Raw genomic sequence first — 115343 nt, forward strand, 5'->3', positions numbered from 1 at the left:
ACCTTTTCGAAAACGGCGTGTACTTCGTCGAACTGGCGTCCGTCTCGGACGGCGGCGACGTGCCGGCGGCGGTCATCCACGCGCTGGGGATCGCGGACCAGTCGAATCGCGACGCCACCGCGAAGCTGATCGACTACCTTCGCGATCGCGAGATCCTGCTCATCCTCGACAACTGCGAACACGTCCTCGCCGGGGCCGCCCTGGTGGTCCACGAAGTACTGCGGCACGCGCCCTCGGCCCGGATTCTGGTCACCACCCGCACGTCGCTGACCGTGACGGAGGAGCTGCTCTACCCGGTACCTCCGCTCACCGTTCCCGATGGCGCGGAGCAGGTCAGCATCGAGTCCCTGGCGCAGTTCGAGTCGATCCGGCTGCTCGAAGAACGGGCCGTGGCCGCGTCCCCCGGCTTCGTCCTCGGCGAGCACAATGCCGCGGCAGCAGCGCGGTTGTGCATTCAGCTGGAGGGAATTCCGCTGGCCATCGAGCTGGCGGTCGCCCGGATGCGCATCCTTTCGCTCGACCAGATCCTGGACCGGTTGTCGGACCGGTTCGGGCTGCTCACCATCGGCAGCCGATCGGCCGCGCCGCGCCAGCAGACCCTCCGGTCGCTCGTGGACTGGAGTTTCGACCTCTGCACGGAAGCGGAACGTCGGCTGTGGGCGCGCCTCTCCGTGTTCGCGGGCAGTTTCGACCTGACCGCGGCAGAAGGCGTGTGCGGCGACGACGGCGGCCCCACGCTCGATCTCTTGAGCTCCCTGGTGAACCAGTCCGTGCTGAACGTCGAGGATCAGGAATCGTCGAGGCGCTTCCGGATGCTGGAGACCATCCGGGCGTACGGCGCGGAGGTACTCGAGCTCACGGGCGGCTCGGCGCGCTTCCGCGTCCGTCACCGGCAGTATTTCCTCGACGTGGTCAAGGATCTGGAACGTTCGTGGAGCGGGCCCGCGCAAGCCGCTTCGGCCAGGTGGATGCGTGTCGAGCGCGAAAACCTCCGCGCCGCGTTCGACGCCGCCTCCCCCGGCGGCGGCTACCAGCTCGAGCTGGTAGCCGGGCTGCGCTACCGCTGGTACGCCGACGGGTACATCGCCGAGGGCCGAAGCTGGGCCGACGAAGCGCTCGACGCGCCGGAGGGCGAGCGAGCGCCCACGGCGGCTCGGGCGAAAGCGCTGTGGGTCGCCGCCAGGGTCAGCCTGCTCCAAGGTGACCAGGAGGCGGCAGCGCAGCGCCTCGACGAGTGCGAAGCGCTGGCGACGCGGCTCCACCTGGCGGACGCGGCGGGCCAGTGCCGCGGTCTGCGCGGACTCGCCGCACAGCTGCGCGGCGACCTCGCCGAGGCCGAGAGCCACTTCGAGGTCGCGCTGCCAGAGCTGGCCGAGGTCGACGAGACTCCGGAATGGCTCATGGCGTCCTTCGAATACGCCGTCACGCTTTCCCTCGCCGGCCGCAGCGCGGACTCGTTGGCCGTCAGCACGGCGGCGCTGGCCGTGTGCCACCGGCGCAACGAACTGTGGGCGCGCTCCTACTTGAAGTGGAGCCAAGGTCTCGACCACTGGCTGCGAGGCGACTGCGCCGCGGCGCAGACGACCGCGGTCGACGCGCTGCGCGATCACCGCGACTTCGATCCGTCCCTGGGCACCGCGTTGATGACCGAGCTTCTGGCCTGGATCGCGGGGTCGACCGGTCAGTGCGAGCGCGCGGCGCAGCTGCTCGGCGCGTCTCGAAGCCTTTGGCAGCGCACGGGGACGGAGCTGGTGGCGTTCGGGCCGAAACTCACCGGCTACCACTCCGCCTGTCTGGCTCAGCTCGAACAGACCATGCCGTCCCGCGCACTGACCACGGCCATGCAGGCCGGGGCAAAGCGATCTCCGACGGGAATCATGGCCTACGCCTTGGCGGAACAGGTCGCCGAGTCGGCTTCCGAGGGTGAACCACCCGTGCTCACCAGCCGCCAACAGGAGATCGCGGCGTTGATCTCGAAAGGGCTGACCAGCCCGCAGATCGCGGCAGCTCTGGTGATCTCCGCACGCACGGTGGAGAGCCACATCGACAACATCATGACGCGCCTGGCGTTCAGCTCGCGCAGCCAGATCGCTTCTTGGTACATCGCCCAGTCCCTCTGACCGGACTGCGAAAGCCGCGGCGCGAGCGGATTCCGTTGCAGTACTGGACCTTGCAGGTCAAAGCTGCTTCGTCGGCGTCATCCGAGTACGGACGTCCGTAACTTCCGTACCGCCTCCCGTGATCTCCCCCATGTGCGTGGTCCCACAGTGACGGAGATTACAAGGGCTGCCAGTCAGCGACGCACGAACCGGCCGAGTCGCCGGCGTGCGGTGGTGCAACGAAGCACACGTCGGGGCACCCGGCGAAATCCGAAGGAGTCCCCATGGCATCGCAGTTCGAGGCCGGACACTCCGGTCAACAGCCCCGGTGGGCGGACCCCGAGAACCAGGCGCACGACGACCTCGTGATGGAAGTCAAGGCGAAAACGCCGATCACCGACACCATCACGCAGCTGACGCTCGTCCCCGCCGACGGTCGTGACCTCCCCGCGTGGACGCCGGGGGCGCACATCGACCTCGTCCTCGGACCGGACCTGGTCCGGCAGTACTCCCTGTGCGGCAAGCCGAGCGATCTTCGCGCGTGGCAGGTGAGCGTGCTGCACCAACCGGACGGCCGAGGCGGCTCCGCACGCGTCCACCAGGAAGTGTGCGAAGGCGAAAGCCTCACGGTTCGGGGCCCACGCAACAACTTCCGCCTCGTCGAAGCGCCCGGGTACCTGTTCATCGCCGGCGGAATCGGGATCACTCCGATCCTGCCGATGATCGAGTCGGCCGATCGGGCGGGCGCCGAATGGTCCTTGGTCTACGGTGGCCGCAGCCGGGGCAACATGGCGTTCGCCGACGACCTGAAACAGGCTCACCGCGGCGGCGTGACCCTGGTTCCGGAGGACACCCACGGCCGCATCGATCTCGCGGGCATCCTGGCCGGAGTCTTTCCGGGTACGGCGGTTTACGTGTGCGGCCCGGAGGGTCTGCTATGCGCGGTGGAGGCGATGGCCGCGGACTTCGGAATCGCCGGCCAGATCCACCTGGAGCGGTTCACTCCCAAGACCCAGCTCGAAGAGACCGTTCTCGACAACTTCGAAGTCGAATTCGTGCGAACCGGGATCACCGTTTCAGTCGGGCCGGACGATTCGATTCTCGGCGTCGCGCGGGCGGCCGGCATTCCCGCACCGTTCTCCTGTTCGGAAGGCACGTGCGGGACCTGCGAAACGAACATCGTGTCGGGCCGCGCGGACCACCGCGACTCGGTTCTCAGTCCTGAGGAGCAGGAAGAGAACAGCACCTTGATGATCTGCATCAGCCGAGCCGCGTGTCCGAAGATCCGGCTCGATCTCTGATCGCACACCGAAGAGAGGAAGGCTGCCCATGGACAGCGCTGTCAGCAGCAACGAACCGGCGACCGGGTGCCCGGTCGCTCACACCGCCGCGGGTTTCTCGTTCTTCGACCGTGAATACCAGGAGAACCCCGGAGCCTCGCTGGCTTGGGCCCGCGAGAGCCAGCCGGTGTTCTACAACGACGACTCGGACTATTGGGTCGTCACGCGACACGAAGACGTCAAATCGGTTTTCAGCCAGTTCAACAAGTTCTCCGCGGCCATTACGCTGACGCCGGTCACGCCGCCTTCGGAGGCGGCGGGCGCGCAACTCGAGAAATACGACTTCGCGCCCTGCCCCGTTCTCGCGGATTCCGACCCGCCGATGCACCGGCAGTACCGCCGACTGAACGCTCCGGCGTTCATGCCCGACCGGATCGACCCCCTCGCTCCCTACATCCGCCAGACGACGAACGACTACATCGACCGCTTCGTCGAGCGCGGCCACGCCGATCTCATCGCCGACATGCTCTGGGACATCCCGTGCCTGGTCGCGTTGCAGTTCCTGGGGATTCCCGAAGAGGACGTCGACACCGTGCGCAGGCTGGCCACGTCGATGACGGAGTTCGTCTGGGGACGGCCGAGCCCCGAGGAGCAGGTGCGGGCCGCCGACGGCCTGGGCCAGTTCTGGGCGATGGGTGAGCGCGTCATCGGGAAGCTCAAGGAGCTCGACGACCCGCCCGGCTGGCTGGGCCACGCGATCAAGATGCAGCGCGAACACCCGGACGTCATCTCCGACACCTGGCTGCAGACGAACGTCATGGGCGGCGCGATGGCCGCCCACGAAACCACGACGAACGCCACCGCGAACGCGGTCGTGACGCTGCTGAGGAACCGCGACCAGTGGGATCGTCTGTGCGCTCAGCCGTCGCTGATCCCCGGCGCGGTCGAGGAGTGCTTGCGGCTCAACCCTTCGGTCGCCGCGTGGCGCCGGATCGCGAAGGAAGACGTGCCCGTCGGCGAAGTGACGATTCCCGCCGGAGCGAAGATCCTCATGGTGATCGCGTCGGCGAACCAGGACGACGCGGTGTTCGACGAGCCAGAACGGTTCGACATCGACCGGGACGCCAAGGCGCACATCGCGTTCGGCGCCGGCACGCACATGTGCCTCGGCAACCACCTCGCGCGGCTCGAGATGGTCATCTACCTCGAAGAGCTGACGCGGCGCCTGCCGCACATGACTCTCGACCACCAGGAATTCCACTACGTGCCCAACACCTCGTTCCGGGGCCCGGAATCGCTGCACGTGAGCTGGGACATCGAAAAGAACCCCGTCCTCACCTGACCGGTGTTCGCGGTCCGACGACGAACGGAGAAAGAACTCATGACCAGAGATTCCACTGTGGCCGGCCGCGAGATCGTCTTCACGAACTCGCACGGCAGCCGCGTGTCGCACCGGTTCGGCGCAACGATCGTCGACTGGAGCTACGAGCCCGGACCCGGCGACCCGCACCCGGTGGTGTCCGGGCGGGACGACTACGAGGCCTTCGACATCGCGGAAGGGTTGGTGTACACGCAGTTCCACCACAGTCGGGACGTGCCCAACGCGGCCGTGAGCCTCGTTCTCGACTTCGAACACGGACGCAGCCTGGCGGTCGTGAGCACGATCGGGGATCCGGCCGAGGACCGGACCAGGGTGCAGCACACCTTTCTGCCGGGCCGCATCGAGGGACTGGCGACGAGCGGAACCGAACCGGCACCCACGGCCGCGCTCCTGGGCCGGCGAGTGCGGTGGACCTACGGCGACGGAAGCCGCTACGAGCACGTCCACCTCGAACCGAGCTCGTACGCGTGGCGCTGCCTGGCCGGCCCCGCGGCCGGGCGCGCCGGCACCGACGAGTGCACGACTTATGAACTACGGCCCGAAATCTACGTCTTCGCCGCGCGGGAAACGGCGGCCCCCTCCGCCTCGGTCACCATTGCCGATCACCGCGACCTCGCGGCCCTGCGTTCGTACGGAGCCGTCTTCGGGCTGGACCGGACCGGTGAACGGCCGACGCAATCCACCTTCGGCGCAGTCGGCGAACTGCTGGGCCACACCGCAACCACCGCCTGAAACCGGACGGAGCGCACCCCGCGCTCGTCCTCTACGAAAGGAAAGAGCCATGCTGGCCAAGGGAAACGTCAAGGTCACCGATCTCCTCCACGCCACTCCGCCCGCGATTCCGGAGGGTTCGCACGCGATGACGCAGCTCGTCGAACTCCCGCCGGCCGACCCGGGCCTCGCGCCGCACCGCCACTCCGGACCGGTGTTCGGTTACGTGACGGAAGGCAAGATCTTCTTCGAGCTGGAAGGTGAGGAGCCCCGGGAAATCGTTGCGGGCGAGGCGTTCTGGGAGCCCGGCGGCGACGTCGTGCACTACCAGGTCGCGAACCCGGACCCGGACTCCTGGGCGCGGTTCGTCGCCGTGTGCATCTGCGCTCCCGGCGTGGAGATGATCACGATGCTGGAGCCGGAAGAGATCGTGGCTCGCGACCACCTGCGCCACCCGAGCGCCCGGCAGCACCAGGGCTGACCGTCGCCGCGACCGGATCGAAACGAGACGAGGATTCATGTCAGTATTGTCGCGACGGCCGGTGGCCGACATCGTCGCCCGCAGGTTCGCCGCCAAGATCAACTCGGCGATCCACCCCGCCGGCGAACCTCGGTTCCCTGAAATCACTGTCCGCACCACCGACATCAGCGTCGAAACTCGCCACGGTCCGGTCGCCGCGACGCTGTACTTCCCGCCGTCCGAGGCCTGCGTCCCCGGCGTGTACGTCAACGCCCACGGCGGCGGCTTCGTCGTGGGGCACCGGCAACAGGACGACGCCTGGTGTCGTTTTCTGGCCGCGCACGCTGGTGTCGTCGTGCTCAACACCGACTACGCACTCGCCCCGAAGACGCGTTTTCCCACGCCTGTCGAACAGTTCTACGACGTGGTCCGCTGGGCCTCGGAACCCGAGCGAGACTGGGACGGCACCCGCCTGTGCGTCGGCGGCCAGAGCGCGGGCGGCAACCTGTCCGCGGCCGTATCGCGGATGGCGCTGGAAAAGGGCGGCCCCACCATCTCGTTGCAGATCCTGCACTACCCACCGCTCGACATCGTCACACCGCCCTCCCGGAAGCCGACCCCGCTGGGTTCGAAAGCGGTGCTCCAGCCGTGGCTCTGCGAGGTCTTCGACACCGCCTACGTGCCCGACCGCGTTGGCCGCTGCCACCGCTACGTTTCACCGGCCTGGGGCGACAACGCCGACGGCATCGCGGGCATCGCTCCGGCCCTGGTCATCGCCGCGGAATACGATCGGCTGCGCAACGAGGCCAAGCAGTACGCGGACAAACTCGAGGTCGTCGGCGCGCTTGCCGAGTACGTCGAGGTGTCCGATGTGGACCACGGCTACGACATCATGACGGACGACACGAAGACGATCCGCCGGATGTACGAGCTGATCACCGCGCATGTCACTCGTGCGCTATCCCGATGATCCACGATCTTGTTCTTCGGTGGGTCGTCACCGCGCTCTTCGCCCTGTGCGTGGCTGAGCGCGTGCACGGAATCGCCGTCGGTCGCCTCGCTCGGCGGGGCGTCGTCGGACATTCCTTGCACGCGCTCATGGCTCTCGCGATGGCCGTGATGGCGTGGCCGCGCGGTGCCGACCTCCCGACGACGATTCCCTTGCTGCTCTTCGTGTCGGCGGCTGTCTGGTTCGTCGCCGGCGCTGTGCGGACCGCGGAACATCGGCGGGCCGACGCTTATCACGCTCTGATGATGCTCGCGATGGCCTGGATGTACGCGGTGATGACTGACGGCCTGCTACCGGCTCCGGTCAAGGTCGCCGCCGTCGGTGGTCATCACGGTTCTTCGATGCCCGGCATGCACATGCCCGGCATGCACATGGCCATTGTGGACACCACGTCAGACACCGCCGGCACATCCCCGTTGATCACGGGACTCAACTGGCTGCTCACCATCGGTTCCACCGTTGCCGGCGCTTGGTGGCTCTCGGAGCTCCTCGCGCGCCGCCGCACCAAGCCGCTGGCCTCGGGCCGGGCCCAGCTCGCCATCGCCACACAGGCACTGATGGCCGCCGGTATGGCCACCATGTTTGCCGCGATGATGTAGCCGCCGGCTACGACTCCCGTGCGGACCTGGTGTTCCGTTCCGGCACCGCGGACATCCGTGGCCGGGCGCCCAGCGCGATGGTGACGATGGCGCCGGCGACCATGCAGGCGCCGACGACCCACAGACCCGTGCGCTGGGTGCCGGTCAGGTCGCGCAGCCAGCCGGTGATGTACGGCGCCGCGAAGCCGGAGATGTTGCCCAGGGAGTTGATCAGTGCGATCCCTCCCGCCGCGGCAGTTCCGGCGAGGAAGTTCGAGGGCAGTGCCCAGAACGTCGGCAGCGCGCAGCACACGCCGACGGCGCAGATCGTCACGGCGACCATCGCGGCGTAGGGGTTGCCGAGGTACAGCGCGATCGGGATGGCGATCCCGCCGACCAGCATGGGCAGCGCCACGTGCCACTTGCGCTCTCCGGTGCGGTCGCCGTGGCGCGCCCAGAACACCATCACCAGGGCGCCGATCACGTACGGGATCGCGTTGACCAGCCCGGACTGGACCACGGTCAGCTTCGTGTCGAACTCCGCGCCGAACCCGGCGATGATCGTCGGCAGGAAGAAGCCGAGCGCGTACAACCCGTAGGCGACGGCGAAGTACACGAACGCCAGCGCGAGTATCCGCGGGTGGGTGAGCGCCTTCTTCAGCGGCCAGTGGTGCTCGGCCGTGGTCGCCTTCCGTTCCGTTTCGAGTGCGGTGATGAGCCACTGCCGCTCGTCCGCGTTGAGCCACTTCGCCTGTTCCGGCTTGTCGGTGAGCCAGAACCAGGTCGCGAAGGCCAGCAGGACCGCCGGAATACCCTCGACCAGGAACATGAACCGCCAGCCGTCCAGGCCGAACACCCCGTGGCCGCCGACGATCAGAAGACTCGACACGGTGGACCCGATGGCGGACGAGACCGGCACGGCAACCATGAACAGCGCCACGGCCTTCGCCCGCTGCGCGGCCGGGAACCAATAGGTGAGGTACAGGATGATGCCGGGGAAGAAGCCAGCCTCGGCCACGCCGAGCAGGAACCGCAGGATGATCAGCGTGGTCGCGTTGGGCACGAACGCCAGCACCGTCGCGAGGACACCCCAGGTGATCATGATCCGGGCCAACCAGCGCCGGGCGCCGAACCGGTGCAACGCGAGGTTGCTCGGCACCTCGAGGATGAGATAGCCGAGGAAGAAGATGCCCGAGACGAAGCCGAACGCCGTGGACGTCAAGCCGAGAGCCTTGTTCATGCCGTTGGGACCGGCGAAGCCGATGTTCACCCGGTCCAGGTAGTTGACGAAGTACAGCAGGGCCAGGAACGGCATGATCCGCAACGCCACTTTGGCGAGGACACGATCACCGAGTACGCCAGTCGTCCTTGACACAGACACATCTAACCTTTCTCGTTCCCGACGAAGCCGACGGCGGGCCAGACGCTCGGCGCAATCAAATTCTGGACCATTTCCGGCGACGGTAGCACAACGAACGCTGTCAGTAACCAGCTTGGAAGTTGCCCGATGGATTCGATCCCCAGTGCAGGCGGCTACCGTTTAACTGGACGGGTTAAGAGAATTAGGGAATTCGCGCGAACGCGGCGAGTTGCCGTCCGGTGATCGTTCGACTCAGCCGTACTGAGGTGCCGGGGCCGTGGCATTGAGCGCGGTCACCACGGCCTGCTCCTCGAAGTCGAAGTGGGACTCCAGCTCACCCGAGAGACGTTCCAGCTCGGCCCGCAGCTCGGCGGGATCCGACTCACCGGGCATAAAGCCCCCGACGAGCGCCTGGATCGAGTCCTGCAGCTCCGCCACGACCTTGTGTTGCTCGGCCAGTTGCGCGACGGCGGGCGCGAGGGCCGGGAACTGCTCGGCGATCGGCGGGAACACCGCGACGTCCTCGCGGACGGGGTGCCGGCGCAGCGCGGCGCAGAAGCTCAGGCAGTGGATGCGCATCTGCTGGCCGATGTCCGGCTCCGGCCGGGTTATCGTGGCCGCGGCCCCCTCCTCGACCTTGTCCACCTGCTCGCGCAGCGTCCGCAGCTCGCCGCGCAGCCAGTCGTGGACCTCGACGATCCAGTCGCCCATGCCCTTCACTCGCTCTTCCCCGGGTGCGGCTTCGATGCGGTGCAACACGATCACTGGGATCTGCCGGGGCGTCTTGGCCTGGTAGTCACCGTACCCGGGTGCCTCGGCCACGACCTGCTCGAACAGCTTGTCGTGCGCTGCACCCTGGGGGATGGCGGCGATCGCCTTGTAGGTGTCCTCGCCGGTCTCGGCCGTGACGATCGGGTTCTTGCGAATGTTGTGGTACCAGGCGGGGTTGTGGTCCGCATCACCGGCCGACGCGACGACCACGCCGTTGCCGTCGATCTCCAGGTGCCCGAGGATGGCCTCGCGCGGCCGACCCGTCTTGGCGCCGATCGTGGTCAGCACGGCCAGCGCCCAGCCCTCGAACATGCCGGTCATCTTGCCGTTGTTCGCCCTGAACTCGGCGATGACCTGGCGCTGGAAGGCGCTCACATCGAAGCCGGACCAGTCTTCTGCTTGGCCATTGCTGGGTTTCACGTATTTCCTTTCGGCGGTTTCCGGAAGGACGTCGCGGCACAGAATCAGACACGAAAATACCCCGCAAGCCTGGGCATGGCGCAGCAATCCCGACAGGGGGATTGACGAACTGCTAGAGACGGAGTTCCGGTCTCTGTGGCTGGTTAGCCGCTACCTCCATGCATAGGCCCATACGGGGCTCGCCACGAATTTAACACAGGACCCTTAGCGCGGCAAGTCACCTCAGCCCTCATTCCACGTTCACAAGGAGGGTGGCCGTCCGGTGGTATCCTTCTCCATTAGCGAAGACACGTTATTGGGGATTGGATCGGCGGCTTGAATGGAGGGTATGTCGATGAATGATCCACTCCACTTTGGCTGGCGACGTTGAATCGGGTTCAAGTTCTGAATTTCTTCAGAAGCGGTCAGCTCGACAACTTCAAGCCAGGAATCATGCTGGCTGCAGTGCTGGATGTGGTTGGAGATCCCGACGCGGTTACGGGGCCGCTCCCGGCCATATACGCCTTTGGGGATCTTCAATTGGGGTTTTCGGAAGGCGGAATTCTTTGGTATCTCGCGATTGAGCCGTCCGGTGGTGACATAATCCTTCCCGGCCCGTCGGGGGCTCCGTCCAGGGTGGATAACTTCACCCTCAAGGAACTTATGGACAACGCCAGAGTTTCAGGAGAAGAGCTGTCGAAGTGTGAGCCATTTGTTTCCGGCGAGTACTGGTGGCGGATTTCGGGGGCGCGGGTATTTATCGACTTTGACGAAGCTGGATTAATGAACGTCGCTCAATGCGCGGATCAACGGTTTGAAAATTAGGTTAAACTGTAAGCGGATCGCCCGTGCGGGCTGCTGGTGCGTGCCGGCATAAGGGAGATCATAGTTAGCGGTGAGCAGGGTAGTTCGGTGGAGGTTTGGGGCTGACGTGAGCCCGTGGGCCACCGCTGCCTGCGAAGGAAATCCCGTGGTGTGCTGTCGGGGTGGGGGATATCGTTCTGCCGTGGACGATGGTGCAGAGGTGGACCAGGCGTGGCGGGCAGAGATGCTGGAGGACATCGCGAGTGGCGATCTCTCTCGGTCGACGCGGGCGCTTCTGTCGCTGACGTACAACGAACCGGACCGTGAATGGGTAGAGGATCTGCTCTTGGATCAACTGAGAGAGGGGAATGATGCTCAGCTGCGTTCTCTGGCGGTGATTTGCATGGGTCACCTCGGGCGGTTGCATGGGCTTGTCAGCGGTCGGCTGATCATCGTCCTCAAGGATCTGTTGGGTGACCCTGTTCTTGGCGGCACTGCTGAAGATGCGCTTGGTGACATCATGCACTTTGCCTGGATACTGTGAGTCGGAATTATCGGTTTGAGGTTTGCGGACCGAGGATGAGCTTCACGATCGTGCAGCCGGACGGTCGAGTGGGCTCGGCGACGAGGGCGACGAGGTCTCGGTCGTGGGGGATGCGCGGGCTTGGCGGAGTGGTGCCGGTGCTCGAGGTGGCCTCGCCGGCAGTTGGGCGCTGGGTGGCTGTGGTGTCACGTAGCGTGGCGGCCCGGTGAGGCGCGGTGACGCGGTACTGGCGGTGGGGCCGTGTTCACGCCGACCTTCGGCCAGTCGGATGGACCGTCAGCGGGTCACCGAAGGGTGGTCCGACCTGGGGTTTTGGGGGCTTCAGACCTTGGCGGACCCCCCGGTGAAGGAGCGCCATGGCGGGGTGTAGTCTTTGTTCACACGAGATGCGGAGTTCACCTTCGCTTCGGGGCTATGGCGCAGCTGGTAGCGCACCTCACTGGCAGTGAGGGGGTCAGGGGTTCGAATCCCCTTAGCTCCACATCGCAATGAACCCCTTCGATCAAGTCGTTTCGGCTGGTCGGAGGGGTTTTCTACGTTGCGGGCTCGATCTTCGCTGATCAGCTTGCGGCGACATCCTGTGCCCCTGCTGGGGCAGAACTGGAGCACTGCCACAGCCTCAGCCCGGCGTCGGCGCGGTGTTCCTCGCCGCTCCCAGGCCTGGCTGGCGCCCGACCCCCACACCAGCGAAGAGGGGGACCACCGCCAAACACTCGCCCGGCGCAGGCATCGGCGGCGTGGGCGGAGGCGGAGTCACCGCCTACCACCGCCGCTCCAGACTATCAATTCATTGAAGCGCGGTATATCCGAACATCATCGTCGCGCCGACGCCGAACAGACTGGACACTTGACGAACACTGAACGAATCCGACGGGCGGATTCCGTAACAATTCCGTCCTCGTCAAGTGCGTGAACCTAACCTGTGAGAATGAGATCGAACAAAGTGAAAGCGCTCTGAAAGCCAGGCACCGAGCTGTGTCGTTCTTCCGCGAGTTCGTGCGCGATCCCTGGACGCTCGGCGCGGTCGCGCCGAGCGCCCCGGCTCTGGCCAGGGCGGCGACGGCGGCGGTGGTCTACGCCTTCCTTCTCCCGCCAGTGAAGCGCCTGCGAGCGGGCTGAACCATAGGGCAACCAATCCTCCCCTTCAGGCGTGTACGTCCTGCATGCATGCAGCAGGGGAGGGCCAGCATGACCTTACGAAGATCACTGACGTTGCTCGCCGTCGCGCTCACCATCGCGCTCACCGGCACCGATGGCGCGATGGCGGCAGCGGAAACCACTGGTCAACAGCGTTCCGAGGTGACGCTGTCCGCGACGTCCTGGGGTTACGTCGACTCAGCGACACCGACCACCGCCAATTTCAAGCCATCCGGCAACTTGCCGATCGGCACCTGGGACAACACACCGCACCTCCAACGCTCGTACGTGAATTTCGACCTGAGCTCGTTGCGAGGTGTGCCGTTCACGACGGTGCTGCTTTCGGCCGGCGAGACGCACTACGTCGACTGCGACAGTCGCGCAACCGAGGTGTGGCGGACCTCCGCCTACACTAAGCAGTCGACCTGGCAGAACCGCCCGGCGGAGCGGACACGGGTAGCCTCCAGGGGCGCCGACGGCACCTGCATCGACAACGACGCCACGTTCGACGTCACCACTGCGGTGCGGGACGCGGTCGACCACAAGGACCGTCACCTCACGCTGGGCTTCCGCGTCGCCGAATCCCACGAGGCGGACCCGGCGTTCTATCGGCTGATCGAGGCCCCGGCAACGCTGCGGGTGGTCAACAACGCGCCGCCCGCGCCGCCGACCGACCTCCGCACCAACGACGAACCCTGTGCCAAGGACGGCACCGGAGCACTGGTGAGCCGCCAGCTGGAGCTGAGCGCACAGGTATCCGACCCGGACGGCGACTTCACGTCCGGGCAGTTCACGTGGTGGCCGGTGGCGGACCCGTCGCAACGGCACACGGGTGCCGGGTCGGGCAACCCCGCCGCGGCGTACCCGGACACCTCGGACCTCGCCGACGGCACCTACGCGTGGGAGGTGTACGCACAGGACAGCTGGGGTGCGAAGTCGTCCACGGTGGGCCCGTGCCGGTTCACCGTCGACCGCACGGATCCGAACGCGCCTGCCGTCGTCTCCGCGACGTACCCTGCGGACGCCGAGGGCGGCGGGGTCGGTGTGTCGGGCGAGTTCACCTTCTCCCCCAACGGTTCCACCGACGTCGCGCGGTACGACTACAACTTCGGCGCGAACACGCGTGAGATCGCCGCAGGCCCCGACGGCACGGCCACCGTCAGCTTCACGCCAACGGCCAACGGCTGGCAGTCGGTGCTCGTGCGGGCGTGGGACCGGGCGGGCAACCTCTCGCTCAGCACCTACTACTCATTCCTCGTCAAGGAGACGCGGCCGACGGTCACGTCCGACCGCTACCCGCCGCAGGGCGGCCCAGCCGGCGGTATCGGCGTGCCGGGTGTGTTCCGGTTCGCGCCGGGGATGCCGAACGTCGTGGCGTATGACTACCGGCTGGACGACGGCGCGTCCGCCACGGTCACGGCCGGCCAGGACGGCGTCGCCGAGGTGACGATCACGCCGGCCACCGGTGGTGATCACGTGCTGTTCGTGCGCAGCACCGACACCTCGGGCGTAACGTCGCCGGAACGGGAGTACCGATTCCTCGTCGATGCGTCACCGGTGGTAAGCGGGCCCGAGAACGTCGACCTGGGCACCTCGGCCACGTACACGGCAACCCCGAGAATGCCGGACGTCGTCGAGTACAACTACTGGTTCGCGAGTGCCGAGAGTACGAAGTGGACGGTCAAGGCGAACGCCGACGGAACCGCCACGCTGCCGGTCGAGTTCACCTCGGCTGACCAGAACCTGCTGCGGGTCCAGGCCCGCGACGCGTCCGGCGGGCTGTCCCCGGTGACGGAGAAACGGTTGTCGCTCAACACCTGGCGACCGACGATCGGCCACGAGGGCGACATCGCGACGGAGGGCAGAGCCGCCACGTTCACGTTCACCACCCCGATGCCGAACGCCGTGGAGTTCGAGTACTGGCTGACGGCGGACCCGGCGACCAGGTGGACCGTGCCGGTCAGCGGGAACACCGCGACGGTGAGCTACACCCCACCAAGGATCGGCGACTACGAGATGTTGGTACGCACGAGGAACACGGCGGGCGTGTGGTCGTCAACGGACAACATCACGTGGACAGTGACGAACGATCCAACGGTGACCTCGAAGGAGTTCCAGGCAAACGGGCGGGTGTTCCCCGGCACCTTCACGTTGGAAGCCCGCCAGCCGGATGCGGTGGCGTTCGAGTACTCGTTCGACTGGGGTCCGTTCCAGCAGGTGGCCGCTCAGAACGGGCGCTCCGTGCTGGCATGGACTCCCCCGCTGCCACCGGAAGGCTGGGCCTCCCACAACCTGCGGGTGCGTACGGTGACGGCCGACAAGGTCTCCTCGCAGGAGAACACGTACGGGTTCAGCATCTCGAGCGCGCCGTACGTGTCGTCCAAGGAATACCCGGAAAGCGAGTGGTCGGGCGGTCCTGGTGTGCCGGGGACGTTCACCTTCACGCCGGGTATGCCGGGCATCGTCTCGTACACCTACTACGTCCGGAACGACCGGGGTGCCGTGACAGAGGAGTTCACGGTGCCGGCGGACAGTTCGGGTGCGGGGACGATGACGTGGACCCCACCGGACCGAGGCATCTACTCGGTCACCGTGTGGGGCAACACGGCCGACGGCACCAGGTCGGGTGGCATCGGCTACTCGGTGTACGTCAACTAACCGCGTGACCGGCGGCCCCGCTCCCGCCAGGGAGCGGGGCCGCATGCGCAGTATCGGCAGCACGCTCTCCCGAACCAGTAGGCACATCGACGAGCTGAAGGCGGCCAGGTGCAGCGAGGACGAGATCTTCGTTGTGACGGTCACCGCCCGATCGGGGCGGCGCTGGGCAGCTTCGAAGCCGACCGCGACGCGATCCATCGCTGAGAGGTGCCGAGAACGTACGTGGCCGCTCGTCCTTCAGGGTTTTCTGCATCGGTGGGTCGATGCACCACCTGCGCCGGCCCTGGTTCGACGGAATCAGCTGCTCATCATCACCTCTGCGGAGATCATCGCGGAGAGGCCCGCACTGTCGTTGGCGCAAGAGCTGCCTGATGAAGTCCAGGACCCCGCCCCGAGAACCCCCAGCTCAAGGACCTCTTCATGACTTATTTTTAGCTCTGTATTGACTCCCCGTGTGGGCGCCGTTACATTTTCACCCGGTTGTGACGCCGAGGTCCCCGCCCGCTACGCCGCGTCTTCATGTCTGGGCATGAGCCTTGCCGTTTCCTGCTCGTCGAACGCCGCGGTGCGGTGGAGGAGGTTCCGATGGGATTGCGGAGAGTGGGCACGGTGGTGCTGTCCGCGTTGGCGCTGGTGAGTGGGTACGCGGGGGTGTCGCAGGCGGAGCCGGCAGCCCAAGCCCAGCCCCAAGCCCAAGCCATCGCGCCCGATCAGTGGTTCACGGTGCAGTCCGTGAACAGCGGCAAGTGCGTAGACGCGAAATCCGCCGCCAGCGCCAACGGCACGGTGGTCCAGCAGTACAGCTGTAACCAAACCGCCTCCCAAACCTGGCAGTTCCAGCCCACCACCGACGGCTACGTCCGCGTGAACACGCAGCTCAACGCGGCCCAGTCCTGGGACATCACGGACGTCTCGAAGGCCGACGGTGGACTGGTGCAGCTCTGGTCCTACTCGAACGGCGTCAACCAGCAGTGGCAGCCGGTGCAGGAAGCGAGTGGTGCGTACCACTTCGTGAACCGCAACAGTGGCAAGTGTCTCGACGTGCCGAGCGCCTCTATCGCAGACAGCGTTCAGCTTCAGCAGTACACCTGTAATAACACCAGTGCGCAATCGTTCACAATAACTCCCGTGGGTGGTACTACGACTCCTCCGAGCGAGGACCCGGACCTCGGCCCGAACGTCGTGATCTTCGATCCGTCGATGTCCGCCGCGAGCATCCAGAGCAGGCTGAACAGCATCTTCAGCCAGCAGGAGAAGAACCAGTTCGGCAGCCAGCGCTACGCCGTGATGTTCAAGCCGGGCACGTACTCCAACGACGTGAACGTCGGCTTCTACACCCAGGTCCTCGGCCTCGGGCTCAGCCCCGACGCCGTGACGATCAACGGCGCCGTGCACGTGGAAGCCGACTGGTTCCCGCCGCAGAACGCGACGCAGAATTTCTGGCGCGGCGCCGAGAACCTGTCGGTGAACCCGACCGGCGGGGCCGATCGGTGGGCGGTAAGCCAGGCGGCTCCCTACCGGCGCATGCACGTGCGCGGTGACCTGCAGCTCGACGACGGCGGCTGGGCCAGCGGCGGCTGGATCTCCGACACCAAGATCGACGGACAGGTCCGCTCCGGCTCGCAGCAGCAGTGGATCTCGCGCGACTCGCAGTTCGGCAGCTGGAACGGCTCCAACTGGAACATGGTCTTCGTCGGCGTGAACGGCGCGCCGCAGAACACGTTCCCGAGCCCGCCCTACACCACGGTCGGCCAGGCGCCGGTGGTCCGCGAGAAGCCGTTCCTCTACATCGACAGCGCCGGCAAGTACCAGGTCTTCGTGCCGGCCCTGCGCACCAACACCTCCGGCACCAGCTGGGCGAACGGCACCGCGCCGGGCTCTTCGCTGCCGATCGACCAGTTCTACATCGCCAAGCCGGGCGCCTCGGCGGCCGACATGAACGCCGCGCTCGCGGCGGGCAAGAACCTGCTGATCACGCCGGGTGTCTACCACCTCAACCAGACCCTGCACGTGACCCGCCCCGACACCGTGGTCCTCGGCCTCGGCATCGCGACCCTGGTGCCCGACAACGGCATCACCGCGATGAACGTGGACGACGTCAACGGCGTGAAGGTCGCCGGCCTGCTCATCGACGCCGGCACGACGAACTCGAACACGCTCATGCAGGTCGGCGCGCCCGGCTCGACCGCCGACCACTCGGCCGACCCGACCTCGCTGCACGACGTGTTCTTCCGCATCGGCGGCCCGGCCGTCGGCAAGGCGACCAACAGCCTGGTGGTGAACAGCAACAACGTGATCGGCGACCACATGTGGATCTGGCGCGCCGACCACGCGGCGAACAACAGCTTCGTCGGCTGGAACACCAACACCGCCGACAACGGGCTGACCGTCAACGGCAACAACGTCACGATGTACGGCCTGTTCGTCGAGCACTACCAGAAAACGCAGGTCGTCTGGAACGGCAACGGCGGGCGCACGTACTTCTTCCAGAACGAGATGCCCTACGACGTGCCCAACCAGGCATCGTGGATGAACGGTTCCTCGCAGGGCTATTCCGCTTACAAGGTGGGCCCGAACGTGACCAGTCACGAAGCGTGGGGCCTGGGCAGCTACTGCTTCTTCAACACCAACCCGTCGGTTGCCAGCGCCCATGCGTACGAGGCGCCCAACACCCCGGGCGTGCGGTTCCACGACATGGTCACCGTGTCGCTGAACCACGCGGGCACGATCACCCACGTCATCAACACGACGGGCGCGACCACGCCCGACGGGACGAAGCCCGTGAACCTGGTGAGCTACCCGTAGCGCAGGCGCTCCAGACAACCGGTGCGCGCCGTGGTGGCGGCCTCGGCGCGCACCGGTTCCCAGTCCACGTGAGAACGCGCAAACGATCGACAGGAGTCGCCCGGTTCCCGGAACTTCCGGAAACTGGGCGACTTTTTCGTGACCACACCGTTCTCAAAGATCACCAACCGCAGCGGCACCGTCGCGCTGCGCCGAAGCAAGATCAGCGTGCATGAGCAGGGCACTGGCCATTCACGTCCGGTTCACGACCCGTCTGTGTCCTTCGTGGACTGTTCGCTCGGCATTCCCACACCCCGGGTATCAAAGGACTGGACAAGTGAAAAGACGTTTCGCTGCCCTGGCCGCGGTCGCAGCCGCCGGCACGCTCCTGCTCACCGCCTGCGGGGGTGGCGCGTCGGGCTCGGAGCAGAGCTCGGGCGTCGCCACCGCCAAGTCCGCCGCCGACCTCGGTGGTATGGACAAGCTCGTCGAGGCGGCCAAGAAGGAGGGCGAGCTCAACGTGATCGCCCTGCCGCACGACTGGGCCAACTACGGCGAGATCCTCGACGCCTTCAAGAAGAAGTACGGCCTGAAGGTCACCGAGGCCAACCCCGAGGGCTCGAGCCAGGACGAGATCAACGCCGTCAAGCAGCTCAAGGGCCAGGACCGCGCGCCCGACGTGGTCGACCTCGGCAGCGCGTTCGCCCTCTCGGCCGCGTCCGACGGCCTGCTGGCGCCCTACAAGGTCACCACGTTCGACGACATCCCGGCGGGCCAGAAGGCCGACGACGGCTCCTGGTTCTTCGACTACGGCGGCTTCATCTCCATCGGCTACGACGCCTCGAAGGTCACCGACCCGCCGAAGACGCTGGCCGACCTCAAGAAGCCCGAGTACAAGGGCAAGGTCGCGCTGAACGGCGACCCGACGAAGGCGGGCGCGGCGTTCGCCGGCGTCTACGCCGCGGCCCTGGCCAACGGCGGTTCGTTCGCCGACATCAAGCCGGGCGTGCAGTTCTTCGCCGACCTCAAGAAGTCCGGCAACTTCATCCCGGTGCAGTCGAGCGCGGCCACCATCGAGAGCGGCCAGACCCCGATCACGCTCGACTGGGACTACCTGCAGGCCGGTTACGCCGCGAAGCTCAAGGGCAAGGTCGACTGGAAGGTCACCGTCCCGAGCGACGGCATCTACTCCAACTTCTACGCCCAGGGCATCAGCAAGACCGCCCCGCACCCTGCCGCCGCGCGGCTGTGGGAGGAGTTCCTCTACTCCGACGAGGGCCAGAACCTGTTCCTGAAGGGCCTTTCGCGCCCGGCGCGCCTGCCGAAGATGGAAGCGGCCGGCACCGCCGACAAGACCGCGCTGGCCGCCCTGCCGAAGGTGGAGGGCGACGTCAAGTTCCCCACCGACGCGCAGGTCAACGACGCCAAGAAGGTCCTGGCCGACGAGTGGGCCAAGGCGCTCGGCTGACGTGACCGCCGAAACCGTCACCGCGGCGGCGGGAGTGGCCCCGGCCGCTCCCGCCGCCGCGCCCGTGCGCCCCGGGTCCGCGCGGCGCGTGCTCTCGTGGGTGGCGGGCCACCTCGGCCTGCTGCCGTTCCTGCTCTACACCGGCGTGTTCCTCGGCGCGCCGGTGGTGATGGTGGCCGTCGGCGCATTCCAGGACAACGACGGCGCCTTCACCACCGACAACCTCACCGCGGCGTTCGCCGACCAGTTCGGGCGCTCCTTCGCCACCAGCATCGAGCTCTCGGCGCTCACGGCCGCGGCCGGGGCGATCCTCGGCGCGATCCTGGCCAACGCGGTGCTCGGCTCGAAGCCCGACGGTCTGCTGCGCAAGGTCGTCTCCAGCGCCGCCGGCGTGCTCGCCAACTTCGGCGGCGTGCCGCTGGCGTTCGCGTTCATCGCGACGCTCGGCAGCATCGGCATCGTCACGAAGGCGCTGGCGGGCCTGGGCTTCGACATCTACGCCGGCGGCTTCAACCTCTTCACGTTCACGGGCCTCGCGATCGTCTACGTGTACTTCCAGATCCCGCTGATGGTGATCGTCTTCACCCCGGCGCTGGAGGGCATGCGCGAGCAGTGGCGCGAAGCCGCGGCGAACCTCGGGGCCACGCGGGCGCAGTACTTCCGGCTGATCGCGGTGCCGGTGCTGCTGCCGCCGTTCCTCGCCTCGACGCTGCTGCTGTTCGCCAACGCGTTTTCCGCCTACGCCACGGCCTACGCGCTGACCACCGGCGTCGTTCCGCTCGTGCCGATCCAGATCGGCTCGCTGGTGAGCGGCAACGTCGTGGCCGACCAGCAGAACCTCGGCAAGGCGCTGGGGCTCGGCATGGTCGTGGTGGTCGCACTGGTGATGGCGATCTACGCGTACCTGCAGAAGCGCGCTTCGAGGTGGCTGTCGTGAAGAACAAAGCGCTGCGCTGGACGGTGCTCGCGCTGTTCGGCCTGTACTTCCTCGTGCCGATGGGCGCGTCGGTGGAGTTCAGTCTCCGCGACGTGAACAACACGCACAGCTTCTCCTCGTGGGGCAAGATCCTCGACGAGCCGGACCTGCTGCCCACGCTCGGCACGTCGCTGTGGGTCGCGGCCGGCACGGTGGCGCTCACGCTGCTGCTGATGGTGCCCACGGTGAGCTGGGTGCACCTGCGCAAGCCGAAGCTGCGCCGCCTCATCGAGGGTGTGAGCCTGCTGCCGCTGGTCATTCCGCCGATCGTGCTGGTCAACGGCGTGCTCGTGGTGTTTCGCGACGCGCCGGAGGTGATCAACGGGACGCCCGTGATCCTCGTGCTGGAGTACGTGATCCTCGCGCTGCCCTTCACCTACCGCACGCTCGACGCGGGCCTGGCGGCGATCTCGCTGCCGACACTGGTGGAAGCCGCGCGCAGCCTCGGCGCGTCGTGGCCGACGGTGCTGCTGCGGGTGATCGTGCCCAACATCCGCTCGGCCGTGTTCGGCGCCGCGTTCCTCAACCTGGCGCTGGTGCTGGGCGAGTACACGCTGGCGAGCATCCTGCTGATGGACACTTTTCCCGTGTGGACGGTCAGCACCGGGCAGTCGGAGGCGGGCGTGTCCGTCGCCGTTTCCCTGCTGTCCCTGCTGGTCGCGTTCCTGCTCCTGTTCGTCCTGTCCCTTGTGGCCGGTCGCCGCAAGGCTTCGCGAGGTGTGGCGTGAAAACTGTGCTGGAGACTCCGCAGACAAAGACCGGTGCGTCCGTCGAGTTCCGCGGCCTGCGCCGCGAGTTCGGCGAGGTCCGGGCGCTCGACGGGCTGGACCTGACGATCTCGCCGGGCGAGCTCGTCGCGCTGCTCGGCCCCTCGGGCTGCGGCAAGACGACGGCGTTGCGCGTGCTCGCGGGCCTGGAGGCGGTGGACGCCGGCGAGGTGCTGGTGGACGGCACCGACGTGGTCGGCGTGCCGGCCAACAAGCGCGACATGGGCATGGTGTTCCAGGCCTACAGCTTGTTCCCGAACCTGACGGTGCGCGACAACGTGGCGTTCGGCCTGCGGCTGCGCGGCGTCGCCACGGCGGCGCGGCAGAAGCGGGCGCAGGAGCTGCTGGAGCTCGTGGGGCTGTCGGCGCAGGAGAAGCGTTACCCACACCAGTTGTCGGGCGGCCAGCAGCAGCGCGTGGCGCTGGCCCGCGCGCTGGCGATCGAGCCGCGCGTGCTGCTGCTCGACGAACCCCTGTCGGCGCTGGACGCCCTCGTGCGCACGCAGCTGCGCGACGAGATCCGCCGGCTGCAGCTGCGCGTGGGCATCACGACGCTGTTCGTGACGCACGACCAGGAGGAGGCGCTGTCGATCGCCGACCGCGTCGGCGTGATGCGGTCGGGGCGCCTCGAACAGTGCGACAGCCCGGCCGAGCTCTACGCAAGGCCCGCGACGGCGTTCGTCGCGGAGTTCGTGGGCACGATGAACCGCCTCCCGGGCGTGGTCGCGGTCGGCGGCGCGTCCGTCGACGTGGTGGGGGAGCGGCTCGTGCTGGCCGAACCGGGCCGGTGCACCGACGGCGACGCCGTGACGGTGCTGGTGCGCCCGGAGGCGGTCACGCTCGTGGCCGCTTCGGACGGGCGTGCGGTGGTGACGGACCACAGCTTCCGCGGCGCGGTCACCCGCGTCACCGCGCTGCTGTCCGACGGCACGTCGGTGCTGGCCGACCTCCCGAGCGTTTCGGCGGCGGAACTGCTGCCGGGCACCGGGGTCACGGTGTCGTTCGGGACGCAGCCGGTCCTGCTGGCGAGCTGACGCCGTTCCCGCCGCCGGAGGGTGTTCGCCTCCGGCGGCGGGAACGACGTCAGGCGGCGACCTGCTGCAGCAGGTCGTGGAAGTCGAGCATCGGCCACAGCTCGGCGATGCGGCCCTCGCGCAGGCCGAACACGACGGTGGCGCGCATGCGGATCGCCTTGCCGGTGGCCGGACTGCCGAGGAAATCGCCGTCGTGGGTGCCGGTCATCGTCCAGCGGACGGCGGCTTTGTCGCCGTCCACCAGGATGTCGTCCACGTGCAGCACGGCGTCGGAGAACGACGCGTGCACGATCTCGCCGGCACCGATCACGGCCTCGCGGGCCGACTCGTCGGACGGGCCGTGGTTCACGGCGTCGGGGGTGAGCAGTTCGTCGATCAGGTCGAAGTTGCGGCCGTTGAACAGTTCGGCGTAGAACCGTTCGACGGTCTCTCGGGTGGTGGTGGCCACGGGGGTCCCCTCTCTACTGTGGTGGTGGTTGCGGTCTTCGTGCGGTGGCGCAGTGAGGACTGAACAGGGGAGCGCCTTGTGACAACCGACTTCTTCACCGACGAACGCGGCCGGCTTTTCGGCCTGGCCTATCGCCTGCTCGGCTCTGTCGACGACGCCGAGGACGCGGTGCAGGACGCCTACCTGCGCTGGCGCCGTTGTCGACCCTGGCGAGCTCACCGCGCCCGGAGCGTGGCTCACGAAGGCCGTGACGAACCTCTGCCTCACCCGGCTCACGTCCGCGCCCGCTCGCCGTGAGTCGACGGCGGGCGACGCGCTGCCGGAACCCGTCCTCACCGGCGGCGGTGCCTTGGGCCCGCTGGAGACCGTGGAGCGGCGCGAGTCGGTGTCGTTCGCGATGCTCGTGCTGATGCGGTCGCTGACACCGGTAGAGCGCGCGGTCTTCGTTCTGCGCTCGGCATTCGACTACCCGTACCCGGAGCTCGCCGCGCTGCTGGAGCTCACCGAGGCCAACGCCCGCCAGCTCTACAGCCGCGCCCGCCGCCGCGTCGACACCGGCGAGACCCGCTTCCCGACGTCCGACGACGGCTCGATGCGGCTCACCGAGAGCTTCATGACGGCCGTGCGCTCGGGCCGGCTGGAACTGCTCGAGGACCTGCTCGTCGCCGACATCGCCACCTGGATGGACCTCGGCGACGGCGAACGCGTGCACGTCCGCGGCCGCGCAGCCGTCCGCCGCAACGCCGCCGCCACCCTCGCCCGCTTCGCCACGGTGTCCGACTTCCTGCTCATGGAGGTCAACGGCGGCCCGGGCATCCTCTTCCTCCAGGACGGCGAGATCGTGGGCCTCACCGTGGTGGAAACGCGGGACGGGCGGATCTCGGCTCTGCGCACGGTCGCGGATCCGGATCGGTCGGGGTATTTGCGGCACAGTTCGCGGCACTGCTCTCCGCTGAGTGACCGGGGAGCGCGAAAACGGCCGTGGCCTCGGGCCGGCGGCGCCTACGCTCGGTGGGATGAACGAGTCCTTCTTCCGGCACCTGGTCATCGCCGTCGGGGACCTGGCGCAGCCGGCCGCGGCGCAGATCGCGTTGCTCGAGAAGCAGGGACTGCGCGACGCCGACGAGCTCGCGCTGGAGCTCGACGAGTACTTCGCGGCGCTGAAGGACATCCTGCCCGCCGACACCGTCGCGGTGCTGGCGGAGCTCGACGGCCTCCTCGAAGAGATGAGCGGCCCGACGGGTCCGTGGTCGTTCGAGGCTCTGGCGACCGCACCGGAGTGGGTTCGGGTCAGGGAGCTGGCCGCGCGGGCGTTCGCGTTGCTGGGCCGCCCGGCCTGAGCTGCCCGGCTGCGCTCCAGCGGCACGAACGGACCGTTCGCGCGGGCACTTCCGGCACCGATCCCCAGGTCCAGGCCCGGCTGGAGCAAGTCCAGCCCGCGCGAGCGTTCTCCCCGCCCGAGGCCACGCCGTAGGCTGTCGGGTGTGAGCCAGCCGATCCTGATGACCGTCGACGACGACCCCGCTGTTTCGCGGTCGGTCGCGCGTGACCTGCGTCGCCGCTACGGCAAGGACTACCGCGTGATCCGTGCGGACTCCGGGGCCGACGCCCTCGACGCCCTGCGCGAGATCAAGCTGCGCGGAGACGCCGTCGCGGCGATCCTCGCCGACTACCGCATGCCCCACATGGACGGGATCGCCTTCCTCGAGAAGGCGATGGACCTGTTCCCCAACGCCCGCCGCGCGCTGCTGACGGCCTACGCCGACACGGACGCGGCCATCCAGGCGATCAACGTGGTCGATGTCGACCACTACCTGCTCAAGCCGTGGGACCCGCCGGAGGAGAAGCTGTACCCGGTCATCGACTCCCTCGTGGAGACGTGGCTCGCGGTCGGCGACAAGTCCGTGGACGAGACGAAGCTGGTCGGCCACCGCTACTCGGCGCCGTCGTTCAAGGTGCGCGACTTCCTCGCGCGCAACGCCGTGCCGTACCGCTGGTACTCGGTGGACGAGGACGAAGGCGGGCGCATCTTGCAGGCCGCCGGCGCCGTGGAGACCGACATCCCGGTGGTCGTGACGTCCGACGGCACCGTGCTGAAGCAGCCCACTGGCAGCGAGATCGCCGTCGCGGTGGGCCTGTCCACGCGGCCGGCGCAGGAGTTCTACGACCTCGTGGTGATCGGCGGCGGCCCGGCCGGCCTCGGCGCGGCCGTGTACGGCGCGTCGGAAGGCCTGCGCACGGTGCTCGTCGAGCGCAAGGCCACGGGCGGCCAGGCGGGCACGAGCTCGCGCATCGAGAACTACCTCGGGTTCCCCGACGGCGTCTCCGGCGCGCAGCTCACCGACCGCGCCCGGCGCCAGGCGCAGAAGTTCGGCGCCGAGGTGCTCACCGCGCGCGACGTGGTGGGGCTGGAGGTGCGCGGGTCGAGCCGCGTGGTCACCTTCGGCGACGGCTCCGAGATCGCCGCCCACGCCGTGATCCTCGCCAGCGGCGTCACCTACCGCGCGCACGAGGCCGACGGCATCCGCAAGCTCACCGGCAGCGGCGTCTACTACGGCTCCGCCGCCACGGAAGCGCCCGAGTGCAAGGGCCAGCACGTCTACATCGTCGGCGGCGCGAACTCCGCGGGCCAGGCGGCGGTGTTCTTCGCACAGCACGCGAGCGAGGTGTCCCTGCTGGTGCGCGGCGACTCGCTGGAGAAGTCGATGTCGCACTACCTCATCGAGCAGATCGCGGGCATCGACAACATCACCGTCCGCACGGGCACCACCATCGTCCAGGCCCACGGCGCCGACCACCTCGAGGCCGTGACCCTGTGCCACGGCGACACGACGGAGAAGGTCGAGACCGGGCACCTGTTCATCTTCATCGGCGCGGCGCCGCGCACCGACTGGCTGGGCGAGGTGATCCAGCGCGACCACCACGGGTTCGTCCAGACGGGGCCCGACCTGGTCGCCGAGGGCCGCAAGCCGGCCGGCTGGCCGCTCGACCGCGACCCGTACCACCTGGAGTCGTCCGTGCCCGGCGTGTTCGTGGCCGGCGACGTCCGGGCGCAGTCGGTGAAACGCGTGGCCTCCGCCGTCGGCGAGGGCGCCATGGCCGTCACCCTGGTCCACCGCTACCTGGAGGAACAGTGAAGGAGCCCGCACTGCCGCGCGAAGAACTCCGCGGCCTCTTCCTGTTCGAGCACCTCTCCGACGAGCAGCTGGACTGGATCGAACAGCACGCCGTGCTGGAGCACTACGAGGGCGACACCGCAGTGCACCGCGAGGGCGATCCGGCCACCTGCTTCTACATCGTGCTCTCGGGCGCGCTGCGGATGTCGCGGCTGGTGAGCGGCGCCGACGTCGAGGTGAAGCGCTCCGACCAGCGCGGCTCCTACTTCGGCGCCACGCAGTTCTTCGTGCACCAGGACACCGAGCACACCTACAGCGCCACCGTGCGGGCGGTCGGGGACCTGACGCTGCTCGCGCTGCCTTCGGCGGAGTTCGCGGTGGAGTTCCGCAAGTGGTTCCCGATGGCCGCGCACCTGCTGGAGGGCATGTACCTCGGCTGGCGCAACTCCGACACCGTGATCTCGTCGCGGCGCCGGCTGCTCGCGCTCGGCGAGCTCTCGGCCGGGCTCACCCACGAGCTCAACAACCCGGCCGCGGCCGCGGTGCGCGCCACGGCGTCGCTGCGCGAGCGCGTGGCCGGGATGCGCCACAAGCTCGCGCTGCTGGCGAAGAAGGACATCGATCCGGACCTGCTGGAGCAGCTGCTCGACGTGCAGGAACAGCTGGTCAAGACGGTTGCCGACGCGCCGCGGCTCTCGGCGATGCAGCAGTCCGACCGCGAGGACGAGATCAGCGACTGGTTCGACGACCACGACATCGACCAGGGCTGGGACCTCGCCGCGATCTTCGTCGCGGCCGGGCTCAAGACCGAGAACCTCGACGGCGTCCTGGAATCCGTCGGCGAGGGCCTGCTCGACGGTGCCCTGCGCTGGCTCGCGTACGCGCTCGAGACCGAGATCCTCATGGGCGAGATCGAGGACTCGACCACGCGCATCTCGGTGCTCGTGGGCGCGGCCAAGCAGTACTCGCAGATGGACCGCGCGCCGCACCAGTGGATCGACGTCCACGAAGGACTCGACTCCACGCTGGTGATGCTGTCAGGCAAGATCGGCGACAAGATCCGGGTCGTCAAGGACTACGACCGCGGCATCGACCACATCCCGGCCTACGCGGCCGAGCTGAACCAGGTGTGGACCAACATCATCGACAACGCCGTCCAGGCCATGGGCGGCGAGGGCACGCTGACGCTGCGCACGTGGCAGGAGAGCAAGCAGGTGCGCGTCGAAATCGGCGACAGCGGCCCCGGCATCCCGGAAGAGGTGCGCCAGCGCATCTTCGAGCCGTTCTTCACCACCAAGGGCGTCGGCGAGGGCACGGGCCTCGGCCTCGACATCTCGTGGCGCATCATCGTGGAACGGCACTCGGGTGACATCAAGGTGACGTCCGTGCCGGGCGACACGCGGTTCGAGATCTGTCTGCCGGTGGAGGAACAAGCCTCGCTCTGAGCCGTTTGCGCTGACCGCCCGCGCGCCGCTGCCGTGATCAACCGGCTGCGGTGCGCGGGCGGTTCGTCATTTCCCTTCCGTCACAAGGAAAAGCCGGGACTTCACCGGATCCCGATCGACCCCGTCCGTTCATTGATCGTTCACTTCGAACTCCTCGTGCCGCGCGTCAAACGAGTTGCGGGGGCTGAAGGATCCGAGGTGACGCGTCGCGGGACGTGCGGAAGGTGGGTTCGTGAAACGCCGGTTGTCCATCGGGCTGGCTGTGGTTCTGGTGCTCGCCGTCGTGGCCGTGATCGTGTGGGGGCGGTCCGGGAGCGACGAAGCGTCGGGAGGGGGTGACCTCACCGTCGTGCGCGGGGTGATCGGCTCGGAGAAGCAGGCCTTCTTCACCGACCAGCGCGTGGTCGACGCGTTCGCCAAGCACGGCCTGAAGGTGGAGGTCGACACCGCCGGCTCGCGCCAGATCGCGACCACGGTCAACCTCGCCAAGTACGAGTTCGCGTTCCCCTCGTCGTCGCCGGCGGCGCAGAAGATCCAGCGCGACCGCAAGGTGACCACGGTGTACACGCCGTTCCAGTCGCCGATGGCGATCGCGACGTTCGAGCCGATCGTCTCGCTGCTGAGCGCCGCGGGCGCCGTGCACAAGGGCGCGGGCGACTACCAGGTGCTCGACATCGCGAAGTACCTGCAGCTCACACAGGCCGGCACGCGCTGGGACCAGTTGCCGGGCAACACCGCGTACCCCGTGCGCAAGAACATCCTCGTGACGACCACCGACCCGCGGGAGTCGAACTCCGCGGCGATGTACCTGTCGATCGTGTCGTTCGTGGCCAACGGCAACAACGTCGTCTCGACGCCGGACCAGGAAGCCAAGGTGCTGCCCCAGGTGTCGAAGCTGTTCCTCGACCAGGGGTACACGCAGAACAGCACCGAGGGGCCGTTCGAGGACTACCTCTCGGCCGGCATGGGCAAGACGCCGCTCGCGCTGATCTACGAGTCGCAGTACGTCGATCGCCTGGTGCGCCACGACGGGTCGATCCAGCCCGACATGCGGATGCTCTACACGGCGCCCACGGTGTACTCGAAGCACACGCTGGTTCCGTTCTCTCCCAACGGGGACAAGGTCGGCCAGCTGCTCTCGACCGATCCGGAGCTGGGCAAGCTCGCCGCCACGTTCGGCTTCCGCACCACGAACCCGCAGCAGTTCCGCGACGTCGTGGCCGCGGCCAAGGCCCCGGTGCCGGCCGATCTCGTGGACACGGTCGAGCCGCCGTCGTTCGAGACGCTGGAACGGATGCTCGACGCGATCCAGAAGCAGTACTGATGGACGATTTCACTCTCACCCCGCCGGAGCCGGTGGCGGCGGTCCCCGTGGAGCGCGCTGCCGGCCTGATCGCGCTCGGTGACGACACCCGGGCCGACATCGCCCGTCGCGCCGGTGAGTTCGCGACGCGCCTGGAAGCGCTCGACGTCAAGTCGCCCGAGTTCACCACGCTGCTCGACGAGCTCCTCGCCGTCGGCGAAGCGGACATGCGCGCGGCGGCCACGGTCGCGGGCACGATGCTCGACCGTTCGACGAAGGCGCTGGAATCCGCGCGCGGCTCCGTCGGCTCGCCGCAGCAGCAGGTGACCACAAGCTTGGTCGAGCTGCGCCGCACGGTCGCGGAGCTCGACCCGGCCAAGCTGCCGATCACCGGCCGCAAGCTGCTGGGCATCTTTCCGGCGGCCGCGAGTGCCAAGCGCGCTCTCGACCGCTACCGCGCCGCCAACGAGCCCGTGAACGCACTGGTCCGCGAGTTGCGTACCCGCCAGGACGTGCTGCGGCGCGACAACGCGGCGCTCAAGGGCGAGCGCGAACGGCTGTGGGCCACGCTCGGCCGGCTCGCCGAGGCGGCGGCGTTCGCGGAGGCCGTGGACGGGGCGATCGACCGGCAGGCCGGGGTCTTCGACCTCACGGATCCCTCGCACGCCAACGCGTTGCGCGCCGACATCCTGTACCCGATCCGCCAGCGCCACCAGGACGTGCTGACGCAGCTGGCCGTGAGCGCGCAGGGCTACCTCGCGCTGGACCTGGTGCGCCGCACCAACGACGAGCTGATCCGCGGCGTCGAGCGGGCGGTGTCCACCACTGTCTCCGCGCTGCGCGTGGCCCTGCTCGTGAGCGCGGCGCTGGCCAATCAGCGCGACGTGCTCGACGAGGTCGCGGCCCTGCAGTCGACCACCGACGGCCTGCTGCGCGCGAACGCCGCGCTGCTGGAGTCGCAGAGCGCGGAGATCCGCAAGGCGTCGAGCGACCCGGCGGTCGCCGTCGACACGCTGCGCGACTCGTTCGACCGGATCTACTCGGCCCTCGACGCGATCGACGGGTTCAAGGCCGAGGCCGTGATGCACATGGCGTCCACAGTGGAGTCGTTGTCCGGTGAGCTGCGGCGCGCCGAGGACCGGCTGCGCCGTTCGCACGAGGGGGAGCTGTGAAGAAACTCGCGGTACTGGCGCTCGCCGCCGCCCTGCTGGTGACGGGGTGTTCGTCGTCGGATCCGAGCTCCGGCACCGACGCCGGGCCGCCCGAAGCCGGCACGTTGCGCATCCTCGCGGGCAGCGAGCTCGCCGACATGAAACCGGTGCTCGACGAGGCTGCGAAGGCCACGGGCGTGAAGGTGAAGTTCACGTTCACCGGCACGCTGGAGGGCGCCGAGTCGCTCGCCAACGGCAGCCTCGACGGCAAGTACGACGCCGTCTGGTTCTCCTCGAACCGTTACCCCGCGGGCATTCCCGAGGCGGCCAAGCGCCTGGGCAACCAAGTGAAGATCATGGGCTCGCCCGTGGTGCTGGGCCTGTCACAGCCGGTCGCGCAGCGGCTCGGGTGGGACAAGAAGGCGCCGACCTGGGGCGACATCGCCGCGGCGGCGGGCAAGAAGGAGTTCACCTACGGGATGACCGACCCGTCGGCGTCCAACTCCGGCTTCTCGGCGCTGGTGGGCGTCGCGTCCGCCCTGGCTCACTCCGGCACGGCGATCGACGCGCAGCAGATCACCGCCGTCACGCCGCAGCTCACACAGTTCTTCAGCGCGCAGGTGATGTCGGCCGGCTCGTCGGGCTGGCTTTCCGACGCGTTCCAGCGCCGCGCCACCGGCCAGGACCCGGGGGCGAAGGTCGACGGCCTGGTCAACTACGAGTCCGTGCTGCTGTCGATGAACTCCTCCGGCAAGCTGCCGCAGCCGCTGAAACTCATCTATCCCAGCGACGGTGTCATCACCGCCGACTACCCGCTCACGCTGCTGACCAGCGCGAGCAACGACGCCCGCGACGCGCACCAGCGGCTCACCGACTATCTGCGCACCCCCGACGTGCAGCGGCGGATCATGCAGGTCACGCAGCGGCGCCCGGTGGTGCCAGGGGTTCAGCTCGGCGCGCAGTTCGTGCCCCACGACCTGGTCGAGCTGCCGTTCCCGGCGACACAGCAGGCCGTGGACGCACTGCTTTCGGCCTACTTCAGCAAGATCCGCCGTCCGTCGCGCACGCTGTACGTGCTCGACACGTCGGGCTCGATGCAGGGCGACCGCATCGAGGCGCTGCGCTCGGCGCTGGCCGGCCTCACGGGCGCGGACAACTCGCTCGTGGGCCGCTACCGGCAGTTCCGCAGCCGCGAGGAGGTGACGATGCTGCCGTTCAACACCGCGCCGGGCAATCCGGTCACGTTCACCGTGCCCGAGCAGAACCCGCAGGGCGAGCTGGCGAAGATCAAGAGCTTCGCCGAAGGCCTGCAGGCCGACGGCGGCACCGCGATCTACGACAGCCTCGACCGCGCGTACCAGGTGATGGAACCGCTGGTGGCACAGGACCCGGACCGGTTCAACTCGATCGTGCTGATGACCGACGGCCAGAACGAGAGCGGCTCCAACCTCGACGGCTTCAAGTCGTCCTTCGCGTCGCTGCCCGCGGCGATGAAGCAGATCCCGGTGTTCACGGTGCTGTTCGGCGAGGGCAGCGGAGACGAGCTGACGCAGGTCGCCACGCTGACCGGCGGCAAGGTCTTCGACGCCCGCAACACCCAGCTGTCCAGTGTCTTCCAGGAGATTCGCGGGTACCAATGAGGCGTTGGTTCGGCTCCACCAAGAACATCGCCGGCTGCATCGGCGGCCTGATCGGCCTCGTGCTGTACGCGGTCGGGGTGATCGGGCCGCTGTGGCTGATGTTCGTGGTCATGGCCGTGCTCTACACGGCGGGCGCGCTCGTCGCGCCGCCGGAGAAGGTGCGGCTCGTCGTCGACCCGACCGTGGAGGCGGCGGAGGTGCGCTCGTCGCTGGAGGCGTTGGTGCAGACGGTGGCCGGCCACTCCGGGCGCCTGCCGCCGTCCGCTGTGGACGGTGTGCGCCACGTCGCCGAGGTGCTGTCCGACCTGCTGAAGGACCCGCTGCGGCTCGCCTCGACGCCGGACCTGCAGTACCGCGTGCTGCTGCTCGCGCGCACGGACCTGCCGATGTCGGTGGAGACGTACCTGAACTTGCCGCGCTGGTTCGCCTCCCGGCGTGACGCGGACGGCACCAGCGCGGAAGACGAGCTCGCGAAGCAGCTGGACCTCCTGCGGGGCAAGGCGGAGAAGCTCGCCGCGGAGTACTACTCGGCGGACGTGAACCGCCAGGAGGACCACACGCGCTACCTCGGCGAAGAGTCTTGACGCCGGATCGGTGATTTCCGACGCATGGTTGTCAGACGCGTTTCTTAGTACTAGCTTCGTAAGAAGATCGTCTTACGAGGGAGTGCGCTGGTGGCAGGCACATCGGTAACGGGCACATCGGAACCGGGCTCACGCCGGGAACAGGCCGAAGCGACTCGCGAGCTGCTTCTCAGAACGGCAGAGCGCCTGTTCGCCGAACGCGGGCTCGCGCAGGTGTCCAATCGCCAGATCGTGGAGGCCGCCGGACAGGCCAACAACTCCGCGCTGGCCTACCACGTCGGCACGCGCGAAGACCTGATCCGCGCCATCACGCGCTCGCACGTCGAGCCGATCGCCGCGCGGGCGAAGGAACGCGTGGCGGCCGTCCGGCGGTCAAAGCGGCCGCGTGACCACGTGGCGAGCCTCGTGCTGCCCTACACCGAGCACCTCGCGAGCCTCGGCATCCCCAGCTGGTGCGCCCGATTCCTGGCGCAGGTCGTGACCGATCCGGCGCTGCTCGACGTCGAGGGCGTCGAGCCGGTGCTGGCCGTCGAGTTCGTCGAGGGCACGGCCGCGGTGTGGGCGCACGTGACGCCGTTGCCGGCCGCCGAAACGGCTCTGCGGAGCCAAACCGCGCGCGTCGCGGTGATCCACACGTGCGCCGAGCAGGAACGGCTCGCCGCGGCCACCGGCGTGCCCGCCGACTGGGCGCTGGTCGGCGAGGCACTGACCGACGCCCTCACCGGTTTGCTGACCGCCCCTCGTGTTCCCACCATCCGGAAGGATCGTCGATGACCGCCGCGAAACCGCCCACGATGCGCCGCCCGGTTCCGCCGGAGATGCTGGAGCGCGGCAAGTGCCCGTTCGACCCGCCCGCCGTGCTCGCGGAAAAGGCGCCGGTGTCGCGGATCGAGCTGGTCAACGGCGCGCACGCCTGGGTGATCACCGGCTACGAGCAGGCCCGCGCGGTGCTGGCCGACACGAGGTTCAGCTCCGACAACGTGCGCAACCGCAGCGCGATGGACCTGCGCCCCGACGAGGTCGGCAAGGCGCGCTGCCCCGTGGACGTGGCGCAGCGCGAGGACGGCCGGTTCCTGTTCATGGACCCGCCCGAGCACACGCGGCTGCGCCGACTGCTCACCGGCCAGTTCACCGTGCGGCGCATGCAGTTGCTGGAAGAGCGGATCCGCGAGATTTCGATCGAGCACCTCGACGCCATGCGCGCGGCCGGGAACGAGGGCGACGTCGTGCCCGCGTTCGCGCTGCCGTTGCCCTCGCTGGTGATCTGCGAGCTGCTGGGCGTGGACTACGCGGACCGCGCGGAATTCCAGGAGCACACCGGCATCGCGCTCAACCTGACCAAGAGCGACGAGGAGCGCGCGAAGGCCTCGGAGTCGATCTACGCGTTCATGCGCAAACTGGTGGCGCACAAGCGCGAGCACCCGGCCGACGACCTCGTGTCCGGCTTGATCCACGGCGACGCCGACCCGGCGCTGACCGAACAGGAACTGGTCGACATCGCGACCGTGCTGCTCGGCGCGGGCCACGAGACGACCGCGAACATGCTGGCGCTGGGCACTTTCGCGTTGCTCGAACACCCGGACCAGCTGGCGCTGGTGCGCGAGGACCCGTCCGTGCTGGACAACGGCGTCGACGAGCTGCTGCGCTACCTCTCGATCATCCACATCGGACCGAACCGCGTCGCGACGGAGGACCTCGAGGTCGGCGGCGTCACGATCCCGGCGGGTGACACCGTGCTGATCTCGGTGCCGCAGGCCAACCGCGCGGCTGAACACTGTCCGGAGCCGGAACGGCTGGACCTCAAGCGTCCGCGTACGCCGCACCTCGCGTTCGGGCATGGGGTGCACCAGTGCCTGGGACAGCAGCTCGCGAGGGCCGAGCTCCGGGTCGGGCTGGCGGAGCTGGTCGGCTGTCTGCCGGAGCTGCGCCTGGCGATTCCCGCCGAGGAAGTGCCGCTGCGCACGGACATGCTCGTCTACGGGGTGCATTCCCTGCCGGTCGCGTGGTCGGCGAGCGCTACCGGAACCGGGGCAGCCTCAGCGTGAGCGCGGCCGTCGTGAGCCAGGCCAGCAGGTCGGGCAGCGGGATGCGGGAGAGGCGCTCGGGCCACTCGTCGGCGACGGTGTGGAGCACGAGCTCGTCGTCGGCCGGCCGCACGCCGGTGAGCCGCAGCCCCTTCGGCAGCTCGGGCAGCGGCAGCACGACGGGCCGGATCCGTTTCGGGGCGCGGAACTCCCGCTGTCCGATGTGGAGGGTCGTCGGGGTCAGCACCACGGCGTCCGAGGCGACGGCGGGCGTGAGCGTGAGCCGGCCCCAGCCGGGGCGCTTGGCCCAGCGCACCTGGAAGCCGTCGTCGTGCGGGGTCGCGACGAGATCCGGCCGGGCGTCGGCCACACGTTCGCGCACGACGCTGCCGGGCACGGTGATGTCCAGCTCGACCTCACCCGGAACCACGGTGGGAGTCGGCAGACTGCGCAGGCGGACGTCCTTGGCCAGCAGGACAACGCGGCGCAGCGGGATGGTGCTCGTCGCGGACGTCGGCCACTCGACGTCCTCGGCGACCAGGCGCACGTCGCCGACGCGGCCGGTGGCCAGGCGCAGGGAATCGGCGGGGTATTCGAGTTCGGTCAGGGTGAAGCGGGCTTCGCCGCCGTTGGCCTTCGCGGTGAGCCGGCGGCCGACGAGCTGTTCGGTGACCGTGCGCGCGAGGGCAGCCGGCGTGGCGGGCACGTTCGGCAGCAGGGAACGACCCGCCGCGGCGGCGAGGCCCGCGATTTCGGGCCAGCCCTCGAACCATCTGCCTTCGCTCACCCGGACATCGTATGGGGCGCGGTAACCGGTCGCTTCCGGCTGTGGCGTTCGCCGCGCTTTTCGCCCGGTGTTGGCGTGAAACACGTTTGACCGGGGCAAAAACGGGTCAGCGGGCGACGAGCCGCGCGATGATCCCGCTCACGACCAGCCAGAACACCGCGGCGAGGCCGTAGTCGAGGATGACCGCGAGGTCGGGGTTGCTCACCGGGAACAGGCCCGGGAAGAACAGCGCGAGCGGGTCGGCCAATGACCGGATGAAGATGAAGAAGCCGTTCGCGGCGTTGGCGCCGGCGAGCAGCATCACCAGGTAAAGCACCTCGATGAACGCGAACAACGCGCCGATTCCGGTGATCACTCGGGCTGCCGTGTTGGTTCTGGTGGAAGTTCGCCATCTGGACATGCTGGTTAATTCCCACTTCCGGGTGAGGGTGAAACGCGTCACCGGTCAAATTGCGCCGGTTGGTCGACGGGGCGCCCGGCTCAGGACCGCAGAGCGACGACTGGTGCCTCGTCAAGCAACGTTGATCAGGTAGTCGGGTTGTCGGATGGGTTGCGCCGGCGGACATGACCGGCGACGGCTGCGGTCTGCGCGGCGTGAGTTCGGACGAGAATGCCGTCCGCGTTGCGCCAAGGGGGCGCTAGATTCGCGCGAGTGCGCACGTTGATCGTCGTGGTGGTGTTGCTCGGGCTGGTGTCGGCGGGGTGCACCCGGTCGGTGGTGCCCGACCAGGGGCCGATGGTGGCCCCGGCGGGGTACTCGCTGCCCAAGGGGGCCGAACAGGAGGTCAGTCCGGGGATGGATCCGGACCTCACGGTCGAGCTGCCGGTGGGCGGTCTGGTCAAGCTGGACTACAACATCGCCCAGCGCGCCCTTGACGGTCGGATCTGGTCGGTGCTCCGGCTGGCCCAGGTGGACGGCGAGACCTCGATCTACCAGGCGGTCGCGCCGGGCAAAGTAGGCTTGGTGATCACTCCGCACGGCTACTCGTGTCCGCCGCGCGCGGCGGACTGCGACGTGGACACCAAAGGGCCGTTGAAGCTCCTGGTGGTCGTGACCCCGACCTGATCGGCGACTCGGAGGGTCGCGCCCGGTGATCACGCAGATCTGCGTTCGCGTGGTGTCATCGATCGTCCGCGATCAGGATGGACACTCGACTCGAAGATCAATTACCGCACCAGCCACCATTGACGAGGCACTAGCCTGACCGCGTGCCCCACACCGCTGAGCCTGCCGAGATCGAGCTGACCTTCCGCCGCGAAGACTGGTACGCCGAGGAGTTCACCGGGCGGCGGTTCGAGCGGTGCGAGTTCCACGACGTCGACCTCACCGAGGCCGTCACTCACGGTGTCTCGTTCGTCGACTGCGTGTTCGGCAACGTGCGCTTCAACGCCTCGAAGCACGTGGACACGGCGTTCACCGGCTGCGGTTTTACGCGCTGCAACCTGTTCGACGCGGAGTTCAGCGGGTGCAAGCTCGTGGGGAGCCGGTTCACCGAGTGCTCGCTGCGGCCGATGAAGGTGCTCGGGGGCGACTGGTCGTTCGCGGGACTCGCGGGCGCGGACCTGCGCGGCGCGACGTTCCAGGGCGTGCGGATGCGCGAGGCCGACCTCACGCGCGCGGACTGCACGGGGGCGACGTTCGCCGACGTCGACCTGTCGGGTGCCGAGCTGCTGGAGGTGAAATTCGGCGGCGCCGAGCTGCGGGGGAGTGACCTCTCAGCGCTCGACCCGGTGCACGCCGAGCTCGGCGGGGCGATCGTGTCGCCTGAACAAGCGACGGTGCTGGTGACATCGCTCGGATTGCACGTTCGCGGGTAGGCTGCGCTGGGCGTTGGAGGGTCAGCGAAAGGAGTCCGCGATGGGTGTCATCACACCGGGGTTCACCGGTCGCGCCCGCGGCGGCAACCCGCGGCTGCCGCCCGGCCAGTACCTCACGGAGGACTTCCCCGTGCTGTCCGCGGGCCCGACGCAGCGCGTGCACCTGGACAAGTGGGAGTTCGCGGTCACCACGGAGAAGGGCGAGAAGCGCTCGTGGTCGTTCCGCGAGCTGACCTCCCTGCCGAGCGAGAAGTTCACCGTGGACATCCACTGCGTCACGCAGTGGTCCAAGCTCGACACGCGCTGGCGCGGCGTGCCCGTGGAGACGCTGATCGGCGACCTCGACACCGAGGCCGACTACGTGCTGGCGCATTCCTACGGCGGCTACACCACCAACCTGCCGCTCGCCGACCTGCTCGACGGGCAGGCGTGGATCGCGTACGAGTACAACGGCAAGCCGCTCACCCCGGAACACGGCGGGCCGGCGCGGCTGCTGGTGCCGCACCTGTACCTGTGGAAGTCGGCGAAGTGGGTGCGCGGGCTGGAACTTGCCACGAAGGACGAGCCGGGCTTCTGGGAGTCCTCCGGCTACCACGACTACGGAGACCCATGGCGCGAACAGCGGTATCAGGGCGACTAGCTTGGCGCGTCGCGAACCTCGCGGAGATCCGCCAGGAGACGGCGACGGCCCGCACCCTCGTGTTCGACGTCCCCGGCTGGCCCGGCCACCTCGCGGGCCAGCACGTCGACGTCCGCCTCACCGCCGCAGACGGCTACACCGCCCAGCGCAGCTACTCCCTCGCCGCGCCCTCCGACGGTGACCGCCTCGAGCTGACGGTGCAGCGCGTCGCCGGCGGCGAGGTCTCGGAACACCTCACGGGCCCCTACGCGGTCGGCGACCCCGTCGAGATCCGCGGCCCGATCGGCGGCTGGTTCGTCTGGCGCCCCACCGACCCCGCCCCCGTCCTGCTCGTCGCGGGCGGCTCCGGCGTCGTGCCGCTGATGGCGATGATCCGCGCCCGCCGCGCTGCCGGGAGCCGCGCGTTGTTCCGCCTGGTGTACTCCGTGCGGACCCCCGCGGACCTCTACTACGCCGCCGAGCTGCGCAAGCCGTACGCCGGCCTGGACGTCACGTACGTCTACACCCGCGAACTCCCCGACGGCGCCCCGGGAATTCCGCGGCGCATCAGCGTCGCCACCCTCAACACGGCCAGCTGGCCGACGGACTTCGGGCCCACCACGTTCGTCTGCGGGCCCACCGCTTTCGTCGAAACGGTGGCCGACGCTCTGCTGGCTTTGGGCCACTCGCCGCACTCGATCCGCACGGAGCGCTTCGGTCCCAGCCGGGACTGATGCGCCTGCCGCGGCTCAGGAGAAGTCGGGTTTGGCGAGCAGCTCCCGAAGCGTCGCGAGCAGCTCGCGCCGGTCCGCCGCACCCAGCTTGGCCCGGATCCGCGCCATGTGGTGTTCGACGGTTTTGCCGGAGATGAACAGCTTGCTGCCGGCCTGTTTGTACGTCAGGCCGTCGACGACGAGGCGGGCGACTTCGAGCTCGCGTTCGCTCAGGGTGCTGAGGCCGGGGGCGGCGCCGGGTTCCGGGGTGGCGGATTCGCGGCGGCCGGTGCCGGCCTGGAACTGGCGGGCGGCTTCGAGGAGCTGGACCATGGCTTTGCGGTCGGACGTGCGGATGGCGGCCTGGCCGGCCAGCCGGGCGGCATCCCAGCAGAGGTCGAGTTCGTGGAGTTCGGCGGCGGCCGCGGAGACCTCGTCGTGGTCGAAGGCGCCGCCGAGGACCGCGAGCCAGCACGTGGCGGCGCGGGCCAGCGCCGCGGGGTAACGGCCGTGGCCGGCGAAGCTCGTCAGGGCGGCCAGCTGGTGGGAAGCGGTGTCCAGGTCTTCCACGGTGATGGCGGCGTGCAGCTCGTGCCAGCACAGGGAGACCGTCCACAGTGGAGGGTTGCCGAGCTCGCCGAGCATGGCGTGGGCGTGGCGCAGCTGCCGCGTGAGCTTCGCGTGCGCGCCGGTGCGGGCGGCGGCGATGGCCAGCTCGCCCAGCGGCAGCAGGGTGAACAGGTCGGTCTGCTGCCGCATCGACGCCTGGTACGCGCGGTCCCACGACTGCTGCAGCCCCACCAGGTCGCTCGCGCGCCGCGCGAGGCCGAGTTCGAGCGTCGCGAAGAAGAGCTCGTCGCGGGCTTCGAGGCGGGTGCCCGCCACGGCGTCGCGGTGTTCGGCGGCGGCCGTGAGGTGCCCGCTGGTCATCGCTACCCAGCCGAGCAACAGCCGGTGCCGCGCGGTGAGCAGGTCGCCGCCGACGTCGCTGGCCAGCGCGCGGTCCAGCACCGATTCGGCCAGCCCCAGCTCACCCGAGTGCAGCCCGACGAGCGCGGCCAGCGCGGCCGGGCTGTCCGGCAGCGGCGCGCCCGTGGCGGCCGGCTCGAGCATCGCGGCCGCCCCGACGAGCGCCGAGAGCGTGTCCGCGCCCTGCCCGCTCACCGAATCGACGACGCCGCCGGCCGTCCGCGCCACGGCACCGGCGAACAACGTCGGCGCCACCCCGGGCACGGGCGCGTCCACCAAGGTCCGTGCCGCGTCCAGCTGGCCGGACCCGACGAGCGCGATCGCCGCGAATGCGTTCGCGGCCCCGCGCCCGGCCCACCGGTACACCTCGGGCCCGCGGGCGTTGTTCCACGAAGGCGCCCAAGCCTCGCCGGGCACGGGCGCGTTGTGGCCGGGCATCGGTCGGGGTGCGCCCCAAGTCGACGCGGTCAGATCCGGCCCGTCACCGTCCCCAGGCGCACAAGCGTCCGCCGCCGCGGCCCACCGGTAGAGCTCCGCACTCCGCGCCAGCTCCCCCCGGTGCGCCAGCACCGTCGCGGCGATCTCCGCCCCGGCGGCCCGCGCCTCGGGATCGTCGCCGCTCAACATCCCGTCACCCAGCCGCAGCGCCGTGTCGAGGTCACCCGACAACGCCGCCGCCCGGGCCCACCCCGTCGTCACGGCCGTGTCGCGCGCCCCCGCCTCGGCGGCGGCTTCGAACAGCCGCGCCGCCAGCTTCGTGTCCCCGGGCAACGCCTCACCCGCGGCCGCCGCGAAGGCAGCCGCCGCGCTCGCACCCGAACTTCCCGTGTCCAGCAACGACTTCGCCAGCTCCAGCACGGGCAACCCGCCCCGCAGCTGGATTTCCACGAGCTGCTGCAACACCGTCAGCCGACGAGCCGGCGGCCCGTACGTGCGCACGGCCTCCGCGGCGACCGGCAACAACCCGTCGTTCGCGTCGAGCAGCCCCGTCGCGCGGGCACCGTCGACGACCTCGGGCAACCGGTCCGGCGCCAGCTCCAGCAAGGCGCACAGCAGGTCGAGATTGCGGCCGGCCCCGGCCTCCGCAGCGATCAAGTACCGCAGCACGTCGTCGTCGAGCTCCGCCAGCTCGGCCCGGAACTCGCCGAGCTGCCCGGTCACCGCCCGCTCCACCAGCCGTGGCACCCCGCCGGTGCGGGAATGCAACGCGGCGGCGGCCGTCCCGTCGACGAGCCGGCCCGTGAGCTGCCGCGCGAGCGCCCCGACCTCCTCGGCGTCCAGCGGCGGCAGCGCCACCTGCCGGGCGAAGGGTTCCGCCAACGCGCGCAACGCTTCCGAACGCGGGTTCGGCCGGTGCGCCAGCACGACCGGTCCCGCCAGCGCCGTAAGTCTCGCCACGTCCTCCTCGCCGAGCTGGTCGGCGTCGTCGACGAGCGTCGCGTCGACGCCGGCCTCGCGGCAGCCCGACTCGAGCGCGCCGAGCAGCGTGGTCTTGCCGTAGCCACCGGGCGCGACGACCACGAGCCGCGCGGGCGTCGCGGTCACAGCCGCCAGCTCGGCGAGGAGCAGGCGCGCAACGGGGTGGACGGCGTCGGTGCCGGTTTTCGCCAGCAGTGCGTTCAACAGTGACCTTCACCGGTGGGGGCCGCGCCCGGGCGGGCGCATGACGTGAGGGACGCGGGGTGGGCCGGGGCGGTTCCCTTGTCCGCCGTGGCTTCGTGGGAGGAGAGAGCGGCGATCAGGACCGAGGAACCGATCGCGAGCACTGCGGCGGCCGCGGCGAGCGGACGCCAGCGGCGCAGCAGTTTCGCGGCGCCTTCGGGCGGGGGCAGTTCGAACGGCGTGATGTCCACCGGCGGCGGGGAGGGCCGCTCGGCGAGCTCGGGTACCGAGTCGACCTTGGGGATCAGGGTCGTCTCCGCGACGGGCTGCTCCCGCCGGGCGGGCGGGCTCATCCGTTGAGCGGCGAGGCTACTGGCTCCGAACGCGGCCGTGAGCGGGGGCTGGGGTGAGGCGAACACGGGGCACGGCAACCGGCCCGGCAACGCCCCCGGCCCGGGTTCGCCGGAGAACACGATGCCCGCCAACGCGTCGGGCAGCACCGAAATCCCGTGGGCGAGCGCGAAAGCCGTGCTCACGGCAGCCGCGGGCGCCACGCCCTCGGTGCTCGTGCGTGCCACCCAGCCGCCCGCGCCGGACGCCGTCGCAAGCGTGACGGTGACGCCGTCGGGCCCGAACTCGCACACCACGGCCGTCTGGTCGCCGGGTCCGGGATCGGGCAGATGGGCATAAAGGGCGCCAATGGAACTGGGCACCAAAGTCACGGCGGCGAAGCCGGATTCACCCAGCGCTCGTCGCAGAAGGTCACGCCGGTAGTCGCCCCAATCACCGGGGTGGGTGACGACGAGGTGGCGGGGTGCTCCTCCCAGTTGAGCGCCCGCGTGCTCCGCGATGCCCTCGACGAGGACTGCGGTGAGTGACTCCGGCGAGAACCGCTCGCCCCCGACGAACACGGGGACGTCGTCGCCGATGCGGCGGTGGAACCCCGTCAGCAAGCGAGACGGAACGCTCGTTCCGGCGCGCGCCGCGGCGTCGCCGGTGAGCAAGTAACCCTCATCGTCCAGGAATAACGCGGTGGCCGCGGCCGGCGAGCTCTCGCCGAGCCACAGCGGTTCAGGGGCGCCCCAGCCGTCGGCAAGCTTCCGGCGGGTGGCGGCGTGGGTCCGGGCGTGGGCGACATCGATGCCGAGCACATAGGGCAACGCCGCTTCCTCCCTTCGTCGCACCGGGACGGGCCAAGGAGAGCAATCCGCCCCCTAGGGGTACGCCATCCTCACCCGTTCGGGTCATCCGGGCAAGCTCGGGTGGGATTTACCCAACCGAGCCCCCGAACGGATGAGCCCGTAACTCCCTAACGATCTCATATCGACCCCCTAACGGCTGAGCGAGCTGCGACTGTTAGTGAACGCCGATGTGAACGGGGGTGCGGAGCCGGTTTCGAGGGGCCGTCCCGGAGGGGTGCGCGGCCGAATCCCCGGGCCCCCGGCGATCCTCACGCGTTCGGGTCACCAACGCCGCGCGAATGTCGGTTTTAACCCCACTGGTGGGCCGATGAGTCACCCGCGCTCCCTAACGGGGAGCAGCCGACCCCCTAACGGTGCAACGCGCGACAACTGGGAGTGAACCCCGATGTGGACCGGGAGCCCCGTCTCTACCTTCATCGGCAACCTGGCCGGGGACGGCCGGGCCAATCCCCCGCAATCAACACCTCTGGAGATCCCCACATGGACCCGGTGCAGACCCTGCACGATTTCACGCTCACCCTGCTCAGCGACCCGATGTCGCTGGCCGCCTTCGCCCAGGACCCGCAGGCCGCCCTGCAGGCCGCCGGCCTCGGCGACATCAGCGCCGCCGACGTGCACGAGGTCATGCCGCTGGTGCTCGACTACATCCCGGTCGACGACCTGGGCTCGCTCGGCAACCTCCCGCAGGCGGGCGACCTCACCGGCGTCCTCGCCGACGGCCCCGCGGGCGCCATCGAGCAGCTGCAGGCGCTCACCTCGTCGCTGGGTCTGCCCGGTGTCGACGGCCTCTCGGTCCCGGCGCTGCCGGCCGTCCCGGGTCTGCCGGCGCTGCCGGCCGTGGGCGAGCTGCCCGCCGTGGGCGACCTCCCGGTCGTGGGCGAGCTGCCCGCCGTCGGCATGCTGTCCGGCGTGACCGACCTGCAGAACACCGCCGCGGGCGTCACCGCCCTCGCGCAGGACCCGACCAGCGCCTTCGGCCTGGTCAACGACCTCTCGGGCGGCCTCGACGCCGGTGCCGTCAGTGGCGCCGTCGCGCAGGTCCAGGACGTTGCCGGCCAGGTCACCGGTGCGGTCGACGGCGGTTCGGCGCTCCACGCGAGCGACCTGCCTGTCGCCGGTGGCGCCATGGCTCCCGTGGGTGGCCTGACGAGCAACCTCGCCCAGGCCGCCGGCGGCGTCGAGGGTCACGTCAGCGACCTCGCGGGCTCCGTCACCGACCAGGTCGGCAACCTCACCAACGGCCTCGGTGCCGGCGGCCTGGACCACGCCGTGGGCGGCGTGACCAACGAGGTTCAGGGCCTCACGCACTCGGTCGTTCCGGACCTGGGCGGCGAGCGCGCCGACACCCACACCGGCACCGACGCGCACACGGGCACCGACGCCGGTCTCGGCGCGGTGCACGACACCGTCTCGACCGTCACGGACCTGGGCCAGCACACGCTGGGCATCGACCTCCAGGCCGGCGCCGAGACCAGCCACGGCGGCGGCGGGCTCGACCTGCACCTGTGATCCACAGGCATTGACGGGAGTGGCTCCGCGGTCTGGGTGCGACCGCGGAGCCACCACCCGGTTCGCTTACTCCTCGTGCACGGGGGACACTCCTTCGACGTGACCGCTTCCGCTTGGCTCGAAGTGCTCGACGAGACCTTGGACGCCTGCCGGTCCCACGGCCGCGAAGACTTGGTGCAGCGCCTGCGCCGGCGCCGCGACCGGCCGCCAGGCGCGACCCGAGTCGCCGTGCTGGGTTTTCCCAAGCAGGGCAAGGGCTACCTGGTCAACGCCGTGCTCAACGCACCCGTCTGCGCCGTCGGCGACGCCGCGACGCCTGCCGTGCCGGTCGAGATCGGCTACTCCGCCGAACCCGCCGCCACGCTCGTGGGCCGCGGCAACGAACGCGTACCCGTGCCGGTCGAAAAGCTGACCGGTGAACTCGGCGCACGCCCCCCGGGCTCGCTGCGCCGCGTGGAGGTCGGGGTGCCGCGCGAACTGCTTTCGGCGGGCCTCGTGCTCGTCGACACCCCCGCGATCGGCGACCCGCGCTCGCCGCGCACCGCCGCCGCCCTCGACGTGCTGGCCGACGCCGACGCCGTCGTGCTCGTCTCCGACGCCACCACCCCGCTCAGCGAGGCGGAGGTCGCGCTCGCCCACCACGTCCGCACGTGGTGCCCCCACGTCGTGGTCGCCCTGACGAAGATCGACGTCTGCGCGAGCTGGCGCGCCGTCGCCGAACGCGACCGCGCGCTGCTGGCGGGCGCCGGCATCGACTCGCCCGTGCTGCCCGTGTCGGCCACCGTGCGCATGGCCGCGGCGAAGGCGGGGGACCAGGACCTCAACTCGCGCTCCGGTTTCCCCCCGCTGCTCACGTGGATCGCCGAGCAGGCCGCGCGGCCACCCGAGCACACGAGCGCCGTGCTGGCGGCCCTGAGCGTGCGTGCGGCGACCGCTGAGCTCGTGGAGACGCTGCGGGCCCGTGCGGAGCTCGCCGGGCAGGACGCGGGCGTGGACCAGACGACCCTGCTGCACCGCGCGCAGCGCAAGGCCGACGAACTGCGCAAGCGCAACACCCGCTGGCAGAACCTGCTCGCCGACGAGATCGGCGACCTGCAGTCCGACGCCGAGTACGACCTGCGCGAGCGCACCCGCAAGATCGTCGAGACCATCGACGAGACCTTCGACAAGGGCGACCCGGTGAAGGTGTGGGACGAGTTCGGGCCGTGGCTCGACAAGACGCTGGCCGAGGCCGTGGAGACGAACTACAACTTCACCGCCGACCGCGCGGAGTGGATCGCGCAGGCCGTCGCCGCGGCGTTCGGGGCGCAATACGACCTGCACGACCTGCGGCTCGGGGAGTCGGGCGCCGAGCTGATCGCCGACGTCCGCCAGCCGCGCATCGAGGGGTTCAAGATCGGGCAGAAGCTGTTCACGGGTCTGCGTGGTTCCTACGGCGGTGTGCTCATGTTCGGCCTCGTCACGAGCCTCGCCGGGCTGCCGCTGATCAACCCCGTCTCGCTCGGCGCGGGCGCGGCGTTCGCGGCGAAGACGATCAGCGACGAAGGCGGCATGCGGCTGCAGCGCCGCCAGGCGGTGGCGAAGATGACCGCGCAGCGCCACGTCGACGACGTCTTCCTGCGCTTCTCCAAGGAGTGCCGCGACGCCATCCGCAGCGTGCAGCGGAAACTGCGGGATCACTTCACGGGGCTGGCCGAGGAGCTGGCCGACCAGCTCGCGCGGGAACGCGAGACGATCATCGCCGGCTCGGCCGAGCGGGAACGGCGGATGGTGAAGCTGCGCCGCGAGATCGAGCGTCTGGCCGGTCTGCACCAGCGCGCCGGCGAGCTGGGTGTGCTCGCTGGCCGCGCGCCGAGGGAGCTGCCGGCGTGACCGAGGACGTCCGCGGCCTGCTGGCCGAAGCCGGCGGGCTCTACCGCGACAGCCCGCGCGCGGCCGCGTCGCTGCACGAAGCCTTCAACCACCTGGACGAACCGCTGCGCGTCGGCATCACCGGTGCGCCGGGCACGGGCAAGTCGACGCTCGCGGCGGCGCTCGGCGAAACGCGGTCGTTGCGCGATCTGACGTTGGTCGACGACCCGTCCGCCTCGGTGCTGACCGACGCGACCGTGCGGCTGCTGCGTCACCTGGAGCCCGACGAGCTGGCGAGCACGCACCCGGCCGCGCGCTCGGCGTTCGCGCGGCAGACGGCCGTGGACACGGTCCTGGTCCTCGCGCGCGCCGACGAAACGGGAGCGGGCCGCATCGACGCGCTGCTCACGGCCAAGCAGCTGGCGCGCCGTGCGTGGCGCGAAGACCCGCTGTGCAGCGGGGCGCAGGGCGTGATCGCCGTGGCCGCGCAGCTCGCGTACGGCGCCCGCGCGTTCACCGACGACGAGTTCGAGCTGCTGGCCGCGTTCGCCGCCGTGCCGCGCGAGGAGCTGGAGCGCTACCTGCTGTCGGTGGACGCGTTCACCGATCCCGCGTTCCCAGGGCCGGTTTCGGTGGACACGCGGCGTTCGCTGGTTTCGCGGTTCGGGTTGTTCGGGGTGAAGTTGGCGCTGACGTTGATCCGCACGGGCAGCGACAGCCGCGTGAAGCTGTCCACCGAGCTCGTGCGGCGCAGTGGCCTGGGGGAGCTGCGGGACACCGTCGCGGGGTGCTTCGCGGCGCGCGCTGAGGCGCTGAAGGCGCGTACGGCCGTGGTGCGGCTGGAGACCGTGCTGCAGAACGAACCGCGGCCGGGCAGTGACCGGCTGGAGGCGCGCGTAGAGCGCTTCGCCGCGACCGCCCACGACTTCACGGAGCTGCGCCTGATCGCCGACATCCGCGGCGGCCGGACCGCGCTGTCCGGCGAGCCCGCGGACGAGGCTGTGCGGCTGCTGGGTGCGCAAGGGACGACGCCGGAGGAACGTCTGGGCCTCGACTTCGAGACGGACCCGCGGGAGGTCTACGCCGCTGGCGCGGACGCCGTGCTGCGGTGGCGGCACGAGGCCGAGCGGCAGGACCGCCCGCCGGCCGAGCGCGCGGCCGCGCACGTGGTGGTGCGCAGCGCCGAAGGGGTGCTGGCGCTGTTCGCCTGAGCGAGTTTCCCCTGGCCGGGGTGTTGACGGCGGGGGATTCGGCGTCGCACCATAGAGCACTCTATGGCGCTGGTGCCTGCGAAGGGAGCCGCAGCATGGCTGTCGACGAACGTCCCGACTTTCGTCTGCTGGGAGACGTGCTCGAGCACTGGGCGCGCGAGCGGGGCGACGAGCCGGCGGTGACCTTCGGCGGCGTCACGCGGACCTGGGCGCATTTCGAGGAGCGCGTGCGGCGGCTGTCCGCTGCGCTGGCGGCTGACGGCGTCGGGCGCGGCGACCGGGTGGCGTTCGTGGACAAGAACCACCCGGCGTGCCTTGAGGTGTCCTTCGCGGTGGCGGCGCTGGGGGCGGCCAACGCGATCGTGAACTGGCGCCTTTCGCCCGACGAACTGGCGTACATTCTCGCGGATTCCGGTGCGGAGATCGTGTTCGTCGGGGCGGAGCTGGTGCCGGTTCTGGAGGGGATCCGGGATCGGCTTCCTGCTTTGCGGCAGTTCGTTGTCGTGGGCGGGGACTCCGACGCTTTCGAGGCTCTTGTTTCGGCGGGTGATCCGTCCTCTGTGGACTTGCCTTCGGTTGGCGAGGACGAGGGTGTGCTCGTGATGTACACCAGCGGTACCACGGGATTCCCGAAGGGCGCCGTGCTCACTCACCGCAGCGTGCTGACGCACGGCACCGCGGTGGGCACGGCCTTCCCGATGGCCGACGGCGACAAGAACCTCGTGGCGATGCCGCTTTTCCACGTCGGCGGAACCTGTTACGCCATCCTGGGTTTCCTCACCGGCCTGCCGACGATCATGACCCGCGAACCGGACGCCCCGTCGCTGTTCGGCGCGCTGGCCGCGGGGGCGACGCACGCCTTCCTCGTGCCGGCGGTCGTCGGCGCGATCGTGCAGGCGGGGGAACAGGCGATCGCCGGGTTCTCCCGGCTGAAGTACCTCGGTTACGGCGCTTCCCCGATGCCGCTCCCGCTGCTGCGCACGGCGCTGGCCGCGTGGCCGGACATGGAGTTCGTGCAGGTGTACGGCATGACTGAGTTGTCCGGCGCCGTAACGACTCTCGACGGCGTCGCGCACCGCGACGCGTCTCGCCCCGAGCGTCTGGCTTCGGCCGGCACGCCGGTGCCCGGGGTCGAGGTGCGGATCGTCGACCCGGCGACGTTGGAGGACGCCGAGTCGGGCGAGGTGTGGATCCGCACGGACCAGCGGATGTCGGGCTACCTGGGCAAACCCGAGGCCTCCGCCGAGACGATCGTCGACGGCTGGGTGCGCACGGGCGACATCGGCCGCGTCGACGACGGCGGGTTTGTATTTCTCGAAGACCGCGTGAAGGACATGATCATCACCGGCGGCGAGAACGTCTATTCGCCCGAGGTGGAACGCGTGGTGGCCGAGTTCCCCGGCGTTGCGGAGGTCGCCGTGATCGGCGTGCCGGACGAACGGTGGGGCGAACAGGTGAAGGCCGTGATCGCGCCGATGCCGGGCGAGGTGGTCGACGTGGACAAACTGCTGGAGTTCTGCCGGGAGCGCTTGGCGCACTTCAAGTGCCCGGCCAGTGTTGACGTTCTTGAGGCATTGCCGCGCAACGCGACGGGGAAGATCCTGAAGCGCTCGCTGCGGGAGCCCTATTGGCGGGATCGGGACCGCAACGTCTGATGGCCGCGGTGACCCGGGAGCAGTATTTCGAGGCGGCGCTCGGCGTGCTCGCCGGTGATGGTTTCGCCGGTTTGAACGTCGGCCGTTTGTGCCGCGATCTGGGTGTGACGAGCGGGTCCTTTTATCACCATTTCGGCGGCTGGTCGGCGTTCGTCGAGGATCTACTGGTCTTTTGGGAGAACCGGCAGGTTTTGATCCTGGCCTCGGGTTCGTTCGGCCAGGCCGGCCCTGCCGCAGACTTCGCGGCGCTGATGGAACTGACACTCGGCCTGCACCACAAGGCCGAGGCAGCGATCCGCGCCTGGGCGGCCAACGACGAGGCCGTGCGCGCGGCCCAGAAGCGGGTGGACGACGCCCGGCTGAAGACCGTGGGGCGCGCAGTCAAGGGTTTGGTGGGCGATGCCGCCCTCGCTCGCACCCTCACCGCCCTCGGCCTGGCGATGCTCGTGGGACACCAGCAACTCGCGGCCGCCGGTGAGGACACGGATCTCGCCGCCTTGATCGCGGAGTACACCTGGCTGGTGCACGCCCGCGCCTAGGCGTTGCCGATGACCTTCCTGACGCGGATCTCCAACACCACCCGCTTGGGATTCGGCTTCGGCTGACGGTACCTCGCGGCGTACCGGTTTTCGGCGTCCTTGACGGCTTCCGGATCGTCGCGGAGGACCATGAGTCCTTCCAGTGTCGACCAGATGGGCCCTTCGAGCTGGCACACCGCCGCCGCTACGCCACCCTCGCCCGCGGCCTTGGCGAGGCGCGCTTTGTGGGAGTCGGAAAACGTGATGACCCTCGCCACGCCCGCCTCGAAGTCGACGGTGACTCCCACCGCCACGACGTGCGGCGTGCCGTCCGGCCGGACCGTGGTCAGGGAGGCGAGCCTCCGCTCGGTCCAGAAGGCCCGGAACTCGTCGCTGCGCGCGGTCAGATCGATCTCCATGCCGGCCACGCTAGCTGGCTGGGTGGTCAGTACCGGGCGGGGGCTAGGTTCTCGCGCACGGGGCCGGCCACCCTTGGCGCGCCGATCTTCCCAGCCATGTGCTTGATCGCGGCCAACGCCGTTGCATTGCCAACTTCTACCGGGACTGCAACGAAGGTACCGACCCTGGCTTGGGTCTTTTCGGTGCATTGACAACCCCCCACTCGGGCTGCAACGAGATCTTCTTCAACATTCTTTCCCCCGGCCCCCCCGATTCTTTACCTTCTCTACCGTAGAACGATAGAAAAATCGGGGTGGTGATAGGTGCATTTCTTTTCCGCCGGGTCTATCCCGTGATCGGTGTTTCCGGCGGGTCGGTCAGTAGGTTTCGGCTCCCGGCCAGCGGTCACCGAACGTGATGGCGAACGCGTTGATCACGGGCTTCCAACGCATTGTCCACCTGGCGCGCCCGGTCCCCGTCGGGTCCAGGCTGCGTGTCACAAGATACAGACACTTCATCGCGGCCTGCTCGGTGGGGAAATGCCCGCGCGCACGGATCGCCCGCCGGTAGCGGGCGTTCAGTGATTCGATCGCATTCGTCGAGCAGATCATGCGCCGAATTTCAACATCGTAGTCCAGGAACGGTACAAACTCTTCCCACGCGTTGCGCCACAGTCGAATCATCGCACCATACTTTTTACCCCATTTCTCGTCGAGTTCGTCCAATGCGGCAAGCGCCGCGTCAGGATTGGGTGCGGTGTAGATGGGTTTAATATCCCTCTTGATCTCGTCCCAGTTCTGCCGCGCCGCCAACCGGAACGTATTGCGGATCAGGTGAACGATGCACGTCTGAACGATGGTTTGCGGCCACACGTTCGCAACAGTCTCCGGGAGGCCTTTGAGACCGTCGCAGACGAGGAAGAACACGTCACGAACGCCCCGGTTCTTCAGGTCGACCAGAACGCTCATCCAGAACTTCGCGCCCTCGCCGCCGACGCCCATCCACAGGCCCAGCACGTCCTTGTGCCCGTCCACGGTCACGCCGATGGCCGCGTAGACCGGGCGGTTGGCGACCTGCCCGTCCCGGACCTTGACGTGGATCGCGTCAATGAACACCGCCGCGTAGATCACATCGAGCGGGCGGCTGGCCCATTCCTGCATCTCGGCTATCACTTTGTCGGTGATCCGCGATATCGTCTCCTTGCTCACCGACGCCCCATAAATCTCACCGAAATGCGCGGCTATTTCGCCAGTGGTCATCCCTTTCGCATACAACGACAACACGATCTCGTCCACATCGGCAAGCCGACGCTGCCGCTTCTTCACGATCTGCGGCTCGAACGTGCTTTCCCGATCCCGCGGCACCTCGACCCGCACCTCGCCGACTGCGTCCGAGATCACGGTCTTCGGCCGACTACCATTTCGCACATTGGTCGATTCCCGGTCCGGGTCGACCTGGTTCTTCTCGTGCCCGAGGTGCTCGGTCATTTCCTCGTTCAATGCCGTTTCCAGCACGTTCTTGGTGAACAGCTTCAGCAGCCCGTCCGGGCCGGTCAACGCCAGCCCACGCGCCTTGGCCTCGGCCACCATCGCCGCCGCAGCGGCCTGCTCCGGCGACAGCTGCGCCGGCTTCTCGTCACGCTTGCGTCGACTCACAAGGTCCGATGTCATCACTCACAGTGCCCATCCCGCCGGACCTCAGCCCGGCGTGTCGGGCCGGAAACACCGATCTTGGAACAGTCCCTTTCCGCCTTAGGCGGGCTTTTCTTTGGGTGAAGAAGATCGCCGGAGGCGAAAAGACAAAACACGCTTGGCGAGAGCTCCCCGAAGCCGACAATTATGGCCACGGTTCGGGGCTGGTTGTCAAGGCGGGAAAGCGTACCTTGACAACCAGCCCCGAACCGCGCTGAGGCTTCTTGTCGGGGAGCCGGGAGGGGAAGGGGAGGGGAAGGGGAAGGGGGGTGGGAGGTCTCCCGCGGTTGGGAGGGCCTGTTGCGTTTTGTGGTGGGGGAAAGGTGTGGCTTGTGTGGTGGGGAACCAGGGGGTGGTTGGGAAGGGGGCTCCGTTTCGGAGGCCCTGTTGCGTTGCGTTGTGCGTACGGGTGCCTTGAGACGTGGGGGATGGGTTGTGTTGTGAGAGGTGGGTCAACTCAGCAATGCTGAGGTGGGTTACGTCTTGGGAGTGGGCCGAGTCGCATTGCCAGGGTGAGTCGCCTAGCGTTGCCGAGGCGAGCCGCCCAGCATCGCCTCGGAGGGTCAACTCGCGTTGCCCCCATGAGCCGGACCCAGCGAATCCCACAGCGAATCAACCACCCCCACCAACCACCCTCACCCTGCCTCGCACCACGAAACCCCCAACAACAACCCCACCCCATATCCCACTCAGCGACAAACCCCCATCCCCCATCCAGCCGCCCCCATACCCCCAAACCCCAGCCTCCACCCCGTCAACCTGCGAAAACTTCGAGCGAAACTCCCCGGAGTCGTTCACACTGTCCGTATGGGACCACAGCCGCGGACGTTCGATGAGCTCTGTCGTGCCTTGGACCGGGGGCGGCGGTTCAAGTACCTGCCGTTCTGGGGGCACCGGCCGGAGCCGGGTTGGCGGATCGGGGCCGGGTGTCTGAGCCAGTGGTGGCCGGCGGGGTTCGAGGTGGACGGGCGGCTGTTCGCGACCGCGGAGCACTACATGATGTGGCGGAAGGCGAGGCTGTTCGGGGACGAGGGCGCGGCGCAGCGGATTCGGGTGGCGCCGCATCCGGGCGCGGCGAAGGCCCTCGGTCGCGAAGTAAGAGGCTTCGACGCCGAAGTGTGGAACGCCAGCCGGTTCGACATCGTCGTGGAGGGGAACGTGGCGAAGTTCGGGCAGAACGCCGGGCTGGCCGAGTTCCTGGCCAACACGGGGGAGCGCGTGCTCGTGGAGGCGAGCCCGGTGGATCGAGTGTGGGGGATCGGGCTGGCGCCGGACGACCAGCGCGTGGGCGAGCCCCGCGCGTGGCGGGGGCTCAACCTACTGGGGTTCGCGTTGATGAAGGCGCGTCAGGACGTGGGGACGCGAGGGCGCAAGCCGGCGGCCTCGTAGATCGCGTCGACGACGGTCATGGTTTCGATGGCGTCCGAGGGGGGCGTCAGGTTCGGCACCTCGCGCAATACCGCGTCGGCGAAGGCTTCCAGTTGGTAGGCGTACGAGGGCCGGTGGGAGAAGCGTTCCACTGAGCGGGAATCGCCGCGTCGAATGGACAGGCGGTGCCAGAACTGCGGTGAGAGCGGGTTGATCGCCCGCAGCTCGCCGCCGCTGCAGACGACGCGGGCGCTGATGCGCAGGACGTCCGACGACCACAGCGAGGCGCGCACGCGGCCCGTCGCGCCGGACGGGAAGCGCAAGGACGCCGTCATGGCGCGGTCGATTTCCGGGGAACGCAGCTTGGCGCGGGCATCCACAACAGACGGGGTCGCGCCGCCCAGCACGCGTGCCATGTGGACGGCGTAGCAGCCCGCGTCCATGGTGGCGCCGCCCGCAAGGGACAGGTTGTAGCGGATGTCCTTGAAGCGCGGCAGCGGGAAACACACCGCGGTCTCGATGTGCTGCACCTCGCCCAGCTCGCCGGACGCCAGCAGTTCCTCCATGCGTCGCGTGAACGGGTGGTAGCGGTAGTGGAAGGCCTCCATCACCACGAGCCCGGCCGCCTCGGCCGCGTCGGCGACGAGGCGGGCCTCGGAAGCGTTGGCGGTGAAGGGTTTCTCGCACAGCACGTGCTTGCCGGCGGCCATGGCGGCGAGGGTCCAGCGGCCGTGGAGGCCGTTGGGCGTCGGGTTGTACACGGCGTCGATGGACGGGTCCGCGAGCAGCTCTTCGTAGGTCGCGTGCACCTCGGGGATGCGGTGCTTCGTGGCGAACTCGTGGGCGCGCGAGATGTCGCGCGCCGCGATGGCCGCGATGTCGACGTCCGGGTTCTCCCGGGCCGGCTTGAGCAGGGCTTCCGGGACGATTCCCGCGGCTCCGAGCACTCCGATGCGCATGATCGAACCTTAGCGGACCAGCGGACTTCAACTGGTTGTTGACCACTTCAACAGCCGGTTGTACCGTTCCGCCCACCACGACGCCCTGGAGGTCCCCGATGCCGTCGCCGTCCCGTACCCGCGCCTGGCAGGCCGCCCTGCTGACCGGTGCGCTCGCCCTCGTCACCGCGGCCTGCGGAGGTGGTCCCGACGGCGCCGGCGGCGCGCAGCAGCCGGCCGGCGCGGGAGCCTCGCCCATCCCGGACAACGCCGCGCTGATCGCCGCGGTGAAGCCCGACGCGCAGCTCACCGCCGCCCTGCCGGCCGCCGTCGCACAGGCCAAGACGCTGCACCTCGCGTCGAACATCCAGTCGGCGCCCAACAACTTCTACTCGAGCGACGGCAAGACGCCGATCGGCTACGAGGTGGACCTGGCGAAGGCGATCGGCGCGAAACTGGGCGTCACGGTGTCGTATCAGGACATGGCGTTCGGCTCGCTGATCACGAGCCTGCAGTCCGGCCGCGTGGACTTGACCATGGCGGCGATGAACGACACCAAGGAACGCCAGCAGCAGATCGACTTCGTCGACTACTTCTCCTCCGGCATCACGATCATGGTCCGCAAGGGCAACCCCGACGACATCACGGGCCCGGACACGTTGTGCGGCAAGAACGTCGCCGTGGTGCAGGGCACGAGCCACCAGAAGTTCGCCGCCGCGCAGAGCACCGAGTGCACGCAGGCGGGCAAGCCGGCGATCACCGTCACGGCCACCGACTCCGACACGCAGAACCAGAATCAGCTGCGCACCGGCCGCGTCGCCGCGATCCTCAACGACCTGCCCAGCGCCGTCTACATCTCGCGAACCGCGGGTGACGGCAAGTTCTTCGAGGTTGTGCCGGGCGCGCCGATCGAGGGCGGGCCGTACGGCATCGGCTTCACCAAGACCAACACGAAGCTGCGCGACGCCGTGAAGCAGGCGCTGCAGGAGCTCGTCGCAGACGGCACGTACGGCAAGATCCTGCAGGCCTGGGGCGTGGAGCAGGGCGCGGTCAAGGAGGCGGCCGTCAATGGCGGGAGCTGAGCCGCTGCCGATCGTCCGGCTGAAGCACTGGGGCCGCTGGGTTTCGGCGGTGGTCATCGTCGCCCTGCTCGTGCTGCTGGGGTTCGCGCTCGCGCAGGCCCAGATCGAGTGGGACTCGGTGCCCGACTTCGTGTTCTACCGTGTGATGGCCGTCGGGTTGCTCAACACGGTGGTGCTCGCGGTGATCTCGCAGGCCGTGGCCATCGTGCTCGGTATCCTGATCGCCCTGTTGCGCCGCAGCGCCAACCCGGTGGCGAAATGGTTCGCGGCCGCGTACATCTGGCTCTTCCGCGGGCTTCCGGTGCTGCTGCAGATCCTCATCTGGTACAACCTCGCGCTGATCTTCCCGACGATCTCGATCCCGCTGCCCTTCGGCGGTTACCTCGTCCACGAGCAGACGAACGTGCTGATCAGCGCGTTCACCGCGGCGCTGCTCGGCTTGGCATTGAACGAGAGTGCCTACATGGCCGAGATCGTGCGCGCGGGGCTGACCAGTGTGGACGTCGGGCAGACCGAGGCCGCGAAGTCCATCGGCATGACTCCGGGCGCGACGCTGCGGCGCGTGGTGCTGCCGCAGGCCATGCGCGTGATCATCCCGCCGACCGGCAATGACTTCATCAACATGCTCAAGGGCACCTCGATGGCGTCGGTGATCGGCGTGACCGAGCTGATCCACGCGGCCAACAACATCTCGTCCAACAACCTGCTGGTCATGGAAACGCTCATCGCGGCCGCGATCTGGTACATGGTCGTGGTGACGGTGGCCGGCGTCGGGCAGCACTACCTGGAACGCTCGTTCGGCGCCGCCGATCGCGGGCCCGCGGCGAGGGTGGGGAAGGCGTTGCGGGGGATGCCGCTGGTGAGGAGTGCCCGTGTCTGAGCCATTGCTGCGTGCTGTGGGGGTGCGCAAGAGCTACGGGAACACCGAGGTACTCAAGGGCATCGACCTCGAAGTGCGCCGGGGGCAGGTGGTGTGCTTGCTCGGACCGTCGGGGGCGGGCAAGAGCACGTTCCTGCGCTGCCTCAACCACCTGGAGACGATCGACGCCGGGCAGGTCTGGGTCGACGGCGAGCCGATCGGCTTCCGGCTGCGCGGCGGGAAGCTGTATGAACTGCGCGAAAAGGACGTCGCGCGACAACGGCGGGACATCGGCATGGTGTTCCAGCGGTTCAACCTGTTCGGGCACCGGACGGCGCTGCAGAACGTGATCGAGGGACCGGTGCGGGTGCTCGGGATGAACCCGTCACGGGCCCGCGAGGAGGCGTTGGAGCTGCTGGACCGCGTGGGGCTCGCTCATCGCGCGGACGCGTACCCGGCGCAGCTTTCCGGTGGGCAGCAGCAGCGTGTTGCGATCGCGCGGTCGCTGGCGATGAAGCCGAAGCTGATGTTGTTCGACGAGCCGACGTCGGCGCTCGACCCGGAGCTGGTAGGGGAGGTGCTGGCGGTGATGGGTACGTTGGCGCGGGAGGGGATGACGATGGTGGTCGTGACGCACGAAATGGCCTTCGCCGCGGAGGCGGCGGACGAGGTGGTGTTCCTCGCCGACGGCGCGGTGGTCGAGACGGGCCCGCCCGAGACCGTGCTGAAGAACCCGGCGCACGAGCGCACCCGCCAGTTCCTCGCGCGGGTCCTCTCGTGACGCGGATCTCGCCCCGGTACCTGCTGCAGTTCGACGAGCCCGCCGGCTACCTCGACTTCGCGCGGTTCGGGCCGCCGTCGCACGCGGTGCTCGACACCACGGCGAGCCTGCTCGAAGCGGCGACGAAGGCCGGGCCGTCCACTGTGGACGAGCTGATGCGCCAGGAGACGCGCGCGAAGGCGGCCGCGGCGCGGCTGTGCGGGAGCGACACCGACCACACCGTGCTGCTGCCGCACACGAGCCTGGGGTTGTTCCAGGCGGCGTTCAACTCCCACGGCGAGGTGCTGGTCTCGACGGGGGAGTTCCCGGCGAACACGTATCCGTGGGCGCGCGCGTCCCAGGCCGGGCGGGTGCGGGTTCGCCGCTTGCCCGCCGGGTTTGTCACGCCTTCCCGGGTTGCCGAAGCGCTGACGCCCGAGACGACGGTGGTGTCGGTGAGCGCCGTCGACTTCCGCACCGGCTACCGCGCCGACCTCGCCGCGTTGCGCGAGGTGGTGGGCGATCGGCTGCTGGTCGTCGACGGGATCCAGGGCTTCGGCGTGATCGAGGCGCCGTGGGAGGTCGCGGACGTGCTCGTGGTCGGCGGCCAGAAGTGGCTGCGCGCCGGCTGGGGCACGGGCTTCGCGGTGCTGTCCGACCGTGCGCTGGAGCGCATGGACCCGATCCTGTCCGGCTGGACGGGCGCGCGCGACCCCGGCCTGTTCGACGACGAGATCCACCCCGCCGACACGACCGCCGCGGGCTGGTCGATCTCGAACCTGAGCCCCATCACGTCCGGTGCCTTCGCGGCGGCTCTGGAGCTGGTGGAGGAGGCGGGCGTCGGGGCGATCGCCGGTCGGATCGGCGAACGCGTGGACGCCTTGGAGGAAGTGCTGCTGTCGCTGGGCGCTTCGGTCGTGTCCGCGGTGGACCGCCGGGCGGGGATCCTGGCGTTCGAGCTGCCCGGCCACCCGGCGGAACAGGTGGGTGCGGCATTGTCGGCGGCCGGCATCGCGGCAACGGTCCGGCCGGAACACGTCCGCCTCTCGCCGCACGCGTCAACGCCGGTTTCCGCCGCCGAGGCCGTCCGGTCCGCTTTGGACAGTCTCCTGCGCCCGCGTACCTCGGTAACTTTCCCGTCGGTGGTTTCGGGTGGTGCGACGCCCGCGTTGCTCACCGCCCTGATCCCCGCCGTCGACGGCCTGGCCGCCATGCTGGGCCCCGGCAACGAGGTCCTGCTCCACGACCTGTCCCGCCTGCCCGACTCCATCGTCGCCATCGCGGGCGACGTCACCGGCCGCACCGCCGGCGGGCCCATGACGGACCTCCTGCTCGGCCTCGTCCGCCGCGGCACCACGCAGGACCTGACCAACTACCGCACTCACGGCCCGGACGGCCGCGCGATCCGCTCGTCCACCCTCTTCCTCCGCGACGCCGACGGCGTGGCAGTCGGCTGCCTGTGCGTGAACAGCGAAACGTCACCGTCCTCGGACGCGGCTGCCTCGCGGCCCGAGACCTTCCCGCCCGACGTCGACAGCCTGCAACGCTTCCTGGTCGACCGCGCCATCGGCAAGGCGGGCATCCCCGTGGACCTCATGAAGAAGCGCCACAAGGCCGCCGTCGTGCGCGAACTCGACGAGGCGGGGTTCTTCCTCATCAAGGACGCGGTGGACCACCTGGCCACCCACCTGGACGTGACCCGGTACACGATCTACAACTACTTGAATGAGATCAGAGCCTGAGCCCGCGCGCCGTCGGCTGGTCGGGACGGACGGTGCAGCGACCACAGGCTCGCCCGTGGCCGCTCGGTGACCGGCCACGGCCTCCGCGGCCGAGGTCGCGCGGGTGGAGGCGGGGTGGGTTGAGGGACCCGGGGGTCTCGACTGAGGTCGGGTACGCCTGCCGTCGGCTACTTCAAGAACACCGCCACCATGGCTCCTGGGTCATGCCGCCGCAGGTCCTTCCTCATCGGCCAATCCGGGCAGCCACCCGCTCAGGGTTTTGAGCAGCCGCTTCTTCACTGCGTCGGTCAGCGACTTCGTGAGTGGATCAACGCAGTAGGTCACCACGGCCTCGTGGCGCTCTGGAGACTTGCAGATCAGCACCGCCAGAACCCGGACCACTGGCAGAAGCTTCTTGAACCCGTTCAGAGCTGCCAACGGAGGGGCCAGTGGCTGCAGCAGGTTCCACATACTCTTGACCGCCGTCTTCACCACGATCTCTTCGAGCGGCAAACGTCGATGCGCCTTTCGTGACGCCAGGATGAGGTTGGTGGCCCGGTCAGGGATGCCATCGACGGCCTTCACGCCTTCGTCGATGAGGTGCGCGAACTGTGCGAGGAGGTCGCACCAGAAGTGGTCGGCGAGTGCCACCTTCGTCGAGTCCGGAAGCGGCCCCGGGTAGGCCTTCTCGACGTCCTTGAGGACGACGTCAGTCAGTGCTTTGCCGAGCCGTTCGATCTCGTCGACCCTGGAACTCGGGGGTGGGGGTGGCCCATCGTGGCCGCCGCCGTGGTGGAGTTCCGCTCGTGGATCCGGAGCGGTCGGACTGGGCTTCACGGCAGGCTGATGACTTCTGATCGGGCTCGCTGCGCGCGGACTCTGGCCCACGTCCTCCGCTGCCGCATTCGGTCCTTCTGCTACGGGGCGGGCTGATCCGTGTGCCGTTTTCGGAAGACGTTTCCCGTGACGCTGTGCGTAGTCATCGGCTAGATGATCGATGATCTCGGCTACGGCGGTGTCGATCGCCGCGGCCTTCTCCTTGTACGTGCTCCGATGTGGTCGATTGTTTTTCTGGGTGGCAGCGTTCCACGCCTCGTCGGCCTCCTTTCGCAGCTTCGCGCGATCCTGGGGGTCTGTGGCCTTGGCCAGCGTCATCGATCCGGTCCAGCCATGCAGTGCTCCACAGCACCCTCGACATTCGCACGTGCGGCTCCCGGATCGTCCGCAGCTCGAGTTATGCGCCATCGCTCCCCTTCGGCCCCCTCGGCAATCCCTTGATCGTCCTCGGGTATTCACCGCTGTTCGTACCGCTGAGTCGGTGAATCGCGCCTGGTAGCGCAAAAATACAATGGCAACACAAATGGCGTAACGTGCGAAAAGAAAAGCCCCGGCGATGATTACCGCCGGGGCTTGATGATACGCGTGTGGGTTACTTCAAGAACGCCTCCACCGCATCAACCGCCGCCGAAATGCCGCCGTGGGCGTGGATTTCCGTGGACAACGACGACAGCCGTGCGGCCATCTCGGCGGAGCCCGCGACCTCGGCGACCGCCGAACGCAAGGAAGCAGCGGTCACCGACGAAGCCGGCAAGTGTCGCCCCACTCCGAGCGTCTCGAGTTGCGCCGCGTTGCCGAATTGGTCGGCGGCCTGCGGGATGGCCACGGTGGGGACGCCGTACCACAGCGCTTCCGTGCAGCTGCCCATGCCGGCGTGGGTGATGAACGCCGAGGCCGCCGAAAGCACCGCCAGCTGGGGGACGCGGGAGTGCACCTCGAACGACGGTGGCAGCGGGCCCAGGTCCGAAGCGGACACGAACGAGCCGATCGACATCACGACGTGCCAAGGTGAGTCGGCGAACGCCTCCAGGCAAGCCCGGTACACGGGTACCTGGTCGGTGAACGCCGTGCCGAACGAAACCAGCAGCACGGGCTTCCCCGAATCAGGCGGGGTCCACGACTCCGCCAGTCGATCGGGCGACAGGCATGGTCCGACGAACCGGACGTGCGGCCCGACCCGGGAGGCGTGGGGCTGCATCGCTCGCGGAATGAGCGACAGCACCCGCGGGGGGTGGGACAGCCAGGTCCACGCCTCCTCGGTCTCGCCGTTTTCCCGCAGCCACGCGGTCATCGTGCGGGCGTAGTCCACACCGGACGGTGAGGCCTTGATCGGGTCCATCACCGAACTCATGTCCTCGTCGTAGCCCTCCCATGCGACAAGCGTGGGCGACAGCTGCACGGCGGGCACCCCGTACCGGGATCCGAGCAGGGGCGCGCCGAGGCCGCCGATGTCGTAGAGGAGCAGGTCGGGGCGGTCGGCGTCGAACGTCGACAGCAGTTGCGGGTGTACGGCGATCGCCTCGTCCAGGAAGACGCGCATGGCGTCGGCCGGGTCGTCGGGCCACGCGCCGGCCTCGCCGAGGGGCAGGAGGGTCGGGTGGGTCACGACGCGGGCGCCCGTGGGGGTGACCAGTGATTCGAGAGGCGATCCCACCACGTAGCTCACCCGGTGCCCGCGCCGCACGAGTTCGGCGATGACGCCGAGGGACGGGTAGATGTGGCTCGGTGCGGTGGTACCGACCATCACGATGTGTTCGCGCATGAACGACTCCGTCAAAGGGGGAGGACGCGGCGCGCAAGGAAGACGGCCGCGGACGCGCGGCCGTGAAGAGTCACGCCGGGGCTAAAGCTGCCGCAAGCGCTGGAAGATCGTCATGGCGGCCACCGTAACGGCGACCCGGCGCGGGGACCAACCGAATTTCCGACGTCCACCTTTCGTAGGGACTATCGGGCAGAGCGCCGCGATCAACCGGCCGGGCGCGGCCAAGACGACTAACGTCTGGCGGACCCGACAGACGAGAACCCCGACAGAGAAGGAACTCCCGTGAGACGTGCTGTCTTCGCGGCAGTCGCCGTCGCGACGCTGGCCTCGCTGGTCACCGCGCCCGTCGCGTCAGCGGCGCCGGCCACCGCCCCCGCCGCCTACACCCCGCCGCCCGTGGCGTGGGGTCAGTGCGACAACGCCGGCCTGCAGGCGGCCGGCGCCCAGTGCGGTTTCGTGACCGTGCCCCTGGACTACAGCAACCCGGGCGGCCAGAAGGCGCAGCTCGCCGTCAGCCGCATCAAGCACAAGGCGCCGGACGCGCAGTACCAGGGCGTCATGCTCACCAACCCCGGTGGCCCCGGCGGCTCGGGCCTGACGCTTTCGCGCGTCGGCGCCAACGTGCCCAACCACGCGGGCGACGCGTACGACTGGATCGGCTTCGACCCGCGCGGCGTCGGCTCCAGCAAGCCCGCGCTTTCGTGCGACAACAGCTACACGAGCTTCGACCGGCCCTCGTACGTGCCGCTCACGCCGAGCCTCGAGAAGGCGTGGCTCAACCGCGCCAAGGGCTACGCCGAGGACTGCGCCAAGAAGAACCCGAAGGCGCTGCTCGACAACCTGAAGACCACCGACTCGGTGCGCGACATGGACTCCATCCGCGCCGCCCTGGGTGCCGACAAGATCAACTTCTACGGCTACTCCTACGGCACCTACCTCGGCCAGGTCTACGGCACGATGTTCCCGCAGCGCGTGCGCCGTATGGTGCTCGACTCGACGGTGGACCCGCGCGACGTCTGGTACCAGGCGAACCTGAACCAGGATGTGGCGTTCGACCGCAACATCAACATCTGGTTCGGCTGGCTCGCCAAGTACGACAACACCTACCACCTGGGCAAGACGCAGGCCTCGGTGAAGGCGACCGTCGACCGTGAGCTGGTCAAGCTCTCGCTCAAGCCCGCGGGCGGCCAGATCGGACCCGACGAGCTGACCGACGTGATCCAGCAGGCCAGCTACTACCAGCTCACCTGGCTGGACGTGGCAGACGCCCTGTCGGCGATCGTCACGAAGAACGACCCGTCGCTGGTCAAGGCGCTGTTCGAGTCCGACAGCGACAACGGTTACGCCGTGTACCTCGGCGTGCAGTGCACCGACGTGCAGTGGCCGACCAACTGGAACCAGTGGCGCCTCGACAACTGGAAGACCTTCCTGAAGGCGCCGTACTTCACCTGGCAGAACGCCTGGTTCAACGCCCCCTGCGTGTACTGGCCCGCGAAGGCGAGCAAGCCCGTGCAGGTCGACGGCAAGGGCGTGCAGAGCGTGCTGATGATCGACGAGACGCTCGACGCGGCCACGCCGTACGAGGGCAGCCTCGAGGTCCGCAGCCGCTTCCCGGGTGCGTCGCTGATCGCGGAGCCGGGTGGCACGAGCCACGCCATCACGCCGCGCGGCAACGCGTGCGTGGACACCAAGATCGCGGACTACCTGGCGACCGGCGCCCTGCCGGCCCGCAAGCCGGGCCGCACCGCCGACGTCGAGTGCGCGCCGCTGCCGCAGCCGCAACCGGCCCCGTCGGCGTCCGCGCAGGCGAAGGCCAAGGCGGACCCGCTTCCGCTGCTGGGTCACCTCTGACCAGCTGAAACGCCGGCCGAAGCGCCGGGTGGGGCACTGTCCCCGCCCGGCGCTTCGTCGTTTCCAGGGCCCTCGAAAGACCTTGATTTACCAAGTTCGCGGCTCGTAGCACTTTTCATCACAGCGAGGTTTGTGTTACAAAGTTCCCCAGCAGGTTTGCAACGCAAAGTCGATGGGGGACGGGATGAGTGAGGCGTTCAGTCTGAGAGGCCTGACGAAACGGTTCGGGCCGGTGCACGCCGTCGAGGAGCTGACCCTCGAGGTCAGCCGCGGCGAGGTCGTGGCGCTGCTCGGCCCCAACGGGGCCGGCAAGTCGACCACCATCGACATGCTGCTCGGGCTCACCCGGCCCGACGAGGGCGAGGTGCGGGTGTTCGGCGGCGACGCGCGGGCGGCCGTCGACGCCGGGCGCATGGCCGCGATGGTGCAGAACGGCTTCCTGCTGCGCGACACCACGCCGGCCGAGCTCGTCGCGCTGATGCGCTCGATGTACCGCAAGCCGCTGGCGGCCGCGGAGGTCTTCGAGCGCGCCGGCATCACGGACTTCGCGAACCGCCGCTGCGGCAAGCTTTCCGGCGGCCAGCTGCAGCGGGTGCGCTACGCGCTGGCCCTGGCCGGCGACCCCGAGTTGCTGGTGCTCGACGAGCCGACCGCCGCCATGGACGTGGACGGCCGGCGCTCGTTCTGGGCCTCGATGCACGAGTTCAGCGCAGGCGGCCGGACGGTGCTGTTCGCCACGCACTACCTGGCCGAGGCCGAGGACTACGCCGACCGCGTGGTGCTCGTGCGCCACGGCCGCGTGGTCGCCGACGGCACCGTTGCCGACGTCCGCGCCGCCGTCTCCGGACGCGTGCTGCGGGCCGTGGTGCCCGGTGCGAACGAGGCCGAGCTGGCCGCACTCGCCGGGGTCACCACCGCGCGTATCCAGGGCGCCCGCGCGGAGTTGGCGTGCGCCGACTCCGACCTCGCGATCCGCGCGCTGCTCACCACGTTCCCGGACGCGAGCGACATCGAGATCCAGGCAGTGGGTCTGGAAGAAGCGTTCCTCGCGCTGACCGGCGACCAGCACACCGACGAGCCGGAAGGAGCCCTGCGATGAACCTCGTCTACCTGCGCCTGGAGATCGTGCGGATCGTGCGCAGCCCGCAGTTCGCGCTGTTCACGATCGCCGTGCCACTGGGCATGTTCCTGCTCTTCGGTGGCCTGTTCGGCGACTACGTCGGCCCGGACGGGGTGAAGGCGAGTACCACCACGATGATCAACATGGGCGCGTATGGCGCCTTGAGCGGCGCGTTGTTCACCGGCACGCGGGTGGCGACCGAACGCACCGATGGCTGGCAGCGCCAGCTGCGCCTCACCCCGATGCGCGCGCCGGACTACGTGTTCGTGAAGATCGCCTCCGCCATGGCGATGGCCTTGCCGGTGCTCGTGGTGATCTTCGTGGCCGGCGCCCTGCGCGGGGTCGAGCTCACGGCCACGCAGTGGGTGCTCACGGCGGTGGCGCTGTGGCTGGGCGCGTTGCCGTTCGCGGTGCTGGGCCTGCTGCTCGGGCTGTTCGGCAAGGGCGACACCGTCGGCGCGATGACTGGCGCGCTGATGCTGCCGCTCGGAGTGTTCGGCGGGTTGTGGATGCCGCTGTCGATCATGCCCGGCTGGATGACCACGGTGGCGCACTTCTTCCCGACGTACTGGCTCGGCCGCGTCGGCACGATGCCGGTGGGCGGGGCGAGCGGGCTCGGTCTCGCGGTGGGCGTGCTGGCGGCGTGGCTGGTCGTGCCCGCACTGGTGGTCGTCCGGCGGTTCCGGTTGGACACGGCCAAGGTCAGTTAGTTGACTGCTGTTACCAATCCGACCAGAAGTAGGCGGGCACGGAACTGGACGTTACCGTGTGTGGCAACCCTTCCCGCCGTGACTGTGGTCGGATTGGTAACCAGCAGCACAGTAACTTCCGTGCTGCATAGGGGTCAGCACGGTGGGAGGGCGAAACAAGGTGGATGACGACGAAGAGCAGCCGATGTCGGCAGCCGAGTCGCTGAACCTCATCGCCCGACAGAACGAGCGGACGCGCCGGGAGCTGGGGGCCAGCCCGGCGCGTCTGCTCGGCGTCTGGGCCTTCACGTGGCTGGTCGGCTGGGGACTGGTGTACCTGGCCGACGACAGCCACGCGAGGCCGCTCATGCCCGGGTGGGTCGCGGGGATCGTGGTCGCGGTGCTGTTCGTGGCGGCCATCGCGTACTCGGCCTACTACGGCGGCCGCATCAGCCGCGGGATCCGCGGCCCGTCGCGTCGCACCGGCGCGATGTACGGCTGGAGCTGGATGATCTCGTTCGCCGCGCTGTCGCTGATCAACGTCCGGGTGATGAAGGCGGGTGAGCTCGACCCGCACACGATCTCGCTGCTGTGGTCGGGCACCTCGCTGTTGCTGACCGGCGTCCTGTACCTCGCGGGCGGAATGCTGTGGCAGGACAAGCTGCAGTACGGCTTCGGCGCGTGGATCATCGTCTGCGGCGGCGCGAGCGTGCTCGTGGGCGTGCCGGGCAACTTCCTCGTGCTGTCCCTGGCCGGCGGCGGCGGGTTCCTCGTGGCATCGCTCGTGTACTTCATCCGGGAACGGCGATCCGGTCCGACGCGAGTGGCCGACCGGTGACCGAGGCGAGCCTGCCGGAGCTCGACCCGGTGATCCACGCCCAGGCCAGGCTGCGCGTCACCGTCGCGCTCGCCGGGCTGCACCACGGCGACCAGATCACCTTCCCGAGGCTGCAGCAGCTGCTGGACATGACGGCCGGCAACCTCTCCACGCACCTGCGCAAGCTCGAAGACGCCGAGTACGTGGAGATCACCAAGGCCTACGAGCACCGCACGCCCGTCACGCTCGTGAAGCTGACCGCCAAGGGCCGCGCGGCTTTCGAGTCCTACACGACGGCGTTGCACCGGCTGCTGGACGCCACCGGCGGGAGCTGACGTGACCCGCTGGGTCGTCCACCTCGACCTGGACGCCTTCTACGCCTCGGTCGAGCAGCTCACGCGCCCGACGCTGCGGGGCCGCGCGGTCGTCGTCGGCGGCACGGGGCCGCGTGGTGTCGTTGCCGGGGCGAGCTACGAATCCCGTGAGTACGGTGCGCGTTCGGCGATGCCGATGTCGCAGGCGCGGCGGCTGTTGCCGCCGGGTGCGGTCGTCTTGCCGCCGCGGTTCCGGCTGTACGAGACGTTGAGCAAGCAGGTCTTCGACATCGTCGCGGACGTGGCGCCGGTGCTGGAGCGGATTTCGCTGGACGAGGCTTTCGCGGAGCCACCTTCGCTGTCCGCTGCGTCGGTGGACGAGGTGATGCGGTTCGCCGACGACCTGCGAGCGCGGATTCGCGCGGAGACCGGGCTCACGGCGTCGATCGGGGCCGGCACGGGCAAACAGGTCGCGAAGATCGGCTCGGATCGGGCGAAGCCGGACGGGCTGCTCGTGGTGCCGCCGGGCACCGAACGGGAGTTTCTGGCGCCGTTGCCAGTGCGGGCGTTGTGGGGGATCGGTCCGGTCGCGGAGGCGAAGCTGCGCACCATCGGCGTGCTCACGTTGGGGGAGCTGGCGGCGTTGTCGGAGCCGGACGCGGCGGCGACGCTGGGCGGCGTGGTCGGGCGTGAGCTGCGCAAGCTGGCCGGTGGCACTGACGACCGGCCCGTGGCCGAGCGTGGGGAGGCCAAGCAGGTGAGCGCGGAGACGACGTTCGAGGTCGACATCGTGGACCTGGGCCGGCTGCGGGCGGAGGTGCGCAAGATCGCGGCGGGGGCGCATTCGCGGCTGGTGAAGGCGGGCCGGGTCGCGCGCACGGTCGTGGTGAAGCTGCGGCACACGGACATGAGCACGGTGACGCGGTCGGAAACCACGGCCTCGCCCACGGACGACCTCAACCAGCTCGCGGCCACCGCCGAGCGGCTGTTGCTGGATCCGCAGGAGTTCGGTGGCGTGCGCCTGGCGGGGGTGGCGTTCAGCGGGCTTTCGGTGCCGCACCAGGACGCGTTGTTCTCGCTCGCCGTACCGGCCGGGCCTTCGCCGGAGCCCGTCGTGGCGGTGGTGCCGTCGCCGGGTGGGTCGGCGCCGGTGTCGTCGAGCGGCTGGCGCCCGGGCGACGACGTGGTGCACCCGGAGTTCGGCACCGGCTGGGTCCAGGGCGCGGGCCACGGCCGCGTGACCGTGCGCTTCGAGACACGCACGTCCGGCCCGGGCGTGGCGAAGACGTTCGAGCAGAACGACCCGGCGCTGACCCGCGGGGACCCCCAGGACTGTCTCAAGTAGACGGAAGGGCCGCCACTGCGAGAGTGGCGGCCCTTCACGCAAAGCACCTCAGCTGGCGGGCGGCAGAGCGCAACCCGGGGTGAGGTCGGCGACCTGCTGACCGGCCAGGAGGAACGCGCCCACACCGGCGGCCGAAGTGTCGGTGGCCTTGGCCGAACCCGGTCCGTCGGTCTTCGGCTGGACGTAGCCGACGAAGCCGTCGGTGGTCTCCGCCTTCGTGGACAAGGACTTCCACGCCCGATCGACCACCGGCTTGAACCAGCGGCTGTCGAGGACACCCGCGTTGACGCCCCACGCGAGGCCGTAGGTGATCAGCGACGTGCCGCTGCTCTCCGGGCCGCCGAAGGGGTTGAGCAGGTTGGCGTTCCAGAAGCCGTCCGGCCGCTGCAGCACGCTCAGCGTCGTCGCCATCTTCTTGAACACGCGCAGGTACTCCGGCCGCCGCGGGTCGTTCGCGGGCAGCACCTGCAGCACCTTCGTCAGGGCGGCCAGCGCCCAGCCGTTGCCCTGCGACCAGTACGACAGCGAGTGCGGGTCGGTGCGCCACAGGCCGGAGAACTCGTCGAACAGGCTCTTCTCCGTGTGCTGGAACAGCTTCTGCATCGCGGCGAGCGTCGGCTCCGAGGAGTCCATCACGCCTATGCGGGCGAACGAGGGCATCGCCATGTTCAGCGCACTCACGTGGTCCCAGTAGTCCGTGTGCCCGGCCTGCACGTTCGCGACCTCGTCGGCCAGGCGCGAACGCAGGTCGGCGAGGATCGGCGGGTCGGGGTGGAAGTAGGTGTACAGGTCGAGGTACGCCTCGCCCGCGGCCTCGTCCTCGGCCGCGAACGGCCGGCCCGCTGTCGTCGGCAGCAGGTAGTTGTTGGCCTCGCCCCACGGCAGGGTCTGGTGGTTGGACACGCCGGTGGTGCGGACCACGGCGAGGTTGCCCACGTGGAACGTCGCGTTCTGCCAGTCGGCCGGCGCGAGGTTCGTCCCGTGGGCGACCCAGTAGTCGCCGGCCTTCACCATCGCGTCGGCCACGGAGCACTGCGCGGCCGGCGCCGCCGGTGCCGCACTCGCCACGGCCGGTGCCAGCCCACCGGCCGTCACCGCCGCCGCGAGCACGGCGAAACCGCGGATTCCCGAGAAACGCATGGGTGCGTCCTCCTCAAGCAGCTCATGGCGGCGGAGGCCATCGGTCGGTGGCCGGTCGATCACGGACTATGGTGTGGACCACTGGGCGTGTCAAGGTGCCGGTGAGCGGTACGCCGCAACGGTTTCCAGCAGCCGGCGCGTCGCGTTCTCCGCTCCGTCGGCGTTCTTCGCCAGCACCGTGGTGAGCACACGCGAGTGCGCCACGAGCGTGCCCGTCGTCGGCTCGGGTGCGGCCCGCAGCGCGGCGACGACCGGCACCTGCAGCTGGGTGAGCAACGCGTTGCCCGCGGCTCGCACGAGGGCGGCGTGGAACAGCGTGTCGGCCTCGGTGAACGCCTCGGTGTCCTCGCGTTCCACGGCGTCGGTCATCAGCCCGTACGCCGCCGCCAGCGCGGAGAGCTCGTCCGGCGCCCGGTGCCGGGCCGCCAGCCGCGCGGCCTGCGGCTCCACGAGGTGACGAAGCTCCATCAGATCGTGCAGCTGCCGCAGCGAATCCGGGCCGCCGACGCGCCAGCCGATCACGTCGGGGTCGATCGCGTCCCACGCCTCCGGTGGCTGCGGCCAGGTGCCGACGCGCGGTCGTGCGGCCACGAGCCCCTTCGACTCCAGGACCCGCAAGGCCTCCCGGACCACTGTCCGGGAGGCCTTGAAGCGGCGCCCGATGTCCTGGGGCACGATCGGCTGGCCCGTGGGCAGCGCCCCTTCGACGATCAGGCGGCCGAGCGTGTCGACGATGCGGGCGTGCAGGCCGGCCCCGTCAGCCCCGACGACTGAGCCCACGTCAGGCCGGCAGACCGACGCGGCGCTCCCCGCTGCGCAGCTGCTGCAGCACGACGGCGACCACGAGCAGCGCGCCGTGGGCCACGTTCTGCCAGAACTGGTTGATGCCCAGGCCCGACATGCCGTTGTCGAGCACGCCGAGGATGAACACCGCCAGCACCGTGGAGACGATGGATCCCTTGCCGCCCTTGAGCATCGTGCCACCGAGCGCCGCACCCGTGACGGCCTGTAGCTCGAGGCCCTCGGAGCCGGACGTCGGCTGGCCGGAGCCGGTGCGCGCGGTGATCAGCACACCCGCGATGGCCGCGACCACGCCGACGAGCGCGTAGACGCCGATGATGTAGCGGTTGATGTTGATGCCGGCAAGGCGCGCGGCCGTGTCGTTGCCGCCGATGGCGAACACGTTGCGGCCGATGTCGGTGTACTTCAGCAGGAAGTGCAGCACCGCCGCGACGATCAGGAACACCCACACCAGCGTCGGCAGCCCGAGCACGCTTCCCTTGGCCAGGAAGATGAACAGGTCGTCGGCGCCCGTGTAGCCCTGCGCCTTGCCGTCGGACACGACCTGCGCGATGCCCTTGTACGTGGCGAGCGTGGCCAGCGTGGCGACGACCGGGTTCACCCGGCCGAAGATGATGATCAGGCCGTTGACCAGACCGCACAGGATGCCGGTGCCGACCGCGGCGAGGATGCCGACGATCGAGCTGCCGGTCGACGTGAAGGCCATCGCCGAGATCACCGACGCGAGCCCGGCCATCGAGCCGACCGAGATGTCGAGCGCGCCGAGGATGATCACCAGCGTCTGCACCAGCGACAGCAGGCCCATGATGGTGATCGCGCTGCCGATGAGCAGCAGGTTGTTGGTGCGGAAGAAGTTGTCGTTCAGCGTCGAGAGCAGCACGACGAGCACCACGAGCGTGATGATCAGGCTGCTGTTCTGCACGCCGATGCCGTTGAGCACCTTGCGCGCGGTGGACACCCGGTGCGGGTCGGGCTGTTCGGTCGGCTGCTCCTGCGCGGGGCTGGGCCGGGTCGGGGTGCTCACGCCCCCACCTCCTGGATGTCTTCGGCGGCCGGCTCCGTCGCCGGGATGGCCAGGGTCAGTACGGCTTCTTCGGTCGCTTCGTCGCGGCTCACCTGGCCCGCGACGTGCCCGGCGCGCATCACGACGACGCGGTCGGCCAGCGCGAGCACCTCGGGCAGGTCGGACGAGATCACGAGCAGGGCGACGCCTTCGGCGGCGAGACCGTCGATGATGCGGTAGATCTCGGCCTTCGCGCCGACGTCGACGCCGCGAGTGGGCTCGTCGAGGATCAGCAGCTGCGGACGGCGGGCGAGCCAGCGCGCGAGCACGGCCTTCTGCTGGTTGCCGCCGGAGAGCTTGCGCACCTCCTGCTCCATCGACGGCGTGCGCACGCGCAGCTCGCGGATGTACTCCGCCACGAGCTCACGCTCCTTCGCCCGCTTGATCACGCGGAAGCGGCGCAGGCGGTCGAGCACGGCGATGGAGACGTTGTCGCGCACCGAACGCTGCATCAGCAACGCGTCGGTCTTGCGTTCCTCGGGCGCGAACCCGATGCCCGCCTTCACGGCGTCGCCGGGTGTGCGGGCCTTGAACGGTTTCCCGTCCAGCTCGAGGGTTCCCGAGCGCACGGGCAGGTCGCCGACGATCGCGCGCGCCAGCTCGGAGCGCCCGGCGCCGACGAGCCCGGCCAGGCACACGACCTCACCGGCACGCACCTCGAACGAGACGTCGGTGACGTCGTCGGTGGTCACGTGGTTCAGGCGCAGCACGACCTCGCCGGTATCAGCCGTCTCGCGCCGCTCCAGCGCGGAGAGGTCGCGGCCGATCATCATGCGCACCAGCTGGTTCTCGTCGGACTCCGCGGCCTGCTGCACGCCGACGAGCTTGCCGTCGCGCAGCACGGCCACGCGGTCGGCGAGCTGGAAGATCTCCTTCATGCGGTGCGACACGTAGACCACGGCCACGCCGGAGTCGCGCAGCCGGCGGATGAGCCGGAACAGCGCGTCGACCTCGTGCTCCGAGAGCGAGGAGGTGGGCTCGTCGAAGGCGATCACGCGCGGCGGGGTGGCCGCGGTGAGCACCCGCAGGATCTCGACGAGCTGGCGCTGCGCGGCCGAGAGCTTGCTGCCGAGCGTGGCGGGGTCGAGTACGCCTTCGAAGCCGTACTCGACGAGCGCTTCGTGCGTGCGCTGGTTGAGCGTGCGACGGCTGAACACGCGGGCGCGCGAGGGCAGCTCGCCCACGAACACGTTCTCCGCCACCGAGACGTGCGGGATGATCTCCGGTTCCTGGTAGATCACGCGCACGCCCGCGGCCATCGCGGCGCGCGGGTTGTCGAACACCACCGGCTCGCCGTCGACCCGCAGCGTGCCGTCGCTGGGCTCGTGGTCGCCCGAAAGCACGCGCAGCAGCGTCGACTTGCCGGCGCCGTTCTCGCCCATGAGCGCGAGCACCTCGCCGGAGTGGAACTCCAGCGTCACGTCGTCGAGCGCGGTGACGCCGGAGAAGCGCTTGCCGATGCCCTCGGCGATGAGCGCCGTGGAACTGGCCATGGTGAGCCTTCCTCAGCCTTCCTCACAGGGGAGCCCGGGGGTGTCGCGTGTGGACACCCCCGGGCCGCGGTCGGGTCAGGTGCAGTTGACGCCGGCCGCCTTGAAGTTGTCCTTGTTCACCATCGTGGTCTTGGCGATCGTCTCGGGCGGCAGGTCCTTGCCGTTCTTGACCTTGTCGACGAGGACCTGGATCGCGCTCTTGCCGACCTCGGCGCCCGAAATGTAGAGCGACGACTTGTTGCCGGTGTCCTTGCCCGCGGCCCAGTCCTTGCAGTCGAGGTAGGCGCCGAGGCCCACGCCGATGATGTCGTTCGCGCCGACACCGGAGTTGGCGAGCGCGGTGACGACACCGGTCTCGTTCTCGTCGTTGCAGCCCCACACGACCCAGTGCTTCACGCCCGGGTTGGAGCTGATCACGGCGCCGGCGCGGTTCTGCGCGTCGACGGGCGAGTTGTCCGTGCCGACGTTGATCACCTGCACCTGGGCGCCGGAGTCCTTGTCGAAGGCGGCCTTGGCGCCGTTGACGCGGTCGGTGCACACGGTGAGGTCCTGCTTGTAGGCGCTGATCACCTTGGTGTCGGCGGCGGACCAGCCGGCGGCCTTGAACAGCTTGGCGGCCTCTTGGCCGACCGAGGTGCCCATCTGCGTGCCGTTGAAGCCGACGAACGCGGCGGCCTTGCCGGTGCCGTCCTTGATCACGTCGTCCGACGCGATGATCGGGATGCCGGAGCTCTTGGCCTTGTCGATGACCTCGGGGCCGATGGCCTGGTCCGGCACCACGATGGCGACGCCGTTGGCGCCCTGCGCGACCGCGGCGTCGAGTTCGGTGATGGCCTTGTTGGCGTCCTGGCCGAGGTTCACGACCTTGAGGTCGACACCCAGCTCCTTCGCCTCCGCCTGGGCGCCCTGCGCCTGCTCCACGAAGTACTGCTGGTCACCCTGCTTCTGCAGGTAGTACAGCGTGATCTTGCCGTTCGTCGGCGCCTGCTGCGCGGGCGCGGCGGTGTCCTTGCCGGAGGAGCATCCGGCCAACACTGCACCGGCAATCAAACAACAACCAACAACGCTCCAGGTGCGTGACCTGTGCGGGTATGTGGACATCGAGTGCTCCCATGGGGGCCGAGGACGACTGTTGCGTGGGCGTGAACTCCGCGTGACTCGTATTACAAGACACTTGATCGGGTGACGTCAACCACGGGATCTGCCGCAGTTAGCGGATGGATACCTACGGAGAGTGATTTTCCGTCTGGTGGTTGGCGGCTAATTATCGTATTTTTTCCCGGCTGACCAGGGTTTGTTGCTCCGCGCTGATCGTGCTGCTGTTTCGGTTGCTGGTGGGTTTTCTTGTTGACTTGGGTTCGATTACGGTCCGTTATGGCAGGCGTTGAGTCTTGTCCGGTCGACATGCGGCAGGATGTGGCCCGCAGCTGGACAAAGGGGGCGAACATGACGCACATCCGCCGCTCGATCGTGGGATGGGCCGGTGCCGTGCTGGTGCTGGCGGGATGCAGCGGGGCTCCTCAGGCCGCTTTGCCCGCTTCTGCTCCTTCGGCCCCTGCCGGCTTGCCTTCTTCGGCCACGCCCGCGTCGTTCACGGTCGTGGCAACCGGCGACGTGCTGATCCACCCCGCGCTCACCGACCAGGCGGAGGCCGATGGTGGCGGTGAGATCGACTACCGCCAGATCCTCGCGGGCGTGAAGCCGCTCGTGTCGGGTGCCGATCTGGCCATCTGCCACCTCGAGACGCCGCTCGCGCCCGAGGGCGGGCCGTACACGGGGTACCCGTCGTTCAGTGCGCCGCCCGAGATCGCCGACGCCATCAAGGACACCGGCTACGACACCTGCTCCACGGCTTCGAACCACACCCTGGACAAGGGTGCGGCCGGCATCACCCGGACGCTGGACAAGCTGGACGAGGTGGGCCTCAAGCACACCGGTTCGGCGCGCTCGGCCGCCGAGGCTGACAAGCCGCTGATCCTCGACGTCCACGGTGTCAAGGTGGCGCAGCTGTCGTTCGCCTTCGGCTTCAACGGCATCAAGGTTCCCGCCGGCAAACCCTGGCTGGCCAACCAGATCGACGCCGACGACATCGTCGCGGCGGCCCACGCCGCCCGTGCGGCCGGCGCGGAGGTCGTGATCGCCAGCCTCCACTGGGGGATCGAATACCAGCACTCGGTGACGGACGACCAGGCTTCGTTGGCCAAGGAGCTACTGGCGTCTCCGGACATCGACCTGATCGTCGGCCACCACGCCCACGTGGTCCAGCCCTTCGAGAAGGTCGAGGGCAAGTGGGTCGCCTACGGCCTCGGCAACGAAATCGCCCGCCACGACGACCCCCGCGGCTCCACCGAGGAAGGCACGGCCGCGCGCTTCACCTTCACTCAGACGGACGGCCACTGGGCTGTTTCCAAGGCGGAGTACATCCCGACGCTGATCGACCTCGGCCCGCCCATCCGTCTGCGGGACTTGAGCTCCGCGCCGCCGAGCGCGCGCGGCACGGAGGCGCTGTCGAACACCGACAAGGTCGTCTTGTCCCGCGGTGCTGCCGACGACGGGCTGGCTCGGCCGGGCAAGTGAGTGGCCCCGTCTGCGTGGGCTGACGGCGTGCCCGCCCGCCATGCGCGGCATCAAGGCCTTGGCGAAGGGTGACAAGGCCATGTCGTCCGAAGGTGCCGATCGTGACGGGCTGACTCGGCCGGGTAGGTGAGCGGTACTCAGTCGAGGGGCTGGGAAAGTGTGGCCTTGAGCCGGCGCGCCGCGTCGTCGACCAGGACCTCGGCGCGGTCGTCCAGCAATGCCTGCATGGTCTTGGCCGCGACCTCGGCCGGCCCGATCTTGGGGACGTCCAGCCATGCGGCGCCGTCGGTGTCCACGTAGCCGGCGTGCACGCCCACCACGAGCGTGCCCTGGTCGCGCAGGCCTTCGCGAAGCGCGTCGGTCAGCGACCATTGCGCCGCCTTCGACGCCGAGTAGGCGGCGGTTCTCACGTTTCCCTTCCAGGAGGCCACGGAGAGCATGTTGACGAGCGCGCCGCCGCCGTTGCGGGCGAGGACGGGCGCGAACGCTCGCGAGACTGCCCAGGTGCCGAAGAAGTTGACCTCCAGCACCTGCCGAGCGGTGTCCAGTGAGCCGGTGAGCAGTTCGCCGACGTTGCCGAGGATGCCCGCGTTGTTGATCACGATCGTGGCGTCGCCGGCCGCGGCCGCGGCGGCCGCGATGTCCTCGGCGCTGGTGACGTCCAGGCGCAGCGGCGTGAGGTCGGGGTCGGTGACCGTCGCAGGGTCTCGCGCACCCGCGTAGACCTTCGCGGCGCCGTGCTCGACGAGCGCGCGGGCGAAGGCGTGGCCGATGCCGCGGTTGGCTCCGGTGACCAGCGCGACAGATCCCTTGATGTCCATGCCGGCCACGCTACCACTCTGAATACAGATTTAGTACTCAGATGTGCGCTCACTGCGCGATGATCTCCACCTCGTCGACGGGCACCTCGACCCCGTCCTCGTCGACGAACGCCACCCGCACGGCCTGCCCGGTCGTCTTCGACCGCCGCACGGCAGACGGCCCGGCCGGCCGCGGCCGGTGCACGTCACCCCACTGCTGCAGCCCCATGAGCACGACCCACAACTCGCTCCCGGCCTTGGTGAGGTGGTAACTCTGCCGCTGCCGAGCCCCGATCTCCTGGTACGGCGCGGTTTCCACGACCCCGGCCTCGGTCAGCGTGCGCAGCCTCGCGCTGAGCAGGTTGGGTGCGATGCCCAGTGACTCGCGCAGTTCGCTGAACCGCGTCTGGCCGAGGAAGAGCTGGCGCAGGACCAGGAAGGTCCACCGTTCGCCCAGTACTTCCAGGCTTCGCTCGATGGAGCACGCCGGCTCGTCGGTCAGTTCCTCAGTGGCATTTTGCAGTGGTGCCATAGCGGTCAGAATATCACTTCGCAACCCAGCTGCACCGAAATGTCGGTGCCATGGGTCACGCTCGCTCTGCTTCCTCCGACGGCACGCCCAGGTGGTACCCGAACCGGGTCTCGAGGTCACCGGGCTGTTGCAAGCCCCGGCCGAACAGCTCGCGAACGCGGGCCGTGGTCTCGGGCCAGGTGAGCGTCTCGCCGAACTTCGTCTGGCTTTCGACGAGGTGCCCCACTTCGGGCAGGGTCGTCCGGTTGACCAGGGTCTTGGCCGCGGCGATGGGCCGCCGGTCGAACGACGCGATCCGCCTCGCGAGGGTGTCGACGTACTCGTCGAGCTCGGCGTCGGGCACGGCTCGGTTGACGTAGCCGTAGCGCTCGGCGGTGGCGGCGTCGAAGTCGTCGGAGCCGACGATGATCTCCAGTGCGCGCCCACGGCCCACGAGTGACGAGAGCCGCTCGATGGCGCCGCCGCCGGGAATGACTCCCGCGCCGACCTCGGGCTGTCCCAGGACGGCCCTTTCCTTGCTGGCGAAGCGCAGGTCGCACGCGAGGGCGAACTCGCTGCCGATCCCGCGGGCGCGACCGCGGATCTTCGCGATGCTGATCACCGGCGACGTGGTGAGCCGGGTCGTGATGTCGAGCCCCGTGGGCAGCCCGGTCGGGCCCTGGGCGCGAGCCACTTCGGTCGACGCGCCGCTCATGTCGAAGTGCGCGAGGAAGAAGTCTTCGACGTCGCTGTCGAACACCACGACTCTGAGTTCGTCGCTCGCTTCCATTCTGTCGAGCAGCCCCTGTAGGGCGATCATGATCGCCGAATCGAAGACGTTCAGGGGCCCGTTGGTGAAGGTCGCCCGCCAGTAGGTGGGAGAGGCCTCGGTGATCCGCAGTGCTTCATGAGGTTCGGTCATGTGCTTGACGGTAGCACCTGAATACAGATTTGCAATTCAGACGTGCTGCAACGGCTCGGCAGCGCACGGGAACGGCGCGCTCGTGTCCTGGGGGAGGGACACGAGCGCGCCAGGTCGGTCACCGCGGCTCAGTGGTCCCGGCGGGTGATGTGGTGGGCTAGCAACGTGAGTTCCGCCGCGGGGCGCGGCGCCGGCGTCGTGGAGGCCAGCGAAGCCAATGCCGAAGCCAGCAACCGCGCAGCCTCCGAAGAGCTCCACGAACGCCCACCCGCCGAGTCGACCAAAACGGCCGCCTGGGCCAGCTCCCCAGCCGACAGCGGAGCGTCCTGCCGATACAACTCGGCCAGCTCCCGGCCGGCCGGGGTCTCCGAGGCCAAAGCCGCCACCACCGGCAGCGACTTCTTCCGGTTCTGCAGATCCGAGTAAACCGGCTTCCCCGTCACGGCCGGGTCGCCCCAGATGCCGAGGAGGTCGTCGACGTGCTGGAACGCCAGGCCGAGCGAGCGGCCGAACGCGCCGAGTTCCGAGACGTGCGTGCCGCGGCCGCCGACGACCAGCACGCCCAGGGTGCAGGCGGCACCCAGAAGCGCGCCGGTCTTGCCCTCGGCCATGCGGATGCAGGAGGACCGGTCCACGGACGCTCGTCGTTCGAAGGCCAGGTCCTCGTTCTGGCCGTGCAACAGATCCAGCACTGCCGTGCTCAGGACGCGAGCAGCGGCGGGACCGTCCGTGGCCAGGACGTCGAAGGCCAACGTCAACAACGCGTCGCCCGCGAGGATGGCCGGGCTGGTGCCGAACACGGTCCACGCGGTCGCCCGGTGGCGGCGGGTTTCGTCGCCGTCCATGACGTCGTCGTGGAGCAGCGAGAAGTTGTGCACCAGCTCCACCGCCACGGCGGCGGCGATCGCGTCGGCCGGATCGCCGCCGGCCGCCTCGGCGGACAGCAGCACCAACGCCGGCCGCAGGGCCTTGCCGGCCGGTACGGCCGATTCGGCGCCCGACGCGTCCCACCAGCCGAAGTGGTATCCGGCGATGCGGCGCATCGAGTCGGGAAGCCGGTCGACCGCCGCGCGCATCGCCGGTTCCCACAGGTCCCGGCTCCACGCCAGCACCTCCGGCACCGTCCGCGCCCGGGCGTCCACTGTGGTCATACATCCCCTCCGAAAAAGAAGCTCAGCGCCCGATCTCGACGTCGTCGAGCACTCCCAGCGCGTCCGGCACCAGCACTGCGGCCGAGTGATACGCACTGACCAAGTAGGACGTCACGGCCCGGTCGCTGATGCCCATGAACCGCACGTTCAGCCCCGGCTGGTACTCGTCCGGCAACGCCGCCGGGCGCAGCCCGATCACGCCCGCGTCCTCCTCGCCGGTACGCATGACGAGGATCGAGGTCGTGCCCTGCGGCGAGATCGGGATCTTGTCGCACGGCAGCAGCGGCACCCCGCGCCACGTCGTGACCCGGCGTCCGTCGAGCATCGAGTTGGCCGGGTAGAGGCCCCGCGCCGTGCACTCGCGCCCGAACGCGGCGATCGCCTTGGGGTGCGCCAGGAAGAAGCGCGACTTGCGCCGACGGCACAGGAGCTCGTCGAGGTCGTCGGGCGTCGGCGGGCCGCTGCGCGTGGTCACGCGCTGGCCGAGGTCCGCGTTGTGCAGCAGCCCGAAGTCGGTGCTGTTCACCAGCTCGTGCTCCTGGCGCTCCCGCAACGCCTCGACGGTGAGCCGCAGCTGCTGCTCCAGCTGGTTCATCGGCTGGTTGTAGAGGTCGGTCACGCGGTTGTGCGTGTGCAGGATCGTCTGCGCGATCGCGAGCTCGTACTCCCGCGGCGCCGGGTCGTAGTCGACGTACGTGCCCGGCAGCGCGACCTCGCCGTCGTGCCCGGCGGACAGGTCGATGCTCGCCTCGCCGGCCTTGTTGTGCTCGCGGCCCGGGCTCGCCAGCACGTCACTGATGTGCGAGCGCAGGCTTTCGACGCGACCGTTGAGCCGCGCGAACGCCTCCGCCGGCAGCGCCAGCACGATGCACCGCGTGGCCGCCTTGGCGGTGAAGGTCCAGTTCCCCGCTGAGCCGCCCAGCAGTTCGGCGCCGAAGTGGTCGCCCGCGGTGAGCGTGCCGAGGTGCGCCTCCTCGCCGTAGGAACCGGGTGCGGTGCGCGAAACCTTGCCGAACGCCAGCAGCGCCACCGAGTCGAGCGGCGAACCCGCCGTCACGATGGTGTCGCCCGGCTCGTACTCGCGCTGCTCGAAGCGCTCGGCCAAGGCCGACAACGCGTCGGCGTCGGCGAACCCGCGCAGCAGCGGCAGTTCCGCCAGCTCCGCGGGGACCACCTGCACCCGCGCGCCGGTGTTGAAGAAGCTCACCCGGCCGTCGCCGACGGTGTAGGTCAGCCGGCGGTTCACGCGGTACGAACCGGCCGGCACCTCCACCCACGGCAGCTGCGACAGCAGCCAGCGCGGGGTGATGCCGCGCATCTGCGGCAGCGACTTGGTGGTGGTGGCCAGGGTCCGGGCCGCGCGCGTGGAAAGGGAAAGCGGCGGCTCTTCGGTCACGGTCATGTGGTTCCTCGCTTGGTGGGCTCAGCTTCTCCAGGTCGCTGGGACGCGGGTCTCGGCACGATCCGCAGCGCGCTCGTGCCCAGGCCCGTCGGCCCGAACGCCGACAGGGGCAGCGGCGCCGGCCCGGGCCGCGCGGGGGCGGCCTCGGGCGGGCGCGGCGGGGTGGCGGGCGCGGCCATGCTCAGTCACCGCGCCCGATCTCGGCGTTCTCCAGCACGGCCAGCGCGTCGGGCACCAGCACGGCGGCGGAGTAGTAGGCGCTGACCAGGTACGACATGATCGCCTGCTCGCTGATGCCCATGAACCGCACGTTCAGGCCCGGCTGGTACTCGTCGGGCAGCCCGGTCTGGTGCAGACCGACGACACCCTGCGACTGCTCGCCCGTGCGCAGCAGCAACACGGAGCTGGTGCGCGTCTCGGTGACCGGGATCTTGTTGCACGGCAACACGGGCACGCCGCGCCACGCCGGCACCTGGTGCCCGCCGAGGTCCACCGCGTCGGGGTACACACCGCGGCGGCTGCACTCGCGGCCGAACGCCGCGATCGTCTTCGGGTGCGCCAGGAAGACCGCGGGGTCCTTCCACACGAGGGAAAGCAGGTCGTCGAAGTCGTCCGGCGTCGGCGGGCCGGTGCGGGTGGAGACGCGCTGGGAGTAGTCCGCGTTGTGCAGCAGGCCGAAGTCGCGGTTGTTGACCAGCTCGTGTTCCTGTCGTTCGCGCAGGGCCTCGACCGTGAGCCGCAGCTGCTGCTCGATCTGGTTCATCGGCTGGTTGTAGAGGTCGGCGACGCGGCTGTGCACGCGCAGCACGGTCTGCGCCACGCTCAGCTCGTACTCGCGCGGCGAGCTGTCGTAGTCCACGAACGTGCCCGGCAGCTGCGGTTCGCCGTCGTGCCCGGACGCGACGTCGATCACCGCCTCGCCGTGGTCGTTGGCCGGGCCGGCCGAACCGGCGGCGACGGCGTCGAGGTGCTCGCGCAGCGCGTCGGAGCGGTCGAGCACGCCCTGGAACTCGCTGCGGGACAGGGAAAGCACCGTGCACGCGGTCACGGCTTTGGCCGTGTACTCCCAGATCCCGTCGGCGTTGGTGAGCACGGTGTCGCTGAAGTAGTCGCCGTCGGCGAGTGTGCCGAGCACCGTCTGGTCGCCGTACGCGCCGGTGCCGACCTTGCTGATCTTGCCGTGCGCCACGAGGAAGACCTGGTCGGCCTGGTGGCCGAACTCCACGAGCGCGTCGCCGGGGGAGAACTCGTGCTGCACGAACCTGCCGGCCAGCTCGATGAGCACCTCTTCGTCGTCGAAACCGCGCAGCGCCGGCAGTTCACGCAGCTCCGGCGGGATCACGCGGACCTCGGCGCCGGTCGTGGTGAACGTGACGCGGCCGTCGCCCACCGCGTAGCTCAGCCGGCGGTTCACGCGGTACGCGCCGCCCGAGACCTCCACCCACGGCAGCACTTTGAGCAGCCACCGCGTGGTGATGCCCTGCATCTGCGGAACGGACTTGGTCGTCGTCGCGAGCGTGCGGGCCGCGGCCCGGCCCAGGCTCAGTTGCGGTTGTTCCTGATTCGCGGAGTCCACGGGGTCCGTGACGGTCACAGCGAAAACCACCTATCGTCGGATTTCGGACGTGTGAGAAAGTTTCCAGCACGAATTGGAGTTCGTTATCCTGCTGCAATTCATTCGGGTCGGCACCGCGGAATCAACATAGCAACCCGGCCTCGCCCGACAATCCCACGATCGGGTAACCGGGTCGGTTCACCTGTTTGCCAGAACGGGTAATCGGACATTCCAGTTGCTGTTGTCGAAGCGCCAGTTTTAGACGATCTTCGTCGGCGCCGCGTTCGTCACACTCGGTCGACAGGACTCACCCGGACGGGAAGTTCGACCGAAGATCGCCGGCGCACCCCAGGTGAACGGGCGTATCCAGAGCAGGTGTTCCAACATTCAACTGCTCCGTTCCAGTGATCATCGGGGGCCTCGCAGGGCCACTCGAATGAACCGAACTGCCGCTTCTTGTCGCTCGGGAATCAGATGACTAACTTGAGCGGGCCCACTTCCGGGAATTCGTCGAACAATGGCGGATCCAGTGGTCTGCGAGTGTGAAAGGGGTCGGATGAACGTCTACCTGACCGGGATCTTCTGGGTGGTCGGAGCGGCCGTGGTCGGCGGCGGTATCGGCTATCTGGTGAGGCGGTTCGGCTGGGATGAAGGTCGTCGTGACAACAACGATGCGGCCGGTCAGGTGTTCACCATTGTCGGCGGTCTCCACGCGGTGCTCGTCGCGTTCGTGCTGATCTCGCTCTTCGACGCGGTGGGGACCGCGCGCGACGGCTCCTACACCGAGGCGGACAGCCTCGTCTCCATGACCTGGGCCGCCGAAGCGCTGCCAGGCGACACCGGCCAACGCGTGCAGCAGCTCGCCACCGCGTACGCCAGTACTGTGCAGCACCAAGAATGGCCGCGCCTGGCCGACGGCGGCACGGTCCCTGACACCGGTTGGACGCAGCTCGACCAGCTGCGCCGCACCATCGCCGGCGCGCAGGCGAGCAGCGACTGGGAGAACGACCGCAAGACCGAGGCCGCCAACGACCTGTGGCAGGTGTACCAGGCCAGACAGGCGCGTCTCACCGACGCCGCCTCGAGCGGTGTCGGCTCCGTGGTGTGGTTCGCGTTGATTTTCGGCAGCCTGATTTCCGTGCTGCTGCCCAACCTCTTCGGCGGCACGCGCATGGCGGCGCACCTCGTGATCGTGTCGACGCTGGCCGGCACGATCGCACTGCTGCTCTACGCGATCTTCCAGCTGCAGAACCCGTTCGCCGGCGGCGCGAGCATCCAACCCGACGCGTTCAGCTCGGCACTGGCGCGACTGGGCTGAGGGCCGTGCGCATTCCCCGTTTCCTCCCGGTGGCGGCCGCCGTGGCGGCCGTGTCGGCGCTGCTCGTGGCGTCGGGGTGGCTCGAATCACCCGGCCGGACGCACCCGGCCGCGCCGGCGACGTGCCCAGTTCTCCAGGTGGAGAGCCAGAACTCGCACTCGTCGTCATTCGTCCGGCTCACGTTGCCGACGGGGCAGCGGCAGTCGCTCGGCAATCCCGGCTACACGATCAACGCGATGGCCTACTCCGCCTCGCAAGGTGTGGTCTACGGCGTGGCCGACGGCCCGGCCTCGGGTCACTTCCACGACGGCGCCCACGCGGTGCGGATCGACGGCTCGGGTCACGTCACCGACCTCGGCGGCGTGTTCCGCGCCGGCGCGCGCCACGGTATCTGGAGCTGGGCGACCGGTTCCACGGGTGGCGCGATGGCCGGCAACTCGTGGTACCTGCTGCACGCCAACAGCCTGTACACAGTGGACGTCGACCCGGCCAGTCCCCACTACCTCGACGTGGTCGCGCACCTGCAGCTGCGGCCGATCGTGCTGTCCACCGGCGTCGACGACTTCGCCTACAACCCGTCGGACGGCTTGCTCTACGGCGTCTCGGTCACGGCCGCCGGCCACGGCTCGGTGGTCACGATCAACCCGCGCGACGGCCGCGTCGCCACCGTGCCGGGCTTGAAGTTCCCCCTCGCCACGGCGTACGGCTCGGTCGTGTTCGGTCCGGACGGTGCCCTCTACGCGACGGCGAACCGCATCGGCCACCGCAGCGTGACCTATCGCCTGCCGCGCGACGGCTCCGGAGGGGCGCAAGAGATCAGCACCGGGCCCGAGCTCTACGCCTCCGACGCGGCCGGGTGTCTCGCCGGGGCAACGGCACCGCCCCCGCCGCCGCCACCCCCACCGCCTCCGCCGTCCCCGCGACTGGATCCCCCACCGTCGTCGAACTCGGTGAAACCTTCGCAGACGGCGGAAGACCCACCGCCGCCCGTGCTGGCGGAGCAGCCGCCGGCGGTGCCCCAGCCGCCGAACGCGACTTCGCCCGCCCCGATCGTCGCCTCGACCTCGGTCGCGCCACCGACGAAGTTCCGTCCCGTCGCGACACCGCAGCCGGTGGCCGACGCCGGCCACCGCGTGGAGAAACAACGCAGGTGGAGCGTCGCCGTGCTGGTTCTCGTGATCGGTGGTGGCGCGGCGGCAGCGCATGTGAGACGAGGCCGTTAACGCGGGCGTCGCCTCGAAGACGGCGGTTGTCCAACTCTGTTAACCAGACTTCTCCTCCGGTGTCGTGTGACGCCGGAAGAGGAGAAAACGGATGAAGCGCGTGAGAATCGGGGTCGCCGCGGGGATCCTCGCCCTGCCGCTGCTGGCCACCGGCACGGCGTCGGCGCACGGAGGCGACGGGCACGCCGCGTTCGCCGCCCGCGACGACCACTACGGGACGCGAGCCGGCCGGGCACTGCAAGTGCACGGCGACGGGGTGCTCGGCAACGACAGCAGCGGTGACGCGAGCGGCGCCATCGTGCGCCACACCGCGCCGGCGCACGGGTCGCTGACCCTCGACCCCAGTGGGTCGTTCAGCTACACGCCCGCGCCGGGCTTCCACGGCCGCGACACCTTCACGTACTCCGTGTCGGACGCGGTGCAGCTCTACCCGACCTCTCTGCCGCCGCTCGCGACCATCGGCGGCGTGAAGCTCACCGGTGGTGCCTACGGTTCCGCGCTCACGCCGGTGCCGGGGTCACGCGACGAGTTCTACGGCCTCACCGACCGCGGGCCGAACGTCGACGCGCCGGACGGGTCCAAGGTGGAGCCGCTGCCCGCGTTCGACCCGGCCATCGGCAAGTTCCGCCTCAAGGACGGCAAGGCCGTGCTCGAGAAGCGGATCCCGTTGCGCGCCAGGGACGGTTCGCCGTACAACGGGCAGGTCAGCACGGCGGCCGACACCGGCGAGACGATCGTGGGCCTCGACGGGAAGCCGTTGCCGGCCACTCCCAACGGGTACGACTCCGAGGGTCTCGTCGCCGAACGCGACGGCACGTTCTGGGTGTCCGATGAGTACGGTCCCTTCATCACCCACTTCCGCGCCGACGGCCGCGCGATCGAGCGGCTCTCGCCGTTCGACGGCTCGCTGCCGAAGGAGCTGAAGTACCGCGTGCCCAACAAGGGCATGGAAGGCCTCGCGCTCACGCCGGACGGCAAGACGCTCGTGGGCATCATGCAGTCGGCCCTGCAGCAGCCGGACCTCACGAAGAAGCCCGGCAACGTGACCACGCTGCGGATCGTCACGGTGGACCTGCGCACGCACGCGACGCACGAGTACCTGTACCTGCTGCAGGACCCGGACGACACGGGCACGGCCGTCAGCGAGATCACCGCGCTCTCGTCGACGAAGTTCCTCGTGGACGAGCGCGACGGCAACTTCGAGCCCGGTGCGTTCAAGAAGATCTACGAGATCGACCTGCGCGGCGCGACCGACGTCGGGCCGAAGGCGAAGGTGGCCGGTGCCGCCTACGACTCCGCCAAGGGCGGGCTGCTCGTGGGTGACGCGCAGTCGAGCATCGACGCCTACGTCGGCAAGGACACCACCGAAGAGGCCACCGCGGACCTCGCCGAGGTGGGCATCACACCGGTGGCGAAGAAGCTGTATGTCGACCTCGGCGCGCTGGTGACCGGGTTCGACCCGACCGGCGGCTTCTTCGGCCACGACAAGGTGGAGGGCGTCGCGACCACCGACGGCGGCCGCACCCTCGTGGTCAGCAACGACAACGACTTCGGCATCGACGGCCTCTCGAACACCGCGCCGCCGTACGCGCTCCACGCCAAGACGCTGCCCAACGGTCAGCAGGACGACGGGGAGTACCTGAAGATCGACACGACGAAGCTGCCCGCCCGCGTCACCACGGCGGCGGTCACCATCGACGTGCGCTGAGGTTCTGTTTCACAGCAAGGCACTTTTTTGTTATAAGGCACTGTTTCGTAGCGAGGACTGAGGCCGGGGCTCCGTCAGCGGGGCTCCGGCCGTCAGTATTTGAACTGGTCCACGTTGTCCTGGGTGATCAGCAGCGGGTCGCCGAGCAGCATGGTCTTCGAGCGCGCGTCGTATTTCACCGCGGGCAGTTCGAGGCTCACGTTGTTGCTGGGGCCGAAAGAGCGGCCCTCCACCAGCTGCTCCGCTGCCCACGCGGTGAGGTAGCCAAGCGATTCGACGTTCCACAGCACCGACATCGAGCAGGAACCGTCGAGCAGGTACGGCTTCATCGTCTGCGGCGTGCCCGTGCCGACGGTGTAGACGCGGCCGATCTTCTGCTGGTCCCGCACCGCTTGCGCGACGCCGGGAGCCGACGTGGTGCACTCGCCGATCAGGCCCGTGAGGTCGGGGTGGCGGTCGAGGACCTGCTTCGCGAGCTCGGTCGCCGTGGTCGTGTCCTCGCCGGCATAGACGGTCTCCACGAGCTGCGCCTTCGGGTAGCGCTGGGCTACGTAGCTCTGCTCGACGGAGATCCACGCGTTGAGATTCGCGGCGGTCCGCCCGCACGAGACGATCGCGAACTTGCCGCCGCCGCTCGTTTTCGCCATCAGCGCGTCGACGAGCGCGGTGCCGACGCCTTCGGGGGAAGCCTGGTTCACGAACACCTCGCGCTGCGTTTCCGGCGCGTCGGTGTCGGTGGTGAGTACGTGGACGCCCTTGGCTCGAGCGTCGGCGATCGCGGGCGCGAGCGCGCGGGGATCGTTGGGCGCCACGGCGATCACGTCGACGTGCTGGGCGACGAGGTCGTGCAGGATGGCGGTCTGGGCCGCCGGGTCGACCGTCGCGGGGCCGCGCGTGATCCACTGCGCGCCGAGCCGCTTCGCCGCTTCCAGGCCGCCCGCGTTCATGGCGTCGAAGTACGCGATGCCCGCGACCTTCGGCACGAAGGCGATCCGGACCGGGGCTTCGTCGCCGTCGGCCGTCGGCGTCCGGAGCGCGGAGGAACAGCTGCCGAGCCCCACCACCGCGCTGAGCAGCAGCGCGACGCCCAGGAAGAGCGTCTTGGACGGCCCTCGCATCCCCACCATTCCTTCGGTTCACGGTCTGCGCACCGTCGGCGACCTGGAGTGAACGTAAGGGAGCGTGCTCACAGGGGTCAACCGGTCGTGTGCAAAGGGTTACGGAAGTGAGTTCAACGGTGATCTTGGAAGCACCTGGTACCCGTTTGGGGTATGTGGCTACCCTGGGGGTGATGACTCGACCGCCCCGCGGGTTCCCGCTTCCGGCTCCGGCGCGCTGGCTGTTGCTCGGCGCGCTGGTCTTCGGCGTGCTCGCGATGCACCACATCCCGGCGCCGCATGGTGGTGGGATGGGCGGTGGTGAGATGAGCGGGATTCAGTCGGTGTCCGTTGCGCACTCGGCGATGGACGCGCCCGCGGTGGCGATGGTTCCGGTGCCCGTGGCTTCGACGTCGGCGGATCCGGTTGCCGCGCCGCCCGCGAGCGATGGCGGCCACGTGATGCTGCACCTGTGCCTCGCTGTGCTGCTGGCCGCGGCGGGGTTGTTGCTCGCACTGGCCTTGCTGCGCCGGCGCCACGAGGGTGTGGTGTCGGGTCCGGTCGAACGCTGGTCCGCCGGGTTTGCCCGGGCGCCGCCTCCACGAACGGGTCGACAACGCCTCACCGCCTCCTGCGCACTGCGGATCTGAGCGGGCACGAGCTCCGGCGTGTCCGAACTCCGTCGTACCCAGTGAGGAAAGAAAACGTCATGAATCGCAAGTTCCTGGCGGGCTTCGCGCTGCCCGCGATCGCCGCCGTGCTCGTCGGCTGCTCGTCGCAGACCTTCGCCCCGCCCGCTGATCACAACGCCGCGGACGTCACGTTCGCGCGGGACATGGTCCCGCACCACCGTCAGGCCGTGGAGATGTCCGGGCCCGTGCCGCAGCACACCGGCGACCAGCGCGTGATCATGCTGGCGAAGGAGATCCAGCAGGCCCAGCAGCCCGAGATCGACCAGCTCACAGCATGGCTGAAGGACTGGGGCGCACCGGTGCCTTCACTGATGGGCGGCATGGATCACGGTCAGATGCCTGGCATGGTCGACACCGCCGGCCTCGACCAGCTGCGCGACGCGGCCTACGACCGCAAGTGGCTCGAGTTGATGATCCAGCACCACAGCGGTGCCGTCGCGATCGCGCGCACCGAGCTGGCCCAGGGGAGCAGTGTGGACGCGAAGGCCATGGCCCAGCGGATCGTCGACACCCAGGAGGCCGAGATCACCACGATGAAGTCGTTCCTCGGCGGCTGACCGTGACAGCGACATTCCCCAGCAGTGAGATACCCTAAGGGGGTATAGTGGGTGACATGACTGACCACCAGCACGGCGCGTCCTGGTCGACCGCGATCCAGGCGACGCTGCACTGCCTCACCGGCTGTGCCATCGGTGAGGTGCTCGGCATGGTTCTCGGCACCGCGTTCGGGCTGCACAATGCGGCCACCGTGGTGCTGTCGATCGTGCTCGCGTTCGTCTTCGGCTACGGCCTGACGATGCGCGGTGTCCTGAAGTCGGGCCTGAGCCTCTCGGCGGCGTTCAAGGTCGCGCTGGCCGCCGACACCGTGTCGATCGCGGTGATGGAGATCGTCGACAACCTCGTGATCGTCGTGGTCCCGGGTGCGATGGACGCGGGCCTGGCGTCCGCGCTGTTCTGGCTCTCGCTGTTGTTCTCGCTCATCGTCGCCTTCGTGATCACGGTGCCGGTGAACAAGTGGATGATCGGCCGCGGCAAGGGGCACGCCGTGGTTCACGCGCACCACCACCACTGAGTGGTCCGGACCGGAGTGAGCACGTGGTTCACTCCGGTCCGGAGCGTGGAATAGCGAGTTCACATCCATGAACAATTCACAACCGTGAAAGCACGCTTTGGTGGGTGTACAAGCACATGACGGTCGTGTAAAACTCAGGCGGCCTTCTCGTGAGGCATTTCCCCACTGGTGTTTTCCACGACTGTGAAATGGCGGGCAATCGTGAGCGTTTCCCGGCGTACCCTGCTGACCACCGCGGCCGGTGCCGCCGTGGCGGCGACCGCGACCAGCACCGTTCCGGCGGTGGCTTCGGAGCAGGGAGTGTCCGACATCGCGAGCCAGGAGAAGGTGTTCCGCTCAGCGGCAGACTACGCGGTGAAGAAGCTGAGCGCGGTCGCGCCCGGCGTCACCTCGTTTCCCACCGGGACCAAGTTCGAGAAATGGGCCTTTTCGCAGAATGGTGACTGGGTCGGCGGATTCTGGCCTGGCACACTCTGGATGGCATACCTGCACACCGGTGACGAACAATTCCGCACGCTCGCACTCGCGTCAGCCGACAAACTGGCGCCGCGCCAGAACGACACCAGCACGCACGACCTCGGATTCCTGTTCTACCCGTCGTGGGTCACCGCGTGGCGCATCACCGGCGACGACAAGTGGCGCGCCGGCGCGATCCAGGCGGCCTCGTCGCTGATCAAGCGCTACAACGCCAAGGGCCACTTCATCCGGGCCTGGGGTTCGCTGACGGACCCGAAGGACGCGGGCCGGATCATCATGGACACGATCATGAACCTCGACCTGCTGGACTTCGCGACCAAGCAGACCGGCGACAGCCAGTACCTCGACATCGCCATCGAGCACGCGAAGACGGCGCAGCGCGTGTTCCTGCGCCCCGACGGCTCCACGCCCCACGTGTTCGACTTCGACCCGGCCACCGGCGCGGAGATCGGGCCGAACACCGTGCAGGGCTACAGCCCGGCGTCGTGCTGGTCGCGCGGGCAGTCGTGGGGCATCTACGGCTTCACCACGATGTACCGCCGCACCGGCGACCGCTCGTTCCTCACCACCGCGCGGCGGCTCGCCGACTTCGCGCTGAAGGCCCTCACCCTCGACAACGTGCCGGTGTGGGACTACAGCGCCCCGCAGGCGCCCAACGACATCAAGGACGCCTCCGCCGGTGTCGTGATGGCGTGCGGCCTCATCGACCTCGCCTCGGCCGCGGGCCGCCCGGAGTACCGCGCCGCCGGTCTGCGCCTGCTGGAGGCGACTTCCCGCACGTGCCTCACGACGAAGTCGACCCGCGCCGACGCGGTGGTGGCCCGCTGCACGCGCAACCGCCCGGCCGAGGACGGGATCGAGATCTCGTTGCCGTACGCGGACTACTACCTGCTCGAAGGCATCCTGCGCGTGCTGAAGCCCCGCGAGCTCGACAAGGCGATCGACCTGTCCGGGCACTGAGTTCCCGGCCCGGGTGGGTGCCGGCCGCCGTGTCCCCGGGCGGCCGGCACCTTGGTCCGGTCCGACGACGTGTCAGACGACGTGTCAGACGGCCACCGCAGGCCGGATGTTGGCGCCGAGGTGGAAGACGTTGCCGGGGTCGTACTTCGCCTTGATCAGCGCCAGCCGGTCGTACTTCTCGGCGCCGTACGCCGCGCGCACGCGGTTCTCGTCGTACTCGGTCATGAAGTTCACGTAGCCGCTGGCGCTGGAGGCGAACGGCGTGAGCGCCGTCCAGAACGCGCGCACCCACTCGCGGTCCGCCTCGAACTCCTGCGGATCGGCCGTGGTCGCGGCGAGGTTCACGGCGACCTTGGGCGTGCGCGTGCCGCCGAACGCTGTCGCGTCCTCGGCCACGCTGCAGTAGGCCCCGCGCATCACGAACATCGGAGTGATCGACAGCGGCGACGACTTGCGCGGCAGGTACTCGGCGATCACGTCGAGCACCTCGTCGCTCAGCTCGTCCACGTACAGCCCCTTCTCGTACGCCAGCAGCCCGCGCGGAGCCGCTTCGTCGAGCATCTGCTGCAGACCGACGTACGGGATCGGTGTCACCAGCTCGAACGCCGCCGGCAGCCCGCGCCGGACCTGCGCGACCACTTCGGCGTGCTCCTCCGGCCCCTCGAACCCGGCGATGACCAGCGCGTACCCGGGCGCGAAGTGCGCTTCGCGTGGCACGAAGTCGGCCGGCGGGGCGTTGAGGCCCACCAGCATCGCGCCCATGGTCGGCGGCAGCGTCGCGAGCGTGTCGCGGATGAACCGCAGTGCCTCGGGGCCCTGCGCGAGCGGCCAGAAGAACAGGCCCAGCTCGATCATCGGGCCGACCGGGTGCGCGCGGAACTCGAACTCCGTCACCACGCCGAAGTTGCCGGCCCCGCCGCGCAGCGCCCAGAACAGGTCGGCGTTCTCGTCCACCGACGCGTGCAGCGGCACACCATCGGCCGTGACGACGTCGGCCGAGAGCAGGTTGTCGACGCTGAGGCCGTGGCGCGCGGTCAGCCAGCCGACGCCCCCGCCGAGCGTCAGACCGCCGATGCCGGTGTCGCTGATCGTGCCGCCCGGGACCGCCAGCCCCTCCTGCTGACCCGCCGCGTCGAGCTCGGCCCACGTGGTGCCGCCGCCACAGCGGATGGTGCGTGTGTGCGTGTCCACGGTGATCGCGCGCAACGCGCTCAGGTCGATCACCACGCCGTCGTCGCACATCGAGAACCCGCCGAAGCTGTGCCCGCCGCCGCGCACGCTCACCGGCAGCCCGTGCTCGCGGGCGAACGCCAGCGCCGTCGCGACGTCCGCGGTGCCGGCGACCTGGGCGATCACGGCCGGGTGCCGGTCGATCTGGCCGTTCCAGATCTTCCGCGCGTCGTCGTAGCCGTCGTCGGCCGGGGTGAAGACGGTCCCCGCGAACCCCCGCCGCAACGGAGTCACGTCTTTCGTGTCGAGTGTGGTCATGCTGCCCCCTCAGGCTTGGCGAATTGTCCAGTATTGGTCGCCTGTCATCGCAGCTCAAGGGCATATCGGCACGACGGGACCGGCGGCGCCGGTTTTCACGTACGTGTCCGAGACGTAGAGGTCCGGACCGATGCGGTCCCAGATCGCGCTGGCGCCGAGGGCGCCGCTCACGGACTCACCGGGCACCGAGCACTCGATCGGCACGCGTGCGTACGGCGCGGCGACGCCCTTTGTCGCCGCTGACGTGCTGGGGCTCTCGCGCAGGTTCAGCGGTGCACCGGCGGTGGTGATCACGCCGGCAGGGCCGCCGGTGCCGGTCCAGAGGTAGGTCACGTCGACCCACGAGCTGCCGGTGAGGCCGAGGCCGTCCCAGAAGACGCCGTCGGCGAGATCGATCCCGGCCGGGTTTTTCACCGCGCGTCCGCGGGAGTCCCTGCCACCGTTGAAGCCGTCCTCGAACGCGGCCTGCGCTTCGGGCGTGCCCTGCGGCAGCGTGGGGAAGGTGGCGCGCCCCTCCGCCGGGTTCCAGTAGTCGTCGTGGGTGTTCCAGGGGCCGACCTCCCACACGGGCGCGAACTCGCAGCGAGTGCCGTCGGTGCGGCAGACCTTCGCCGTGTACGAGCCGGTTCCCTTGGGGGACACCGATTTCGTGGAGGGGAACGACACGAAGTGGTCGCTGTTGGCGATCACGTGACCGTTGGACGTCTTGCCGCCGACGAGGCCTTCGCGCGTCGCGTAGATCCGGTAGGTCAACGGCTCGGTGACGACCGCGGCCCGCGCCGAGCCGCCCGACGCGGTGAGCGCCACCGAGCGCACGGTCGGTCGCCCGCCGTACGCCGTGCCGGACAGGGAGATCCGGGCCTGCACCACCTCGACGGCGAACGGGAGCTCCTGGCCCGCCGGTGTCCACTCGGTCCAGTCGCCGGCCGTGTCGCGGCCCCGGACGTCGACCTCCACGGCGGTGCCGGCCGGGACGTCGTCCGCCACCCGCGCGGTCACCCGGCCCACCGAGGAGGCGAGGTGACGGGTTGCCGTGACGAGAACACCTGAACTCCGTGCGGTCACCGGGTTCCACGCGGAGTCAGCCAACGTCAGGAAACCCGAAACCGAGGACACGTTCACGTCGTCACTGTCCACCGTGGACAGATCCACCCGCCACGACCCGGCCGCGGCGGCCGGCGTCACGGGAACCACCGTGAGCACCGCCGCCAGCACTACGAGCACTCGCCGAACCAGACCTCTTCGGACCATTCCCGCTCCTCCACGACAAAGGGGTCCTGCCGAGACGCAATCCTCGTCTCGGCAGGACCCCTTGCCGCGCAAGTGAGCCCGCGCGTACGGGTCAAGCGGACACGATCCGCGGCCCCTCACCTGGAGCGGACTCCAGCTGCGTTTCCAGCGCCGACTGCTGCGGCCGCGCCGAAAGCTCCCGCCAGATCGCCAGCGCCCGCTCGGAGTACGTGCGCGAGCGTTCCGGCTGGCTGAGCGCGGAATGCAGCTCACCGAGCAGCTGCGACACCTCGGCCTCCGAGCGCCGGTCGCCGTTGCGGCGGTGCACGCTCAGCGAGTTGACCAGCAGCAGCTGCGCGTGGGCGAAATCGCCGCTGTGCAGGCACAGCTCACCGAGGTTCTGGTTGGCGTAACCCACGCAGTGGTCGTCGCCCAGATCGGTGAACACGGCGATCGCGCGCGTCACGAACTCGCGCGCGGGCCCGAGGTTGCCCTCGTGCTGGTGCAGCAGCCCCAGCCGTTGCAGGGCGTGGGCCTCGCGGTGCCGGTCGCCGATCGCGGCGGCCAGCTCGAGCGCGTCGGTGAACCACCGCTTGGCCGGTGCGTAGCACTTCTGCGCCATCCAGACGGCACCCACGGCGATGCGGATCACCGCCTCGCCGTGCCGGTCGCCGGCTTCGGCGAACAGCTTCGACGCTTCGTGGCAGCGTTCCAGCGCGAGGTCGTTGTCGCCCTGGATGCGCAGGATCGTGCCGAGCCCGGCGAGCGCGATGCCGGTGCCCTGTGCGTCGCCGACGCGTTCGTAGAGTTCCCGCGCCGCGTCGAACGCCACGAACGCTTCGGCGTAGCTGTCCTGGTACAGGTGGATCTGCCCCAGGTTGCGCTGCACGATCGCCTCGCCGTGCACGGCCCCCGCGCGCCGGGCCGCCGCCAGCGCCACCTCGTGGGTGGCGTGCCAGTCGTCCTGGTGCCCGCGCAGGTCGAAGTACGGCGTGAACGCGGCCGTGAGCTGCCACGCCAGGTCGTCGAACCCGAGCTGCGCGGCCAGCGTCACCGCGGCGACGCCGGAATGGCGCTCCGCGGCGAACCACGCGGCCGGGTCGGCCAGGAGCTGCTCCGACCCGTCCGGCAGCTCCGGGTACGGCACGGCGTGGTCGCGGTATTGGCCGAAGAAGTGGATCGGCATCCGCTCCGCCGCCGCGACGGCCAGCGCGAGGTAACCCTCGAGCACCCGTCGCGCCGCGCGGCGCGTCTTCTCCGGCGCGTCCAGCCCGGCCAGCTCCGCCGCGTACACGCGGAGCAGGTCGTGCAGGCGATAGCGCGGCTGGCCCGTGGCGTCGGACGCGACGAGCTCCACCAGGTGGGCGTCGACGAGCACGTCGAGCACGTCGTCGGCCGACGGACGGCCCAGCGCGGCCGCGACCACCCAGGCGGGGAACTGGATCGGCCCCAGCGCACCCAGCCAGCGGAACGCCGCGGCCGCCGACATCGGCAGCAGGTCGTAGCTCAGCGTCACGCTGGCGCGCACGGCGAGGTCGCCGACGCGCAGCTCGTCGAGCCGGCGCCGCTCGTCGTGCAGCCGGTCGGCGAGGATCCGCAGCGACCAGCTGGGCCGGTTGGTGAGCTTCGCCCCGGCCACGCGGATCGCGAGCGGAAGGTGCCCGCACTGGCGCAGGATCGCGGCGGCGTTGTCGGGCTCGGCCGCCACGCGCTCGGCCCCGACGATGCCCTCCAGCAGCCGCGCGGCCTCCGGTTCGGGCAGGAGGTCGACGTCGACCGCCACCGCGCCGTCGAGGTCGGGCAGCCGCACTCGGCTCGTCACGAGCACCGCGCAGGCGCCCGTGCCCGGCAGCAGCGGCCGCACCTGGGCGGCGCTGCCCGCGTCGTCGAGGACCACGCACATGCGTTTGCCGGCCAGGCGCGAGCGCAGCAGCGCCGACCGTTCCGGCAGATCGCGCGGCAGGCCCGCGTCGGGAATGCCGAGCGCGCGCAACAACTCCGCGAGCACACCCATCGGCGCCCTTGGCGACGACGACGTGCCGGCGAGGTCCACGTGGAGCTGCCCGTCCCCGAACGCGTCGCGCACCGCGTGGGCCACGCGGACCGCGATGGCGGACTTGCCGACGCCGGGCGCGCCCGAGAGCACCACCACCGTCGGCCGGCCCGTCTCGCCGTGCTCGCGCAGGCGCGTGACCAGCCGGCCGACCACGTCTTCGCGGCCCGTGAAGTCCGGCAGGTCGAGCGGGAGCTGGCAGATCGGCAGCTCCGGTTGAGCTCGCGGCCGCGGCACCGCGAGTTCGGCCGGCAGCCCGGGCAGCTCGGGCACCGCGGCGGGCGCCACGAGCGTGGCCCGCAACTCCCGCAGCCGGGGCCCGGGCTTCGCCCCGAGCTCCTCTTCCAGCGTGTGCTCGGCCAGCTCGTAGGCCTCCACGGCCTCGGCGATCCGGCCGCCGTCGCGCAGCGCCGTCACGAGCTGCTGCCACAGCTGTTCGCGCAACGGGTGTTCGGTGACGAGGCCGCGCAGCTCGGCGATCGCCTCGCCGTGGCGCCCCAGCGCGAGGCGGGCCCGCAGCCGCTGCTCCTGCACCGACAGGCGCAGCTCGGCCAGCCGCGCGATCGCCGCGCCCCAGCCGTGGTCGTGCGGCAGTCCTTCGAGTACTTCGCCGCGCCAAAGCGCGTCGGCTTTGTCGAGCAACGCGAGCGCCACTTCCGCGTCACCGCGTTCGAAAGCTTTCCGCGCTTCGGCAGCGTGGTTGGCGAACAGAACATGATCGAGTTCTTCGTCTGCGGCCGAGAGCAGATATCCCGACGCACGGCTGCTGATGCGGTCACCCAGCTCGGGTGCCGTTTCCGCGAGCCGCCTGCGGAGGGAATGGACGTAGGTGCGGATGTTGGCTGCCGCGGAGCGAGGTGCAGTACCCGGCCAGAGGATTTCGACCAGCACTTCGGTGGACACCACGACGTTCGGCTGCAAAGCCAGCGCGGCCAGCAGCAACCTCGGCTTCGGCCCGCCCAATGGAACGGTCCGGCCTTCAGCAATGACCTCCAACGGTCCGAGAATTCGGAACGCCAGCGAAGTCAACAATTTACCCGCCTGAGCGGCAAGGTCCCCATGACCGGGCATGCTAGGAGCGTTTGCGCAGGTTAGCTAGATCCATTCGGCGGTTCACGTCCCCTATATCGCGATTTGTACGGGTCGTGTACAAGGCTTCGACACGCTATGGCCATGAAGCGTTCGAAGCTCCGGCGCCTCGCCGGATTCGGGGTTGTCCTGGCCGCGATCGGTGGGTTCGGGCTTTCCGCGGCGGTGCCCGCGTTTGCCACGGTGCCCGGCAAGGTCCAGACCGCGGGCGACCCGCTCAACGTCCGCCGCGCACCCAATGCCGCCGCCACCGCCGTGAAGACGGTGGCCAACGGCGCGACCGTCGCCATCGAGTGCCAGACCACCGGGAGTTCCGTGGCCGGCCCGCTCGGCACCACCACGATCTGGGACTACGTGCCCGCGCTCGGCGGCTACGTGTCCGACGGCTACGTGCAGACCGGCTCCGACGGCCGCGTCGCACCCGACTGCGGCACCGGTACCGGCAGCGCCCAGTGCGCCGCGTCCTGCGCCGCCGAAGGCGTGTTCCGCTCGTCCGACGCGCACTTCGTCGCCTACGACACCAACGCCGACGGCAGCTCCGGCGTCGTGCAGTACTGGCTCGCCGACGGCTCGGGCCCGTACTACGTCTGGGCTTCCGGTGGAAGCGGCACCTCGGTGGACAAAGCCGCGCCCGTCGCGAAGGGCAAGTGGGTCTTCTACAAGGTCTGCACGGGCCACAACACCTCGCCGCCGACGTTCGCCGGCTGCAGTGCCGGCCTCACCGACTTCGCGGCCTGACAACCCCTACTCCCCGAAAGGATCCCCTGACATGGGCCAGGTGAACCGGCGCTCGGTGCTGCTGGGCGGACTCGCCGCCGTGACCGCGGCCGCGGCGACGACCGCACTGCCTTCGTGGGCCAACGCGCGCACCGCCGTCGCCGCCCCGGCGATCCACGACCCGTTCCAGCTCGGTATCGCCTCGGGCGACCCGTTGCCGGACAGCGTGGTGCTGTGGACGCGGCTCGCGCCCGCGCCGCTCAACGCCGATGGCTTCGGCGGCATGCCCGACGCGACGTACGCGGTGGACTGGGAAATCGCGAACGACGAGGCGTTTTCCTCGATCGTGCAAAGCGGTTCGGTGAGCGCTGTGCGCGCGTCCGCACACAGCGTGCACATCGAGCCGACGGGTCTCGAGCCGGCGCGCGAGTACTTCTACCGCTTCAAGACCGCCGGCTACATATCGCCGGTCGGGCGCACGCGCACGGCGCCCGCCGCGGGTGCGGCCGTGAACCAGCTGAAATACTGCTTCACGTCCTGCCAGCACTGGGAGGAAGGCTGGTACCACTCGTACAAGGGTGTGGTGCGCGACGATCCGGACCTCGTGCTGTTCCTCGGCGACTACATCTACGAAAAGCCTTCCGGGCGTAAGAAGGCGGAACTCAACCCGCGGCGGCTCGCGGTGCCTTCGGACACCACGACGTTGGCTCTGTACCGGGCTCGGCACGGCCAGCACAAGACCGATGTGGACCTTCAGGCCGCGCACGCGCTGGCGCCGTGGCTGGTCGTGTTCGACGACCACGAGGTGATGAACAACTGGAACTCCACCACGAGCCCGGCTTCGGCCGCCCGTAAAGGTTACGGGTTCCAGGCGTTCTACGAGCACATGCCGATCCGGTCCACGGCCAAGCCCAACGGCTCGTCGATCCAGCTGTACCGCCAGTTCCTCTGGGGCAACCTCGCGCGCTTCCACATGATGGACACCCGCCAGTTCCGCAGCGCGCAGGTCACCGGCACGGCGTGCGGTCCGTACCGCGACACCTCGCGCACCATCACGGGCACGGCGCAGGAACAGTGGCTGCTCAAGGCGTTCGAGACGCACCCGGCGACGTGGGACTTCCTGGGCCAGCAGGTGTTCTTCGCCCAGCGCGACGGCGACGGCAATTCGACCACGTGCGAGAGCCCCGACTCGTGGGACGGCTACCAGGCTTCGCGCGATCGCATCACGCAAGGCTGGATCGACCGCGGGGTGCCGAACCCGGTGGTGCTCACCGGCGACGTCCACCGGCACTGGGCGGCCGACCTGCGCAAGGACTACTTCGACCACAGCGACCCGATCGTCGGCTCGGAGCTGGTGACCACGTCGGTCACGTCCAACAGCGACGACGCCGCGCCGCCGTCGGCCGCGTGGCTCGCGAACAACCCGCACATCAAGTACTGCAAGGGGGAACGCGGCTACGTGCGCGTCACCGCGACGCCGGCGCAGATGCTGGCCGACTTCGTGGTGGTGTCGGACACGAGCGTGAACGACCCGGCGAAGCTGGTGATCAAGACGGACAAGAGCTTCGTGGTCGGTGCGGGTTCGAAGGGGCTGCAGGCGGTGTGAGCAACCGACGGAAGTAGGTGGTGCTTCCCCGTCCGGCGTGCTCCGTGATACCGCGATGCGGAACTTTGAATCGGACTTTTGTTCCATTAGGCGACATTCCACTCGGGACAGTGTGGACGAACCGGACTTCCTCCTTGTGTGCCAACGAAGATCGAGTGCGGCTTCGAGATAACGGTTCCGCACCGGTGGGCGGGACGCTTCCCCGGCGGCCGGTGCGGACCTAGTCTCGGGCCGGACGTCTGCGGCCTGGGCCGCGATTCACGAGGGAGTTGCCTGTGCGAAGAAGTCTCACCGTGTTCCTTTCGCTGGCGATGGCGGGTGGCCTCGCGGCCGCCACGCCGGGGCTGGCGTCTGCGGCGTCGGCCCCGGGCCGGGCCGAGATCCCCGCGTCGCACCCGCTCTGGGCGAACCCCGGGGCCAAGGTCGCGAACACCGCGCCGGCGTCGAAGCTGGACTTCCGCGTGTACCTGAACCTGCGTGACGAGGCCAGTGCCGAAGCCGTGGCGGCGGGCGTGTCCGACCCGCAGTCCAAGAGCTACCGGCAGTACCTGTCGCCGCAGCAGGTGCGCGACCGCTTCACCGCTTCGGACCAGACCGTGTCCGCGGTGAAGACGTGGCTGTCGGGCGCCGGGTTCCAGATCGGCGACGTGCCGTCGAACCGCGCGTACGTGGAGGCCGTCGGTACCGCGGACCAGGTGCAGAAGGCGTTCGACGTCACGCTCGGCAAGTACGCCGTGAAGGGCCAGACGCTGCGGGCGGCGGACAAGAACCTGTCCGTGCCGGCAACACTTGCTTCCTCCGTGCTGGGTGTTGTGGGCGTCGACCAGGCGACGAGCCTGCTGAAGCCGGACCACACCTCAGGCGCCGACACCGCTTCCGCGAAGTCTTCCGGCCCGGCGACCGCGCCTCCCGGCGCCGGTTTCCGCAACTCGGGCCCGTGCAGCGACTACTACGGCCAGAAGACCGACACGACCGACCCGGCGTACAACGGCAAGCAGCTGCCGTACGCGCCGTGCGGCTACAAGCCGGCGCAGCTGCGTTCGGCGTACGGCCTCGACCAGGCCGCCAAGCTCGGGGCCGACGGCCGCGGCACCACGATCGCGATCGTGGACGCCTTCGCTTCGCCGACCATCTACGCCGACGCGTCGGAGTACGCCAAGCGCAACGACCCGGCGCACCCGCTGACGAAGGCGCAGTTCAGCCAGCACGTCTTCCCGGTCAACCCGGCCGACGAGGGCCCGGACCAGTGCGACGCCTCCGGCTGGTACGGCGAGGAGACCCTCGACGTCGAAGCCGCCCACGGCCTCGCGCCGGGTGCGAACATCCTCTACGTCGGCGGTTCCGACTGCGAGGACCTCTCCCTCGACACCGCGCTGAACTACATCATCGCCGGCCACAAGGCCGACATCGTGTCGAACTCCTACGGCGACACCGGCGAGGACCTGCCGGCCGACGAGATCAAGGCGTTCAACCAGATCGCCGTGCAGGCCGCGCTCGAGGGCATCGGCGTGTACTTCTCCTCCGGCGACAACGGTGACGAGGCCGCGCGCCTCGGCACGCCTTCGCCGGACTTCGCGGCTTCCTCGCCGTGGGTCACCGCCGTCGGCGGAACCTCGCTGGCGGTCGACGCGTCCGGCAAGCGGACCTTCGAGACCGGCTGGGAAACGGGCAAGTCCACGCTCACCGCGGGCGCCTACGCCCCGTCCTTCCCGGGCGCCTTCAACGGCGGCGCGGGCGGCGGCACCAGCCGCGTGTTCCCGCAGCCGGCGTACCAGAAGGGCATCGTGCCGGACGCGCTGTCCACGAAGAACCAGAAGGGCAAGGCCAAGGGCCGCGTCGTCCCGGACATCTCCGCGGTCGCCGACCCCAACACAGGCATGCTCGTGGGCCAGACCCAGCGCTTCCCCGACGGCGACTACTACGACCAGTACCGCATCGGCGGCACCAGCCTGGCGTCCCCGGTCTTCGCGGGCGTGATGGCCGTGGCCGACAGCCTGGACCACTTCCACCACGGCTTCATCAACCCGGCGCTCTACCAGCTCACGTCACGCACCGGCACGATCTACGACGTGAAACACGTGGACGCCGCCGTGCAGCGCGTGGACTTCGCCAACAGCGTCGACGCGTCGGACGGCCTGCTGACCTCCGCCCGCACGCTCGACTACCCCAACCTGACGATCCACACCACCAAGGGCTACGACGACGTCACCGGCCTGGGCTCGCCGAACGGCTTGCCGTTCTTGTTGCTCGTGTGATCCGCTACTGAGGGTCGGTGCAGGCCCCCGCTTTGCCGCGTTTCGGCAGGGTGGGGGCCTGCGTCGTTTCCGGGGTCAGTTCGACGACGTCGGCGGCCCAGCCCCGGGCCGGACCACTTCTCCGACCCGGACCGGTGCCACGTCCGAAATTCACCCTCGCTTCAGCGATGAGTTTGCGGGCGCCCGATTGTCTCTACCAGGACGCCGGACCACCGGCCGACCGGACGGAGAACCGCTATGACGACGCCTGACCTCACCGACGCGAAAGAACCGGCCGCCAGGGCCGGTCGCGGCCGGGTGGCTCGGCGATGACGGCCGCCGGCGAGGCGGAGTTCGCAGTGCTCGCCGACCGTCATCGTCCGGAGCTGCTCGCGCACTGCTACCGGATGCTCGGGTCGCTGCAGGAATCGGAAGATCTCGTGCAGGAAACGTACTTGCGCGCCTGGCGCTACTACGACCGGTTCGAGGGCCGCTCCTCGGTGCGGTTGTGGCTGTACAAGATCGCGACCACGACGTGCCTGACCGCGCTCAAGAACCGCCGGCGCCGACCGCTTCCGTCGGGCCTCAGCGCGCCGTCGGACGACGCCGAGGTGGCGCTCGGCGGGCCGGAAGCGGACATCCCCTGGCTGCAGCCGGCGCCCGACAGCCTGTTGCACGCCTCCACCGCCGACCCCGCGACGGTCGTGTCCGGCCGCGCCGGGGTGCGGCTGGCGTTCGTCGCGGCCCTGCAGCAGCTGTCCGCGCGGCAGCGCGCGGTCCTGATCCTGCGCGACGTCCTCGGCTGGCACGCCAGAGAGGTCGCCGAGATGCTCGACACCTCCGTCGCCGCGGTCACCAGCGCGTTGCAACGCGCCCGGGCCCACCTGGCTCAGGCCGGTCCGATTGCGGACGACGTCGCCGAACCCACGGAACCCGAGCTGCGGAACCTTCTCGACCGCTACGTCGCGGCCTTCGAACACGCGGACGTCGCCGCGCTGGCGAACCTGCTGCGGGCCGACGTCGAGCTGGAGATGCCTCCGATTCCCACGTGGTTCACCGGCGCCGACGTGGTGTGCGCGTTTTTGGCCAGGGAGGTCCTGAGCACGCCGGGTCAGTGGCGCCTGATCGCCACGCGCGCCAACGGCGCCCCCGCCTTCGCCGTGTACCAGCGCGGCGGCGATGGCGCTTTCCACGCCTACGGTGTGCAGGTTCTTTCGCTGATCGGTGCGCACGTCGCCCGCATCAACGCCTTTCTCGATCCCGGCCTGATCGCCGCCTTCGACCTGCCTGCGGTGGTACCGGCACCACCTGCCACTCCGCGCGCTGCCCGGACGTGAGCGGGCCGCTCGTGCGTCCCGGCGGCGAGGAGAGGTCCGTTCTCGGCAGCGCCGCCCGGTACCTGTTGCGCAGCGTCCTGTTGGCGCGCGACGCCGATCTGTCGGCACGGACACCGTGCCCGGATTGGAACCTGGGTGACCTGCTCCGCCACGTCCGAGCGTCGCTGGAAGATCTCACCGGAGTGCTGATCGCGAGCGAGCCACCGTACGCCCGCGGCCCGGAGCCCGACGCGGAGCCGGTCGCCGCGATCCGCGCCCGCCTCGTCGACCTCGTGGTCGCGTGGGCTTTTGTCCTGCCGGGCGATCGCTGGTGCGAGGTCGGGGATCGGCGGGTTCAGGCGGAGATCGTGGTGTACACCGCGGCCACCGAAATGGTCGTGCACGGCTGGGACATTTCGCAGAGCTGCGGAGCACAACACCTCATTCCCGCCGAACTGGCGCGGAGTCTGCTCGCTGTGTCGCGGCCCCTGGTCGAGGCCGGTGCCGGAGTTCGGGCGTTCGCCACTTCACTGAGTTCCCCGGCGACGGCAACACCGGGCGAACGACTGCTCGCACTCTTCGGCCGGAGCCCGGATTCCCGATGAGTTCACGCACGCCCGGTTGTCTCTATTCGGGTGGTGGCCCGAAACCGCCACCCGAGACAGAGGAGATCGTCATCATCACGAGCATCGCAGGCAAAACCGTTCTCATCACCGGAAGCAACCGTGGCATCGGACAGGCGCTCGTCGAAGAAGCTCTGAAGCGAAACGCGAAGCGGGTCTACGCCGGGATGCGGCACCCCTCGGCCCACGCGGACCGGCGGGTCACCGCGCTCGCCCTGGACGTGACCGACGCGGCACAGATCCGCGAAGCCGCCGCCGAGGTCGAAGCTCTCGACGTCCTCGTCAACAACGCGGGTATCGCGCTTTACGACGACCTGAGTGATCGCTCGGTGCTCCAGCAGCACCTCGCCGTGAACCTCTTCGGTACCCACAGCGTGACCCAGGCCTTCCTGCCCTTGCTGATGCGGTCCGCCGGCGCCGTCGTCAACAACCTGTCGGTCAACGCGTTCGCCCCGTTCCCGCTCATCCCGGCCTACTCGATCTCGAAAGCCGCCGCGTTCTCCCTCACACAATCACTGCGCGCGCTGGTCGCCGAACACGACGTCAGCGTTCACGCTGTCCTCACCGGCATCGTGGACACCGACATGTCGCGAGGCGTCGACATTCCGAAGGCCTCCCCGGAGTCCGTCGCGCGCGGGATCTTCGACGGGGTGGAAAAGGGCGAAGAGGATATCTTCCCGGATCCCATGGCCCAGTCCCAAGCCGAAAGCTGGCGCACTGGGGCGGCGAAGGAGCTGGAGCGCCAGTACGCGGCGATCGCGGGGGCGAGCGCCCAGCGTGTCTGATCCCGGAATCGACCACAGCGAAAAGGGGAGCGGACCATGCTGCTCGAAGGCAAGAACGCGATCGTCTACGGTGCCGCCGGCGCGGCCGGCAGCGCCGTGGCCCGAGCTTTCGCCCGTGAAGGGGCGCGGGTCTTTCTGACTGGCCGGAACCTCGCCAAGCTCGACGCACTGGCCAAGGAGATCGGCGGAGCGGCGGAGACGGCGGTGGTCGACGCACTCGACGAAACGGCCGTGGAGAGCCATTGCGACGCGGTGGTGCAGGCGGCGGGAAGGATCGACATCTCCTTCAACGCGGTCGGGATTCCGCAGCAAGGCCTGCAAGGAATCCCGCTGACCGACCTGCCGGTGGCGAGTTTTCTGGTGCCGATCACCACCTACACCCGGGCTCACTTCGTCACCGCCAGGGCCGCTGCGCGCCGCATGACGGTTCAGCGGTCCGGCGTGATCCTGATGCACACACCGGAACCAGGCCGGGTGGGTGTCCCGATGCTCGGCGGAATGGGCCCTGCCTGGGCCGCGCTCGAAGCCCTCAACCGGGAACTCTCGGTGGAATACGCGCGGTCCGGGGTCCGGGCCGTCTGCCTGCGCACCACGGGCATGGAGGAGACCTCGACGATCGATGTCGTCTTCGGGTTGCACGCCGACGCGCTCGGCATCACGAAAGAACAGTTCGCGACCGTTGTCGCCGAAACGACCCACCGCAAGCGTGCGACCACGCTGGCGGAGTTCGCCGAGGTGGCCGCTTTCGTCGCCTCTGAGAAGGCGGCCGCGATGACCGGCACGGTCGCCAACCTGACCGGCGGGGTCATCGTCGACTGAGTTCCGGCCCGTAAGGCGCGGGCCGAGAAGATCCGATGCGGAGGACACCCCATGACCACTGACGTGACGGATGTGAAGGTTCGCGCCGAACGGCTGCGCGAGCTCCACAGTGGAGAGATGCTCGTGCTGCCCAACGTGTGGGACGCGGCGAGCGCGGCGATCGTGGCCGAAGCGGGGTTTCCCGCGGTCGCCACCGCGAGCGCCGCCATTTCGGCGATGCTCGGCCATCCCGACGGTGAGGGTGCGCCGTGGGAGGAGATGTTCGCCGCTGCCGGCCGCGTCGTCCGCGCGGTTTCGGTTCCGGTCACGGTGGACGCCGAAGCGGGATACGGCATGCGGCCGCGTGAATTGGTCGACCGCTTGCTGGACATCGGCGCGGCCGGCTGCAACCTGGAGGACAGCGACCACCGCAACGGCGGGCTGGTCGAGGCCGGTGCGCAGGCCGACCGGCTCGCGGCCGTCCGCGCCGCCGCCGAGGGCGCCGGCGTCCCGATCGTGATCAACGCCCGTGCCGACACCTTCTTGCCCACCAGCGGAATCCCGGAACCGGACCGGCTCGCGGAAGCGATCCGGCGGGGTCGGCTCTACCGAGCCGCGGGCGCCGACTGCGTCTACCCGATCGGCGTACGCGACCGGCGTGACCTCGCCACGCTTGTCGCCGAGCTGCCCGGCCCGGTCAACGGCAACACGGGCGAGCAGTTGGAGCTGTCCACACTGCGGGAGCTCGGTGTGGCCCGAGTGTCCTACGGCCCCCGCTTCTACCGCTCGGCCCTGGCCGACCTGAAGACCGCCGTCGAGAAGATCAGGAGCTGAAAGTGCTGCTGGAAAAGAAGAACGCGCTCGTTTACGGAGCGGGCGGGGCGATCGGAAGCGCCGTCGCGCTGGCCTTCGCCGCCGGGGGAGCCCGGGTCTTCCTCGCCGGGCGCACCCGCGCCGGTCTGGAGGTGGTCGCCGAGAAGATCCGGGCCGAGGGCGGTGTCGCCGACGTCGCCACGGTGGACGTGCTGGAGGTCGACGCCGTCGAAGCGCACGCGGACGCGGTGGTGAGCGAGGCGGGATCGCTCGACGTTTCGTTCAACGCGACCAGCCTCCCGCAGACGGGTATTCAGGGCACCCGGCTCGTCGACTTGTCTCCCGAGGCCTTCGCCCTGCCCATGACCACCTACCCCATGGCCACCTTCCTCACCGCCCGGGCCGCGGGACGGCGCATGATCGAGCAGGGATCGGGGGTGATCCTCACGATCACCGCATCTCCGTCGCGAACAGCCACTCCGCGAATGGGTGGGATGGCGCCGGCGTGGTCGGCGGTCGAATCGCTGGCACGGGGCCTGGCGGCCGAGCTCGGACCGCACGGTGTCCGCGTCGTGTGCCTGAACGCGGCGGGAATGCCGGAGACGACGCAGCTCACCGAGGTCTACGGCTTGCACGCCGACGCGTACGGCATCAGCCGCGACGCGTTCCAGGACCGCATGGAGACGCTGACACTGCGGAAGAAGCTGCCCACGGTCGCCGAGATCGCCAACGTGGCAGCGTTCGTCGCTTCGGACCGCTCCAGCGCGATGACCGGCGCGATCGCCAACGTCACCGGCGGCCTGGTCGTCGACTGAGGGGAGCCCGGTGGCGGCGGCTCGCCTGGCACTTCAACCTAGCCGCCGCCACCCGCCGACGAACCGGCCTCTGCCGGTGTGTGGCGCATCTTCCGCACCACCGGCGACAACAACGGCACCAACGCCGCCACCGCCAGCACCACCCCACCGGCCGTGGCCACCGGCCCGGCGCCGAACGCCGAAGCCAACGGCCCCGCCGACAGCTGACCGATCGGAATCCCCACATAAGACCCGAAGTCGTCATAAGCGGCCATCCGCGAGAGCAGATGGTCGGGGACGTTCTCCTGCACCGTCGTATCCCACGCGACGTTCGCGACCCCACCGCCGAGCCCTGCCACCAGCGCCGCGGCAGCAAGCGCGACGAAACCCGGCGAAGTCCCCAGCACGATCAGCGGCGTGGCCGACAAGGCGGCGCACACCTGCCCCAAGCTCAGCAGCCGGCGAGCCGCCACCCGGTACATGACCACACCCGTGATCAGCACCCCCGCGGCCCGCACGCTCAGCACCGCACCCCACGACGCCTCGCCGATGGTGGCGCGCGCGATGGTCGGCCCGAGGACCTGCCAGACGCCGGTCTGCGCGATGTTGACGACCGTGAACGCCGCCACGATCTGCCACAGCCACGTGATCCGCCGGAACGCGTGCCAGCCCTCGCGGATGCCGCGCAGGACGCCCGCCCGCGACGAGCCGACGACCGGAGGGAGGCGGAGAAAGCTGAACGCCAGGCCGGCCACCACGAACGACAAGCCGTCCGCCGCGATGGCCCAGCCGCCGCCGACGGTGGCCACGAGGACACCCGCGACGGAAGGCCCCGCCACCTTCGAGATGTTGCGCGCCGATGACAGCAGCGAGTTCGCCTGACGCAACAACCCCCGGTCGACCAGTTGCGGCACGATCCCGCGCAGGGCCGGCGTCGTGAACGCCGTGAGCACCCCGTTGGCGAACTCTGTACACACCAGGAACGGCAGCGAGTAGTTTCCCGTCAGCAGCACCCCCGCCGCCACGAGCTGGGTCGCGCCGCTGCCCAGGTTGGCGAGGCGCAGCACCAGGTCACGCGGGAAGCGGTCGGCCACCGAGCCCCCGACCAGCAGCAACGCGAGCATCGGCACCATGTTCGACGCCAGCACGATGCCGAGGTCCCCGGAGTCCGGGCTGGCGTCGAGCACCGCGAACGCGAGCGCCACCGGCGTCATCGAGCTGCCGAGCAACGACACCATCCGCGCGCCGAAGAACACGGCGAAGCGCCGCGACGCCAGAACCCCCATTCGATCATCGTGCCAGCGGGGCCGTGGGCCGTCGAAGGAGTTTCAGCCTGAACCCGGCGCGTGAACATCCGACGGCGACGACGGAAACAGGCGCTCGCAAGGCTTCTTCGCGAGGCTCGATCTCGTGGGAGACCTCCGCTGGGTGGTGGCGTTGTGGTCGAACCCGTTCGAGCGGATCGTGGTTTCCGGGACGGTGGTCGAGGTCACCGACAACCTGGGAAACTCGGTCTCTTTCGATCTCCTCGACCCGAACTTCTCCTGGCAGGGGAGACGTTCGTCGCGGAAGCTTCCCCCAACCCCGGCCAGCAGCAATCATGACACCCGGCAAAACGGGAGAAGGGCCAGTACATGAGCGGGATCGACGCGGAAGTCTTCGGGGGACGCATGCCGTCCGGCGCGGGCGACTTCGCCATCGAGACGCACGGCATCAGGCCCGTGCCCGAGGCGAACCGGTTCGGCCGGCCGTGGCGGCTCGCGAGCGTGTGGTTCGCGCCCAACCTCACCATGACCGCCGTCTTCACCGGCACGCTCGGTTCGACGCTGGGGCTGGGCTTCACGACCGGGTTCATCGTCGCGCTCGTCGGCACGATCCTCGGCTCGCTGCCGCCCGCGTACCTGTCGACCTGGGGCCCGCGAACGGGCGCGGGCCAACTGCCGCTCGCGCGCCTGCCATTCGGCCGCACGGTGGTGCTGCCGGGGCTCGTGCAATGGCTCGGCAGCATCGCGTGGGACGCGCTGGTCGGGCTCTTCGGCGGCGAAGCGCTGGCGGAGCTCACAGGGCTGCCGTTCTGGCTCGCCGTGGTCCTCGTGCTGGCCCTGCAATGCCTGCTCGGCGTGTTCGGCTACGCCGTGATCCACCGCGTGCAGGCCGTGATGAGCGCGGTGCTCGTGGTCGCGTTCGTGGCGCTCGCGGTCAAGGTCGTCCTCGACCACCCGATCACCTTCACCGACTCCGCGACCGGCGGCGACTACGCGGGCGCCATCGTGCTGTTCTCCACGATCACGCTCAGCCTCGCCATCTCGTGGGCGCCCTACGCCGCCGACTTCAGCCGCTACCTGCCCGCCGACACGAAGCCGGCCGGGGTCTTCTGGTTCACGCTGCTCGGGCTCGTCGCGTCGTACGCGCTGGGTGAGGGCATCGGCCTCGCGCTCGGCTCGGCGCTGGGCGACCAGACCGCCGCCGGCGTCTCGCAGCTGGTCGGCGGCGGCGCGGTCGGCGGGCTGGCGCTGCTGGTGATCGCGCTGGCCGCCGTGTCGTCCAACGCCATGAACGACTACAGCGGCTCGCTCGCCCTCCAAACGGTCGGCGTGCGGCTGCGCCGCCCGGTGTCCGCGGTCGTGGTGACCGTGCTGGCGTTCGTGCTCATCCTCTGGATGCACAGCGGCGACCTGTCGGCGAAGTTCGAGAACGTGCTGCTGTTCGTGAGCTACTGGATCCCGCCGTTCCTGGGCGTCGTGGTGCCCGACTGGCTGCGTCGCACGAAGCACGGCCGACGCTTCGACATTGGCGCTGAGCTGCGGAAACCCACCCGGTCATGGGCGGCGCTCGTGGCGTTCTTGGTCGGCTTCGCGGCGGCGGTGCCGTTCATGAACACCACCGTCTACACCGGACCTGTCGCCGCCGCCCTGCACGGTGCGGATCTGGCGTACTACGCGGGGTTCGTGGTTTCGCTGGTGGCGTACTTGATCCTGCGCGGCGAAAAGAAGGTTGACCTCCAGTAAGGTAGAGGTCGCACGCTGGCTGGTACCTACTCCAGGAGGAACCATGCCAGTCGCTGTCATCACCGGCGCGTCAGCCGGTCTGGGGCGGGCCCTCGCCGGGGCCCTCGTCCGTCGCGAGTGGACAGTGCTGGGCACCGCGCGGGGTGAAGAAGCCTTGCGGGCCACGGCCGACGAGCTCGGCTTCACCGCCGTGCCCGGCGACGTGACGGACCCTGCGCACCGCACCGCCCTCGCCGAGGCCGCCGGGCCGCGGCTCGATCTGCTCGTGAACAACGCCAGCAGCCTCGGCGTCAGCCCGCTGCCCCCGCTGGCCGACTACCCGCTCGAAGCCCTGGAATCCGTCTACCGCACCAATGTCTTCGCGCCCCTCGCACTCACTCGAACGCTGCTGCCCGCGCTGAAAACCGCGAACGGCACTCTCGTCGACATCAGCTCCGACGCCGCCGTCGAACCCTACGAGGGCTGGGGTGCCTACGGCTCGGCGAAAGCCGCGCTCGACCACGCCACCGCCGTGCTCGGTGTCGAGAACCCGGAGCTCGCCGTCTACGCCGTCGACCCCGGTGACCTGCGCACGGCCATGCACCAGCTTGCCTTCCCCGGCGAGGACATCTCCGACCGCCCGCTGCCCGAGACGGCCGTGCCCGCGTTCCTCAGGCTGCTCGACGAACGCCTGCCCAGTGGCCGCTACCGCGCCGCCGACCTCGCCACGGCGGTGCGCTCGTGACCACCCCGCACACCCGCTTCACGCTGTCGGACGACCTGCTCGCCGGCGCGCCACCCGAAGCACGGGGCCTCGCCCGTGACGAGGTCCGGCTGCTCACCGCGAGCCCGGACGGCGTTCACCACGCCACGTTCCGCGAGGTCGGCGACCACCTGCGGCCCGGTGACCTGCTCGTCGTCAACACCTCGGGCACGCTGCCCGCCGCCGTCGACGCCGTACGCGGCGACCACGTCGTCGGCGTCCACTTCTCCACCGAGCTCGATGCCGTGGAATTCGACGAGGGCACCTGGGTCGTCGAACTCCGGGCCCCCGGTGGCCCGCTGCTCGACGGCCGCGAGGGCGAGCACCTCGCCCTGCCCGCCGGCGCCGGCCTCACCCTGCTCGAGCCGCACATCGCCGGCCGGCGACGGCTCTGGCGCGCCCGCGTCGACGTCGAAGGCGGCGTCGGGAAGTACCTGGCGCTCGTCGGCCGCCCCATCCGCTACGGCTACGTCCCGCGCACGTGGCCGCTCACCGACTACCAGACCGTGTTCGCCCGCGACCCCGGCTCGGCGGAAATGCCCAGCGCTGCCCGCCCCTTCACGGCGGAACTGGTGACGCAGCTGGTCTCCCGCGGTGTGCTCTTCGCGCCGATCCTGCTGCACACCGGCGTCTCGTCGCCGGAAGCGGGCGAGCCGCCGTACGCCGAGCGCTACCGCGTCCCCGCCACCACGGCCGCGCTGGTCAACTGGGTGCGCACGCAGGGTGGCCGCGTCGTCGCCGTGGGGACCACCGCGGTCCGCGCGCTGGAGTCGGCCGTGGTGGACGGCGCCGTCACCGCCGCGTCGGGCTGGACGTCGCTGGTGCTGGGCCCGGACCACCCGGCTCAGGTCGTCGACGGGCTCGTCACCGGCCTGCACACGCCTGAGGCCTCGCATCTGCTCCTGCTCGAGGCCGTCGTCGGCCCCGCCCTGGTGCAGCGCGCTTACGACGCGGCCATCGAACGGAGGTACCTCTGGCACGAGTTCGGCGACGTCTCGCTGCTGCTGAGCAAGTAACGGCACCCCTGTCAAGGGCCTCCCACCGGTTTTCCCGCGATGCGGATGTCGATGCGCCCGGGTGAGTGACCGTGCGAACCTCGCCGGGACCCGGTCACCGCTGGAAGGGCCCACCCGTGCGCAAGCTCCCGAGAACCCGTTTGTTCGCCGCCGCGCTCGTCGCGCTGACCGCAGTGGGCGCACTCGCGGGCTGTTCGCGCGCGGACCGGCCGCAGGCCGCGGCCACGGACGAAGGCGCGGCGACGGAGGTGCGCCTCGGCTACTTCCCGAACGTCACCCACGCGCCGGCGCTGATCGGCGTCGACAAGGGCTTCTTCACCCAGCAGCTGGGCAAGACGAAGCTGACCACGCAGACGTTCAACGCCGGCCCCGACGAGGTCAACGCGCTGCTCGGCAAGTCGCTCGACATGGCGTTCATCGGCTCGGGCCCGGCCATCACGGCCTTCAGCAAGTCCGCAGGCGCCATCCAGCTGGTCTCCGGCGCGGTCTCGGGCGGTGCCCAGCTCGTGGTGAAGCCGGACATCACCAGTGTCGACCAGCTCAAGGGCAAGACCCTGACGACGCCGCAGCTGGGCAACACCCAGGATGTGGCGCTCAAGAAGTTCTTGGCCGCCAAGTTGCTCACCGGCCAGGTCACCGTGACCACGATGGACAACCCGAAGACGCTCGACGCCTTCCGCAAGGGCGACGTCGACGGCGGCTGGCTGCCCGAGCCGTGGTCCTCGCGGCTGGTGCTCGACGCCGGCGCGAAGGTGCTCGTCGACGAGAAGTCGCTGTGGCCCGACGGCCGGTTCCCGACCACCGTGGTGATCGTGCGCAGCGAGTTCCTGCAGCAGCACCCCGACACCGTGCGCGCGGTGCTGAAGGGTGAGCTGGCGGCCATCGACTGGGCCAAGGCCAATCCGGCGGACGCGAAGACGGTCGTCAACGGAGCGCTCAAGAAACTCGCCGGCAGCTCGCTGAGCCCGGCCGTGCTCGACCGCGCGTTCTCCGGCATCGAGCTGACCACGGACCCGATCCCCGAGCAGTTCCCGCAGCTGGCGCAGGACTCCGTCACCGCGGGCGTCGCGAAGTCCGCCGTGGCGCTCAAGGGGTTCGCCGACTTCGGTCCGCTCAACGAGGTCCTGCAGGAAGCGAAGCAACCCGCCGTCGAAGCCCCCGCCCTGGCCAAGTGACTGCGTCCCGGTGATTCAGGAAAGAGGCAGCGAGCGATGACGATCACCCTCCCCAGTGGACGGACCGAGTTCACCGGCACGGCCGCGGTGCGGCTTGCCGGCGTCGGCAAGGCGTTCGGCCCGGCCGGGCGTGCGGTGGTCGCGCTCGACGGCGTGGACCTGACGGTGGCGCCGGGCGAGTTCGTGTGCCTGCTCGGTGCGTCCGGCTGCGGCAAGAGCACGCTGCTGAATCTCGTGGCCGGCCTCGACGCGCCATCGGCGGGGGAGATCACGCTCAACACCTCGCGCCCGGCGGTCATGTTCCAGGAGGCCGCGCTCATGCCGTGGCTCACGGCCGCGCGCAACGTCGAGCTGCCGCTGCGCCTGGCCGGGTTCGGCCGCGCCGAGCGCCGCCACAAGGCCGCCGAGCTGCTGGACCTGGTGCGCCTGAGCGGCGTGGGCGGGAAGCGTCCGCACGAGCTGTCCGGCGGCATGCGTCAGCGGGTGGCGCTGGCCCGCGCGCTCGCGGCGACCCACCGCGTCGGCGGCGACGCGGAGCAGGCCCTGCTGCTGATGGACGAGCCGTTCGCCGCGCTCGACGCCATTACCCGCGACGTGCTGCAGGGCGAGCTGCTGCGCGTGTGGGGGCGCACGGGCACGTCGGTGCTGTTCGTGACCCACGACGTGCGCGAGGCCGTGCGGCTGGGCCAGCGCGTGGTGCTGCTGTCTTCGCGCCCGGGCCGCGTGGTGCGTGAGTGGACCGACGTGCCGCTGGCCGACACCGAGGAGCTGACCGAGGAAATCACCGGCCACCTGCGAAAGGTGATCAGCACCCATGCCGCAGCCTGACGGACCCGTCGACGAGCTGGATGCCGTCGGTTCCGGCCTCGACGCGCTCGACGCCCCAGTAGGGGAGCGCCGCCCGTCGTTCTGGCGCCGGTTCGCGTGGGGTTTCCTGCCGCCGGTCGTCGCGCTCGTGCTGCTCGTGGTCGTGTGGCAGATCCTGTGGGCCGCCGCGTTCTGGCCGGAGGCGCAGCTGCCCGCGCCGCTGGCCGTGTGGAACGAGTTCTGGGACCGCCTCACCGACGGCGAGGTGTTCGGCTTCATCTGGACGTCGCTGCACCGCGCCGCGCTCGGCTTCGCCGCGGGCGTGGTGATCGGGACGCCGCTGGGGCTGCTCGTCGCCAAGGTCCGCGTGGTGCGCGCGGCGATCGGGCCGCTGCTCACGGGGCTGCAGAGCCTGCCGTCGGTGGCCTGGGTGCCGGCCGCGATCCTGTGGTTCGGCATCAACGACGCGGCGATCTACTTCGTCGTGCTACTCGGGTCCGTGCCCTCGATCGCCAACGGCCTCGTATCCGGTATCGACCAGATCCCGCCGATCCTGCCGCGCGTCGGCCAGGTCATGGGCGCGCGCCGGCTGGCCGCGGCCCGCCACATCCTGCTGCCCGCCGCGTTGCCCGGCTTCCTCGCCGGGCTGAAGCAGGGCTGGGCGTTCTCGTGGCGTTCGCTGATGGCGGCCGAGCTCATCGCGCTGTCGCCGCAGCTCGGCATCGGCCTGGGCGCGTACTTGAACCAGGGCTCGTCGCTCAACGCGATCGAGAAGGTGATCGCGGCGATCTTCCTGATCCTGCTCGTCGGGATCGGGATCGAGCTGCTGGTGTTCCGGCCGCTGGAGCGCGCCGTGCTGCGGGCGCGCGGCCTCACGTCCTCGCTCTGACGGGGCTCGCCCGACGCGGTTTCGCGGCACCCACCACAATGTTCGATCATGGCCCCCGCGATCCTGGCGCTGCTCGCCGATCTGATCTTCTTCGTGCGGTTCCTGCGCGAGCCACGGCGGTTCGGCAACGCCGTGTGGTTCGCGATCGCTTTGGTGTTGACGGCGTTGTGGCTCTTCAGCCTCACGGCGGGGCTGGTGTGGCTGCAGACCGTGGTGCTGATCGTCGTCGCGGTGGTGGCGGTGGTCGCCGCGCTGGTGCTGCCGTGGGCGCTGGTCGCCAACGGCGCGGTGATGTGGCGCCGCGAGGGGCATCGGCCGGCTAACCTGCTGTCGCTGCTCGCGGGGCTGGCGATCCTGGCGGTCTACGTCTTCACGGTGGGCGCGGTCGCCTTCACGCGCGCGGCGCCGTGGCTGATCGTGGTGGCGCTCTCGGCGCTGCTGCTCTCGGCGTATCTCGCGTTCGTGTTCACGGCACTGCTCATGTACTCCGTGCTCTACAGCAGGCTGAACCGCCGCGCCCGCGTCGCCGCGATCATCGTGCTGGGCTCCGGTTTGCTGGGTGACCGCGTGCCGCCGCTGCTGGCCAGCCGGCTGGACCGCGGGGTCCAGTGTTACCAGCGCTCGCCCGAGGCCGTCGTGGTCGTGTCCGGTGGCCAGGGGAGTGACGAGCTCACCTCGGAAGCCGCGGCGATGGCTGCGTATCTGGAGAACGCCGGAGTGTCTCGGGAGTCGGTGCTGCTGGAGGACAAGGCCACGACGACCGACGAGAACCTGCGCTACAGCGTGGAACTGCTGCGCGCGCGGGGGATTTCCGGCCGGATCCTCGCCGTGACGAACAACTACCACGTCTTCCGCACCGCCATCCTCGCTCGCCGCCTGCGGCTGCGCTTGGACGTGATCGGCGCGAAGACCGCTTCGTACTTCGTGCCGAGCGCCTTTCTGCGCGAGTTCGTGGCTTTGCTGGTGCAGTACAAGAAGACGAACATCGCCGCGTTCGTGGTGCTGGGCGGCTTCCCGCCCGCGTTCGCCTTGCTCGGCCAGCTCTGACGCGCCTGCGGCACAAAAAACCGGCCCGCAGGCGCGGAGCCTGCGGGCCGGTCTGAAGTGGATGGTCAGCGCCCGGTGCGGCGAGATCCCGCGCGGGTGCCGGACGAGAACGCTGCGGCGCCACGGCTGGAGCCTGAGGCCGAGCCGGCGCGGCTGGGCTGCTGCGAACGCGTCGCCGACTGGCCGGAACCACCGCGGCGCGGTTCGCCCTGCGTGCGGGCGGCGGCTGCGCCACTGCGACCGCCACCGGTGCGCCCGGCTGCGGCGCCACCGCGGCCGGCGTTCGCGCGCCCGGCGCCGCTGCGGCCCCCGGCTGAACGACCGGCGTCACCACGACCGCGACCGGCGCCGTCGGCGACCGCTTCCCGCGAAGCGCCACCGCGACCACGGCCGCCGCCCTCGCCGAACGATTCGCGAGCAGCACCGCCGCGACCGCGGCCTTCGCCGAACGAGTCCCGCCCGGCGCCACCACGGCTGCCGCGGCTGGAGCCGCCGCGTCCGGCCGACTCGCCCCGGCGCGACTGAGCGTTGGCGCGAGCGCCCTGCCCACCGCGGTTCTCCGGAGCCGGCCCGCCACGACGCCCACCGCGAGCGGCGGAAGCGTCGCCGCCGGAAGCGGTGACCTTCTTCGGGCGGTCGTCGACGATCGGGCGGCGCGGCGAGGCGTCGAAGGTGCGCTCGCCGGGGGCGAGCTCGGCCAGCAGCGGGTGGCCGGGGCCGATCTGCGTGGTCGTGGGCTTGATGCCGGCCTTGCGGGTGAGGTCGCGGACGTCGGCGACCTGGTCGTCGGTCATCAGCGTCACCACGGTGCCCGACGCGCCGGCGCGCGCGGTGCGGCCGGAGCGGTGCAGGTAGGCCTTGTGCTCCACGGGCGGGTCGGCGTGGATGACGAGGGTGACGTCGTCCACGTGGATGCCGCGGGCCGCGATGTCGGTGGCGACCAGCGTCTTGGCCGCGCCGGAGGAGAACGCCTCCAGGTTGCGCGTGCGCGCGTTCTGGCCGAGGTTGCCGTGCAGTTCGACGGCCGGCACCCCGCTGGCCACCAGCTTGCGCGTGAGGCTCTTGGCGCGGTGCTTGGTGCGCGTGAACACGAGCGTGCGGCCGGGTGCGGCCGTGAGGTCGACGAGCACCGGCAGGCGGTGGGTCTCCTCGAGGTGCAGCACGTGGTGCGTCATGGTCGAGACCGGCGACTGGGCCGAGTCGACACTGTGCGTGACCGGGTCGTGCATGAAGCGCTTGACCAGCACGTCGACGCCGCCGTCGAGGGTCGCGGAGAAGAGCAGCCGCTGCCCGCGCTCGGGCGTCTGGTCCATGATGCGCCGCACCTCGGGCAGGAAGCCCAGGTCGGCCATGTGGTCGGCCTCGTCGAGCACGGTGATCTCGATCTGGTCGAGCTTCACCTCGCCGGAGCGCATGTGGTCGGCCAGGCGGCCGGGGCAGGCGACGACGATGTCCACGCCGTCGCGCAGGCGCGTGATCTGCGGAGACGCGCTCACGCCGCCGAAGATCGTGGTCGTCTTCAGGCCCAGCACCTTGCCCAGCGGCGCGATGGTGGCCTCGATCTGGGTGGCGAGCTCACGCGTCGGCGCGAGGATCAGCGCGCGCGGGCGGCCGGGGCGCCGGCGCGTGGGGCCGGCGGAGAGGCGGGCCAGCACGGGCAGCGCGAAGCCGTAGGTCTTGCCGGAGCCCGTGCGGCCGCGGCCGAGCACGTCGCGGCCCGCGAGCGTGTGCGGCAGCGTGGCTTCCTGGATCGGGAACGGCGAGGTGACGCCCTGGGCCGCCAGCGCGTCCACCAGGGACTTGGGCAGGCCGAGTTCAGTAAATGTGGTCATAAGTGCGTACGGGCGCTCGAAACGCCCCGGTTCTCCATACGTGAGAAGGGTTGTCCTGCCCGGCGCAGACCTCGGGGGGCCGCGGCGCGTGGTAGTCGACAACAACACGCGATCCGAGGCAGAACTGAGCGGACCGCAAGATCAGTATAGCCGAACGTGCACGCGGGGCCGAGTGAGTTTGCCCGCACCTCGGCCCCTTGCTAAGTTACCCGTCGGTAATCACGGAGGAGAGCCATGCCGCTGCTCAACCCGCGGGCCTACGACCCGCAGTCGTTCGACCCGGAGACCCGGCGCCTGCTGCTGGCCACGATCGAGTGGTTCGAGTCACGCGGCAAGCGCAAGCTCACCGAGGACTACCACAACCGCACCTTCTACGCGGACTTCCTCGAGTTCGCCGGCAAGGAAGGCCTTTTCGCCACCTTCCTCACGCCCGCCGCGGCCGCCGACGGCGCGCCGGACAAGCGCTGGGACACCAGCCGCGTGGCCGCGCTGGCGGAAATCCTCGGCTTCTATGGCTTGAACTTCTGGTACCCATTTCAAGTGACGGTCCTCGGGCTCGGCCCGGTGTGGCAGAGCGGCAACGAGGTCGCGCGCAAGCGGGCGGCAGACGCGCTGGACGCGGGCGGCGTCGGCGCGTTCGGACTGTCCGAAAAGGATCACGGCGCCGACATCTACTCGTCCGACCTCGTCCTCACGCCCGACGGCGCGGGCGGCTACCGCGCCAACGGCTCCAAGTACTACATCGGCAACGGCAACGTCGCCCGCACGGTGTCGGTCTTCGGCCGCATCGACGGCGTCGAGGGCCCGGACCAGTACGTGTTCTTCTACGCCGATTCGACCCACCCGAACTACCACGTGGTGAAGAACGTCGTGCCCTCGCAGATGTTCGTCGCGGAGTTCCGGCTCGAGGACTACCCGGTGCACGCCGAGGACCTCCTGCACGTCGGCGCGGAGGCCTTCAGCGCCGCGCTCAACACTGTGAACATCGGCAAGTTCAACCTGTGTTTCGGCGGCATCGGCATGGCCACGCACTCGCTGTACGAGGCCATCACGCACGCCCACAACCGGATCCTCTACGGCAAGCCCGTCACCGACTTCCCGCACGTGCGCCGCGAGTTCGTGGAGGCCTACGCCCGGCTGGTCGGCATGAAGCTGTTCTCCGATCGCGCCGTGGACTACTTCCGCTCCGCCGGCCCGGACGACCGCCGCTACCTGCTGTTCAACCCCATCACCAAGATGAAGGTGACCACGCAGGCGCAGAAGGTGATCGGCCTGGTCGCCGACGTCGTCGCGGCCAAGGGCTTCGAGGCCGACACCTACCTCGCCATGGCCAAGAACGACATCGACGGCCTGCCCAAGCTGGAGGGCACGGTGGCGGTGA

General features: G+C 69.5%; 100 protein-coding genes, 1 tRNA gene and 1 pseudogene (2 of these 102 cut by a window edge). 72 read left to right on the forward strand and 30 right to left on the reverse strand.

The features are described from left to right. The 7 genes from K1T34_RS25960 to K1T34_RS25990 form a co-directional block, all read left to right on the forward strand. Positions 1-2120, forward strand: partial view of a LuxR C-terminal-related transcriptional regulator gene (locus K1T34_RS25960; protein WP_220246776.1) — the 3' portion only. It extends 181 nt beyond the left edge of the window; only the last 2120 of its 2301 coding nucleotides appear in the window; the start codon falls outside the window, past its left edge; the stop codon is at positions 2118-2120. Between the two features lie 263 nt (positions 2121-2383). Beyond that, entirely contained in the window at positions 2384-3400 is a 1017-nt protein-coding gene (locus tag K1T34_RS25965; RefSeq protein ID WP_220246777.1) for a PDR/VanB family oxidoreductase, read from the forward strand. Between the two features lie 28 nt (positions 3401-3428). Then, positions 3429-4721 carry a cytochrome P450 gene (locus K1T34_RS25970; RefSeq protein WP_220246778.1) on the forward strand — a complete coding sequence of 431 codons (1293 nt, stop codon included), beginning with the start codon at positions 3429-3431 and terminating at the stop codon, positions 4719-4721. Positions 4722-4760: 39 nt separating this feature from the next. Continuing rightward, positions 4761-5492: a MoaF C-terminal domain-containing protein gene (locus K1T34_RS25975; RefSeq protein WP_220246779.1), complete on the forward strand. Its 732-nt coding sequence runs from the start codon at positions 4761-4763 to the stop codon at positions 5490-5492. Positions 5493-5541: 49 nt separating this feature from the next. Then, positions 5542-5952 carry a cupin domain-containing protein gene (locus K1T34_RS25980; RefSeq protein WP_220246780.1) on the forward strand — a complete coding sequence of 137 codons (411 nt, stop codon included), beginning with the start codon at positions 5542-5544 and terminating at the stop codon, positions 5950-5952. Between the two features lie 37 nt (positions 5953-5989). Beyond that, complete coding sequence (locus K1T34_RS25985; RefSeq protein WP_220246781.1) at positions 5990-6901, forward strand: alpha/beta hydrolase; 912 nt, start codon at positions 5990-5992, stop codon at positions 6899-6901. Further along, on the forward strand, positions 6898-7539 hold the full coding sequence (locus tag K1T34_RS25990) for a DUF5134 domain-containing protein (RefSeq protein WP_255638715.1): 642 nt from the start codon (positions 6898-6900) through the stop codon (positions 7537-7539). Before K1T34_RS25985 ends, K1T34_RS25990 begins: the two co-directional genes overlap by 4 nt. Before the next feature lie 7 nt (positions 7540-7546). On the opposite strand, the gene K1T34_RS25995 is transcribed toward K1T34_RS25990, so the two are convergent. Next, positions 7547-8833 (reverse strand): MFS transporter, encoded by a 1287-nt coding sequence (locus K1T34_RS25995; protein ID WP_220247418.1) that lies wholly within the window; start codon positions 8831-8833, stop codon positions 7547-7549. Positions 8834-9130: 297 nt separating this feature from the next. After that, a complete protein-coding gene (locus K1T34_RS26000) occupies positions 9131-10069 on the reverse strand; it encodes a nitroreductase/quinone reductase family protein (protein ID WP_255638716.1) in 939 nt (312 codons plus the stop codon). 366 nt (positions 10070-10435) lie between these two features. Here K1T34_RS26000 and K1T34_RS26005 point away from each other — a divergent pair, with 366 nt between their 5' ends. The 9 genes from K1T34_RS26005 to K1T34_RS26045 all read left to right on the forward strand — a co-directional run bounded on the left by K1T34_RS26005 (position 10436) and on the right by K1T34_RS26045 (position 22220). Beyond that, the gene (locus tag K1T34_RS26005) at positions 10436-10873 is read left to right on the forward strand and encodes a hypothetical protein (protein ID WP_220246783.1); all 438 of its coding nucleotides are present in this window, start codon (positions 10436-10438) and stop codon (positions 10871-10873) included. A 181-nt stretch (positions 10874-11054) separates the two neighbouring features. Beyond that, entirely contained in the window at positions 11055-11396 is a 342-nt protein-coding gene (locus K1T34_RS26010; protein ID WP_220246784.1) for a hypothetical protein, read from the forward strand. A 408-nt stretch (positions 11397-11804) separates the two neighbouring features. Beyond that, a tRNA-Ala gene (locus tag K1T34_RS26015) sits at positions 11805-11877 on the forward strand. Between the two features lie 707 nt (positions 11878-12584). After that, positions 12585-15191 (forward strand): hypothetical protein, encoded by a 2607-nt coding sequence (locus tag K1T34_RS26020; protein ID WP_220246785.1) that lies wholly within the window; start codon positions 12585-12587, stop codon positions 15189-15191. Positions 15192-15776: 585 nt separating this feature from the next. Further along, positions 15777-17996 (forward strand): RICIN domain-containing protein, encoded by a 2220-nt coding sequence (locus K1T34_RS26025; protein WP_220246786.1) that lies wholly within the window; start codon positions 15777-15779, stop codon positions 17994-17996. 316 nt (positions 17997-18312) lie between these two features. Continuing rightward, positions 18313-19443, forward strand: coding sequence for an ABC transporter substrate-binding protein (locus K1T34_RS26030; RefSeq protein WP_255638717.1), 1131 nt, complete (start codon positions 18313-18315; stop codon positions 19441-19443). A 1-nt stretch (position 19444) separates the two neighbouring features. Next, on the forward strand, positions 19445-20380 hold the full coding sequence (locus K1T34_RS26035; RefSeq protein WP_255638718.1) for an ABC transporter permease subunit: 936 nt from the start codon (positions 19445-19447) through the stop codon (positions 20378-20380). Next, positions 20377-21147, forward strand: coding sequence for an ABC transporter permease (locus K1T34_RS26040; RefSeq protein WP_220246788.1), 771 nt, complete (start codon positions 20377-20379; stop codon positions 21145-21147). The genes K1T34_RS26035 and K1T34_RS26040 overlap by 4 nt, the downstream gene beginning before the upstream one ends. Further along, positions 21144-22220, forward strand: coding sequence for an ABC transporter ATP-binding protein (locus tag K1T34_RS26045; RefSeq protein ID WP_255638719.1), 1077 nt, complete (start codon positions 21144-21146; stop codon positions 22218-22220). Before K1T34_RS26040 ends, K1T34_RS26045 begins: the two co-directional genes overlap by 4 nt. A 49-nt stretch (positions 22221-22269) precedes the next feature. Here K1T34_RS26045 and K1T34_RS26050 read toward each other — a convergent pair whose 3' ends face one another. Continuing rightward, complete coding sequence (locus K1T34_RS26050; RefSeq protein WP_220246789.1) at positions 22270-22668, reverse strand: ester cyclase; 399 nt, start codon at positions 22666-22668, stop codon at positions 22270-22272. Between the two features lie 78 nt (positions 22669-22746). Here K1T34_RS26050 and K1T34_RS53505 point away from each other — a divergent pair, with 78 nt between their 5' ends. Together K1T34_RS53505 and K1T34_RS53510 are read left to right on the forward strand one after the other, a co-directional pair. After that, on the forward strand, positions 22747-22965 hold the full coding sequence (locus K1T34_RS53505; protein WP_255638720.1) for a sigma factor: 219 nt from the start codon (positions 22747-22749) through the stop codon (positions 22963-22965). A 112-nt stretch (positions 22966-23077) separates the two neighbouring features. Then, positions 23078-23155 (forward strand): annotated as a pseudogene (locus K1T34_RS53510) (hypothetical protein); the annotation flags it as partial. Positions 23156-23193: 38 nt separating this feature from the next. Here the strand turns inward: K1T34_RS53510 and K1T34_RS53515 are convergent. Continuing rightward, the gene (locus K1T34_RS53515; protein ID WP_255638890.1) at positions 23194-23460 is read right to left on the reverse strand and encodes a hypothetical protein; all 267 of its coding nucleotides are present in this window, start codon (positions 23458-23460) and stop codon (positions 23194-23196) included. Positions 23461-23684: 224 nt separating this feature from the next. Between K1T34_RS53515 and K1T34_RS53520 the strand changes: the two genes are divergently transcribed. The 9 genes from K1T34_RS53520 to K1T34_RS26095 all read left to right on the forward strand — a co-directional run bounded on the left by K1T34_RS53520 (position 23685) and on the right by K1T34_RS26095 (position 33952). Continuing rightward, positions 23685-24008 carry a hypothetical protein gene (locus K1T34_RS53520; RefSeq protein WP_255638891.1) on the forward strand — a complete coding sequence of 108 codons (324 nt, stop codon included), beginning with the start codon at positions 23685-23687 and terminating at the stop codon, positions 24006-24008. Between the two features lie 144 nt (positions 24009-24152). Further along, positions 24153-25805: a response regulator gene (locus K1T34_RS26060; protein WP_220246790.1), complete on the forward strand. Its 1653-nt coding sequence runs from the start codon at positions 24153-24155 to the stop codon at positions 25803-25805. Continuing rightward, positions 25802-27229: an ATP-binding protein gene (locus K1T34_RS26065; protein WP_220246791.1), complete on the forward strand. Its 1428-nt coding sequence runs from the start codon at positions 25802-25804 to the stop codon at positions 27227-27229. The genes K1T34_RS26060 and K1T34_RS26065 overlap by 4 nt, the downstream gene beginning before the upstream one ends. A gap of 232 nt (positions 27230-27461) precedes the next feature. Further along, positions 27462-28553, forward strand: coding sequence for a hypothetical protein (locus tag K1T34_RS26070; RefSeq protein WP_220246792.1), 1092 nt, complete (start codon positions 27462-27464; stop codon positions 28551-28553). After that, on the forward strand, positions 28553-29704 hold the full coding sequence (locus K1T34_RS26075; RefSeq protein WP_220246793.1) for a toxic anion resistance protein: 1152 nt from the start codon (positions 28553-28555) through the stop codon (positions 29702-29704). Before K1T34_RS26070 ends, K1T34_RS26075 begins: the two co-directional genes overlap by 1 nt. Continuing rightward, positions 29701-31323 carry a substrate-binding and VWA domain-containing protein gene (locus tag K1T34_RS26080; protein ID WP_220246794.1) on the forward strand — a complete coding sequence of 541 codons (1623 nt, stop codon included), beginning with the start codon at positions 29701-29703 and terminating at the stop codon, positions 31321-31323. The genes K1T34_RS26075 and K1T34_RS26080 overlap by 4 nt, the downstream gene beginning before the upstream one ends. Then, positions 31320-31907 carry a hypothetical protein gene (locus K1T34_RS26085; RefSeq protein ID WP_220246795.1) on the forward strand — a complete coding sequence of 196 codons (588 nt, stop codon included), beginning with the start codon at positions 31320-31322 and terminating at the stop codon, positions 31905-31907. Before K1T34_RS26080 ends, K1T34_RS26085 begins: the two co-directional genes overlap by 4 nt. 90 nt (positions 31908-31997) lie before the next feature. Further along, complete coding sequence (locus tag K1T34_RS26090) at positions 31998-32681, forward strand: TetR/AcrR family transcriptional regulator (protein ID WP_220246796.1); 684 nt, start codon at positions 31998-32000, stop codon at positions 32679-32681. Next, a complete protein-coding gene (locus K1T34_RS26095; protein ID WP_220246797.1) occupies positions 32678-33952 on the forward strand; it encodes a cytochrome P450 in 1275 nt (424 codons plus the stop codon). The genes K1T34_RS26090 and K1T34_RS26095 overlap by 4 nt, the downstream gene beginning before the upstream one ends. Here K1T34_RS26095 and K1T34_RS26100 read toward each other — a convergent pair. Further along, positions 33924-34718 carry a hypothetical protein gene (locus K1T34_RS26100; RefSeq protein ID WP_220246798.1) on the reverse strand — a complete coding sequence of 265 codons (795 nt, stop codon included), beginning with the start codon at positions 34716-34718 and terminating at the stop codon, positions 33924-33926. The genes K1T34_RS26095 and K1T34_RS26100 overlap by 29 nt on opposite strands. A gap of 106 nt (positions 34719-34824) precedes the next feature. After that, positions 34825-35118, reverse strand: coding sequence for a hypothetical protein (locus K1T34_RS26105; protein ID WP_220246799.1), 294 nt, complete (start codon positions 35116-35118; stop codon positions 34825-34827). A 252-nt stretch (positions 35119-35370) separates the two neighbouring features. Between K1T34_RS26105 and K1T34_RS26110 the strand changes: the two genes are divergently transcribed. The 4 genes from K1T34_RS26110 (at position 35371) to K1T34_RS26125 (ending at position 37889) form a co-directional block, all read left to right on the forward strand. After that, on the forward strand, positions 35371-35784 hold the full coding sequence (locus K1T34_RS26110; protein ID WP_220246800.1) for a hypothetical protein: 414 nt from the start codon (positions 35371-35373) through the stop codon (positions 35782-35784). A gap of 143 nt (positions 35785-35927) precedes the next feature. Continuing rightward, a complete protein-coding gene (locus K1T34_RS26115; RefSeq protein ID WP_220246801.1) occupies positions 35928-36536 on the forward strand; it encodes a pentapeptide repeat-containing protein in 609 nt (202 codons plus the stop codon). A 40-nt stretch (positions 36537-36576) separates the two neighbouring features. Beyond that, positions 36577-37176: a sulfite oxidase-like oxidoreductase gene (locus K1T34_RS26120; protein ID WP_220246802.1), complete on the forward strand. Its 600-nt coding sequence runs from the start codon at positions 36577-36579 to the stop codon at positions 37174-37176. Further along, complete coding sequence (locus K1T34_RS26125; RefSeq protein WP_220246803.1) at positions 37146-37889, forward strand: ferredoxin reductase; 744 nt, start codon at positions 37146-37148, stop codon at positions 37887-37889. Before K1T34_RS26120 ends, K1T34_RS26125 begins: the two co-directional genes overlap by 31 nt. A 15-nt stretch (positions 37890-37904) precedes the next feature. Here K1T34_RS26125 and K1T34_RS26130 read toward each other — a convergent pair whose 3' ends face one another. Continuing rightward, positions 37905-40460 (reverse strand): helix-turn-helix transcriptional regulator, encoded by a 2556-nt coding sequence (locus K1T34_RS26130; protein ID WP_220246804.1) that lies wholly within the window; start codon positions 40458-40460, stop codon positions 37905-37907. After that, positions 40457-41443 carry a molecular chaperone DnaK gene (locus K1T34_RS26135; RefSeq protein ID WP_370643790.1) on the reverse strand — a complete coding sequence of 329 codons (987 nt, stop codon included), beginning with the start codon at positions 41441-41443 and terminating at the stop codon, positions 40457-40459. Before K1T34_RS26135 ends, K1T34_RS26130 begins: the two co-directional genes overlap by 4 nt. 678 nt (positions 41444-42121) lie before the next feature. Here K1T34_RS26135 and K1T34_RS26140 point away from each other — a divergent pair. From K1T34_RS26140 to K1T34_RS26160, 5 genes are all read left to right on the forward strand, one after another. Then, positions 42122-43150 carry an IniB N-terminal domain-containing protein gene (locus tag K1T34_RS26140; RefSeq protein WP_220246806.1) on the forward strand — a complete coding sequence of 343 codons (1029 nt, stop codon included), beginning with the start codon at positions 42122-42124 and terminating at the stop codon, positions 43148-43150. Between the two features lie 99 nt (positions 43151-43249). Next, positions 43250-45022 carry an isoniazid inducible protein IniA gene (locus K1T34_RS26145; RefSeq protein WP_220246807.1) on the forward strand — a complete coding sequence of 591 codons (1773 nt, stop codon included), beginning with the start codon at positions 43250-43252 and terminating at the stop codon, positions 45020-45022. Then, positions 45019-46212, forward strand: coding sequence for a GTPase (locus K1T34_RS26150; RefSeq protein ID WP_220246808.1), 1194 nt, complete (start codon positions 45019-45021; stop codon positions 46210-46212). The genes K1T34_RS26145 and K1T34_RS26150 overlap by 4 nt, the downstream gene beginning before the upstream one ends. A gap of 95 nt (positions 46213-46307) precedes the next feature. Continuing rightward, positions 46308-47867, forward strand: a complete 1560-nt coding sequence (locus K1T34_RS26155; RefSeq protein WP_220246809.1) for a long-chain-fatty-acid--CoA ligase — start codon at positions 46308-46310, stop codon at positions 47865-47867. Continuing rightward, entirely contained in the window at positions 47867-48406 is a 540-nt protein-coding gene (locus tag K1T34_RS26160) for a TetR/AcrR family transcriptional regulator (RefSeq protein WP_220246810.1), read from the forward strand. The genes K1T34_RS26155 and K1T34_RS26160 overlap by 1 nt, the downstream gene beginning before the upstream one ends. Here the strand turns inward: K1T34_RS26160 and K1T34_RS26165 are convergent. Continuing rightward, positions 48403-48804, reverse strand: coding sequence for a pyridoxamine 5'-phosphate oxidase family protein (locus K1T34_RS26165; protein WP_220246811.1), 402 nt, complete (start codon positions 48802-48804; stop codon positions 48403-48405). The two genes, K1T34_RS26160 and K1T34_RS26165, sit on opposite strands and share 4 nt — an antisense overlap. A gap of 357 nt (positions 48805-49161) precedes the next feature. Next, entirely contained in the window at positions 49162-50454 is a 1293-nt protein-coding gene (locus tag K1T34_RS26170) for an IS256 family transposase (protein WP_220239888.1), read from the reverse strand. 828 nt (positions 50455-51282) lie between these two features. Here K1T34_RS26170 and K1T34_RS26175 point away from each other — a divergent pair. Beyond that, a complete protein-coding gene (locus tag K1T34_RS26175) occupies positions 51283-51864 on the forward strand; it encodes an NADAR family protein (protein ID WP_220246812.1) in 582 nt (193 codons plus the stop codon). Here the strand turns inward: K1T34_RS26175 and K1T34_RS26180 are convergent. After that, positions 51822-52802: a Gfo/Idh/MocA family protein gene (locus tag K1T34_RS26180; RefSeq protein WP_220246813.1), complete on the reverse strand. Its 981-nt coding sequence runs from the start codon at positions 52800-52802 to the stop codon at positions 51822-51824. The two genes, K1T34_RS26175 and K1T34_RS26180, sit on opposite strands and share 43 nt — an antisense overlap. 98 nt (positions 52803-52900) lie before the next feature. Here K1T34_RS26180 and K1T34_RS26185 point away from each other — a divergent pair, with 98 nt between their 5' ends. Genes K1T34_RS26185 through K1T34_RS26200 form a run of 4 tightly spaced genes read left to right on the forward strand, consistent with a single transcriptional unit; the run spans position 52901 to position 57224 of the window. Continuing rightward, positions 52901-53863, forward strand: coding sequence for an ABC transporter substrate-binding protein (locus tag K1T34_RS26185; protein WP_220246814.1), 963 nt, complete (start codon positions 52901-52903; stop codon positions 53861-53863). Continuing rightward, a complete protein-coding gene (locus K1T34_RS26190) occupies positions 53850-54743 on the forward strand; it encodes an amino acid ABC transporter permease (protein ID WP_220246815.1) in 894 nt (297 codons plus the stop codon). The genes K1T34_RS26185 and K1T34_RS26190 overlap by 14 nt, the downstream gene beginning before the upstream one ends. Continuing rightward, positions 54736-55503, forward strand: coding sequence for an amino acid ABC transporter ATP-binding protein (locus tag K1T34_RS26195; RefSeq protein ID WP_304504327.1), 768 nt, complete (start codon positions 54736-54738; stop codon positions 55501-55503). The genes K1T34_RS26190 and K1T34_RS26195 overlap by 8 nt, the downstream gene beginning before the upstream one ends. Continuing rightward, positions 55500-57224 (forward strand): aminotransferase class V-fold PLP-dependent enzyme, encoded by a 1725-nt coding sequence (locus K1T34_RS26200; protein WP_220246816.1) that lies wholly within the window; start codon positions 55500-55502, stop codon positions 57222-57224. The genes K1T34_RS26195 and K1T34_RS26200 overlap by 4 nt, the downstream gene beginning before the upstream one ends. A gap of 201 nt (positions 57225-57425) precedes the next feature. Here K1T34_RS26200 and K1T34_RS26205 read toward each other — a convergent pair whose 3' ends face one another. Together K1T34_RS26205 and K1T34_RS26210 are read right to left on the reverse strand one after the other, a co-directional pair. Beyond that, a complete protein-coding gene (locus K1T34_RS26205) occupies positions 57426-58358 on the reverse strand; it encodes a hypothetical protein (protein WP_220246817.1) in 933 nt (310 codons plus the stop codon). A gap of 274 nt (positions 58359-58632) precedes the next feature. Next, the gene (locus K1T34_RS26210) at positions 58633-59802 is read right to left on the reverse strand and encodes a macrolide family glycosyltransferase (protein ID WP_220246818.1); all 1170 of its coding nucleotides are present in this window, start codon (positions 59800-59802) and stop codon (positions 58633-58635) included. Positions 59803-60084: 282 nt separating this feature from the next. Between K1T34_RS26210 and K1T34_RS26215 the strand changes: the two genes are divergently transcribed. The 6 genes from K1T34_RS26215 (at position 60085) to K1T34_RS26240 (ending at position 65938) form a co-directional block, all read left to right on the forward strand. Further along, positions 60085-61653, forward strand: coding sequence for an alpha/beta hydrolase (locus K1T34_RS26215; protein ID WP_220246819.1), 1569 nt, complete (start codon positions 60085-60087; stop codon positions 61651-61653). 184 nt (positions 61654-61837) lie between these two features. After that, entirely contained in the window at positions 61838-62752 is a 915-nt protein-coding gene (locus K1T34_RS26220; protein ID WP_220246820.1) for an ABC transporter ATP-binding protein, read from the forward strand. Continuing rightward, a complete protein-coding gene (locus tag K1T34_RS26225) occupies positions 62749-63483 on the forward strand; it encodes an ABC transporter permease (RefSeq protein ID WP_220246821.1) in 735 nt (244 codons plus the stop codon). The genes K1T34_RS26220 and K1T34_RS26225 overlap by 4 nt, the downstream gene beginning before the upstream one ends. Positions 63484-63667: 184 nt before the next feature. Continuing rightward, on the forward strand, positions 63668-64300 hold the full coding sequence (locus K1T34_RS26230) for a hypothetical protein (protein WP_220247423.1): 633 nt from the start codon (positions 63668-63670) through the stop codon (positions 64298-64300). Continuing rightward, on the forward strand, positions 64297-64614 hold the full coding sequence (locus K1T34_RS26235; RefSeq protein ID WP_220246822.1) for a transcriptional regulator: 318 nt from the start codon (positions 64297-64299) through the stop codon (positions 64612-64614). The genes K1T34_RS26230 and K1T34_RS26235 overlap by 4 nt, the downstream gene beginning before the upstream one ends. Position 64615: 1 nt before the next feature. Beyond that, on the forward strand, positions 64616-65938 hold the full coding sequence (locus tag K1T34_RS26240) for a DNA polymerase IV (protein WP_220246823.1): 1323 nt from the start codon (positions 64616-64618) through the stop codon (positions 65936-65938). A gap of 48 nt (positions 65939-65986) precedes the next feature. Here the strand turns inward: K1T34_RS26240 and K1T34_RS26245 are convergent, their stop codons facing one another. From K1T34_RS26245 to K1T34_RS26265, 5 genes are all read right to left on the reverse strand, one after another. Beyond that, a complete protein-coding gene (locus K1T34_RS26245; RefSeq protein ID WP_220246824.1) occupies positions 65987-67078 on the reverse strand; it encodes a glycoside hydrolase family 88 protein in 1092 nt (363 codons plus the stop codon). A gap of 90 nt (positions 67079-67168) precedes the next feature. Next, positions 67169-67858, reverse strand: coding sequence for a FadR/GntR family transcriptional regulator (locus K1T34_RS26250; protein ID WP_255638721.1), 690 nt, complete (start codon positions 67856-67858; stop codon positions 67169-67171). A gap of 1 nt (position 67859) precedes the next feature. Continuing rightward, positions 67860-68903 carry an ABC transporter permease gene (locus tag K1T34_RS26255; protein WP_255638722.1) on the reverse strand — a complete coding sequence of 348 codons (1044 nt, stop codon included), beginning with the start codon at positions 68901-68903 and terminating at the stop codon, positions 67860-67862. Further along, entirely contained in the window at positions 68900-70435 is a 1536-nt protein-coding gene (locus K1T34_RS26260; RefSeq protein WP_220246825.1) for a sugar ABC transporter ATP-binding protein, read from the reverse strand. The genes K1T34_RS26255 and K1T34_RS26260 overlap by 4 nt, the downstream gene beginning before the upstream one ends. Positions 70436-70510: 75 nt before the next feature. Next, positions 70511-71470, reverse strand: coding sequence for a substrate-binding domain-containing protein (locus K1T34_RS26265; RefSeq protein WP_255638723.1), 960 nt, complete (start codon positions 71468-71470; stop codon positions 70511-70513). Positions 71471-71881: 411 nt separating this feature from the next. Between K1T34_RS26265 and K1T34_RS26270 the strand changes: the two genes are divergently transcribed. Then, the gene (locus K1T34_RS26270) at positions 71882-73012 is read left to right on the forward strand and encodes a CapA family protein (RefSeq protein WP_220246827.1); all 1131 of its coding nucleotides are present in this window, start codon (positions 71882-71884) and stop codon (positions 73010-73012) included. A gap of 137 nt (positions 73013-73149) precedes the next feature. Here K1T34_RS26270 and K1T34_RS26275 read toward each other — a convergent pair whose 3' ends face one another. The 6 genes from K1T34_RS26275 to K1T34_RS26300 form a co-directional block, all read right to left on the reverse strand. Then, positions 73150-73833 (reverse strand): SDR family oxidoreductase, encoded by a 684-nt coding sequence (locus K1T34_RS26275; protein ID WP_220246828.1) that lies wholly within the window; start codon positions 73831-73833, stop codon positions 73150-73152. Between the two features lie 49 nt (positions 73834-73882). Continuing rightward, a complete protein-coding gene (locus K1T34_RS26280) occupies positions 73883-74344 on the reverse strand; it encodes a helix-turn-helix domain-containing protein (RefSeq protein WP_220246829.1) in 462 nt (153 codons plus the stop codon). Between the two features lie 55 nt (positions 74345-74399). After that, the gene (locus K1T34_RS26285) at positions 74400-75245 is read right to left on the reverse strand and encodes an enoyl-CoA hydratase/isomerase family protein (RefSeq protein ID WP_220246830.1); all 846 of its coding nucleotides are present in this window, start codon (positions 75243-75245) and stop codon (positions 74400-74402) included. Between the two features lie 128 nt (positions 75246-75373). Continuing rightward, complete coding sequence (locus K1T34_RS26290; protein WP_220246831.1) at positions 75374-76396, reverse strand: family 2 encapsulin nanocompartment cargo protein polyprenyl transferase; 1023 nt, start codon at positions 76394-76396, stop codon at positions 75374-75376. A 22-nt stretch (positions 76397-76418) separates the two neighbouring features. Further along, the gene (locus tag K1T34_RS26295; protein ID WP_220246832.1) at positions 76419-77798 is read right to left on the reverse strand and encodes a family 2B encapsulin nanocompartment shell protein; all 1380 of its coding nucleotides are present in this window, start codon (positions 77796-77798) and stop codon (positions 76419-76421) included. A 181-nt stretch (positions 77799-77979) separates the two neighbouring features. Next, positions 77980-79392, reverse strand: coding sequence for a family 2B encapsulin nanocompartment shell protein (locus tag K1T34_RS26300; RefSeq protein ID WP_220246833.1), 1413 nt, complete (start codon positions 79390-79392; stop codon positions 77980-77982). A gap of 517 nt (positions 79393-79909) precedes the next feature. Here K1T34_RS26300 and K1T34_RS26305 point away from each other — a divergent pair. From K1T34_RS26305 to K1T34_RS26315, 3 genes are all read left to right on the forward strand, one after another. Next, the gene (locus K1T34_RS26305; protein WP_220246834.1) at positions 79910-80671 is read left to right on the forward strand and encodes a DUF4239 domain-containing protein; all 762 of its coding nucleotides are present in this window, start codon (positions 79910-79912) and stop codon (positions 80669-80671) included. A gap of 5 nt (positions 80672-80676) precedes the next feature. Further along, complete coding sequence (locus K1T34_RS26310; protein WP_220246835.1) at positions 80677-81894, forward strand: hypothetical protein; 1218 nt, start codon at positions 80677-80679, stop codon at positions 81892-81894. Positions 81895-81985: 91 nt separating this feature from the next. After that, a complete protein-coding gene (locus tag K1T34_RS26315) occupies positions 81986-83602 on the forward strand; it encodes an esterase-like activity of phytase family protein (RefSeq protein ID WP_220246836.1) in 1617 nt (538 codons plus the stop codon). 92 nt (positions 83603-83694) lie between these two features. On the opposite strand, the gene K1T34_RS26320 is transcribed toward K1T34_RS26315, so the two are convergent. Continuing rightward, positions 83695-84720, reverse strand: a complete 1026-nt coding sequence (locus K1T34_RS26320) for an autoinducer 2 ABC transporter substrate-binding protein (RefSeq protein WP_220246837.1) — start codon at positions 84718-84720, stop codon at positions 83695-83697. 173 nt (positions 84721-84893) lie between these two features. On the opposite strand from K1T34_RS26320, the gene K1T34_RS26325 reads away from it, so the two are divergent. The 4 genes from K1T34_RS26325 (at position 84894) to K1T34_RS26340 (ending at position 87900) form a co-directional block, all read left to right on the forward strand. Beyond that, positions 84894-85349 (forward strand): hypothetical protein, encoded by a 456-nt coding sequence (locus K1T34_RS26325; protein WP_220246838.1) that lies wholly within the window; start codon positions 84894-84896, stop codon positions 85347-85349. Between the two features lie 59 nt (positions 85350-85408). Continuing rightward, positions 85409-85948: a DUF305 domain-containing protein gene (locus K1T34_RS26330; RefSeq protein ID WP_220246839.1), complete on the forward strand. Its 540-nt coding sequence runs from the start codon at positions 85409-85411 to the stop codon at positions 85946-85948. Between the two features lie 56 nt (positions 85949-86004). Beyond that, a complete protein-coding gene (locus K1T34_RS26335) occupies positions 86005-86463 on the forward strand; it encodes a DUF4396 domain-containing protein (RefSeq protein ID WP_220246840.1) in 459 nt (152 codons plus the stop codon). Positions 86464-86664: 201 nt separating this feature from the next. After that, complete coding sequence (locus K1T34_RS26340; RefSeq protein WP_220246841.1) at positions 86665-87900, forward strand: glycoside hydrolase family 88 protein; 1236 nt, start codon at positions 86665-86667, stop codon at positions 87898-87900. Between the two features lie 84 nt (positions 87901-87984). Here K1T34_RS26340 and K1T34_RS26345 read toward each other — a convergent pair whose 3' ends face one another. The 3 genes from K1T34_RS26345 to K1T34_RS26355 form a co-directional block, all read right to left on the reverse strand. Continuing rightward, entirely contained in the window at positions 87985-89388 is a 1404-nt protein-coding gene (locus K1T34_RS26345) for an FAD-binding oxidoreductase (RefSeq protein ID WP_220246842.1), read from the reverse strand. Positions 89389-89442: 54 nt separating this feature from the next. Then, on the reverse strand, positions 89443-90612 hold the full coding sequence (locus K1T34_RS26350) for a hypothetical protein (protein ID WP_370643793.1): 1170 nt from the start codon (positions 90610-90612) through the stop codon (positions 89443-89445). Positions 90613-90730: 118 nt separating this feature from the next. Further along, the gene (locus K1T34_RS26355; RefSeq protein WP_220246844.1) at positions 90731-93742 is read right to left on the reverse strand and encodes a BTAD domain-containing putative transcriptional regulator; all 3012 of its coding nucleotides are present in this window, start codon (positions 93740-93742) and stop codon (positions 90731-90733) included. A 102-nt stretch (positions 93743-93844) separates the two neighbouring features. Here K1T34_RS26355 and K1T34_RS26360 point away from each other — a divergent pair, with 102 nt between their 5' ends. From K1T34_RS26360 to K1T34_RS26400, 9 genes are all read left to right on the forward strand, one after another. Continuing rightward, positions 93845-94498 carry a hypothetical protein gene (locus K1T34_RS26360; protein ID WP_220246845.1) on the forward strand — a complete coding sequence of 218 codons (654 nt, stop codon included), beginning with the start codon at positions 93845-93847 and terminating at the stop codon, positions 94496-94498. A gap of 31 nt (positions 94499-94529) precedes the next feature. After that, on the forward strand, positions 94530-96083 hold the full coding sequence (locus tag K1T34_RS26365; protein WP_220246846.1) for an alkaline phosphatase: 1554 nt from the start codon (positions 94530-94532) through the stop codon (positions 96081-96083). 275 nt (positions 96084-96358) lie between these two features. Continuing rightward, positions 96359-98338 carry a protease pro-enzyme activation domain-containing protein gene (locus K1T34_RS26370; RefSeq protein ID WP_220246847.1) on the forward strand — a complete coding sequence of 660 codons (1980 nt, stop codon included), beginning with the start codon at positions 96359-96361 and terminating at the stop codon, positions 98336-98338. Positions 98339-98646: 308 nt separating this feature from the next. Then, positions 98647-99654, forward strand: coding sequence for a sigma-70 family RNA polymerase sigma factor (locus K1T34_RS26375; protein WP_220246848.1), 1008 nt, complete (start codon positions 98647-98649; stop codon positions 99652-99654). Beyond that, complete coding sequence (locus K1T34_RS26380) at positions 99651-100238, forward strand: TIGR03086 family metal-binding protein (protein ID WP_220246849.1); 588 nt, start codon at positions 99651-99653, stop codon at positions 100236-100238. The genes K1T34_RS26375 and K1T34_RS26380 overlap by 4 nt, the downstream gene beginning before the upstream one ends. Continuing rightward, a complete protein-coding gene (locus tag K1T34_RS26385; RefSeq protein WP_220246850.1) occupies positions 100235-101041 on the forward strand; it encodes an SDR family NAD(P)-dependent oxidoreductase in 807 nt (268 codons plus the stop codon). The genes K1T34_RS26380 and K1T34_RS26385 overlap by 4 nt, the downstream gene beginning before the upstream one ends. A 36-nt stretch (positions 101042-101077) precedes the next feature. Continuing rightward, positions 101078-101860: an SDR family NAD(P)-dependent oxidoreductase gene (locus tag K1T34_RS26390; protein WP_220246851.1), complete on the forward strand. Its 783-nt coding sequence runs from the start codon at positions 101078-101080 to the stop codon at positions 101858-101860. Between the two features lie 51 nt (positions 101861-101911). Next, on the forward strand, positions 101912-102673 hold the full coding sequence (locus tag K1T34_RS26395) for an isocitrate lyase/phosphoenolpyruvate mutase family protein (RefSeq protein WP_220246852.1): 762 nt from the start codon (positions 101912-101914) through the stop codon (positions 102671-102673). A gap of 2 nt (positions 102674-102675) precedes the next feature. Next, positions 102676-103467, forward strand: a complete 792-nt coding sequence (locus tag K1T34_RS26400) for an SDR family NAD(P)-dependent oxidoreductase (protein ID WP_220246853.1) — start codon at positions 102676-102678, stop codon at positions 103465-103467. Between the two features lie 38 nt (positions 103468-103505). Here the strand turns inward: K1T34_RS26400 and K1T34_RS26405 are convergent, their stop codons facing one another. After that, complete coding sequence (locus K1T34_RS26405; protein ID WP_220246854.1) at positions 103506-104732, reverse strand: MFS transporter; 1227 nt, start codon at positions 104730-104732, stop codon at positions 103506-103508. A 348-nt stretch (positions 104733-105080) separates the two neighbouring features. On the opposite strand from K1T34_RS26405, the gene K1T34_RS26410 reads away from it, so the two are divergent. The 7 genes from K1T34_RS26410 (at position 105081) to K1T34_RS26440 (ending at position 112130) form a co-directional block, all read left to right on the forward strand. Then, entirely contained in the window at positions 105081-106454 is a 1374-nt protein-coding gene (locus K1T34_RS26410) for a cytosine permease (protein WP_220246855.1), read from the forward strand. Positions 106455-106497: 43 nt separating this feature from the next. Then, positions 106498-107178 carry an SDR family NAD(P)-dependent oxidoreductase gene (locus K1T34_RS26415; protein ID WP_220246856.1) on the forward strand — a complete coding sequence of 227 codons (681 nt, stop codon included), beginning with the start codon at positions 106498-106500 and terminating at the stop codon, positions 107176-107178. After that, the gene (locus K1T34_RS26420) at positions 107175-108212 is read left to right on the forward strand and encodes an S-adenosylmethionine:tRNA ribosyltransferase-isomerase (protein ID WP_220246857.1); all 1038 of its coding nucleotides are present in this window, start codon (positions 107175-107177) and stop codon (positions 108210-108212) included. Before K1T34_RS26415 ends, K1T34_RS26420 begins: the two co-directional genes overlap by 4 nt. 116 nt (positions 108213-108328) lie before the next feature. After that, entirely contained in the window at positions 108329-109387 is a 1059-nt protein-coding gene (locus K1T34_RS26425) for an ABC transporter substrate-binding protein (RefSeq protein WP_220246858.1), read from the forward strand. A gap of 36 nt (positions 109388-109423) precedes the next feature. Continuing rightward, positions 109424-110215, forward strand: a complete 792-nt coding sequence (locus K1T34_RS26430) for an ABC transporter ATP-binding protein (protein WP_220246859.1) — start codon at positions 109424-109426, stop codon at positions 110213-110215. Then, complete coding sequence (locus K1T34_RS26435; RefSeq protein WP_220246860.1) at positions 110202-111083, forward strand: ABC transporter permease; 882 nt, start codon at positions 110202-110204, stop codon at positions 111081-111083. The genes K1T34_RS26430 and K1T34_RS26435 overlap by 14 nt, the downstream gene beginning before the upstream one ends. Before the next feature lie 48 nt (positions 111084-111131). After that, the gene (locus K1T34_RS26440) at positions 111132-112130 is read left to right on the forward strand and encodes a YdcF family protein (protein WP_220246861.1); all 999 of its coding nucleotides are present in this window, start codon (positions 111132-111134) and stop codon (positions 112128-112130) included. A 65-nt stretch (positions 112131-112195) separates the two neighbouring features. Here the strand turns inward: K1T34_RS26440 and K1T34_RS26445 are convergent, their stop codons facing one another. After that, positions 112196-113962 carry a DEAD/DEAH box helicase gene (locus K1T34_RS26445; RefSeq protein ID WP_220246862.1) on the reverse strand — a complete coding sequence of 589 codons (1767 nt, stop codon included), beginning with the start codon at positions 113960-113962 and terminating at the stop codon, positions 112196-112198. Between the two features lie 234 nt (positions 113963-114196). Here K1T34_RS26445 and K1T34_RS26450 point away from each other — a divergent pair, with 234 nt between their 5' ends. After that, positions 114197-115343, forward strand: the 5' portion of a protein-coding gene (locus tag K1T34_RS26450; protein ID WP_220246863.1) for an acyl-CoA dehydrogenase. It continues 566 nt past the right edge of the window; 1147 of the gene's 1713 nt are visible here — the first part of the coding sequence; the start codon lies at positions 114197-114199; its stop codon lies off the right edge, out of view.

The sequence above is a fragment of the Amycolatopsis sp. DSM 110486 genome (genome assembly GCF_019468465.1).
In the GTDB taxonomy this organism is placed as follows: domain Bacteria; phylum Actinomycetota; class Actinomycetes; order Mycobacteriales; family Pseudonocardiaceae; genus Amycolatopsis.

What these genes read in the sequence shown, in the direction of transcription:
- K1T34_RS25965 (WP_220246777.1), top strand. Translation starts at nt 2,384, where the DNA reads ATGGCATCGCAGTTCGAGGCCGGACACTCCGGTCAACAGCCCCGGTGG.
- K1T34_RS25970 (WP_220246778.1), top strand. Translation starts at nt 3,429, where the DNA reads ATGGACAGCGCTGTCAGCAGCAACGAACCGGCGACCGGGTGCCCGGTC.
- K1T34_RS25975 (WP_220246779.1), top strand. Translation starts at nt 4,761, where the DNA reads ATGACCAGAGATTCCACTGTGGCCGGCCGCGAGATCGTCTTCACGAAC.
- K1T34_RS25980 (WP_220246780.1), top strand. Translation starts at nt 5,542, where the DNA reads ATGCTGGCCAAGGGAAACGTCAAGGTCACCGATCTCCTCCACGCCACT.
- K1T34_RS25985 (WP_220246781.1), top strand. Translation starts at nt 5,990, where the DNA reads ATGTCAGTATTGTCGCGACGGCCGGTGGCCGACATCGTCGCCCGCAGG.
- K1T34_RS25990 (WP_255638715.1), top strand. Translation starts at nt 6,898, where the DNA reads ATGATCCACGATCTTGTTCTTCGGTGGGTCGTCACCGCGCTCTTCGCC.
- K1T34_RS25995 (WP_220247418.1), bottom strand. Translation starts at nt 8,833, where the DNA reads ATGCCGTTCCTGGCCCTGCTGTACTTCGTCAACTACCTGGACCGGGTG.
- K1T34_RS26020 (WP_220246785.1), top strand. Translation starts at nt 12,585, where the DNA reads ATGACCTTACGAAGATCACTGACGTTGCTCGCCGTCGCGCTCACCATC.
- K1T34_RS26025 (WP_220246786.1), top strand. Translation starts at nt 15,777, where the DNA reads ATGGGATTGCGGAGAGTGGGCACGGTGGTGCTGTCCGCGTTGGCGCTG.
- K1T34_RS53515 (WP_255638890.1), bottom strand. Translation starts at nt 23,460, where the DNA reads ATGAGCAGGAAGTCGGACACCGTGGCGAAGCGGGCGAGGGTGGCGGCG.
- K1T34_RS53520 (WP_255638891.1), top strand. Translation starts at nt 23,685, where the DNA reads ATGAACGAGTCCTTCTTCCGGCACCTGGTCATCGCCGTCGGGGACCTG.
- K1T34_RS26075 (WP_220246793.1), top strand. Translation starts at nt 28,553, where the DNA reads ATGGACGATTTCACTCTCACCCCGCCGGAGCCGGTGGCGGCGGTCCCC.
- K1T34_RS26085 (WP_220246795.1), top strand. Translation starts at nt 31,320, where the DNA reads ATGAGGCGTTGGTTCGGCTCCACCAAGAACATCGCCGGCTGCATCGGC.
- K1T34_RS26095 (WP_220246797.1), top strand. Translation starts at nt 32,678, where the DNA reads ATGACCGCCGCGAAACCGCCCACGATGCGCCGCCCGGTTCCGCCGGAG.
- K1T34_RS26105 (WP_220246799.1), bottom strand. Translation starts at nt 35,118, where the DNA reads ATGTCCAGATGGCGAACTTCCACCAGAACCAACACGGCAGCCCGAGTG.
- K1T34_RS26120 (WP_220246802.1), top strand. Translation starts at nt 36,577, where the DNA reads ATGGGTGTCATCACACCGGGGTTCACCGGTCGCGCCCGCGGCGGCAAC.
- K1T34_RS26125 (WP_220246803.1), top strand. Translation starts at nt 37,146, where the DNA reads ATGGCGCGAACAGCGGTATCAGGGCGACTAGCTTGGCGCGTCGCGAAC.
- K1T34_RS26140 (WP_220246806.1), top strand. Translation starts at nt 42,122, where the DNA reads ATGGACCCGGTGCAGACCCTGCACGATTTCACGCTCACCCTGCTCAGC.
- K1T34_RS26155 (WP_220246809.1), top strand. Translation starts at nt 46,308, where the DNA reads ATGGCTGTCGACGAACGTCCCGACTTTCGTCTGCTGGGAGACGTGCTC.
- K1T34_RS26160 (WP_220246810.1), top strand. Translation starts at nt 47,867, where the DNA reads ATGGCCGCGGTGACCCGGGAGCAGTATTTCGAGGCGGCGCTCGGCGTG.
- K1T34_RS26165 (WP_220246811.1), bottom strand. Translation starts at nt 48,804, where the DNA reads ATGGAGATCGATCTGACCGCGCGCAGCGACGAGTTCCGGGCCTTCTGG.
- K1T34_RS26170 (WP_220239888.1), bottom strand. Translation starts at nt 50,454, where the DNA reads ATGACATCGGACCTTGTGAGTCGACGCAAGCGTGACGAGAAGCCGGCG.
- K1T34_RS26175 (WP_220246812.1), top strand. Translation starts at nt 51,283, where the DNA reads ATGGGACCACAGCCGCGGACGTTCGATGAGCTCTGTCGTGCCTTGGAC.
- K1T34_RS26180 (WP_220246813.1), bottom strand. Translation starts at nt 52,802, where the DNA reads ATGCGCATCGGAGTGCTCGGAGCCGCGGGAATCGTCCCGGAAGCCCTG.
- K1T34_RS26185 (WP_220246814.1), top strand. Translation starts at nt 52,901, where the DNA reads ATGCCGTCGCCGTCCCGTACCCGCGCCTGGCAGGCCGCCCTGCTGACC.
- K1T34_RS26190 (WP_220246815.1), top strand. Translation starts at nt 53,850, where the DNA reads ATGGCGGGAGCTGAGCCGCTGCCGATCGTCCGGCTGAAGCACTGGGGC.
- K1T34_RS26205 (WP_220246817.1), bottom strand. Translation starts at nt 58,358, where the DNA reads ATGACGCTGGCCAAGGCCACAGACCCCCAGGATCGCGCGAAGCTGCGA.
- K1T34_RS26210 (WP_220246818.1), bottom strand. Translation starts at nt 59,802, where the DNA reads ATGCGCGAACACATCGTGATGGTCGGTACCACCGCACCGAGCCACATC.
- K1T34_RS26220 (WP_220246820.1), top strand. Translation starts at nt 61,838, where the DNA reads ATGAGTGAGGCGTTCAGTCTGAGAGGCCTGACGAAACGGTTCGGGCCG.
- K1T34_RS26225 (WP_220246821.1), top strand. Translation starts at nt 62,749, where the DNA reads ATGAACCTCGTCTACCTGCGCCTGGAGATCGTGCGGATCGTGCGCAGC.
- K1T34_RS26230 (WP_220247423.1), top strand. Translation starts at nt 63,668, where the DNA reads ATGTCGGCAGCCGAGTCGCTGAACCTCATCGCCCGACAGAACGAGCGG.
- K1T34_RS26245 (WP_220246824.1), bottom strand. Translation starts at nt 67,078, where the DNA reads ATGCGTTTCTCGGGAATCCGCGGTTTCGCCGTGCTCGCGGCGGCGGTG.
- K1T34_RS26260 (WP_220246825.1), bottom strand. Translation starts at nt 70,435, where the DNA reads ATGGCCAGTTCCACGGCGCTCATCGCCGAGGGCATCGGCAAGCGCTTC.
- K1T34_RS26270 (WP_220246827.1), top strand. Translation starts at nt 71,882, where the DNA reads ATGACGCACATCCGCCGCTCGATCGTGGGATGGGCCGGTGCCGTGCTG.
- K1T34_RS26275 (WP_220246828.1), bottom strand. Translation starts at nt 73,833, where the DNA reads ATGGACATCAAGGGATCTGTCGCGCTGGTCACCGGAGCCAACCGCGGC.
- K1T34_RS26280 (WP_220246829.1), bottom strand. Translation starts at nt 74,344, where the DNA reads ATGGCACCACTGCAAAATGCCACTGAGGAACTGACCGACGAGCCGGCG.
- K1T34_RS26285 (WP_220246830.1), bottom strand. Translation starts at nt 75,245, where the DNA reads ATGACCGAACCTCATGAAGCACTGCGGATCACCGAGGCCTCTCCCACC.
- K1T34_RS26290 (WP_220246831.1), bottom strand. Translation starts at nt 76,396, where the DNA reads ATGACCACAGTGGACGCCCGGGCGCGGACGGTGCCGGAGGTGCTGGCG.
- K1T34_RS26295 (WP_220246832.1), bottom strand. Translation starts at nt 77,798, where the DNA reads ATGACCGTGACCGAAGAGCCGCCGCTTTCCCTTTCCACGCGCGCGGCC.
- K1T34_RS26305 (WP_220246834.1), top strand. Translation starts at nt 79,910, where the DNA reads ATGAACGTCTACCTGACCGGGATCTTCTGGGTGGTCGGAGCGGCCGTG.
- K1T34_RS26315 (WP_220246836.1), top strand. Translation starts at nt 81,986, where the DNA reads ATGAAGCGCGTGAGAATCGGGGTCGCCGCGGGGATCCTCGCCCTGCCG.
- K1T34_RS26320 (WP_220246837.1), bottom strand. Translation starts at nt 84,720, where the DNA reads ATGCGAGGGCCGTCCAAGACGCTCTTCCTGGGCGTCGCGCTGCTGCTC.
- K1T34_RS26325 (WP_220246838.1), top strand. Translation starts at nt 84,894, where the DNA reads ATGACTCGACCGCCCCGCGGGTTCCCGCTTCCGGCTCCGGCGCGCTGG.
- K1T34_RS26330 (WP_220246839.1), top strand. Translation starts at nt 85,409, where the DNA reads ATGAATCGCAAGTTCCTGGCGGGCTTCGCGCTGCCCGCGATCGCCGCC.
- K1T34_RS26335 (WP_220246840.1), top strand. Translation starts at nt 86,005, where the DNA reads ATGACTGACCACCAGCACGGCGCGTCCTGGTCGACCGCGATCCAGGCG.
- K1T34_RS26345 (WP_220246842.1), bottom strand. Translation starts at nt 89,388, where the DNA reads ATGACCACACTCGACACGAAAGACGTGACTCCGTTGCGGCGGGGGTTC.
- K1T34_RS26355 (WP_220246844.1), bottom strand. Translation starts at nt 93,742, where the DNA reads ATGCCCGGTCATGGGGACCTTGCCGCTCAGGCGGGTAAATTGTTGACT.
- K1T34_RS26360 (WP_220246845.1), top strand. Translation starts at nt 93,845, where the DNA reads ATGAAGCGTTCGAAGCTCCGGCGCCTCGCCGGATTCGGGGTTGTCCTG.
- K1T34_RS26365 (WP_220246846.1), top strand. Translation starts at nt 94,530, where the DNA reads ATGGGCCAGGTGAACCGGCGCTCGGTGCTGCTGGGCGGACTCGCCGCC.
- K1T34_RS26375 (WP_220246848.1), top strand. Translation starts at nt 98,647, where the DNA reads ATGACGGCCGCCGGCGAGGCGGAGTTCGCAGTGCTCGCCGACCGTCAT.
- K1T34_RS26385 (WP_220246850.1), top strand. Translation starts at nt 100,235, where the DNA reads ATGAGTTCACGCACGCCCGGTTGTCTCTATTCGGGTGGTGGCCCGAAA.
- K1T34_RS26390 (WP_220246851.1), top strand. Translation starts at nt 101,078, where the DNA reads ATGCTGCTCGAAGGCAAGAACGCGATCGTCTACGGTGCCGCCGGCGCG.
- K1T34_RS26395 (WP_220246852.1), top strand. Translation starts at nt 101,912, where the DNA reads ATGACCACTGACGTGACGGATGTGAAGGTTCGCGCCGAACGGCTGCGC.
- K1T34_RS26405 (WP_220246854.1), bottom strand. Translation starts at nt 104,732, where the DNA reads ATGGGGGTTCTGGCGTCGCGGCGCTTCGCCGTGTTCTTCGGCGCGCGG.
- K1T34_RS26410 (WP_220246855.1), top strand. Translation starts at nt 105,081, where the DNA reads ATGAGCGGGATCGACGCGGAAGTCTTCGGGGGACGCATGCCGTCCGGC.
- K1T34_RS26415 (WP_220246856.1), top strand. Translation starts at nt 106,498, where the DNA reads ATGCCAGTCGCTGTCATCACCGGCGCGTCAGCCGGTCTGGGGCGGGCC.
- K1T34_RS26430 (WP_220246859.1), top strand. Translation starts at nt 109,424, where the DNA reads ATGACGATCACCCTCCCCAGTGGACGGACCGAGTTCACCGGCACGGCC.
- K1T34_RS26435 (WP_220246860.1), top strand. Translation starts at nt 110,202, where the DNA reads ATGCCGCAGCCTGACGGACCCGTCGACGAGCTGGATGCCGTCGGTTCC.
- K1T34_RS26440 (WP_220246861.1), top strand. Translation starts at nt 111,132, where the DNA reads ATGGCCCCCGCGATCCTGGCGCTGCTCGCCGATCTGATCTTCTTCGTG.
- K1T34_RS26445 (WP_220246862.1), bottom strand. Translation starts at nt 113,962, where the DNA reads ATGACCACATTTACTGAACTCGGCCTGCCCAAGTCCCTGGTGGACGCG.